At 37.1% G+C, this 115,343-nt stretch carries 102 protein-coding genes and 1 other annotated feature (2 of these 103 cut by a window edge); of the genes, 82 read left to right on the plus strand and 20 right to left on the minus strand.

Features of this window, described 5'->3' with window-relative positions:
- From ACVYAD_RS08655 to prfB, 25 genes are all read left to right on the plus strand, one after another.
- Positions 1-2, plus strand: a 2-nt sliver of a protein-coding gene (locus ACVYAD_RS08655) for a DUF8042 domain-containing protein (RefSeq protein WP_476425865.1). The gene continues 343 nt to the left of window position 1, outside the view; just 2 of its 345 coding nucleotides fall inside the window; its start codon lies beyond the left edge, outside the window; only part of the stop codon is in view: it crosses the left edge, with 2 bases visible at positions 1-2.
- A gap of 97 nt (positions 3-99) precedes the next feature.
- On the plus strand, positions 100-1,071 hold the full coding sequence (gene pseB, locus ACVYAD_RS08660) for a UDP-N-acetylglucosamine 4,6-dehydratase (inverting) (protein WP_476425866.1): 972 nt from the start codon (positions 100-102) through the stop codon (positions 1,069-1,071).
- A 145-nt stretch (positions 1,072-1,216) separates the two neighbouring features.
- A complete protein-coding gene (locus ACVYAD_RS08665; protein ID WP_476425867.1) occupies positions 1,217-3,988 on the plus strand; it encodes a motility associated factor glycosyltransferase family protein in 2,772 nt (923 codons plus the stop codon).
- A 4-nt stretch (positions 3,989-3,992) separates the two neighbouring features.
- Positions 3,993-5,003, plus strand: a complete 1,011-nt coding sequence (locus ACVYAD_RS08670) for a TylF/MycF/NovP-related O-methyltransferase (protein ID WP_476425869.1) — start codon at positions 3,993-3,995, stop codon at positions 5,001-5,003.
- 58 nt (positions 5,004-5,061) lie between these two features.
- Entirely contained in the window at positions 5,062-6,462 is a 1,401-nt protein-coding gene (locus ACVYAD_RS08675) for a CDP-glycerol glycerophosphotransferase family protein (protein WP_476425871.1), read from the plus strand.
- Positions 6,458-6,874 (plus strand): glycerol-3-phosphate cytidylyltransferase, encoded by a 417-nt coding sequence (gene tagD / locus ACVYAD_RS08680; RefSeq protein WP_476426045.1) that lies wholly within the window; start codon positions 6,458-6,460, stop codon positions 6,872-6,874. Before ACVYAD_RS08675 ends, tagD begins: the two co-directional genes overlap by 5 nt.
- The gene (locus tag ACVYAD_RS08685; protein ID WP_476425873.1) at positions 6,867-7,982 is read left to right on the plus strand and encodes a CDP-glycerol glycerophosphotransferase family protein; all 1,116 of its coding nucleotides are present in this window, start codon (positions 6,867-6,869) and stop codon (positions 7,980-7,982) included. The genes tagD and ACVYAD_RS08685 overlap by 8 nt, the downstream gene beginning before the upstream one ends.
- Positions 7,983-8,006: 24 nt before the next feature.
- Positions 8,007-8,717, plus strand: a complete 711-nt coding sequence (gene ispD, locus ACVYAD_RS08690) for a 2-C-methyl-D-erythritol 4-phosphate cytidylyltransferase (RefSeq protein WP_197139787.1) — start codon at positions 8,007-8,009, stop codon at positions 8,715-8,717.
- A 2-nt stretch (positions 8,718-8,719) separates the two neighbouring features.
- A complete protein-coding gene (locus tag ACVYAD_RS08695) occupies positions 8,720-9,757 on the plus strand; it encodes an alcohol dehydrogenase catalytic domain-containing protein (RefSeq protein ID WP_476425875.1) in 1,038 nt (345 codons plus the stop codon).
- Positions 9,758-9,769: 12 nt separating this feature from the next.
- Positions 9,770-10,417, plus strand: a complete 648-nt coding sequence (locus ACVYAD_RS08700; RefSeq protein ID WP_476425876.1) for a CDP-alcohol phosphatidyltransferase family protein — start codon at positions 9,770-9,772, stop codon at positions 10,415-10,417.
- Positions 10,414-11,352 (plus strand): ATP-grasp domain-containing protein, encoded by a 939-nt coding sequence (locus ACVYAD_RS08705; protein ID WP_476425877.1) that lies wholly within the window; start codon positions 10,414-10,416, stop codon positions 11,350-11,352. The genes ACVYAD_RS08700 and ACVYAD_RS08705 overlap by 4 nt, the downstream gene beginning before the upstream one ends.
- The gene (locus tag ACVYAD_RS08710; protein WP_476425878.1) at positions 11,349-12,047 is read left to right on the plus strand and encodes an HAD family hydrolase; all 699 of its coding nucleotides are present in this window, start codon (positions 11,349-11,351) and stop codon (positions 12,045-12,047) included. The genes ACVYAD_RS08705 and ACVYAD_RS08710 overlap by 4 nt, the downstream gene beginning before the upstream one ends.
- Positions 12,047-12,769 carry a cytidylyltransferase domain-containing protein gene (locus ACVYAD_RS08715; protein ID WP_476425880.1) on the plus strand — a complete coding sequence of 241 codons (723 nt, stop codon included), beginning with the start codon at positions 12,047-12,049 and terminating at the stop codon, positions 12,767-12,769. Before ACVYAD_RS08710 ends, ACVYAD_RS08715 begins: the two co-directional genes overlap by 1 nt.
- Positions 12,769-13,740, plus strand: coding sequence for a UDP-2,4-diacetamido-2,4,6-trideoxy-beta-L-altropyranose hydrolase (gene pseG, locus ACVYAD_RS08720; protein ID WP_476425882.1), 972 nt, complete (start codon positions 12,769-12,771; stop codon positions 13,738-13,740). Before ACVYAD_RS08715 ends, pseG begins: the two co-directional genes overlap by 1 nt.
- Complete coding sequence (gene pseI / locus ACVYAD_RS08725) at positions 13,737-14,783, plus strand: pseudaminic acid synthase (protein WP_476425884.1); 1,047 nt, start codon at positions 13,737-13,739, stop codon at positions 14,781-14,783. Before pseG ends, pseI begins: the two co-directional genes overlap by 4 nt.
- On the plus strand, positions 14,780-15,913 hold the full coding sequence (gene pseC / locus ACVYAD_RS08730) for a UDP-4-amino-4,6-dideoxy-N-acetyl-beta-L-altrosamine transaminase (RefSeq protein WP_476425886.1): 1,134 nt from the start codon (positions 14,780-14,782) through the stop codon (positions 15,911-15,913). The genes pseI and pseC overlap by 4 nt, the downstream gene beginning before the upstream one ends.
- Positions 15,914-16,346: 433 nt before the next feature.
- Positions 16,347-16,733 (plus strand): flagellar protein FlaG, encoded by a 387-nt coding sequence (locus tag ACVYAD_RS08735; protein ID WP_476425888.1) that lies wholly within the window; start codon positions 16,347-16,349, stop codon positions 16,731-16,733.
- A 22-nt stretch (positions 16,734-16,755) separates the two neighbouring features.
- Positions 16,756-19,062 (plus strand): flagellar filament capping protein FliD, encoded by a 2,307-nt coding sequence (gene fliD / locus ACVYAD_RS08740; RefSeq protein ID WP_476425890.1) that lies wholly within the window; start codon positions 16,756-16,758, stop codon positions 19,060-19,062.
- Between the two features lie 25 nt (positions 19,063-19,087).
- Positions 19,088-19,447: a flagellar protein FliT gene (gene fliT, locus ACVYAD_RS08745; RefSeq protein WP_476425891.1), complete on the plus strand. Its 360-nt coding sequence runs from the start codon at positions 19,088-19,090 to the stop codon at positions 19,445-19,447.
- A gap of 209 nt (positions 19,448-19,656) precedes the next feature.
- Entirely contained in the window at positions 19,657-20,067 is a 411-nt protein-coding gene (fliS, locus tag ACVYAD_RS08750) for a flagellar export chaperone FliS (protein ID WP_476425893.1), read from the plus strand.
- A 214-nt stretch (positions 20,068-20,281) separates the two neighbouring features.
- Entirely contained in the window at positions 20,282-20,647 is a 366-nt protein-coding gene (locus ACVYAD_RS08755) for a PilZ domain-containing protein (protein ID WP_476425895.1), read from the plus strand.
- A gap of 191 nt (positions 20,648-20,838) precedes the next feature.
- Complete coding sequence (gene hpf, locus ACVYAD_RS08760; protein ID WP_049668100.1) at positions 20,839-21,390, plus strand: ribosome hibernation-promoting factor, HPF/YfiA family; 552 nt, start codon at positions 20,839-20,841, stop codon at positions 21,388-21,390.
- Positions 21,391-21,738: 348 nt separating this feature from the next.
- Positions 21,739-24,249 (plus strand): preprotein translocase subunit SecA, encoded by a 2,511-nt coding sequence (secA, locus tag ACVYAD_RS08765; RefSeq protein WP_476425897.1) that lies wholly within the window; start codon positions 21,739-21,741, stop codon positions 24,247-24,249.
- Positions 24,250-24,598: 349 nt separating this feature from the next.
- Entirely contained in the window at positions 24,599-25,153 is a 555-nt protein-coding gene (locus ACVYAD_RS08770) for a competence protein ComK (protein WP_079559524.1), read from the plus strand.
- A gap of 145 nt (positions 25,154-25,298) precedes the next feature.
- Positions 25,299-26,403, plus strand: a protein-coding gene (prfB, locus tag ACVYAD_RS08775; protein ID WP_386830232.1) for a peptide chain release factor 2 whose coding sequence is annotated in 2 segments (ribosomal slippage) — positions 25,299-25,373 and positions 25,375-26,403 — 1,104 coding nt in all. Because the reading frame shifts where the segments join, the coding sequence is not laid out codon by codon here.
- Positions 26,404-26,506: 103 nt separating this feature from the next.
- Here prfB and ACVYAD_RS08780 read toward each other — a convergent pair.
- A complete protein-coding gene (locus ACVYAD_RS08780; protein WP_476425900.1) occupies positions 26,507-27,016 on the minus strand; it encodes a competence protein ComK in 510 nt (169 codons plus the stop codon).
- A gap of 224 nt (positions 27,017-27,240) precedes the next feature.
- Between ACVYAD_RS08780 and ACVYAD_RS08785 the strand changes: the two genes are divergently transcribed.
- From ACVYAD_RS08785 to ACVYAD_RS08855, 15 genes are all read left to right on the plus strand, one after another.
- Positions 27,241-27,483, plus strand: coding sequence for an IDEAL domain-containing protein (locus tag ACVYAD_RS08785; RefSeq protein WP_386830231.1), 243 nt, complete (start codon positions 27,241-27,243; stop codon positions 27,481-27,483).
- A 414-nt stretch (positions 27,484-27,897) separates the two neighbouring features.
- Complete coding sequence (gene uvrB, locus ACVYAD_RS08790; RefSeq protein WP_349661227.1) at positions 27,898-29,877, plus strand: excinuclease ABC subunit UvrB; 1,980 nt, start codon at positions 27,898-27,900, stop codon at positions 29,875-29,877.
- Positions 29,878-29,884: 7 nt separating this feature from the next.
- Positions 29,885-32,749 (plus strand): excinuclease ABC subunit UvrA, encoded by a 2,865-nt coding sequence (uvrA, locus tag ACVYAD_RS08795; protein ID WP_476425902.1) that lies wholly within the window; start codon positions 29,885-29,887, stop codon positions 32,747-32,749.
- Positions 32,750-33,086: 337 nt separating this feature from the next.
- The gene (locus ACVYAD_RS08800) at positions 33,087-34,280 is read left to right on the plus strand and encodes a DUF4097 family beta strand repeat-containing protein (protein ID WP_476425904.1); all 1,194 of its coding nucleotides are present in this window, start codon (positions 33,087-33,089) and stop codon (positions 34,278-34,280) included.
- Between the two features lie 273 nt (positions 34,281-34,553).
- The gene (gene ftsE / locus ACVYAD_RS08805) at positions 34,554-35,240 is read left to right on the plus strand and encodes a cell division ATP-binding protein FtsE (protein WP_197139824.1); all 687 of its coding nucleotides are present in this window, start codon (positions 34,554-34,556) and stop codon (positions 35,238-35,240) included.
- Positions 35,230-36,114, plus strand: coding sequence for a permease-like cell division protein FtsX (gene ftsX, locus ACVYAD_RS08810; protein ID WP_349661224.1), 885 nt, complete (start codon positions 35,230-35,232; stop codon positions 36,112-36,114). Before ftsE ends, ftsX begins: the two co-directional genes overlap by 11 nt.
- Positions 36,115-36,182: 68 nt before the next feature.
- The gene (locus tag ACVYAD_RS08815) at positions 36,183-37,529 is read left to right on the plus strand and encodes a murein hydrolase activator EnvC family protein (protein ID WP_476425906.1); all 1,347 of its coding nucleotides are present in this window, start codon (positions 36,183-36,185) and stop codon (positions 37,527-37,529) included.
- A gap of 288 nt (positions 37,530-37,817) precedes the next feature.
- Complete coding sequence (locus tag ACVYAD_RS08820) at positions 37,818-38,459, plus strand: hypothetical protein (RefSeq protein WP_476425908.1); 642 nt, start codon at positions 37,818-37,820, stop codon at positions 38,457-38,459.
- A complete protein-coding gene (locus tag ACVYAD_RS08825; RefSeq protein ID WP_197139832.1) occupies positions 38,456-39,043 on the plus strand; it encodes a peroxiredoxin family protein in 588 nt (195 codons plus the stop codon). Before ACVYAD_RS08820 ends, ACVYAD_RS08825 begins: the two co-directional genes overlap by 4 nt.
- Positions 39,030-39,497, plus strand: a complete 468-nt coding sequence (locus ACVYAD_RS08830) for a hypothetical protein (protein ID WP_476425911.1) — start codon at positions 39,030-39,032, stop codon at positions 39,495-39,497. Before ACVYAD_RS08825 ends, ACVYAD_RS08830 begins: the two co-directional genes overlap by 14 nt.
- Before the next feature lie 113 nt (positions 39,498-39,610).
- On the plus strand, positions 39,611-39,736 hold the full coding sequence (locus tag ACVYAD_RS08835) for a hypothetical protein (RefSeq protein ID WP_476425913.1): 126 nt from the start codon (positions 39,611-39,613) through the stop codon (positions 39,734-39,736).
- Positions 39,733-39,900 (plus strand): hypothetical protein, encoded by a 168-nt coding sequence (locus ACVYAD_RS08840; RefSeq protein ID WP_476425915.1) that lies wholly within the window; start codon positions 39,733-39,735, stop codon positions 39,898-39,900. Before ACVYAD_RS08835 ends, ACVYAD_RS08840 begins: the two co-directional genes overlap by 4 nt.
- A gap of 326 nt (positions 39,901-40,226) precedes the next feature.
- On the plus strand, positions 40,227-41,672 hold the full coding sequence (locus tag ACVYAD_RS08845; protein WP_432760158.1) for a S41 family peptidase: 1,446 nt from the start codon (positions 40,227-40,229) through the stop codon (positions 41,670-41,672).
- Positions 41,673-41,875: 203 nt separating this feature from the next.
- Complete coding sequence (locus ACVYAD_RS08850) at positions 41,876-43,057, plus strand: PDZ domain-containing protein (RefSeq protein WP_349661221.1); 1,182 nt, start codon at positions 41,876-41,878, stop codon at positions 43,055-43,057.
- A complete protein-coding gene (locus ACVYAD_RS08855; RefSeq protein ID WP_349661289.1) occupies positions 43,057-43,293 on the plus strand; it encodes a DUF2198 family protein in 237 nt (78 codons plus the stop codon). Before ACVYAD_RS08850 ends, ACVYAD_RS08855 begins: the two co-directional genes overlap by 1 nt.
- A 210-nt stretch (positions 43,294-43,503) precedes the next feature.
- Here ACVYAD_RS08855 and ACVYAD_RS08860 read toward each other — a convergent pair whose 3' ends face one another.
- Together ACVYAD_RS08860 and ACVYAD_RS08865 are read right to left on the minus strand one after the other, a co-directional pair.
- Positions 43,504-43,830 carry an AzlD domain-containing protein gene (locus tag ACVYAD_RS08860; RefSeq protein WP_079559541.1) on the minus strand — a complete coding sequence of 109 codons (327 nt, stop codon included), beginning with the start codon at positions 43,828-43,830 and terminating at the stop codon, positions 43,504-43,506.
- Positions 43,827-44,558, minus strand: a complete 732-nt coding sequence (locus ACVYAD_RS08865; RefSeq protein WP_349661220.1) for an AzlC family ABC transporter permease — start codon at positions 44,556-44,558, stop codon at positions 43,827-43,829. Before ACVYAD_RS08865 ends, ACVYAD_RS08860 begins: the two co-directional genes overlap by 4 nt.
- 125 nt (positions 44,559-44,683) lie before the next feature.
- On the opposite strand from ACVYAD_RS08865, the gene ACVYAD_RS08870 reads away from it, so the two are divergent.
- The 8 genes from ACVYAD_RS08870 to ACVYAD_RS08905 all read left to right on the plus strand — a co-directional run bounded on the left by ACVYAD_RS08870 (position 44,684) and on the right by ACVYAD_RS08905 (position 58,639).
- On the plus strand, positions 44,684-45,235 hold the full coding sequence (locus ACVYAD_RS08870) for a helix-turn-helix domain-containing protein (protein WP_349661219.1): 552 nt from the start codon (positions 44,684-44,686) through the stop codon (positions 45,233-45,235).
- Between the two features lie 11 nt (positions 45,236-45,246).
- Positions 45,247-45,870, plus strand: a complete 624-nt coding sequence (locus tag ACVYAD_RS08875; protein WP_349661218.1) for a TVP38/TMEM64 family protein — start codon at positions 45,247-45,249, stop codon at positions 45,868-45,870.
- A 304-nt stretch (positions 45,871-46,174) separates the two neighbouring features.
- Entirely contained in the window at positions 46,175-49,684 is a 3,510-nt protein-coding gene (gene addB / locus ACVYAD_RS08880; RefSeq protein WP_476425919.1) for a helicase-exonuclease AddAB subunit AddB, read from the plus strand.
- A 1-nt stretch (position 49,685) separates the two neighbouring features.
- Positions 49,686-53,408 (plus strand): helicase-exonuclease AddAB subunit AddA, encoded by a 3,723-nt coding sequence (addA, locus tag ACVYAD_RS08885; protein ID WP_476425921.1) that lies wholly within the window; start codon positions 49,686-49,688, stop codon positions 53,406-53,408.
- 98 nt (positions 53,409-53,506) lie between these two features.
- On the plus strand, positions 53,507-54,673 hold the full coding sequence (locus tag ACVYAD_RS08890; protein WP_476425923.1) for a DUF418 domain-containing protein: 1,167 nt from the start codon (positions 53,507-53,509) through the stop codon (positions 54,671-54,673).
- Positions 54,674-55,271: 598 nt separating this feature from the next.
- On the plus strand, positions 55,272-56,174 hold the full coding sequence (locus tag ACVYAD_RS08895) for a fumarylacetoacetate hydrolase family protein (protein ID WP_079559548.1): 903 nt from the start codon (positions 55,272-55,274) through the stop codon (positions 56,172-56,174).
- 406 nt (positions 56,175-56,580) lie between these two features.
- Positions 56,581-56,949 (plus strand): YisL family protein, encoded by a 369-nt coding sequence (locus tag ACVYAD_RS08900; protein ID WP_349659098.1) that lies wholly within the window; start codon positions 56,581-56,583, stop codon positions 56,947-56,949.
- A 220-nt stretch (positions 56,950-57,169) separates the two neighbouring features.
- Entirely contained in the window at positions 57,170-58,639 is a 1,470-nt protein-coding gene (locus tag ACVYAD_RS08905) for an alpha-amylase family glycosyl hydrolase (RefSeq protein ID WP_476425925.1), read from the plus strand.
- Between the two features lie 59 nt (positions 58,640-58,698).
- Here ACVYAD_RS08905 and ACVYAD_RS08910 read toward each other — a convergent pair whose 3' ends face one another.
- Together ACVYAD_RS08910 and ACVYAD_RS08915 are read right to left on the minus strand one after the other, a co-directional pair.
- Positions 58,699-59,556, minus strand: a complete 858-nt coding sequence (locus ACVYAD_RS08910; protein WP_349659105.1) for a DegV family protein — start codon at positions 59,554-59,556, stop codon at positions 58,699-58,701.
- A 354-nt stretch (positions 59,557-59,910) separates the two neighbouring features.
- Entirely contained in the window at positions 59,911-60,720 is an 810-nt protein-coding gene (locus ACVYAD_RS08915) for a Cof-type HAD-IIB family hydrolase (protein WP_476425926.1), read from the minus strand.
- A gap of 121 nt (positions 60,721-60,841) precedes the next feature.
- On the opposite strand from ACVYAD_RS08915, the gene ACVYAD_RS08920 reads away from it, so the two are divergent.
- Both ACVYAD_RS08920 and ACVYAD_RS08925 read left to right on the plus strand, forming a co-directional pair.
- The gene (locus tag ACVYAD_RS08920; RefSeq protein WP_476425928.1) at positions 60,842-61,606 is read left to right on the plus strand and encodes a prolyl oligopeptidase family serine peptidase; all 765 of its coding nucleotides are present in this window, start codon (positions 60,842-60,844) and stop codon (positions 61,604-61,606) included.
- A gap of 53 nt (positions 61,607-61,659) precedes the next feature.
- Positions 61,660-61,968 (plus strand): metal-sulfur cluster assembly factor, encoded by a 309-nt coding sequence (locus ACVYAD_RS08925; RefSeq protein WP_197139853.1) that lies wholly within the window; start codon positions 61,660-61,662, stop codon positions 61,966-61,968.
- Positions 61,969-62,924: 956 nt separating this feature from the next.
- Here ACVYAD_RS08925 and ACVYAD_RS08930 read toward each other — a convergent pair.
- Positions 62,925-63,611, minus strand: coding sequence for a Crp/Fnr family transcriptional regulator (locus tag ACVYAD_RS08930; RefSeq protein ID WP_349659094.1), 687 nt, complete (start codon positions 63,609-63,611; stop codon positions 62,925-62,927).
- 268 nt (positions 63,612-63,879) lie between these two features.
- On the opposite strand from ACVYAD_RS08930, the gene ACVYAD_RS08935 reads away from it, so the two are divergent.
- The gene (locus ACVYAD_RS08935; RefSeq protein ID WP_349659093.1) at positions 63,880-66,006 is read left to right on the plus strand and encodes an ATP-dependent Clp protease ATP-binding subunit; all 2,127 of its coding nucleotides are present in this window, start codon (positions 63,880-63,882) and stop codon (positions 66,004-66,006) included.
- Between the two features lie 49 nt (positions 66,007-66,055).
- On the opposite strand, the gene ACVYAD_RS08940 is transcribed toward ACVYAD_RS08935, so the two are convergent.
- Entirely contained in the window at positions 66,056-66,250 is a 195-nt protein-coding gene (locus ACVYAD_RS08940) for a YjzD family protein (RefSeq protein WP_079559555.1), read from the minus strand.
- 1,247 nt (positions 66,251-67,497) lie between these two features.
- Here ACVYAD_RS08940 and ACVYAD_RS08945 point away from each other — a divergent pair.
- Positions 67,498-68,436, plus strand: a complete 939-nt coding sequence (locus tag ACVYAD_RS08945; protein WP_476425931.1) for a beta-ketoacyl-ACP synthase III — start codon at positions 67,498-67,500, stop codon at positions 68,434-68,436.
- A 30-nt stretch (positions 68,437-68,466) separates the two neighbouring features.
- The gene (gene fabF / locus ACVYAD_RS08950; RefSeq protein WP_349659091.1) at positions 68,467-69,708 is read left to right on the plus strand and encodes a beta-ketoacyl-ACP synthase II; all 1,242 of its coding nucleotides are present in this window, start codon (positions 68,467-68,469) and stop codon (positions 69,706-69,708) included.
- 1,039 nt (positions 69,709-70,747) lie between these two features.
- Here the strand turns inward: fabF and trpS are convergent.
- On the minus strand, positions 70,748-71,737 hold the full coding sequence (gene trpS, locus ACVYAD_RS08955) for a tryptophan--tRNA ligase (RefSeq protein ID WP_476425932.1): 990 nt from the start codon (positions 71,735-71,737) through the stop codon (positions 70,748-70,750).
- 454 nt (positions 71,738-72,191) lie between these two features.
- Positions 72,192-72,424 (minus strand) — a binding site (T-box leader).
- 746 nt (positions 72,425-73,170) lie between these two features.
- On the opposite strand from trpS, the gene spxA reads away from it, so the two are divergent.
- The 4 genes from spxA to pepF all read left to right on the plus strand — a co-directional run bounded on the left by spxA (position 73,171) and on the right by pepF (position 77,868).
- Positions 73,171-73,566: a transcriptional regulator SpxA gene (gene spxA / locus ACVYAD_RS08960; RefSeq protein ID WP_024362527.1), complete on the plus strand. Its 396-nt coding sequence runs from the start codon at positions 73,171-73,173 to the stop codon at positions 73,564-73,566.
- Between the two features lie 435 nt (positions 73,567-74,001).
- On the plus strand, positions 74,002-74,670 hold the full coding sequence (gene mecA, locus ACVYAD_RS08965) for an adaptor protein MecA (RefSeq protein ID WP_349659089.1): 669 nt from the start codon (positions 74,002-74,004) through the stop codon (positions 74,668-74,670).
- 216 nt (positions 74,671-74,886) lie between these two features.
- Positions 74,887-76,008, plus strand: a complete 1,122-nt coding sequence (locus tag ACVYAD_RS08970; RefSeq protein ID WP_476425933.1) for a competence protein CoiA — start codon at positions 74,887-74,889, stop codon at positions 76,006-76,008.
- 48 nt (positions 76,009-76,056) lie between these two features.
- A complete protein-coding gene (gene pepF / locus ACVYAD_RS08975; protein WP_476425934.1) occupies positions 76,057-77,868 on the plus strand; it encodes an oligoendopeptidase F in 1,812 nt (603 codons plus the stop codon).
- Between the two features lie 428 nt (positions 77,869-78,296).
- Here the strand turns inward: pepF and ACVYAD_RS08980 are convergent, their stop codons facing one another.
- From ACVYAD_RS08980 to ACVYAD_RS08995, 4 genes are all read right to left on the minus strand, one after another.
- On the minus strand, positions 78,297-79,106 hold the full coding sequence (locus ACVYAD_RS08980; RefSeq protein WP_349659086.1) for a DsbA family protein: 810 nt from the start codon (positions 79,104-79,106) through the stop codon (positions 78,297-78,299).
- Positions 79,099-79,506, minus strand: coding sequence for a globin domain-containing protein (locus ACVYAD_RS08985; protein WP_197139873.1), 408 nt, complete (start codon positions 79,504-79,506; stop codon positions 79,099-79,101). The genes ACVYAD_RS08980 and ACVYAD_RS08985 overlap by 8 nt, the downstream gene beginning before the upstream one ends.
- A gap of 293 nt (positions 79,507-79,799) precedes the next feature.
- Positions 79,800-80,597 carry a lytic transglycosylase domain-containing protein gene (locus ACVYAD_RS08990; protein WP_349659084.1) on the minus strand — a complete coding sequence of 266 codons (798 nt, stop codon included), beginning with the start codon at positions 80,595-80,597 and terminating at the stop codon, positions 79,800-79,802.
- Positions 80,598-80,776: 179 nt separating this feature from the next.
- Positions 80,777-81,370 carry a CYTH domain-containing protein gene (locus tag ACVYAD_RS08995; RefSeq protein WP_349659083.1) on the minus strand — a complete coding sequence of 198 codons (594 nt, stop codon included), beginning with the start codon at positions 81,368-81,370 and terminating at the stop codon, positions 80,777-80,779.
- 485 nt (positions 81,371-81,855) lie between these two features.
- On the opposite strand from ACVYAD_RS08995, the gene ACVYAD_RS09000 reads away from it, so the two are divergent.
- From ACVYAD_RS09000 to ACVYAD_RS09030, 7 genes are all read left to right on the plus strand, one after another.
- Positions 81,856-82,239 (plus strand): UPF0738 family protein, encoded by a 384-nt coding sequence (locus tag ACVYAD_RS09000; protein ID WP_349659082.1) that lies wholly within the window; start codon positions 81,856-81,858, stop codon positions 82,237-82,239.
- 62 nt (positions 82,240-82,301) lie between these two features.
- Positions 82,302-82,973, plus strand: coding sequence for a GTP diphosphokinase (gene yjbM / locus ACVYAD_RS09005; protein ID WP_349659081.1), 672 nt, complete (start codon positions 82,302-82,304; stop codon positions 82,971-82,973).
- On the plus strand, positions 82,970-83,764 hold the full coding sequence (locus tag ACVYAD_RS09010; RefSeq protein ID WP_079559569.1) for an NAD kinase: 795 nt from the start codon (positions 82,970-82,972) through the stop codon (positions 83,762-83,764). The genes yjbM and ACVYAD_RS09010 overlap by 4 nt, the downstream gene beginning before the upstream one ends.
- A 1-nt stretch (position 83,765) precedes the next feature.
- Entirely contained in the window at positions 83,766-84,674 is a 909-nt protein-coding gene (locus ACVYAD_RS09015) for an RluA family pseudouridine synthase (RefSeq protein WP_476426048.1), read from the plus strand.
- 759 nt (positions 84,675-85,433) lie between these two features.
- A complete protein-coding gene (locus ACVYAD_RS09020) occupies positions 85,434-85,643 on the plus strand; it encodes a hypothetical protein (RefSeq protein WP_476425938.1) in 210 nt (69 codons plus the stop codon).
- 477 nt (positions 85,644-86,120) lie between these two features.
- Positions 86,121-87,497, plus strand: a complete 1,377-nt coding sequence (mgtE, locus tag ACVYAD_RS09025; RefSeq protein ID WP_349659080.1) for a magnesium transporter — start codon at positions 86,121-86,123, stop codon at positions 87,495-87,497.
- Positions 87,498-87,550: 53 nt separating this feature from the next.
- A complete protein-coding gene (locus ACVYAD_RS09030; RefSeq protein ID WP_349659079.1) occupies positions 87,551-87,952 on the plus strand; it encodes a hypothetical protein in 402 nt (133 codons plus the stop codon).
- 65 nt (positions 87,953-88,017) lie between these two features.
- Here ACVYAD_RS09030 and ACVYAD_RS09035 read toward each other — a convergent pair whose 3' ends face one another.
- Positions 88,018-88,542, minus strand: coding sequence for a CotY/CotZ family spore coat protein (locus ACVYAD_RS09035; protein WP_079559573.1), 525 nt, complete (start codon positions 88,540-88,542; stop codon positions 88,018-88,020).
- 133 nt (positions 88,543-88,675) lie between these two features.
- Here ACVYAD_RS09035 and ACVYAD_RS09040 point away from each other — a divergent pair, with 133 nt between their 5' ends.
- The 6 genes from ACVYAD_RS09040 (at position 88,676) to ACVYAD_RS09065 (ending at position 91,628) form a co-directional block, all read left to right on the plus strand.
- Positions 88,676-89,080 carry a YhcN/YlaJ family sporulation lipoprotein gene (locus tag ACVYAD_RS09040; protein ID WP_476425940.1) on the plus strand — a complete coding sequence of 135 codons (405 nt, stop codon included), beginning with the start codon at positions 88,676-88,678 and terminating at the stop codon, positions 89,078-89,080.
- Complete coding sequence (spoVAC, locus tag ACVYAD_RS09045; RefSeq protein ID WP_349659077.1) at positions 89,080-89,535, plus strand: stage V sporulation protein AC; 456 nt, start codon at positions 89,080-89,082, stop codon at positions 89,533-89,535. Before ACVYAD_RS09040 ends, spoVAC begins: the two co-directional genes overlap by 1 nt.
- Positions 89,529-90,524, plus strand: coding sequence for a stage V sporulation protein AD (locus ACVYAD_RS09050; protein WP_476425941.1), 996 nt, complete (start codon positions 89,529-89,531; stop codon positions 90,522-90,524). Before spoVAC ends, ACVYAD_RS09050 begins: the two co-directional genes overlap by 7 nt.
- 16 nt (positions 90,525-90,540) lie before the next feature.
- Positions 90,541-90,900, plus strand: a complete 360-nt coding sequence (gene spoVAE / locus ACVYAD_RS09055) for a stage V sporulation protein AE (protein ID WP_349659103.1) — start codon at positions 90,541-90,543, stop codon at positions 90,898-90,900.
- 65 nt (positions 90,901-90,965) lie between these two features.
- Positions 90,966-91,142 carry a YjcZ family sporulation protein gene (locus ACVYAD_RS09060; protein WP_079559577.1) on the plus strand — a complete coding sequence of 59 codons (177 nt, stop codon included), beginning with the start codon at positions 90,966-90,968 and terminating at the stop codon, positions 91,140-91,142.
- 237 nt (positions 91,143-91,379) lie between these two features.
- Entirely contained in the window at positions 91,380-91,628 is a 249-nt protein-coding gene (locus ACVYAD_RS09065; RefSeq protein ID WP_386827010.1) for a stage VI sporulation protein F, read from the plus strand.
- Between the two features lie 121 nt (positions 91,629-91,749).
- On the opposite strand, the gene ACVYAD_RS09070 is transcribed toward ACVYAD_RS09065, so the two are convergent.
- The 3 genes from ACVYAD_RS09070 to ACVYAD_RS09080 form a co-directional block, all read right to left on the minus strand.
- Positions 91,750-92,178, minus strand: coding sequence for a GNAT family N-acetyltransferase (locus tag ACVYAD_RS09070; protein WP_349659075.1), 429 nt, complete (start codon positions 92,176-92,178; stop codon positions 91,750-91,752).
- Positions 92,179-92,181: 3 nt separating this feature from the next.
- Positions 92,182-92,697, minus strand: coding sequence for a YjcG family protein (locus ACVYAD_RS09075; RefSeq protein WP_349659074.1), 516 nt, complete (start codon positions 92,695-92,697; stop codon positions 92,182-92,184).
- 81 nt (positions 92,698-92,778) lie between these two features.
- Positions 92,779-93,498: an alpha/beta hydrolase gene (locus ACVYAD_RS09080; protein WP_349659073.1), complete on the minus strand. Its 720-nt coding sequence runs from the start codon at positions 93,496-93,498 to the stop codon at positions 92,779-92,781.
- 112 nt (positions 93,499-93,610) lie between these two features.
- Here ACVYAD_RS09080 and ACVYAD_RS09085 point away from each other — a divergent pair, with 112 nt between their 5' ends.
- Positions 93,611-94,192, plus strand: a complete 582-nt coding sequence (locus ACVYAD_RS09085) for a phosphatidylglycerophosphatase A family protein (protein WP_349659072.1) — start codon at positions 93,611-93,613, stop codon at positions 94,190-94,192.
- Between the two features lie 393 nt (positions 94,193-94,585).
- On the opposite strand, the gene ACVYAD_RS09090 is transcribed toward ACVYAD_RS09085, so the two are convergent.
- From ACVYAD_RS09090 to ACVYAD_RS09100, 3 genes are read right to left on the minus strand one after another with little or no spacing between them, the layout of a single operon-like run.
- Complete coding sequence (locus ACVYAD_RS09090) at positions 94,586-96,379, minus strand: ABC transporter substrate-binding protein (protein ID WP_476425944.1); 1,794 nt, start codon at positions 96,377-96,379, stop codon at positions 94,586-94,588.
- Between the two features lie 16 nt (positions 96,380-96,395).
- Positions 96,396-97,892: an ABC transporter permease gene (locus ACVYAD_RS09095; RefSeq protein WP_476425945.1), complete on the minus strand. Its 1,497-nt coding sequence runs from the start codon at positions 97,890-97,892 to the stop codon at positions 96,396-96,398.
- A 13-nt stretch (positions 97,893-97,905) separates the two neighbouring features.
- Entirely contained in the window at positions 97,906-99,336 is a 1,431-nt protein-coding gene (locus ACVYAD_RS09100; protein ID WP_476425947.1) for an ABC transporter permease, read from the minus strand.
- Positions 99,337-99,793: 457 nt separating this feature from the next.
- Here ACVYAD_RS09100 and ACVYAD_RS09105 point away from each other — a divergent pair, with 457 nt between their 5' ends.
- The 3 genes from ACVYAD_RS09105 to ACVYAD_RS09115 all read left to right on the plus strand — a co-directional run bounded on the left by ACVYAD_RS09105 (position 99,794) and on the right by ACVYAD_RS09115 (position 103,489).
- A complete protein-coding gene (locus tag ACVYAD_RS09105; RefSeq protein WP_476425949.1) occupies positions 99,794-101,533 on the plus strand; it encodes an ABC transporter ATP-binding protein in 1,740 nt (579 codons plus the stop codon).
- Positions 101,534-101,665: 132 nt separating this feature from the next.
- Positions 101,666-102,283 (plus strand): thermonuclease family protein, encoded by a 618-nt coding sequence (locus ACVYAD_RS09110; RefSeq protein ID WP_349659067.1) that lies wholly within the window; start codon positions 101,666-101,668, stop codon positions 102,281-102,283.
- Between the two features lie 396 nt (positions 102,284-102,679).
- Entirely contained in the window at positions 102,680-103,489 is an 810-nt protein-coding gene (locus ACVYAD_RS09115; protein ID WP_476425951.1) for a lysostaphin resistance A-like protein, read from the plus strand.
- Between the two features lie 270 nt (positions 103,490-103,759).
- On the opposite strand, the gene ACVYAD_RS09120 is transcribed toward ACVYAD_RS09115, so the two are convergent.
- Positions 103,760-104,632: a glycine betaine ABC transporter substrate-binding protein gene (locus ACVYAD_RS09120; RefSeq protein ID WP_349659065.1), complete on the minus strand. Its 873-nt coding sequence runs from the start codon at positions 104,630-104,632 to the stop codon at positions 103,760-103,762.
- 1,204 nt (positions 104,633-105,836) lie between these two features.
- On the opposite strand from ACVYAD_RS09120, the gene ACVYAD_RS09125 reads away from it, so the two are divergent.
- The 8 genes from ACVYAD_RS09125 to isdE form a co-directional block, all read left to right on the plus strand.
- Positions 105,837-107,321 (plus strand): helix-turn-helix domain-containing protein, encoded by a 1,485-nt coding sequence (locus ACVYAD_RS09125; protein WP_476425953.1) that lies wholly within the window; start codon positions 105,837-105,839, stop codon positions 107,319-107,321.
- A 165-nt stretch (positions 107,322-107,486) separates the two neighbouring features.
- Entirely contained in the window at positions 107,487-108,485 is a 999-nt protein-coding gene (locus ACVYAD_RS09130; RefSeq protein WP_476425954.1) for an HD domain-containing phosphohydrolase, read from the plus strand.
- 481 nt (positions 108,486-108,966) lie between these two features.
- The gene (locus ACVYAD_RS09135; RefSeq protein ID WP_476425956.1) at positions 108,967-110,685 is read left to right on the plus strand and encodes a methyl-accepting chemotaxis protein; all 1,719 of its coding nucleotides are present in this window, start codon (positions 108,967-108,969) and stop codon (positions 110,683-110,685) included.
- A gap of 168 nt (positions 110,686-110,853) precedes the next feature.
- The gene (locus ACVYAD_RS09140) at positions 110,854-111,423 is read left to right on the plus strand and encodes a manganese efflux pump (RefSeq protein WP_476425958.1); all 570 of its coding nucleotides are present in this window, start codon (positions 110,854-110,856) and stop codon (positions 111,421-111,423) included.
- A 276-nt stretch (positions 111,424-111,699) separates the two neighbouring features.
- Positions 111,700-112,341, plus strand: a complete 642-nt coding sequence (isdC, locus tag ACVYAD_RS09145; RefSeq protein ID WP_476425960.1) for a heme uptake protein IsdC — start codon at positions 111,700-111,702, stop codon at positions 112,339-112,341.
- Positions 112,341-113,786, plus strand: coding sequence for an NEAT domain-containing protein (locus tag ACVYAD_RS09150; protein WP_476425961.1), 1,446 nt, complete (start codon positions 112,341-112,343; stop codon positions 113,784-113,786). Before isdC ends, ACVYAD_RS09150 begins: the two co-directional genes overlap by 1 nt.
- Positions 113,787-113,867: 81 nt before the next feature.
- Entirely contained in the window at positions 113,868-115,181 is a 1,314-nt protein-coding gene (locus ACVYAD_RS09155) for an NEAT domain-containing protein (protein WP_476425963.1), read from the plus strand.
- Between the two features lie 15 nt (positions 115,182-115,196).
- On the plus strand, positions 115,197-115,343 hold the 5' end (the start) of the coding sequence (gene isdE, locus ACVYAD_RS09160) for a heme ABC transporter substrate-binding protein IsdE (protein WP_476425965.1). 777 nt of this gene lie beyond the right edge of the window; only the first 147 of its 924 coding nucleotides appear in the window; its start codon is at positions 115,197-115,199; the stop codon falls past the right edge of the window.

Here is a 115,343-nt window from a genome sequence, read left to right on the forward strand (position 1 = left end):
AATGTACAGCCAGCTATGCTATATAGCTGGCTTTTAGATAGGAATTATCAAAAGGAACCAATTTTGATATAAAAAGTTAAATAGATTGAGGAGTACAACATGAATATACTGAAAGATAAAGTTGTTTTAATAACAGGTGGTACTGGTTCATTTGGTGAAAAATTTACAATTAAAGCATTAGAGCTTGGTGTAAAGAAGATAATTATTTTTAGTCGTGATGAACTAAAACAGTATGAGATGAAGCAGAAATTTAGAGATAATCGTCTACGTTTCTTTATTGGAGATGTACGTGATGTTCAGCGTTTAGAGCGTGCATTTGATGGAGTAGATATTGTCGTCCATGCAGCGGCGATGAAACATGTAGACGCTTGTGAATATAATCCGTTTGAAGCGATAAAGACTAACATTCACGGTGCACAAAATATTGTAGAAGCTGCTATTAATCAAGGTGTAGAAAAAGTGATTGCACTTAGCACAGACAAGGCTTGTAGCCCTGTTAATTTATATGGTGCAACAAAGCTTGCTTCAGATAAATTGTTTGTAGCTGCAAATTCTTATGTAGGTGATAAAAAGACGCGTTTTTCCGTTGTGCGTTATGGCAATGTGGTTGGTAGTCGGGGGAGTGTGGTGCCGTTCTTTAAAAGAATTCGGGGCACAGGCGTTGTACCTATTACTGACGAGCGTATGACACGCTTTTGGATAACATTGGATCAAGGTGTACAGTTTGTGGTAGATAGCTTAGAGCGAATGCATGGAGGAGAAATTTTTGTACCAAAAATTCCAAGTATGAATATTATGGACCTCGCTAAAGCTATTGCACCTGATTGTAAGTATGAGATTGTAGGTATTCGCCCAGGTGAGAAATTGCATGAGGGAATGATTACGGAGGATGATGCACGTCATACACGTGAGTTTAACGAGTATTATGTCATACAGCCTGAGTTTTCTTGGTGGTCAAATAAATATCGAAATGAAGGTACCACATTACCGGATGGCTTCGTTTATACAAGCAATCAAAATCAAGATTGGTTAACTATTGAACAGTTAAGACAGTTGGTAGAGGATTTGTAATCAACAAAAGCATAAATTTAATTAATATATTTTAATAACTAAATATATAGTCAGACGTTATTGTAATGTCTTTAAAGTCAGTGAAAGAGTTCGTGTTAATGGAGATAATAGGTGGAATTTTTCGTAATAAGAAAGGTGAATAAATATGGTATCTCAAGTGACAATTGTAGAAGGAAAAAAGGGTCATCCTACTATCCAGGTTGAAATAGATGGAAATATTCAATTAATTCATAGTAAGTATGATCCAATTCGTGAAGCAAATCTACTTTTAGACCATTCACTAGAGCAAATTGAGGAGACTGAGCACATTTTCTTTTACGGGATAGGTTTAGGTTATCATGTAATACAATTTGCAGAACGATTTCCGGAAAAGCTTATTTCGATATACGAGCCAAATGCTCAAGTGAACGCACTTAGAAATAAATATGCTGTAGAAACGAAATTTAGTACTCTACCCATAAGAGATGAAATTGTTGAAACGGATAAGGAAATAGGTAGACAAGCATTGCAAACGTTTGCAAATGAATTAACCCATAAAGTAACACTAATAATTCATCCTGTCTATGAGCGATTATTTCCTAAAGAAACGCAACAATTTGTCAAAGATTTTAAAGAATTTGTAGTTGAAAGAAAGTTAAATATAGACACTGGTATAGTTTTTGGTTTCCGATGGACGAGCAATGCAATTATGAATCTAATAGATACATTACAAACACCAAACTTTATTTTAGATTATAATGAAGAATTTCGAGATAAACCTGTGGTATTAGTAGCAGCAGGGCCATCATTAAGTGAAGAAATTGAGAATTTAAAAAAAATCAAGGAAAAGGGTCTTGCCTATATATTTGCAGTAGGTTCTGCTAATAAAGAGCTGATTGCAAAAAATATTAAACCAGATGCCGTGTTTTCTTATGATCCGCAACAACATAATTTCCGTGTATTTGAGCCGATTTTAGAAGGGAAATATGAAGATATTCCACTTGTCTACGGTACAAGTGTTGGGAACGAGACGGTTAGCTATTGGCCTGGTCCCAAAATGCATTTCGTAACTAGTCAAGATAAGCTCACTCAAAGTTTTACTACACGTAAATTACCTGTAGTGAATGATGCCTATTCAGTGGCCATTGTCACTATGCAAATTTTATTTGAAATGAACGTAAGTGAAATCGTTCTCGTTGGTCAGAATTTCGCATTTAAAAATGACTTATTTTATGCTGATAGTATCGTCCGCTTTGATAGAAAAAAGGGCAGCAAGACAGATGCAACAATTCAAGACAGAGATATAGAAAATGCCTTTTACGTTGAAGCTGCTGATGGTGGGCAAGTACAGACAAACGATAACTTTAACCGAATGCGTTTATCAATGGAAAATTATCTTGAACAGGTAAATTACATTCCAGTGATTAACACTACTAAGGGTGGAGCTAAAATAGAAGGAACAGAGTTTAAAACACTTGATGTAGTGATAGCAGGTTGGACGGAACGAGTTGTACAGCCAAATTGGTATGAAAAAAAAGGTAATATAAAAGGAGATATTAGGCAAACTGAACAACTAAGGGATCTTGCAAGAGAATTAAACAATTTCCCAAAGCAACTACAAGATGCTCTTGATTATTTCAGGACGCTAGAACAAAGAAATTATAAAACGGAACGTCAAATTCAACTCGAGTTGGATAAAATTGACAAAGTGATGAAACAACTACTAGAAGCAGAGTTATTCACAAAATTAATTTGCAATCGCCTAACAGATGATTTTAAGAAAGTTCAAGTTGAAACTAATGTTATTCAATTAATGAATAACTCTAAAGAAAAGGTACTTCGTATACAAAAGCTGTTTACTATATTTTTGGACAAAATACGTCATGTAATGAACGAGTTAGCTCCGTTATTAGAAACGTATATTATTAATCCGTTAAACAATGATTTTGATGTATATGTTGCGGCAAGTGGGTTTGTTCAATATGAAGGAACATGGGAGAAGTACTTCTATCCACAAGATATCATTCCAGAAAATCTGTCAGATGAAGGACGTAAAGCATGGCAACAACTTTTTAAACAAATTGGTCGTGTTGTTCCACCTACAACATCTATACGAACAAGTGAAAAAGGAGCTAAAGCGACATTTGAACTGACAAATGGGACATTTCAATTATATGGTCGTAACTTAAGTAGCCATGCAATTATTCTTCGCATTACCGTTGGTGAACGAACGAAACAAGTTGTGTTGAAAAAAGAAAACGTTATTAATGAAAACTATCAAAGCTCAGTCTGTTTCTTTACTTATAAACAATTAATTGGGGAAGAACGTACACCTGTTACCATCGAAGTGATGGATAATGGAACCTTCCAATTCGATAGTGTCCATACCTCAAAAGGTGCCCGAGTCTGGCACGTAAATGAAGTTGCTGACATTGAAGAGTTAGAAGTAGGAAAGAAAATTCGTTGTCATTATAAAACTAACTATAATAGAGTAGGTAATTATAAGAATTTTGTAGAAAGTTCGGGGAGAGAATTTATTCCACTAGAATCTAAGGTGAATTCAGACGGGGACTTCTATTATATTGCTGTAGCCAATCAATCTAAAAAACTTACATTGATAGCGGACAGGAATATTCAAGTGTATATCTCTTATGAAAAATTAATTGAATGTGAGAATGATTTATTAACAGGGCATGATACTTTTGAAGCTGAAGAGTTTAGTGATTGGGATAAATATATTACAAATGATTTTCATTGGAATAATTTAAATGTAAACTCATGGACAAAAAGTGTACCTGTATTACAAGGCGTCAAAACAAACAATAATTATAGAATTGCTCGTGGAAGGTATTCTAACTCGTATAGTACTTATGCTGATATTAATAAAAAATTTTTGAAATGTGGATTTCGACCTAAAATTTGTATTGTGAAGGAGTAGTTATATGAAAAAAGTTATGATTTATGGAAAAGGGGCTGAATCAAGCTCACTTTTTGAAAAATTAAGTTCGGAAATAGATTTTAAGGGTTTTATTAGTAGTGATTCTCTATCCTCTGATGAAAAGCGCAATACATTTAAAGTTGATCAGATAGATTCAAAATGTATAGATTATGTAATTATATCTAGTATTACTTATGAGCAAGAGATGCGACAAAGCTTATTAAATAATAACTTTCGTGAAGATCAGATTTTGACCCCTTTAAAATTTCATGGTAAGTACAATAAGGTAGTGTACAAAGAACAAATTACTACTAAAGCGAAATACGCAAATGTTTTTAATGATGCATATGTCGAAAATATTTTTTCTGAAGGTGTTCCGGTTTCTGTACATTCCCATATCCAGGAAGATCGAAAAGTTTGTTTATCGAAATACAATGACTATAATCTAAAAGGAATAGACTATGTGAGAGTTTCGACATTTGAATTATTAAGCAGAGAAATACAAGATAAAAAAATCCCTGGTGCCGTTGCCGAGTTGGGTGTATATCGTGGTAATATTTCTGTTCTTTTGAAAGATTTGTTTGAAAATCGGAGAATTTATCTATTTGATACATTTGAGGGTTTTCATGAGAATGACGTTTCTATTGAAAATGATAAACAGTTTGCGAATACTCGTGTAGGGCAATTTAATACAACAAGCTTAGAGTTAGTTGAGAGAAAAATGAAAAATCATTTAGATCTAGAAATTTGTAAAGGATATTTTCCAAAATCGGCAATAGATATTAAAGATACATTTGCTTTTGTAAGTATTGATGTGGATTTATATCAGCCAACTTATGAAGGATTGAAGTTCTTTTATGAAAGATTGAATAAGGGCGGATATATAGTTATTCATGATTATAATTTTAAAAGATATGCCGGGGTAAAAGCGGCTGTTAGGGAGTTTTGTGAAGAATACGAAATTCCATATATACCAATGAGCGATTATTTTGGGAGTGTTGTTATAGGTAAGTGAAAAATCTAGGCAATTTGTGTTCAAACAATTAATTAACTACTTTAGGAGTGGTTGGATTTTGAAGAAAGATAATGTTTATTTATTTGGAGCATCACAAAAAGGATTAGAAGCTTATAATCAATTATATCAGGAATATAATATCGATGGATTTATTGATAATGATTCTAAAAAGGTGAATCAAAATTTACTTGGTATTCCGATATATAGTTTAGAAGAGTTGGTTAAAAAACAAGAATATAGTGATATTCATATAATTATCTCTAGTATGTATGATGTGGACATTGTACATCAACTTCTTAACAATAATATTATGAATTTTAGTGTATATCATAACAATCAAGTAAAAAATCTGAATTTCCAGAGTTACCTTGAAAATGAAGGAGATTTAGACGTAGTATTATTTTACTTCAATTATTCTGGTTCAAATACAGTGTCTTTATATAAAAAAGTGCCTGAAAAAATGAAGAAAAAATATAACATCAAGCTTTTAGATATGAATAATAAAGATGAAAGTTATTATTACTCTTTAAAAAACTCTAAGGTTAGAGTATGGACACATAACTACCTAAGTTATAAAGAAAGCTATGGTGTGGATATTCAAACGTGGCATGGATTTCCTTTGAAAAGTTTATATAGTTTAAATAAATCCACTACAACTAAAGAACAAACGTTTCAACAATGGCAGAAGTCTTTATTTGTTCCTTCTTATTCAACATTGTATGAACATTTGATGAGTATAGCATATAAAATAAAACATGAATCTTTTGCGAAAACTGGGATGCCACGGAATGATTTTTTATTTAAAGATGTTTCTTCTACTAAAATGTTACTTAGTAGGATTTTGAATAAAACTTTAAAGAATAGTAAGGTCTTTTTGTATATGCCTACATATAGAAAAAAGAAAAATAGTAAAGTTTTAAATGGTGTAGAAAATGGGTATGACATACTTGAAAATGGCGATTTGTTAGAGTTAGAGGGATTTTTAAAAAAAGAAGACGCGTACTTACTCGTAAAATATCATCCGTTACAAGTAGAAGCTAAAAATAGATTAGAGAATTTTGACCACATATTAAATATAACAGATGAAGTATTAGAGAATCTTGAGATAGAATTGTATGAATTTTTAAGTGAGATTGATGTTTTAATAACTGATTATTCTTCTATTTATTTTGACTATCTATTAATTAATCGACCTATTATTTTTACACCTATAGATTTAGAAGAATATAGGGAAAATAGAGGGTTATTTTTAGAACCTTACAGTACATGGGCACCTGGATCAAAAGTTTATTCCATAAATCAGCTAATAGAAGAGTTGAATAAACTGCAACATAAAGAAGATGAATTTAAAGAACGTAGGGAAATTATTAAAGAAATAGTTCATGAGAATTATCAAGGTAATGCTTCAAAAGATATTTGGGATAAAATAGATGAGATATTAGAGGTGAAGGATAATTAAAATAGTTTTAACCTATGGAACTTTCGATTTATTGCACTGGGGACACATAAAGCTATTGAAAAGAGCTAAAGAACTGGGAAATCATTTAATAGTTGCTTTGTCAACAGATGAATTTAATGCGTTAAAGGGGAAATGCTCCTTTTATAATTACGAAGAGAGAAAGTTTATGTTACAAGCAGTTAAATACGTAGACGAAATTATTCCTGAAGAATCATGGGAACAGAAAGAGAAAGATATTTTCAATAAAAATGTGGATATTTTTGTAATGGGTGACGATTGGAAGGGGAAGTTCGATCACTTAAACAAAGTATGTAAGGTAATTTATTTACCACGCACAGAAGGTATATCAACAACTCAAATAAAAAGAAATTTACTATTAGAAAAAAATCAAAGGAAGTTCGAAAATGATTGAAGCTATATATAATAAGCTAAAATTAGAACTATCAGTTCAAGAAAATAAAGTCACGTTTATACATTTGCATAGTAATGGTATTACTGGTAATAATAACGCTATATATGAAGAGTTGAAAGCTTATCCACAATATAAAATTGAGCATATTACTTTAAATGAAGTGAAGCAAGAAATGTATTCTAACAAAGAGAAGAGTCAAACTGACTATAAAATAGCATATTTGCTAGCTACTTCTAAGTATATTATTTTGAATGATTATTATTCCATTTTTTCTAAAATCCAATTACGGCCAGAAACTGAGCTTATTCAAGTTTGGCATGGTGGAGGAGCTTTTAAAAAATTTGGTAAACACTCTTTAAGGAATCAGGCAAATGAAACTGCTTTAATGAATGCATTAATGGGTCATGCTCAATATTCTAAAGTAATTGTTAGCTGTCCAGAAGTTGTACCTATTTATGCTGACGCTTTAAATTTAGCTCAAGAAAAAGTCCTGCCACTTGGATTACCTAGAGCCGATGTTCTTTACAATGGTACATATCAGAATAAAGTTAAGAGCGATTTTTATAAACGATTCCCTAAACTAGAAGGTAAAGAAATTATTTTATATGCCCCGACTTATCGTGATCATAATAGAAAACGAGAAAATTTAGGGCTAAATCTTACTAGATTTGGTGACTCTTTGAAAAGTAATCAAGTTTTATTGTTAAAAGCACATCCTTTTGAGAGAGGGAAAATCTTTATTCCTTCGAAATATGAAACATCTATTTTAAATATAAGTGAATTAGAAATCAATGATTTACTAATCTTGTCGAATTGTTTAATAACAGATTACTCATCTGTTATTTTTGAATACGCTATTCTTAATAAACCTATGATTTTTTATACTCCTGATTTAGAATTATATAAAAAACAAATTAGAGGTTTTTATTACCCTTATGAAGAGCTAGTTCCCGGACCTATTGTGTTAAATGAGATAGACCTTCTTAATACAATTCATAATGGAAAGTACGATTTAAGAAAAATAGAAGACTTTGCAAAGCGTTTCAATGGTTATCATGATGGACAAGCCACTAGTAGAGTACTGCAAGAGGTTTTTAATATTACTTAAATCACAAAAGGAAGGTAGAAAGTAATGAATTATGGAATTATATTAGCAAGTGGAATTGGTAGTCGAATGGGAATTGTTGATAAACCTAAGCAGTTTATTGATGTGTATGGAAAACCTATTATTATACATACTTTAGAGGCTTTTGCGAACCACCCAGAGATAGATCGTATTATTATTGTGACGCTAGATGAATGGATTGATGACGTCCGTATATTAATTCGCCGATATGAAATCGATAAGGTGATGGATCTCGTTGTAGGGGGAGATACTCGGCAAGCCTCTGTATATGCAGCCCTTTGTTATTTACAAGGCCAATGCAATGATGATGACATTGTAGTTGTTCATGACGCTGTACGTCCTTTGGTCAGTCAAAGAATTATAAGTTCAAATATTGAGGGAGCAAAGTTACACGGGGCGGTCGATACAGTTATTCCAAGTGCAGATACAGTTGTCGAAAGTAAAAATACTGAAACGATTTCACAAATTCCAAAGCGAGATTATTTTTATTTAGGACAAACACCTCAGAGCTTTACATATTCTTTGCTAAAAGAATCACACGATTATGCATTAGAGCATCCATATATTGAAACGACAGATGATTGTAAACTTGTTCTCCAGCTAAATCACCCTGTTTATCTTGTAAAGGGTGAAAAACTAAACTTTAAAGTGACGACTTTTGAGGATTTACTATTATTCAAAGCAATTTTAAAACTCGGTAGTATTGAGGTGATATAGTAATGTTAAGTAAGAGCTTTAAAATTATCGAGCCTAAACGTTTTGAAATTTACATTGAAGATATTGTTCCAAAAAAAGGTGAAGCATTAATTAAAATCGATTATGCTTCCATTTGTAAAGCAGATCTTCGCTATTATGAAGGAAATCGAGATGAGCGACTTTTAGCCCTTAAATACCCAATGAGCCTAATCCATGAGGCTACTGGAATTGTTTTACGTGATCCAACGGGTCACTATGAAAATGGAACACGTGTTGTATTAGTACCTAATCGTGTTGAGGCTAATGAACCATGCGATTTTTGTGTATGTGATAACCCACAGCTGGGTGAAAATTATTGCCCACAGGCTATTTTCGCATCTAGTAACTCCGATGGCTTTTCCAAAGAGTCACTAGCTTATCCAGTTGATTATTTAGTAAAGATTCCTTCGACTTTATCTAGTCGTCATGCGGTTTTTTCTGAGATGATCTCGGTAGTAAGCGCAATTATACGAAGTACTAAAATGCCTGAGCAAGGTACAATTGCAGTGTGGGGGGATGGAATTTTAGGATATTTAGTTTGCGCTACATTACGCATACTATACCCAAAGTATCGTCTTATTGTTTTTGGAAAGCATGAAGAAAAATTAAAGCAATTTCCGGTAGACGCATACTATCTTAATACAGATTTTGCAAAAGAAAATATTGTATTTGCTTATGAATGTGTCGGTGGAAAAGGATCTGAATCAGCTATCCAGCAAATATTGTCCCTAATACAAGTAGGAGGGACAATTATTTTGTCAGGTGTAACTGAAGATTCCATAGCAATACCGACACGAAAGATATTAGAAAAAGGATTAACATTAAAGGGTGTAACAAGAAGCCGACAACAGGATTTTCTGAAAGCAATTGAATTACTACAAAATGACGACTTTTTAGCACTAATTGATGTGTTAATTATCAGCGAATCAAAAATTACCTCTATTGTTGATTTTTATAAAGCATTTGAGCAGGAAATTAATAATCAAGTATTAGGAAAGCATTTAATGCAATTTTACATTTAAGGAGCGAGAACGTTGACTTTTAAACGAGCTGATAGAACGATGCATATTGCAGAGTATATTCATACAACGTATTTCGTTCAACCTATTTTACCTCTATTATCGAAAACTTTTGTTACACCTAATATGATTACAATTGGAAATATTATTTATTCATTTCTAATTTATTATTGGGCATATAATAATGAATTCATCTATGTCGCTTTAGGAGTTCAAGTGTATTTATTTTTAGATATATTGGATGGGAATTTAGCACGTTATGCGAAATTGCAAAGTTCGTTTGGAGCATGGTTAGATAGTACATACGATAGGATATTTTATACACTTTTATTGTTTTTTATAGGTTTGAAGTCCGTCCCTATTATTCTTTTGGTATTAGTACTAATTTTAATTAACTTATATGCATGGCTAGCTACTTACTATATCGTACCGAGACTAAGAAAATTAAAACAGGTTCGAAGACGTTCTTTAAAGAAGTGGTTTATGGATAGGGGATTAATTATTGGTATGGATGTAGGTACTGTTATGATTATAATAACGATTTGTCTTTTATTTCAGCAGCCTCAGCTACTTTATATGATATTGTTCGTGGGATTTGTCATAGATATTTTAGCAAGGTTAACGGAGTTATGGTCAAATATGAAGAGAGAGGGGTTGCGATGAAGAAAAAGAATGTCTTTGTTTCGAGTGTTTCTTCAAAAATCCCACTTCTTTCTTGTTTGAAAGAGTCAATTCCCAATTATAGTTTGATAGGTGGAGATTCTTCAGGGCAAGTTGTTAGTCGCTTTTTTTTAGATGGTTTTTGGAAAATGCCGAGTATGGATCAATTAACATATGAGGTGTTCTTTGAATATTGTAGGGCTAAAGGAATTCAATATATAATCCCGACGCGTGAAGGAGAGCTCCTTTTTTTTGCGAAGTGGCGAGAAAGATTACTAGCAGAAGGGATTCATGCAATGGTGTCATCTGAAGAAGCAATAAGATGTGCTTCAGATAAACTAGTATTTGCATCTTACCTAGAGAAAAGAAAGTATCCTGTTATTCCAACATCCACTTCAGTGGATTCTTTTTCTGAAAATATATTTGTTGTGAAGGAACGATATGGTTCAGGCTCCTCTGGTTTGTATTTAAATGTGTCTAGACAAGAAGTGGATAAGGTTGCTCAATATTTACAGTATCCTATTATCCAACCATTTATCCAAGGACGTGAGTATAGTATTGATGTATATGTTACCGCAGAGTGTAAAGCGAAAGGTGCGGTTGTACGTGAGCGAGTTGTAGTCGTTAATGGTGAGTCTCAAGTGACATCAACGATACGAAATGAGCAGCTGGAACAATTAGCAATGGAAGTTGCAGAAACACTACATCTGTATGGGCATATTATGTTCCAAGTTATTGTTGATGAAATGAATCAACCTCATTTTGTAGAGTGTAATCCTCGTTTTGGTGGAGCTTCTACGTTAAGTGTACGTGCAGGGTTAGATAGTTTTCGTTGGTTTATTGCTGAAAGTGACGGTGGAAATCTTGATACATTACCATTTCAACGAGTTGAGAAATCATTAACTCAAGTACGTTTTGCAAAGGATTTGATAATATGAAGTACGTAATTATCTTTGATATGGATGATACGTTATATGAAGAGTTTACATATGTGCAAAGTGGTTTTAGGGCAGTAGCTCAATATTTAAAAGAAACGATTTATATTAATGAGAGCGAAGCATATAGCTTTATGGTTGAACGACTTCTTCAAGATGGAAGAGGTCGTATTTTTAATGAGCTTTTGTTTAAGTATGGATTTGAATCTAGTGAACTCGTTCGACAATGTATAAATGTCTATCGCTATCATGATCCTACTATATCACTGCCAATAGGAATAGTAGAGTTGCTAAAAAAGCTATACCAGTATCCTTTGTACATTGTTACAGATGGTTATCCAGCAACGCAAGAAAGAAAAATTAAAGCACTTCAACTATCTTCTTATGTAAAAGAAGCTATAACTAGTTACCGAGAAGGTAGTGAATATGGTAAACCCTCTCCTTACTGGTTTAAAAAAATTGCTGAGTGGGAAGGTGTTAAACCACAACAAATCGTTTATATCGGGGATAATGCCAATAAGGACTTTGTTGGCATTAAACCACTTGGTTTTAAAACGGTTCGAGTAAAAACTGGAGAATACCGAGATGTTGTTCCTTCAAGAGCACATGAAGCAGACTATGTTATTTCAAATTTGACGGAGCTAGTAGGAACATTATGCAGAATGTGGCCAGAATTTCAATTAAAGGAGGAACTATAATGAAGGTTGTTACAATTATCCAAGCTCGGGTTGGTTCAACACGCTTACCTGGGAAGGTATTAAAGCCACTAGATGATTCAGATGTACTTAGTTATGTTGTAGAACGTTGTCGACAAATTGAAGGTGTTGGTGCGGTTGTTGTTGCTACTTCAGATTTACAACAGGACGATGCAATTGCAAAGTGGTGTGAAGATAAGAGCGTGGCACATTATCGTGGCAGTGAACAAGATGTGCTTGACCGCTATGTTCAAGCTGCTAAGCCTTACCAGCCTGATTATGTAATGCGTGTGACCTCAGATTGCCCATTTGTTGATTACGAGATGGCGAGTGAGATTGTCTCACTAATGGAAAAAGAGCAAAAAGATATCGTGTTAATGGATGGTGATCTTCCTCGTGGATTAGCGGTTGAATTGATTTCTTATGAATCATTGTTACATATTCATGAAGTTGGTAAAGAGCCTCGACATCGTGAACATGTTACTTATTTTGCATATGAATATGCTGAAAAGTTCAATTCAGTTACATATAAGGTACCGTCAAATCGTTTAGCACCTGAACTACGTATTACATTAGATACTCCAGAGGACTATCAATTGATTTCAGCAGTAGCTAATCATTTTAATGATGCACTAGTGTCTAGTTCAAAGGTTATTAATTATTTAAGAGAAACGCCTGAAGTTGCTGCATTAAATGCACATATTGAACAAAAGCCGGTGATTTAATGAAAAAAATAATTATCCGTACAGATGCATCAGTTGAAATTGGTAGTGGTCATGTTATGCGATGTTTAACAATTGCTCGCAATTTAAAAGGAAAAGGCTTTAATGTTCAATTTTGGATGGAACCACTTGCTGGCGATTTAATCAAATATGTTGCACAACAAGGCTATGAAATGATTTCGGAGGCTGAACATGCTGATCTTTATATCGTTGATCATTATGAATTGAGTATCGAATGGGAGAAATATATTCGACAGTACACAAGAAAACTAATGGTCATTGATGATTTAGCAAGAAGCCATGATTGTGACATGTTACTAGATCAAAATGTTGTACCGAATTTTGAGTGTCGTTATGATGGACTTGTCCCGAATCATTGCGTGAAATTACTTGGACCAAAGTATTTAATTATGCGTGAGGAGTTTATTGAGGCTCGTCAGCAAATTCGACAGCATAATGTAAGAATCCAACGCCTTCTTGTGTTTATGGGCGGAACCGATCCGACTAATGAAACGGTGAAAATTTTAACTGCACTTGAGGATTTTACATTTACTCATATAGATGTCGTTGTCGGTAATGGCAATATACAAAAAGAAGAAATTAAGAAATTTTGTCAAAAACGTAGTTACCAGTATCATTGTCAAATTTCTTATATGGCAAAACTTATGCAGCAAGCGGATTTTTGCATAGGTGCTGGTGGTGGGACAATGTGGGAACGTTGTTTTGTCGGGCTCCCATCTTCAAGTACAATTGTTGCTGACAATCAGTACATTTCAACTAACTATGCTGCACAACTTGGAGCAGTAATTAATTTAGGATGGCATGAAGATGTGACTGTAGAAATGTATAGACGTCTGTTAAAAGAATTAGGAAACATAGATACGAAGAAACTAGAAATCATTGGTCTACAATTAACAACGGTAGCACCGCAGCCAAATGCTTGGTTATCACAAATAATGGAGTTGTTAGCATGATTAAAATTGGAAATAGTGAAATTGGTAAACATACCAAACCTTTTATTATTGCAGAAATGTCCGGCAATCATAATCAATCGTTAGAGCGAGCGTTGCATTTAGTGGATTTAGCAGCAGAAGCAGGTGTAGACGCGTTAAAGCTCCAAACATATACACCAGATACGATTACATTAGATGTACATACAGGAGAATTTTTTATTCAAGATGAACAAAATCTTTGGAAGGGAAATTCTCTTTATAATTTGTATAAAGAGGCCTATACTCCTTGGGAATGGCATGAGGCGATCTTCGATCGTGCAAAAGAACATGGCATATTAGCGTTCAGTTCTCCCTTTGACGAAACAGCAGTTGATTTTTTAGAAACATTGAACGTACCTGCATATAAGATTGCCTCCTTTGAAAATGTGGATATACCATTGATTCAAAAAGTTGCTCGCACGGGTAAACCAATAATTATTTCGACTGGTATGGCGACTGCAGCAGAGCTTGACGAAGCTGTTCGAGCTGCGAGAGATGAAGGAAATCATCAAATTATACTATTAAAGTGTACAAGTACATACCCTGCTACACCGGAAAATACTAATTTAGCTACAATACCCCATATGCGTGACCTCTTTGGAACTGAGATCGGTTTATCAGATCATACAATGGGAGTCGGCGTCTCTGTTGCAGCAGTAGCTCTTGGTGCAACTGTTATAGAGAAGCACTTCACCACTTCAAGAGCTGATGGTGGTGTAGATTCTGCATTTTCGATGGAACCAAATGAGCTTAAAATGCTAGTTGAGGAAACGGAGCGTGCGTGGCAAAGCGTGGGACAAATTCAATATGGTTCTACGGAGGCTGAGAAAGGTTCAGAAAAATTCCGACGCTCTTTATATATTGGAAGTGATTTAAAAGCAGGTGATCAATTAACCAAGGAAAATTTACGAAATGTTCGACCTGGCTTGGGTTTACCGTCAAAATACTATGATTTAGTACTTGGAAAGTGTATTAAGCAAAATGTGAAAAAAGGAACACCTTTAAGTTGGGAGTTACTACTATGAAAAAGCGTAGTCAATTCCTTTCCTATGGTTGCCAATCTATAGATGAAGACGATATACAAGTAGTTGTAGAAACATTACGATCTCCCTTTTTAACACAAGGACCTAAAATAAAACAGTTTGAGCAGGCGATTGCTGATTATGTTGGTGCTCAATATGCTGTAGCCTTTTGCAATGGAACTGCTGCCCTTCATGCAGCCTGTTATGCTGCTGGTATAGGTGAAGGAGATGAGGTCATTACTTCACCTATTACATTTGCAGCTAGTGCTAATTGTGTACGTTATATGGGAGGAACTGTTGTTTTTGCGGATATAGATGCAAATACATACAATATTGACCCAGCAGAGGTAAGAAAAAAGATAACACCTAAAACAAAGGCAATCATCCCCGTAGATTTTACAGGTCAACCTGCAGATATGGATACGATCATGGAGATAGCACATGAACATAACTTAGTTGTTATCGAAGATGGAGCTCATTCGCTTGGTGCTGAATATAAGGGAAAAAAAGTTGGTACACAAGCAGATATGACAATGTTCAGCTTTCATCCTGTCAAACCAATTACCACGGCTGAAGGTGGTATCATCGTAACGAATAATGAAGAGTACTATCGTAGATTGCAATTGTTCCGAAGCCATGGTATCGAACGAACTGAGTATTCAGCAGATCAAGGTGATTGGTATTATGAAATGACGGACCTTGGTTATAATTATCGAATGACGGATTTACAAGCTGCACTTGGCTTATCTCAAGTGAAAAAAATCGATAAGTTTATCCAAAAACGTCGTGAAATTGCGGTATTTTATACAGAGGCATTTCAAGATGTGGATGGAATTGTCACTCCACAGCCATTACCGGAAACAAATTCAGGCTGGCATTTGTATATGATACAACTTGAAGGGGTTGCTCGTAAGCAGATTTTTGATCAAATGAGATCTTTAAATATAGGGGTACATGTACATTATATCCCTGTTTATTGGCATCCATATTACCAACAGTTAGGCTATGAACGAGGATTATGCCCAATTGCTGAAAAATGGTATGAAAAGGCTTTAACGCTTCCGATTCATCCTACTATGACAACAGAAGATTTAGTAATTATTGTGTCAAATATTAAAGAATTACTAAAATAATAGTAATTTTTTTATACTTAATAGTTGGGTAGAATATGTCAATTTAATAATTGATTTTAAGGTTGGCATATCCATTATTTTAGATTCACTTCAATTGATTACTTATCAAGTTGGCTTATTTAATATTATGGATGATGGATATGGATTTGTGTTCGACTTTCTGGGACAGAACTAAAATGTAAAGTTTATATAGGCATGAAAAAAGACAATAAAGCAGACTCAGATAGCTAACATTGAAGAATTTATACGTAAAATAATTAAATATTAAATTTTTTATAAAATACTCAACCTCTTGAAATAATTCTAACAAAATTCAAGAGGTTTTTTTTATTTCAACAAGGCTCTAGCTGATTGTTTACCAAAAAACGTGAAACAATAGAAAATCCTTCCGATAATAATGTTAAGAAATGAAAAGTTTAGGAGGTTGAATTATATGCGTATTGCATCGCAAGGACAGTCAGTTGACATGACTACTGAACCAATCAATACAAAAGCAATGAATGTGCAGGAAAATATGACGCCTAATGTTTCAATGGAAACAATCTCTAAACCATTAGAAGAAAAAACAACTTCTACCGGGGAAGAACAAGAAGTTTCAAAAGATAAACTGCAACAGGTAGTTGATGTTGTAAATGAATTTTTGGAAATAAACAACAGTTCTTCTAAATTTATTTATCACGAGGGTTTGGAACGTTATTATGTAACGATTGTAAATCGTGATACCGATGAAGTAGTAAAGGAAATTCCACCAAAAAAATTATTAGATGCTTTTTATGAAATGCAAAAAATGGTGGGAATGATAGTAGACGAAAAAATTTAAGTGAAATTAGGAGGATGTAAAGATGGTTTCAAGAATTGGCGGATTAGCCTCAGGGATGGATATAGATAGTATCGTAGCAAAACTTATGTCAGCAGAACGTGCACCTTTGTACAAATTACAGCAGCAAAAAACAAAATATGAATGGCAACGAGATGCTTACCGAAGTGTAAACACAAAAATAGATACATTTAGTAAATATATGTTCGATAATTTTATAATGTCTAGTAACTTTGTAAAAAAATCTACTACAATATCTGGTGCTAATGCAGATAAAGTATCCATTACTGCTGGTTCAGGTGCTTCGAGTTCTTTAAATATTCAAGGAGTTCAATCACTTGCTACTGCGGCAACATCAGGTGCCAAAACAGCAGAACAGACAACTTATAGAAATGCGGTAGGAACAGATATATTAGCAAGTATTGATAACAATCTTTCTGTGCCGACTCAAGTTAATTTTAAAATTGATGGTGTAAATCAAAACATAAATATTGATTCCACAACTACTGTCTCAGGATTAGTACAACAATTAAAAGATGCTGGTTTCGAGAAGGCAAGTTATGATGAAAAAACAGGGAAATTTTCACTAGGTTCTTTTGAAGGTAAAAAAGTAGAGGTAGCAGATGCAGATAGCGCTGCATTTTTGAGAGACCAGTTAGGTTTTTCAACATCTTATACTTCATCTGAAATTAAAATAAAAGATCCAAATGATGGAACTAAAGAAATATTAGCTAAATCGTCTACAACTTTAGGTGAGTTGGGTATTAACGGATCTAGTTTAACCTTCTCTATCGGTGGTGAATCACCTAAAACGGTAAGTATTGATCCTAACAAGACTATAGGAGATTTAGTAAAGGATTTAAACGCAGAGGGCTTAGATGCTTCATTTGATGCAAAAACAGGTAAATTAAATATTAAAGCAAAAGATGGTAAAACATTACAATTTGATAATGGAAGCCAAACAGATTTAGGTAAACTTGGTGTAGCACAAACTGTAGGTGTTTCCTCAAAAGCTTTTTCTCAAGTAGAGATTGCTACACATGGTGGAACTTCAGAGTCACCTACATCAAGTACCACACTACAACATTTAGGTCTATTAAATGATGGTAAATTTAAAATAAGTGCTGTTCAAGCTGATGGTAAAATGAAAGATACTATTATTGAATTTAAAGCAACAGATACAGTTGATTCTCTTATTAAACGAATTAATTCATCTGGGGCAGGAGTAACTGCATTATTCTCTAATGGACAAATGTCTATTTCAGCTAATAATACTGGAACAAATAATGAGAATGTAGATGCTGATATTCAATTGAAAAGTGTGAAAACGGTGAATGAAGATCACTCTGAAAGCATTGATAATTCCGGCTTTGAGCTATTCAATAAACTTGGATTTGTTAGTAGCCCCCCATCAGGAGAAGCAACGGTTAACTTATCTGGAAAAGGAACAAATGCTAAATATAAAATTAATGATTTGGAAATGGAAAGTCAATCTAACACAATAAATATTCAAGGTTATTCTGTTAAGCTGAATGGTACATTTAATACTGATTACAACCCTGCTACACAAGGCGTTTCAGTGTCAGCTTCCAATGACATTGATTCGATGATGACAAAAATTAAGGAGTTTGTAACTACTTACAATGGTTTAGTAAACGAACTAAATGGCTCTTTAAAAGAAACTAAATATCGTGACTATGCTCCGTTAACAAGTGAGCAAAGAGAAAAAATGTCTGAAAGTGAAATTAAGTTATGGGAAGAGAAAGCAAGGAGCGGTTTATTAAGGAATGATCAAATTTTAAGAGATGGTTTATCTAAAATGCGAATGAACTTTACGGGAGCAATAGGTGGATTAAGCGATAGTACAATTGACTCGTTATCAGAAATTGGGATAACAACGTCCTCTAAAGTTAGTGATGGTGGTACATTAGAAATTAATGAGACTAAATTACGTGCGGCATTAGAAAAAAATCCAGATCAAGTAGCCCAAATATTTACGCAGACGGGAAAGGCAAAAGATACTATCATTGATCCTGTTACTGGACAATCAAAAACTGTTGATTCACGTGGAATTGCACAACGTTTAAGAGATTCAATTGACGACTTCAAATTGAAAATTGAGAATAAAGCTGGCCGTTCAACAATGACTGATCACCAATATAATATTGGTAAAAGTATGATTGATTTAGATACACGTATTGAAAGAATGCAAAAACGCTTGGTAAGTGTAGAACAACGTTATTGGAAACAATTCACAGCCATGGAGACAGCAATCAATAAAGCAAACCAGCAATCTGGTATGTTCATGCAAGGTTCTGGAGGAGGCTTCTAAATTAGAGGCAAGGTAGGAGATTGATATGCAACTAATAGAACAACTATTGCAGGTGTCAGCTAATTTATTCAAACTTTTGGGAGATATTCCAAAAGGTGAAGATCGCGACGAATATATTGATAAAATCAACAGTATGTTAGACAAGCGTGGAAAGATTATTGAGAATTTGGTTCAAGAAGGCTTTCAATTTGACGGACAGAATCGCATTCATGGAACGTTACTTGAATTAGATAATGGAATAAAAGAACGATTGGCTGCTGTCATGAGTGCCGTAAAGCAAGATATGGCAAACCTACAGAAAACGAAAAAAAGTGAAGAGCAATACTTCAATCCATACTCGGATGTTCGAGTGATGGATGGCATGTATTATGACAAAAAGAATTAATATTTTATCTTCAATTAACCTGTTGGACGCCGCCAGCTCAATGGAAGATAAAACCTGGATGGATATTATAGTTTTTAAAAGGAATGAATTGTGATAAAACATTTCACAATCTAGACGTAATTCCGCCGAGCTGTAATTGCTAATTAGCTTTTCTTCATAAAATGGTTTAAACTAGTAAATAAGTAACCTTTCAAAGGAGTTGTCCTTTATTGGCAGCAAATCTAACAGCACAAAATGCGTACAAACAAAATAGTGTTACCACTGCTTCCCCTGGTGAATTGACGTTAATGCTTTATAATGGTTGTTTAAAGTTTCTTTATAAGGCGAAACATGAGATTAAAGAAAAAAATATCCAAGAAAAAAATGCGAATCTTCAAAAGGCGCAAGCGATTATTAGCGAGCTCATGGCAACATTGAATATGGATATCGAGATGTCAAAAAATATGTTAGCTCTTTATGAATATATGAATCGTCGTTTAGTAGAGGCAAACATTAAAAATGATGTCTCTATTATTGAAGAAGTTGAGGGATTAGTGACGGAATTCCGTGATACATGGAAGGAAGTTATTCGCATTAATCGACAGCAGCAATTCGGTCAGGGAAACGCTGGACAAATTTAGACAACATAGAGGCCATCAATTCATGATGGTCTCTTTTCTTTTCGATAAAAGTGAGACACTACATTTACATCATCGTACAAAAGGGAAGCCTTTAATTACTCATAAAATAGGTCTTTACTCAGCAAAATATGTTACTTATTCCCTCTGTATATAAAACATGCATCGTGTCATAATCAAGCTAAATAGATGTTTAGAATAGTATTGGGGTGGGAAGATGATATTTAAGCGCCAAGAAGGCTTTCGATTTAAATTCGAGGAGCCTGTTAAAATGACTTTTGCGATATACGAGAATGGTAGAGTTAATCAAGCGCAAACGGCAATGGCTGATTTGCTTGATATAAGTCCACGAGGGTTAAAAATGTTTACTGAGGTGGATTTAGGTGTTAATCCTCGTCCTTTGGATTTACGCTTTATTCTGGATACAAGAGAGGTACGAGCTTATGGAGAAGTCATTTGGAGCCGTCCTTTTGGTAATGGTAAGCAGTATGGTGTGAATTTCAATGATCAAGAATCGGTTGAAGATTTGATTGTCGAAGAGTTGAAGTTGCGCCGAAGAAAAGAAGCGGATGAGGAAAACTAAATAATATTTATTCATAAAGGAGAATTCATTAAGAGGTGGATTGTGTTCGTCCCTTACCGAACTTCTTTGCTTTAGCAGATGCTATACATTATTGTAGGAAAAAAATTTTTTTAAAAAAAGAATTATTTTAAAGGAATTTCGCACACATGTGTAGAAATAGTAAGTATAGCAGTTATAAAGGAGGAGTTTACATGTTAAACTTTAACATTCGTGGTGAAAATATTGAGGTAACTCCAGCTATTCGAGAATATGTTGAGAACAAAGTCGAGAAAGTTGAACGTTATTTTAACGAAGATGTTAATGCCAACGCTAACGTAAATTTAAAGGTTTATAATGACAAGCAAACTAAAGTGGAAGTTACAATTCCAATGAAGAACTTAACTCTTCGTGCAGAAGAGCGTCATAATGATATGTATGCTGCAATTGATTTAATCGTTGATAAATTAGAACGTCAAATCCGTAAGCATAAAACAAAAGTAAACCGTAAATTCCGTGAGCGTGAAGGTACAGGCCTTTATTTTGCTACTTCTCAAGCAGCCGCTGATGCAGTGACAGAGGAAGATGAATACTCAATCGTTCGTACAAAGCAATTTGATTTAAAACCGATGGATCAAGAAGAGGCTGTTTTACAAATGAATATGCTAGGGCATGATTTTTATATCTTTACAGATGCGGAATCAAACGGTACAAATATTGTCTATAAACGCAAAGACGGTAAATATGGCTTAATTGAAACAACTTAAATTTAAATATGTCAAAGGGCTCTCGCCATAGCGGGAGCCTTTTTTTATCTTCATTCAGTAGAAATTCTTATCTCAATAGGTGATGGAATGATAGCAGGTGATCTTTTCCAGGTCAGCCACTGGCAGATGTCACGGATTTTGAAAGGAGTCAATATAGTGATGTTAGCCTAGACCCGTCGCTTACTGCGACAGCGGCAAACTAACCTGCGTCGTGCAGGTCTTAGCACTTTTCAAAATCCGGACGCAATTACGCCACGGATTTCTTTTTAGGTTAGGGACTCTGTTTGCATGAATATGTTATACAATGGTAAAATGAAAGTTGAGACTATATAGGAAGTGAAAAAATTCATGGTAAACCTATTAAATAAATTATTTGATTTCAATAAACGTGAACTAAAAAAATTAGAAAAAATCGCTGACCAGGTTGAGGGATTCGCTTCTCAAATGGCACAGCTTTCAGATGATCAATTACAAGCGAAAACAGAAGAATTTAAAAAACGTTTTGCGGACGGAGAGCCTTTAGAGTCGATTCGTGCGGAAGCTTTTGCGGTATGTCGTGAAGCATCAAAGCGTGTGTTAGAGATGTACCCATTCCGTGTACAAATTATGGGTGCTGCGGCATTAGATGAAGGTAATATTGCGGAAATGAAAACGGGTGAAGGTAAAACGTTAACGGCTACGATGGCTGTTTACTTGAATGCCATTACTGGTAAAGGCGTACATGTTGTAACAGTCAATGAATATTTAGCGGGTCGTGATGCTGAGGAAATGGGACATCTGTATAATTTCTTAGGCTTAACGGTTGGTTTAAATTTGAACAGCCTATCAAAAGAAGAAAAACGTGCTGCTTATGAAGCTGATATTACGTATAGTACGAACAATGAGCTAGGCTTTGACTATTTACGTGATAATATGGTGCTTTATAAAGAGGAACGTGTACAACGTCCGCTACATTTTGCGGTAATCGATGAGGTTGACTCGATTTTAATTGATGAAGCGCGTACGCCATTAATTATTTCGGGTCAGGCTGGGAAATCAGCGCAGCTTTATAAACAGTCTAATGCGTTTGTTCGTATGTTAAGTGCGGAAACAGATTACACATATGAAGAGTCGACGAAGGGTGTTACGTTGACAGATGCTGGTGTTGAAAAGGCAGAGAAAGCATTTGGCATTGATAACCTATTTGATTTAACACATGTTCGTTTAAACCATGCGATTAACCAATCGTTGAAGGCACATGTAAGTATGCATAATGATATTGATTATGTTGTACAAGAGGGCGAAATCATTATTGTTGACGGCTTTACTGGTCGTTTAATGAAAGGTCGTCGCTACTCAGATGGGCTACATCAGGCAATCGAGGCCAAAGAGGGCGTAGAGATTCAAAATGAATCGATGACGATGGCGACAATTACATTCCAAAACTATTTCCGTATGTATCAAAAGCTTTCAGGTATGACAGGTACAGCGAAAACAGAGGAAGAGGAATTCCGTAATATTTATAATATGAGTGTTGTGGCGATTCCAACGAATAAGCCGATTGCTCGTGATGACCGTCCTGACTTAATTTTTGCTTCTATGGAAGGAAAATATAAAGCGGTGGCTGCAGATATTGCAGAGCGCCATAAAGCTGGACAACCAGTTCTTGTCGGTACTGTTGCTATTGAAACATCTGAAATTATTTCGGATTTATTGAATAAACATAAAATCCCACATAACGTTTTAAACGCGAAGAACCATGAGCGTGAAGCAGAAATTATTGCGAATGCTGGTACGAAGGGTGCTGTAACGATCGCTACAAACATGGCTGGTCGTGGTACAGACATTAAGCCTGGAGAAGGTGTAATGGAGATTGGCGGTTTAGCGGTAATTGGTACGGAGCGTCATGAATCTCGTCGTATCGATAATCAGCTGCGTGGTCGTTCTGGTCGTCAAGGGAACCCAGGGGTTACTCAATTCTACCTGTCACTAGAAGATGAATTAATGCGTCGTTTCGGCTCGGATAATATGAAATCCATGATGATGAAATTAGGGATGGATGATTCACAGCCACTTCAATCTAAAGTTGTTTCAAGAGCGGTAGAATCAGCTCAAAAACGTGTTGAAGGTAATAACTTCGATTCTCGTAAACGTTTATTACAATATGATGATGTGCTACGTCAGCAACGTGAGATTATTTATCAAGAGCGTTACGACGTATTAGAAACAGAAAATATGCGCGTGCTTGTTGAGTCGATGATTCAAGAAACAATTGATGAAATTGTAGCAGTGTATACGCAAGGTGAGCAGAAGGATTGGAACTTAAAAGCGATAGATGATTTTGTCGCTGCAAACCTATTAGATGAAGGTGTTCTGAAGGTGGAAGATTTCCAAGGTAAATCTGCAGAAGAGATTAACCAGCTAATTTCGAACACTGTCCAAGAACGTTATGATGAAAAAGAAGAACAGCTTACATCAGAACGTATGCGTGAATTTGAAAAAGTTATCTTATTACGTTCAATTGATACGAAGTGGATTGATCATATTGATGCTATGGATCAGCTACGTCAAGGTATCCACCTTCGTGCATATGGTCAAAATGACCCGCTTCGTGAGTATCAACAAGAAGGCTTTGCTATGTTTGAGGATATGGTTGCTTCTATTCGCGAAGATGTAGCAAAATATGCGATGAAAGCAGAAATCCACAATAATTTAGAGCGTGAGGAAGTTGCAAAAGGTCAAGCTGTTAATCCGAAAGAGGATGGCGGTTCAGCTCCGAAAAAGCAACCTGTCCGTAAGTCTGAAAATATCGGACGTAATGATTTATGTCCATGTGGAAGCGGTAAGAAATTTAAAAACTGCCATGGTGCAGGTCAATAACAGTATGATGATGAAAAGACCATTTTAACGATAAGTTAGAATGGTTTTTTTTCTATGTTTAAGATATTTTCACGAATTAACACAATGGAAATATTGTAAAATTCAGAATAAGGTACATGATACTACAACAATAGGTAAATAGTTCAATGAAAAGGGTAATGTTTATAACTTTTTTCTGATTTATTATGAATATAAGTGTATAGTCTGAAAGTTTTGAAAAAGGACAGAGGAGGTGATTGATATGTGGAGATAAAAAAATCCTCGAGAACAGCAGTCCGTGAAAGACCTTCTCGAGGAAATACATTGGAGTATACCAATATATTTCTAAAAGACTAAAGGAGGGTTAACAATGCAGTATGATGACATTATGAGTAGTGAAACGATGCTGTATAAGCCGGAGTATGATGCTTTAGGAAACTTGTGCACGCGCGTAATTGAAAGGGATAACGAATATATTTCAAAATTAGCGCCGACAAAATTAATGGATTATAATCTACGATATTTTGGTTCAAGTTTAAGAGGGGCTCTCGATGGATCGAGAATGATACTAGGAAAGCTGAATAAAAATCCAATAGTTGTTCATGAACGAAGTAATATTGTATGGTTTCCGAGTAAGTCTTATATACGACCTGAATGTCAATGGTTTGCTGTCCATCATATCCTGGACTATCAAGCTATGGATAAAAAGAATACAAAAGTAATTTTTATGAACGGCTATGAAATTACTGTGGATCTAAGTTTCAGATCATTTGAATACAGAATTCAAAGAGCATATTTACTAAAATATAAACTGGAAAAACGAACGAAGCTACTAGTTCAATATGATCAAGGTAGAGTATTCCCGCGAATGACGAACAATGTTATCTTTGACGATGATAAAGATAGAAACAAAACTGTGTTGTAAAACAGTATGTTTTCCTTCGTAAAAACGTTATAATGAAGAGATACGGGGCTTGAAAGAAATGGGAGAAGTATTTTAAAATTATTTCTTAACCTGATTTTTAAGCTTTTAAAACCAGCCCCATCAAAAACGTTCGGAGGATTTAACAATGATTGAATTAGCAGATGTACGTAACGCGTTAGACACTTCAGCCAAAAAATTGGCGGACTTTAGGGGGTCTCTTTGACTTAGAAAACAAAGAGGCACGCATGCAGGAATTAGATGAAATGATGCTTGAGCCAGGCTTTTGGGATGACCAGCAAGGTGCACAGGTAGTCATTAATGAGAGCAATGGCTTAAAGGCAATTGTTAATGAATATAAAGATTTAGTGGAAACACATGAGAACTTAGATATGACGCTAGAGCTATTGCAAGAAGAACCTGACGAAGAATTGCAGGAGGAGCTAGGCAATGAATTAGTAGAATTCCAGCAAAAAATGGGCGATTTTGAGCTGCAATTACTATTAAGTGGCCCTTATGATCAAAACAATGCGATTTTAGAGCTGCACCCAGGAGCAGGTGGTACGGAATCTCAGGATTGGGGCTCAATGCTACTTCGTATGTATACACGCTGGGCTGAAAAACGTGGCTTTAAAGTGGAAACAGTTGATTATCTTCCTGGTGATGAAGCAGGTATTAAATCTGTAACATTGTCCATTAAGGGTCATAATGCTTACGGCTATTTACAAGCAGAAAAAGGTGTTCATCGTTTAGTACGTATTTCACCGTTTGACTCTTCGGGGCGTCGTCATACATCATTCGTTTCTTGTGATGTTATGCCTGAATTCGATGATAATATTGAAATTGATATTCGCACAGAGGATTTAAAAATTGATACGTATCGTGCTACAGGAGCAGGTGGTCAGCATATTAATACGACAGATTCAGCTGTTCGTATTACGCACACTCCTACTGGTACTGTCGTACAATGTCAGGCAGAACGTTCACAAATTAAAAACCGTGAAAAAGCTATGACGATGTTAAAAGGGAAGCTCTATCAATTAGAGATTGAAAAGCAGCAGGCACAGCTAGATGAAATCCGTGGTGAACAGAAGGAAATCGGCTGGGGTTCACAAATTCGTTCATACGTATTCCATCCTTACTCAATGGTGAAGGATCATCGTACAAATGAAGAAACAGGTAATGTAGGCGCGGTGATGGATGGCGATTTAGATCCATTCATTAATGCATACTTACGTTCAAAAATCGGGTAATGAAGACCCCTCAGAGCACAGTAAAATTGTGCTTTTGAGGGGTTTTTATTTTCATTCAGCAGAAAGCGTCAGCTACAATTACGCCAAGGCGAAATTGATTGCTTTAAAAAGGTGGGTGATTCGGGGGGTCCTGACTAATCTGCTTGCGTTCATTCATGTAATGCTTATATAACATCGATGCATTGACAAATTGCTTGCTAATCGAAGCATATTGAATGGGTAATTCAATTTGTTTATCGTTTTTCAGTGTGACGATACAGCCCGTTTTACTCGGTACTATATTCGAAATGGCGTGAAGGCCAATCCAGATGTTGTGGACAGAGTTTGGCGAATAGATGGGTAGAAAAATACACGGATAACCATAATCATAAGCAACAACGATTGGAAGCTTATGCTGATTACCGAAGAAGCGTTTAGCGGAATGCTTTGCTGCTTCATAGGTTGTTCCTAGCGAAATACAAGATTTTCGTAATATATGCATTGGCTTTCGTGTAACGATAAGTTCATTATGCTTATCAATTACCCGAGTGAAAATTTTAGAGTCGTACTGAACTGGTTGAAGTAAATAGGTGTTAAAAGAAAGTAAATATCCATTGACGTAGTTTGCTGACATCTATGTAAGCCTCCTTTTCTATTTCTTCTTGAAGTGTAAAACACAAAATTAAATTCAGAAAATATAGATAAACGAAGGAGGTTCGTGCTATTTCAAGCAATTGCTTAGAAAAATTGCTTAAAATAGCACGAGAATAATAGTAAATCGAAGTGATTTTCAGTTCGTAAACATTGCATTTTAATTTCAATTTTCTTATAATTTAGAAAAGGATCGAGGTGAGATCGTTGGATAAATATTATTCGTATACAGATTTTCTAAAAGCCGTTGGTCAGACAAAGAAAGTTGATGAGGCAGAGAAATTATTAAACGAGATTTATTTAGATTTATTTTTAAATCATATCCAGCGTAAGCATCGTGAAGAGCAGCTCATGGTTCTGATAGATAGAGCACTCGATGACAAAGATGAAAACGCATTTCATCTATACGCAAACGAACTAGTAGCTTTACACCAAGAGACAACTGAATAATATGACGAGCCCGCTCTCTGTTATTGGAGGGTGGGATTTTTTTGTGGTTTTATTTGCAAGATTGATGACCAAGCCGATCAGTTCCCCTAGTAACCCAATTAAATCTCTCTAGACTCCACTTGCATAACCCTTAAATAGACATGAATCTCACGAGTATTTCATCACCAAACAATGAAATTCCTGCTAAGATCATGTATATACATAACCTCATCTCGATTAGCTAACATTTGGAAAGGGTAATCTATTGATAGAGACGTTCTGATTAATTATTATAGTACATACGTTCTGTTGATTTCATCTCAAATAGAGCAAATGAAAAAATATTTACAAACGTTCGTTCGTTAAATGTTCGAATTATTAATAGCGCTATGCTAAAATATATGTACAAATTGGAAGGAAAGGACGGGGACATGTGTGCAAACATTTGATTTACAAGCGCCATATACGCCTAGTGGAGATCAGCCACAGGCAATTGCGGAATTAGTGGAGGGTGTGCGTGCAGGTAAACGTCATCAAACGTTGCTTGGGGCAACAGGAACGGGAAAAACGTTTACGATCTCTAATGTCATTAAAGAAGTTAAAAAACCGACACTTATTATGGCACACAATAAAACACTAGCGGGTCAATTATATAGTGAGTTTAAAGAGTTCTTCCCTGATAATGCAGTTGAATACTTTGTCAGCTACTATGATTACTTTCAGCCAGAGGCCTATGTACCGCAGACGGATACTTATATCGAGAAAGATTCAAGCATAAATGATGAAATTGATAAGTTGCGTCACTCTGCGACATCTGCATTATTCGAGCGCGATGATGTCATTATTATTGCATCTGTGTCCTGTATTTATGGTCTGGGTTCTCCGGAAGAATATCGTGAACTGGTCGTATCAGTGCGTACGGGAATGGAAATTGAACGTAATCAGTTGCTTCGAAAATTGGTCGATGTACAGTATGAGCGTAATGATGTGAGTTTTACACGTGGGACGTTTCGGGTACGTGGTGATGTAGTGGAAATTTTCCCAGCATCCCGTGATGAACATTGTATCCGCGTGGAATTTTTCGGGGACGAGATTGATCGAATTCGCGAAGTGGATGCGTTAACTGGAGAAATACTAGCAGAGCGTGATCATGTTGCTATTTTCCCAGCGTCCCACTTCGTTACACGAGAAGAAAAAATGCTAAAAGCTATTGATAATATTGAAAAAGAGTTGGAGGAGCGTTTAGCCCTTTTGCGTGCAGAGGATAGATTATTGGAGGCGCAACGTTTAGAGCAACGCACTCGTTACGATTTAGAAATGATGCGTGAAATGGGCTTTTGCTCGGGTATTGAAAACTACTCGCGTCATTTAACATTGCGTGAAGCGGGGGCAACGCCATATACACTACTTGACTATTTCCCAGATGATTTTTTACTTGTTGTCGATGAAAGTCACGTTACTTTGCCACAAGTTCGAGGGATGTATAACGGTGACCAAGCACGTAAAGGTGTGCTTGTTGAACATGGATTCCGTTTGCCATCAGCACTAGATAACCGCCCTTTACGTTTTGAAGAGTATGAGAAACATATACATCAAGCTATTTATGTATCGGCAACACCTGGCCCGTATGAGCTTGAGCATACGCCGGAAATGGTGCAGCAAATTATTCGTCCAACTGGGCTGCTTGATCCACAAATTGACGTACGTCCTATTGAAGGGCAAATTGATGATTTAATCGATCAGATTCAAGATCGTATTGCTCGTAATGAACGAGTGCTCGTTACAACATTGACGAAAAAAATGTCAGAGGATTTATCAGCTTATTTGAAAGAGATGGGCTTAAAGGTGGAGTACTTGCATTCAGAGATTAAGACGCTAGAGCGAATTGAAATTATTCGCGAGCTACGAAAAGGTACTTATGATGTTCTAATCGGCATTAACTTATTGCGAGAAGGGCTAGATATTCCTGAAGTTTCTCTTGTGGCAATTTTAGATGCTGACAAGGAAGGATTTTTACGTTCAGAACGTTCATTAATTCAAACGATTGGACGTGCCGCGCGTAATGCTAATGGTCATGTCATTATGTATGCAGATAATATGACGGATTCGATGAAAAAGGCGATTGAGGAAACGAAGCGTCGTCGAGCATTGCAAATGGCGTATAACGAGGAGCATGGTATTACACCGAAAACGATTGTGAAGAAAATTCCTGATGTTATTCGTGCGACACAGGTGGCAGAGGAAGAAGAGACTTACGTAGCGAAGGCTACAAAAGGTAAGAAGCTGACGAAGGCGGAAAAAGAGCAGTTACTTGCTACGCTAGAAGTAGAAATGAAGGAAGCGGCAAAAGCACTCGATTTCGAACGTGCTGCTGAGCTACGCGATACAATATTTGAATTGAAATTAGAAGGGTGAACGGCTTGTGAAAAATACTGAAATAGTCGTGCAAGGCGCACGAGCACATAATTTAAAAAACATTAATGTCACAATTCCACGCGATCAATTAGTCGTGCTAACAGGTTTATCGGGCTCAGGGAAATCATCATTAGCGTTCGATACGATTTATGCTGAGGGACAACGCCGTTATGTAGAATCCCTTTCAGCCTATGCCCGTCAATTCCTTGGTCAAATGGATAAACCAGACGTCGATGCGATAGAGGGATTATCTCCTGCTATTTCAATCGATCAAAAAACGACGAGCCGTAACCCACGTTCGACAGTTGGGACAGTAACGGAAATCTATGATTATTTACGTTTGCTATATGCACGTATCGGTAAGCCTATTTGTCCAAATCACGGTATAGAAATTACCTCTCAAACGATTGAGCAAATGGTCGATCGTTTATTAACTTATCCAGAAAGAACGAAAATGCAGTTGCTTGCTCCAATGGTAGCAGGGCGTAAGGGAACACATGTAAAGCTACTGGAAGATTTAAAAAAGCAAGGCTTTGTTCGAGTACGTATCGACGGTGAGCTACGTGATTTAGATGATTCGATTGAACTTGATAAAAATAAAAAACATTCAATAGAAGTAGTCATCGATCGTGTTGTGATGAAGGAAGGTGTCGCGGCACGTCTTAGTGATTCCTTAGAGACAGCATTACGTTTGGCAGATGGGCGAGTACTTGTCGATGTGATGGAGCATGAGGAATTATTATTTAGTGAGCATCATGCTTGTCCACTATGTGGATTTTCAATAGGAGAGCTAGAGCCTCGTATGTTTTCATTCAATAGTCCATTCGGGGCTTGTCCAAGCTGTGATGGTTTAGGCTCGACACAAGAGGTTGATCTTGATTTAGTAGTACCCGATTGGGATCGAAGTTTATTAGAGCATGCTTTAGCACCGTGGGAACCGACAAGCTCTCAATATTACCCACAGTTATTAAAGGCTGTGTGCGATCATTATGATATCCCGATGGACGTACCCGTAAAGGATCTACCGAAAGAAAAGATGGATAAAATTTTATATGGTTCTGGTAAAGATAAAATCCATTTCCATTATGAAAATGAGTTTGGCAATGTGCGAGATCAAATGATTGAATTCGAAGGTGTTGTTCGTAATGTGGAACGTCGCTTTAAGGAGACAACGTCTGATTACGTGCGTGAACAAATGGAAAAATATATGGCCCAGCAAGCATGTCCATCTTGTAAAGGGTATCGCTTAAAGCCTGAAACATTAGCTGTAAAACTAGCAGATAAGCATATTGGTGAAGTGACACAGTATTCGATTCAGGAAGCTGATACATTTTTCAAAGAGCTGGATTTATCAGAAAAGGATATGAAAATTGCTCGACTTGTTTTACGTGAAATTGAAGAGCGACTTGGCTTCCTTGTCAATGTAGGGTTAGATTATTTAACATTAAGTCGAGCGGCAGGAACACTTTCAGGGGGAGAAGCTCAACGAATTCGCCTTGCAACACAAATCGGCTCGCGCTTAACAGGTGTGCTCTATATTTTAGATGAGCCATCAATCGGCTTGCATCAACGTGATAATGATCGACTTATTAGCACATTGCAAAATATGCGTGATATTGGCAATACGCTTATTGTTGTCGAGCACGATGAAGATACAATGCTTGCGGCGGATTATCTGATTGATGTTGGTCCTGGTGCAGGTGTGCATGGCGGTCAAATTGTAGCGGCAGGAACTCCGCAGGAAGTAATGGAAAATGAAGAGTCTTTGACGGGGCAATATTTAAGTGGTAAGAAGTTTATCCCACTGCCAATTGAGCGCCGCAAACCGAATGGACGCAAATTATCGATTAAAGGTGCCAAGGAAAATAATCTTCAAAATGTGAAGGTTGATGTACCACTTGGTTTATTCGTTGCAGTGACTGGGGTTTCAGGCTCAGGTAAATCAACGCTTATTAATGAGATTTTATATAAGTCCTTAGCTCAAAAGCTAAATCGTTCAAAGGTGAAGCCCGGTGAACATAAAGAGGTAACGGGGATTGATGAGCTCGAAAAGGTTATTGATATTGACCAATCACCAATCGGTCGTACACCTCGCTCAAACCCTGCTACGTATACAGGCGTTTTCGATGATATTCGAGATGTTTTCGCAACAACAAACGAAGCAAAAGTACGTGGCTATAAAAAAGGACGCTTTAGCTTCAACGTTAAGGGAGGTCGCTGTGAAGCTTGTCGTGGTGACGGTATTATAAAAATTGAAATGCATTTCCTTCCAGATGTTTACGTGCCATGTGAAGTTTGTCATGGGAAGCGTTACAACCGTGAAACACTTGAAGTGAAATATAAAGATAAGAGCATTGCGGATATTTTAGATATGACGATTGAAAACGCAGTTGTATTCTTCGAAAATATTCCCAAAATCCAGCGTAAGCTACAAACAATCGTGGATGTAGGATTAGGCTATATGAAATTAGGACAACCTGCTACAACATTATCTGGTGGTGAGGCACAGCGTGTAAAATTAGCCTCTGAATTACACCGTCGTTCAACAGGTAAATCATTCTATATTTTAGATGAGCCGACAACGGGCTTACATGCGCATGATATTGCACGTTTACTCGTTGTTTTACAACGTCTTGTAGAAAATGGCGATTCAGTGCTAGTCATCGAACATAATTTAGATGTCATCAAAACGGCAGACTACATTATCGATCTAGGGCCTGAAGGTGGCGACAAAGGTGGTACGATTGTGGCGACAGGTACACCAGAAGAAGTCGTTGAAGTCAGTGGCTCGTACACAGGTAAATATTTAAAGCCAATATTAACAAGAGATCGTCTACGTATGGAAGATGTTTTAGCCAAGGCTTCTCAATAAAGTACCCACTAAAAAAGTTCGCAAATTGCGAACTTTTTTTACGTTAGGGGCATACTGGGAAGGTGGATGTCGATAAGAACTAAAAGTAGGGTAATAAAACGTGAAAGTTAATCGATAAAATTTCAAAAGTTGGGTGACATTCTATTTAAACGTATGTCATATGAATAAGTTGATTGGAGTTATGGCTGGACGCAACCAGCTGGAACGGAAATCAACCACACGTAATGGTAATGTGCCTAAAATAAGGTATATTCCCAATTTTTCGTTTTTTGGTGAAACTTTTCACAATGCGTTTCGTATAAATACTATAACGAACTGAGGGAGGCTAATTTTAATTATGCAAAATGAACGTCAACGAATTTTAGAACTTGTGGAAAAAGGAACAATTTCAGCGCAAGAGGCGATTACATTATTAGAAGCATTAGAGCAACCTAGCAAGTCCACTCAACATGTTATGAATGATGTGTCAGATGAGGGCCAGCATTCCCAAACAGAGAAAGAGTCAGTATTTAAAGGTGAAAGTCATAAGAGTGAACAATCGCAAAAAGATGAAGATTTCCCTAAATATTTCCAAGAAGAAATGAAGGATTTCCGTAAAGATTTATCACAAATTGGTTCACTTTTTATGGATATGATGAATACGGCAGTAAAAAAGGTCAAAGAATTTGATGTATCTTCTCCATTTGGTGATAAATTTGAGTTTTCACATACGGAAGAAGTTGCAGCTGAACATGTAGATAAAATAATTGCTGAATTACCGAATGGCAATTTTTCATTAGAAACCGCTGAAGGAGATAGCTTCCAAGTCGTTTGCAAGGTAAAGGCACCTCTTGTTAATGATAGTGAAGAGGAAACACGTGCTAATTTCCTAGAGCAATTCGTTGTCAAGGAAGATGGAGATTCACTGCGAATTTTAAGTCAACTTAAGCTTGTGCAAGTAAATGTGAAAGTCCTTGTTCCAAAGGATAAATTAGAAAAATTATCAGTACGTTTAATGAACGGAAGTGTTACTTTACAAGATACGGATTTCGAGCATTTAAAAGTAAAGACATTAAACGGTGCGATTAAAGGCTCTAAGTTTAACTTTGGAAAGGCAGAAGTGGATTCTTCTAATGGTTCCATTGAACTAACAAATGTTCGTGGTAAAGATTTAGAGGCTGAAACATTGAATGGCCGTGTTTATTTAGATGGCGCATTGGATGAAGTTGAAGCAAAATCGGTTAATGGACATGTTGTGGTCACAACTTGCTCTACTAATTCATCGAAAATCAAAGCACAAACAGTCGCAGGAGCTGTTGAATTGTATGTGCCACGTACAATCTCGTTAAGCGGTAAAATTGTTACGAATTTTGGTAAAGTAGATGTAGGTATTCAAGATGCTTCAAAAATGGAATCACAGGATCAATTTTTATCAAAAGTCGTACGTTTCGATAAAGAAGTAGAGAATGCTAATCGTCTATTTATCGAAGGTGAGTCTAAAACAGGTGCAGTTTTAGTACGCTATACAACGACTGACGAGCAAACTGTTTAACTAACAAAAGCATTCAGGCTATGTATACTAACATAGTTTGAATGCTTTTTTTTGCTTAAAAACTTTAGAAAAGCAGAAATCGACTTTCCTCTAATAGGCTCGATTTCTGTTTTTTTGTTTGTCGAGGTTTTAAAACATTTATGGCAATCAGATAACGAAATAACAAGAACTACCACGGAATGAAATGAAACTGTAATAATAAAGGTAGAAATAGAGTGTTATAATAGGTAACGAAATACCTCTTACATGGTAAGAGATTTAGGTGGTTTAAATATGATAGAAATGAAAAATGTGACAAAGAAGTACCCAAATGGTGTTGTTGCGACAAATGGGATTTCCATTAACATAAAGCAAGGTGAATTTGTCTACGTTGTAGGTCCAAGTGGAGCGGGGAAATCTACATTCATTAAATTAATGTATCGCGAGGAAAAAGCTACTTCGGGAGAAATCACTGTTAATGGTATAGATTTAGCTTCCTTGAAAAATAAAAAAGTACCTTTTTTACGCCGTCAAATCGGAGTGGTTTTCCAAGATTTTAAACTTTTACCTCGTCTGAATGTTTATGAAAACGTAGCGTTTGCTCTAGAGGTAATCGAGGAGGAACCAGTGGAAATTCGCCGTCGAGTGATGGAGGTTTTAGAGCTTGTAGGACTGAAGCAAAAGGCAAGAATGTTCCCTAATGAACTGTCAGGTGGCGAACAACAGCGTGTTTCGATTGCACGATCGATTGTGAATGTGCCGAAGGTCGTTATTGCGGATGAACCTACTGGGAATCTTGACCCTGAAACATCTTGGGAGATTATGAATTTATTTGAAGAAATTAATGCGAGAGGTACAACTATAGTAATGGCAACACATAACCGTGAAATCGTAAATACGATTCGTCGTCGAGTAATTGCAATAGAAGGCGGAATGATTGTCCGTGATGAGCACGGAGGTGACTACGGTTATGAAATTTAATACAGTAAAACGTCACTTCAGAGAAAGTATAAAGTCTCTTGGCCGTAATAGCTGGATGACTATTGCTTCCGTAAGTGCAGTTACAGTTACATTAATATTAGTAGGTGTCTTTGCGCTTATTATGATGAATTTAAATAAAGTAGCATCAGATTTAGAAAACGATGTTGAAATTAAAGTGTTAATTGATGAAACAGCAGGTAAAGCTGATGAAAAAGCGCTCATGGAAAAAATTAAGAAATTGCCAGATATCGAAGAGATGACCTATTCAACTAGGGAAAATGAATTAAGCAAATTAGTAAAAGATTTTGGGGAAGATTTTAAACTATTTGAGCAAAGTAACCCATTACGTAATGTTATTTATGTGAAGGCTTCAGATCCTCAGCAAACAGCTAAAGTCGCTAAAACAATTGATAAATTTAATTTTACATATGACGTTATGTATGGTGAAGGCAAAGTAGAAAAGCTGTTTAACTTCTTAAATATTAGCCGTAACGTAGGGATTGTGCTTATTTTAGGATTATTATTTACAGCGATTTTCTTAATTTCTAATACGATTCGAATTACTATTATTGCACGTCGAGATGAAATAGAGATTATGAAACTTGTAGGAGCAACGAATTCATTCGTGCGTATCCCATTTTTATTAGAAGGAATGTGGCTTGGAATTTTAGGTTCTATTATTCCAATTGCGGTTATCGCAACTCTTTACCACAATGTATATAAAATTATTGCGCCTCGATTAAAAGGCGAACTTGTTCAAGTGCTTGATTTCTCACCGCTTGTATACCAAGTAAGTGGTCTACTATTACTGATCGGTGTGCTAATCGGTATTTGGGGAAGTTTCATGTCAGTACGTAAGTTTTTAAAAATTTAGCTTTCGCTAAGGTATGCGAGGCAGAACGAGCATCAACCAAAATTAATAGTCGAAAAGGAGTTCAACCGGTGAAAAGTATGGCGAAAAACTTAATGAAATTACTTGCTGCAGCATCTGCACTATGTCTTTTTATCCAAACTCCATCAGCTTATGCAAATAGTTTATCGGATTTAAAAGATGAAAAAAGACAAATTGAATCAAAGAAAGATGGCTTAAATTCATCCATCAAAAATAAATCAAATGCTATTACTGTAAATGAAGACAAGCAGCAAAAAATATTAGATCAAATTCAAACATTAAATGCTGAAATTGATAAAACGAATAGCAATATTAAAAATGTATTAGCAGAAATTCAATCTACAAATAAAGAAATAAAGTCTTTAAAAGATGGTATAGACGAGCTTCTACGTAAAATTGAAGAACGTGACTTATTGTTAGAGGATCGTGCTCGTGCCATTCAGGCGGGTGGTTCCGTTAGCTATATAGATGTACTACTTAGTTCTAATAGCTTCGTAGATTTCATCGATCGATTCTCAGCTGTTAATGCTTTACTAGAAGCGGATCGTCAAATTATCCAAGATCAAAAAGAGGATAAGCAAAAGTTAGAAGAACAAAAGCAAGTTTTAGAAAGCAAACGCCAAAAGCTCGAAGATAAAAAAGCTGAGCTTGATCGTTTAAAAGCATCATTAAACGGACAAAAAACTGAGAAAAACAAATTAATTGATCAATTAGAAAAAGAACAAGCAAAGCTGAAGACTGAAAAAGTATTGCTTGAAAAAGAATATTCAGAGGCTCTTGATATTAGTGCCGATTTACAACAAAAAATCATTAATGAGCAAAATCGATTAGCTGAAATTGCTCGTCAACAAGAAGAGAAACGTAAAGCAGCCGCTGCTGCTGCCGCAGCCGCAGCAAAAGCATCTAATTCAAGTAATTCAAGCAGTTCAAGCAATTCAAGCAATAATAGTGGTGGAGGGTCTTCAACAGTTGAAGCGCCACCATCGAATGGTACATGGATTAAGCCAACAAATGGCCGTTTAACATCACCTTATGGCTGGCGTAATATTGGCGCAGGCCCAGAGTTCCACTATGGAGTCGATCTTGCAAATAGCACAGGTACTCCAATTTGGGCAGCTGCTGACGGTGTTGTTTCTTACGCTGCACCACTTAGCTCGTATGGTAATGTTGTAATCATTACGCATTCTATCAATGGCGAAATCCATACGACAGTATATGCACACTTAAATTCTTTCAATGTTAGTGTTGGTTCAGAAGTATCCCAAGGTCAGCAAATAGGAACAATGGGTATGACTGGACGTGTAACAGGACCTCACTTACACTTTGAAGTGCACATCGGCGCTTGGCGAGGACAAGCAGTCGGAAGTGTGAATCCATTAAAATATATTCCGGTATAAACATATTGAAAGCTATACATTAGAGTTCTTCTAATGTATAGCTTTTTTGTTTGCCATGCACATTTGTTAAGATCTAGTATTATGTGGAAGCCTTTTTCCTAGTGTGGCACCATTTTATGTAATATATTTATAGTGTGAATACCTAGATGGGTATTTCAATAAAATTGTTCAGCAAAAGTCTGTTTTTTCATGTTTCAGGGAGATTTTTTGAACACACTGTGAAATGACAGTTCATATAAAGAATATATGCTATGCTGAAGCTATCTTTTTTTGTGGGGGATTTATTAGGTGAATAATACAGAATGGTTCTCTATCCGGACATTAACATTACCAGCAACTGCGGTCGCTTTGCTTGTGGCATTTTTTATTGTGTGGCTCGTTATACGCGTACAGTTTCCGAAAAAATGGGCGGGGGTATATGGAGACGCAGTCTTTACCTTTATTCTCGTTTGGAAATTTAGCGTAATCGTCACTGATTTTAAAGCTGTTATTGCTCAACCGTTTGCGCTCCTTTACTTCAATGGTGGAACAATCGGTGTCTTTTTAGGAGCTATGGCAGTATCACTACAGCTTTGGTGGAATCGAAAAAAAATCCACTTAGACGAAACTGGAATTGCTGCTTGTAGCTGGGCAATCATTTTAACGCAATCGAGCTATCAATGCCTTGTGGTGTTACTAAATGATAATCCAACCAATAGCGAAGTGATTACTTTACTTGTGCTAAGCACACTAACAGTCATCATATTATGGAAAATAGCCGCTATCAATCGTGCATTATTTTTATATACGTTTGGTCTTATAATTGTGGCCTTCTTTCAGCCGCTTGGTTTATGGCAACCGGCTGTAGGAGTGAGCGTCATATTATTTATAGTAGGTATAGGGGTTCAGCGTCTTGCTAGCGAAACTAAATCATTTGGAGGTAAGGAATGAAAAAAAATATTGGACTACTTATCGTCGTGTTATTAGTAGTCGCGATGATTGGTACATATGTTAAACAGCAGATTGATAAAGATCGTGAAATTGAAACAGCTTCACTAGGGAAAGAAATGGACGAACGAAAGATTGGTTTAAAAAATGGAGATACACCACCTGATTTTACTTTAACAAGTTTGGATGGCGAAGATGTAACATTGAGTGAGCTTCGTGGAAAAAAAGTCGTGTTAAACTTTTGGGCAACATGGTGTCCACCATGTAAGGCGGAAATGCCACATATGCAAAATTATTACGAACAAAATGCTAAAAAAGATAATGTAGAAATAATAGCTGTCAATTTAACACAGGCTGAACGAGACGTTACAGAGGACGAAAAAATAGATTCTGTCATGACATTTAGAGAAAGTTTCGATTTAACATTCCCTATTTTACTCGACCCGAAAAACTCAGCCGGCTTAGACTACCAAGTAATAACGATTCCCACAACCTATTTTATTGATTCAAATGGATATATTCAACGTGCTATTAGAGGGCCGATGAATGCGGAAATGTTAAAAAGCTATGTAGATGCAATGGACTAAGCAAAAAATAAATTTCAAAGAATCTGCTCGTTTGCCAGAAGAAACGAAGCAGATTTTTTTTGTGAGTATTTCTTTGTTTATTAAATACATGTGCTTCGTGAATGGATACCCGAAGAAGGAAGGGGAATACCCGCGGAAGGAGGGTAAATACCCGCGAATGGGGAGAGAATACCCGCGGAAGGAAGGTAAATACCCGCGAATGGGGAGAATACCCGCGGAAGGGAAGGAAATACCCGCGAATGGGGAGAATACCCGCGGGATGAGGGTAAATACCCGCGGAAGGAAGGGAAATACCCGCGAATGGGGAGAATACCCGCGGAAGGAAGGCAAATACCCGCGAATGGGGAGAGAATACCCGCGGAAGGAGGGTAAATACCCGCGAATGGGGAGAGAATACCCGCGGAAGGAAGGTAAATACCCGCGAATGGGGAGAATATCCGCGGGAGGAGGGTAAATACCCGCGAATGGGGAGAGAATACCCGCGGAAGGAAGGGAAATACCCGCGGAAGGAAGGTAAATACCCGCGAATGGGGAGAATACTCGCGGAAGGAGGGTAAATACCCGCGAATGGGGAGAGAATACCCGCGGAAGGAAGGTAAATACCCGCGAATGGGGAGAATACCCGCGGGAGGAAAGGAAATACCCGCGAATGGGGAGAATACCCGCGGGAGGAGGATAAATACCCGCGAATGAGAAGAGAATACCCGCGGAAGGAAGGTAAATACCCGCGAATGGGGAGAGAATACCCGCGGGAGGAAAGGAAATACCCGCGAATGGGGAGAATACCCGCGGGAGGAAGGGAAATACCCGCGAATGGGGAGAATACCCGCGGGAGGAGGATAAATACCCGCGAATGAGAAGAGAATACCCGCGGAAGGAAGGGAAATACCCGCGAATGGGGAGAGAATACCCGCGGAAGGAACGGAAATACCCGCGAACAGCGAAACAACACCCGTGCTAGAAAATGAAAATCCCCACGACCCGAAATAGAACACTCACACTAAAAAATGAAAATCCCTACAATCCGAAATAGAATACCCACGCTACGAAATAGAAAGCCTGCGATACACAATAGAATACTAGCGAAACAAAAATCATAGGATTCAACAAAGTATTTTGAAGCTTAATCTTGTATGTTTGAAAAATAAAATTCATACAGTAGAAGAGACGGAGGAGGGAAGGTTTGCGCAAAATGATGGCGGGTGTTGGCGTACTTGCTAGTAGTCTATTGTTAGGGAGTGGCATTTATTTTGACTGGTTTAATTTAGGGGATCAGAAGGAACCGGTCGTTACAGAGGTTGATTCGATTAATGAAGCGATGAATTTAATTGAAAAAAAATCTGTATACAGTACGAAAAAAGATGCGTTGGTGGAAGGGGCACTTCGTGGTATGGCAGATGCTATTAAGGACCCTTATAGTACCTATTATTCGAAGGAAGAGGCGGAACAGCACCGGCAAATGTTAGCTGAGGAAAGAGTGGGCATTGGGATTGAGCTAACTGAAAATAACGGGAAATTTATTGTTGTGTCTCCAGTCCGTTCGTCCCCAGCAGATAAAGCAGGGATGCGCTCTCTCGATGAAATTGTACAAGTTGATGGCACTCGAGTGGAAGGTAAAAAGATGAGTGAATTAATGCATTTAATTCAAGGGGAGAAAGGGACGAAAGTGACGATTGTCGTCTATCGTCCGAGTGAAGATAAACATATTAAAATGACGATGGAACGAGCAGCAATTTCTAATAAAACAGTGACGAGCGAAGTAGTAAACATAGAAAATACGCCGATAGGTTATGTGGGAATTTCGATTTTTGGTGAGAAAACGGCCAATGAATGGGTTGCTGAAACGAGTAAATTGCTACGAAAAGATATTAAGGGATTAGTGATTGATGTGCGGGATAATCCAGGTGGTTATTTACATAGCGTCGCAGCGCTACTAAGCACAGTGTTGGAGAATGGCAAAGTGTTTGCCTATATGCAAAATGCTGAAGGTGCTATGGAACCATTAAAAACAGAATCAAAAAGCTTTGACGAGAATTATTTACAGTCAATGTACAAAATACCGATTGTTGTTTTACAGAATGCGGGCAGTGCATCTGCTAGTGAAGTGCTTAGTGGCGCTTTAAAAGGATGGGGACGTGCTTCCCTTGTTGGTGTTAAGAGTTTCGGAAAAGGAACAGTACAGGAGTCTTGGTCACTGAAAAATGGTGGAGAGCTTAAATTGTCCACAAATAAATGGCTGACACCAAAGCGTGAATGGATTCATAAGCAAGGTATTGAGGCTAATTTAGTGATTGAACAAAATGAATTATTCGCTTTCCAAATGCACCCACTATCAGGGAAGTTTAAAGAGGGTGACATGAGTGAGGAAGTTGCGTATACGCAAAATGCTTTAAAAATGCTAGGGTATAAAATTGCTCGTTTGGACGGTTACTTGGATGAATCAACGGAGGAGGCTGTTAAGCTTTATCGAGACGATAAGAAGTTGAAAAAAGCAGAAGGGGATTTTAATATGGACACAACCTTCTTTAACAGCTTAAACGAAACGTTGAAAAAATATAAAGAGGATCGTCAAAATGATTTACAGTTCCAAATGGCGACAAGCTTCTTATTGCATAATATTGAAGAATAAAAAATAGTGATAGTTTGATTTGAGGATATAGACTGATAGTTGGTCTCATATCCTCATTTTTTATTATAAAAAACCGGGTATATCCACCAAAATGAAGAAAAAAATAAGAATAGAAGGCTTTCTACTAGATTGTACTACGCAAGAGTGTAGTCGTTTGATACAATAAATTCATAGTATTCTAGATAGAAACGGCGGGTGTTCGTATGGTTAGTGATATATTATTAGAAATTGTAACAGCGATTGGCCGCTTTTTAATCAACCCATTAATGTATATCGCAATTTTATTTGCGATTTTATTAGGTTATAGGCGTGTAAAGCAGGAGCGTAAATTTTTTAATAGACGTATTATTTGGGGTTGGACAGAACTGATGGGGCAATGGAAATATGGTTGGTTATCTGCCCTCCTTATTTCGCTTGTGAGTGTTGGATTAGGTTTAACGGTGCCAAAAGCTTTTATCATGATTTTAATCGCTATTTCTGCATTGGCACTATTATTGTACTTCGTTAATGCCCTTTCACCTATTTATACGATGGGGATTGCGACGTTAGTGATATGGTTGATGTATCACTTCAATTGGACATTTTCTTGGTGGAAAATCTCTTTAGAAGGTGTAAATTTATTAGAGGGCTCCATTGTAACGATTACGATTTTAGCAGGTCTATGTGTGATTGCTGAGGGTATGTTAATTCGTCGAACAGCAATGATGGTCACGACGCCGCAAGTTGAAAAGACGAAGCGAGGTATGCAGGCAATTGTCTATCGTTCAAGAAATGTATGGGTACTACCAATCTTCTTTGTAATACCTGGTGATGTTATTCCAGTAGATTTCCCATATTGGCCACAATTCACATTAGGAGAGAGTACCTTTGCGCTTGTACTATTCCCAGTCGTTATTGGCTTTTCAAAGCTTTCTAGAAAAGAATTACCGGCTTTGCAATTGCCTAAAATTGGCCGATCAGTGCTAATGCTAGGACAGGTAATTTTAATAGGTGGACTTGCAGCTGCCTTGGAGCCATTCATCGGCTTTATAACGCTAGCAATTGGTGTAGTGATTCGTATCATTATTTCAATCTACTACGCGCAACAAGATAAAACGGATATTTACGCGGTTGCCCCAAGTTCAAAGGGCGCTATTATTGCGGCTGTCTTACCTGATTCACCAGCTGAAAAAATGGGCTTACAGGCAGGGGAATGTATTCGTAAAGTAAATGGTGAGGCCATTTTTACTGAAAATGATTTATACGAAGCTTTGCAATTAAATGCTGCACATTGTCGTCTAGAAGTAGTAGATCGTAACAATGAAATACGCTTAACACAGCATGTTATATATAGCAATGATCATTATCGTATTGGATTATTACTAGCTGAGCCGAGGGATATATGATGGATGTTTTCGGGAAAATGATGTTAGCGTTATTTTTACCTGCATTACTCGTATTATTGTTTACTCGAATTACGTATAATCGGTATGTTGCGCTAATATTGGCCATTGCACTTATGGCGGCATCTGTCTATGCAGGTTATACTTCGCCGTCTATTATATTCGTCATCGATGCATTTTCGTTAACAGTAGGCTTTTGGCTAGCAAGTAAAATGAAGAAAAACAAGAGTACGCTTTAACTACTTTCAGCGGTTGGTCATACACCTGTACGAGTCGCTACGCTTTCGGTATAAAAGACACCTGCTGAAATGGAGGAACTCGGTTTAAGAACGCCACGTCCTATGGTGCACAAAATCGATTCTGGACGTAATTATGAAAAGGTTTATTTGATATTACTATACAAGGTCAGTCCAAAGTGATAGCTTTCTCACTTTTAAGACTGACCTTTTTTACATGAAAAATCTTACGGCTGCCATAATGATAACCCCTGCTACAACTGTTATAGATAAGCTTTTGGTAACAAGTGCAATCATAAGCGTTGGCACAAATGTAATAAATACAGGCCAATTAAGTGTAACAATTTTTCCATTTTCGGTATCTAATAAGTTTTCGATGACAAGGGCACTCAAAATACAGACTGGGATAAAGCTTAGCCATTTTAATACAACCTCTGGTAGCTTCACACTTCGGACAAACATAAAGGGAATAATACGTGGTAGCCAGGTTACAAGTGCACAGCCAATGATGAGCCATACCATAGTAGCAGTTGTCGTCATTTATCTGTCACCACCCCTATAGTTGCTACAATCATAGTTGAAAGAAGTACAGCCACATGTGAAGGCACAATATATGAAAGACCATACATAATAACAAACATATAGCCGATTAATATAAGATAATGCATTATTTTACTTTTGCCTACACTGCTAAGCTGTAAAACAAGGAGTGCCACGAACATAGCGATCAATGCAAAATCTAAGCCCCATTTTTCAGGGTTTGCTACCCATTGTCCCAAGTAGGCACCCGTTACACAAGAAAAAATCCAAAATGAGTAGGCTGTTATATTCAGCCCATCCATCCATTTACCATAAAGCTTACCGGCTTGCATTTGCTTCGTAACAGCTACACCAAATGTTTCGTCCGTTAATAATGTGCCGAAACCAACATTTCTTAGCATGGAATAGCGTGTGAAATGGGGTGCTAATGTTAAACTCATTAGTAAATGGCGCAAATTTACAACGAAAATGGTTACAATAATAGCAGAGGCAGGGCTATTTGTTAAAAGAAGTGCACAAAAGATAAATTGTGCAGAGCCTGCATAAATGAGTATAGATAAAAGTGCAATTTCGAGTACAGATAATCCAGAAGCGGAACCTACTACACCGAAAGCGAGTCCTATGCTAATATAACCGAGTAAAGTGGGGATGCAATCTTTCACGCCTTGTAAATAGCTATCGTCTGGCGTGTTAACCGTTTCATTCTGAAAATCAGTTGTACTTGTCATAAAATAGATCATCCTTTCTTAAAAATTTCCATGTATACTAATAGCGGAATAGTTTGATAGTTCATAATGTTTATTAGAGTATACATATGTCTGATAAAATAAACAATAGAAATTGGTGAATTAAAATGGAACAAATGAGTCGGAATTTAGCCTTTCAATTAAAAAAGATTCGACAACAGCGTCATTTAAGTTTAGACGATGTTGCCAAGACTACAGGTGTAAGTAAAGCGCAACTTGCACAAATTGAAAAGGGAGAGGCAAATCCTACAGTATCAACGATTTGGAAAATTGCTGCGGGATTGCGCATTTCATTTTCTTCGTTACTACAAGCACCGACAGCACACTTCATGAAATATAGTAGTAAGGATGCGCCACATGTGGATGAAGATGATGGTCGATATCGTGTGTATTCCATTATTCCTTATAATCCAGAGCGTGGATGGGAGCTTTATAAGATTGAAATGGAGCCCGGAGCCATTAGCAGGAGTGAGGCTCACACAGAAGGGGTAGAAGAAACTATAACTGTTATCCAAGGACAAGCCGTTATTTCTGCTGGAGAGATGCATGAATTGCTAGAAGAAGGGGATACACTAGTATTCTCAGGACATCAGCCCCATGAGTATAAAAATACTTCGGAAAAGCTAACGATTTTACATTTAATTTTGCAATATAAATAGAGGTGTCGATTTTGAGTGAATGGTTTACTGTAGAAAATATTGAACAGATTGCGGCACAATACCGAACGTTCGGTCCAATCATTGGTTTATTATTACCTTTTATAGAAGCGTTTTTACCCTTTTTACCTTTAGTCGTGTTCGTTGTTGCTAATGCGAGTGCATTCGGTTTATGGTTTGGATTTTTATTATCCTGGCTAGGATCTGTAGCAGGGTCATATGCATTATTTTTGCTTGTCCGAAAGTTTGGCAAGCATCCAAAGCTTCGTTTTGTCACAGGTAGTAAAAAAGTACAGCAACTAATAAAATGGGTAGATATGAATGGCATTAGTCCCCTGTTCGTCTTACTTTGTTTTCCTTTTACACCATCAGTCATTGTAAACATAGTAGCGGGATTATCTCATATTCATAAAAAGTTTTATTTAGTAGTGTTAATGGCTGGGAAGTTCGTTATGATCTTAGCAATGAGCGTGCTCGGTTACGATTTAAAAGCGCTCCTAACAAGCCCTGTAAGATTAATTATTGCGGCAGTTGCGATTGTCCTGCTTTGGTGGATCGGCAAGTTTATGGAGAAGCGATTAAACGCGCGTGTAGAGAAAGATTTAAAACAAGCGCGAAAATTGACGAAAAATCATTAACGTTGAAAGTTGAATATGCACATCTTGCCCCTTTTATCATGTAAAATGAGAGAAGGGGTTTTTATCTTTATGCAGTAAATAGTTTTTGTGCGACAACTTCAATTACGCCAAGGCGAAATTGATTTTTCCAAAATGATAGGCAATGCGCGAAAAGCATTGAGTAGCGCTTAGATAAAATATTTTAGTTAGAGTAGCAAAGTGATCGGGTCGATGCGAAAACCGCTCAGGTAAAACAACAAACCAAGATGATCCGTAACAACTATCACTTTTTTTAAATAGATCATTAATAGGAGGGGGAATGTATATGACATTGCGTATCGTATCAGGACGTTCAGGAACAGGTAAATCAACATTTATTCATCAAGAGATTGTTGAACAACTAAAATCGGATCCGTTAGGTCATCCAATTTTTGTGATTGTCCCCGACCAAATGTCGTACTCAACAGAGTATGAGCTGACGAATAAGCATGGCTTGCAAGGCTTAATTCGTGCGCAGGTTATGACATTTAAACGATTGGCGTGGCTAGTGTTACAGGAAACGGGTGGTATTGCTCGAAAAGAAGTAAATGGCTATGGCTATCGAATGCTGATTCGTAAACTTTTAGAGGAACAAAAAAGTGAGTTTTCGTTATTTCGACAAGCAGCTGGGAAACGAGGCTTTACGGAAGAAATTGAAACGCTATTACGAGAGTTTAGTCGTTATAGTGTAAATAGTTCGGTGTTAGCTGAAGTATCAGCATCTTTGAAGGCCATAGATGCACCTAATACATTGCAAGCGAAGGCGAATGATTTGCAAGTCGTTTTACAAGCTTTGGAGGAACGGTTGGGCACGACGTATGTCGATAGTGAGGGGTATTATCCGATTTTGACGGAGCATCTGAAATACTCTGAGACGATGAAGCAGGCGTCTATTTATATAGATGGTTTTACAGCATTTACTGTAAGGGAACTAGAGCTTGTAAAAGAGTTATTAAAGGTGACGAAGCAGGTAACGGTAGTTCTTCCTTTTGACCATATTGAGGAAGTGTATGATGAGCAATCTTTATTTCATGAAGCCGCTTCTACGAACCAACGTTTACACGATATTGCCTATGAAGAAGGCGTTGAGGTAGAAGCACCATTGCACTTCTATTATACGCATCGTTTTCAATCCGGAGATTTACAGCATATGGAAAAAGGGTTTGCTGATCTGGTGCCTCAAACGAAAGAAACATCAGGTGATGTAATGGTACTTGAAGCATCTAATCGACGTGCGGAGATCCATGCCATTGCCCGGGAAATAACAAAGTTGACAAGGGAGACGGGGTATCGTTATCAAGATATCGTACTTCTTTATAGACAAGCGGAAGTTTATGATCCGCTTATTACAACTATTTTTCAGCAATATGAAATTCCCATTTTTACAAATTCGAAAAAGACGATGCTGCATCATCCTTTAATTGAGCTTAGTCGTTCGGCTTTAGAGGTTATTACTTCTGACTGGAAATATGAACCGGTTTTTCGAAGTGTAAAAACAGATCTATTTTTCCCGTTACATGCTGATTTAAATGTTTGGCGAGAGCGGGCGGATCGTTTAGAAAATTACTGTTTAGCACAGGGTATCTTTGGCGAGCGCTGGTTTGAGGAAGCTCGCTGGTTTTTCAAAAAGTATCGTGGACTTGAATTCCATTCACGCGTACAGACGGACGAAGAACGTGCTATGCAAGCAGAAATCGAGGCCGTTCGCAATGAAGTTCGTCAACCGCTCCAATTATTGCAGGACAAGCTGAAGGTAGCGACAACAGGCAGAGATGTTGCGACAGCTTTATTTGAGCTGATTGAGAATTTGAATGTTTATGAAAAGCTTCAAGCAATGAAAGACCGTGAACTTGATCGAGGTGATGCATTAGCTGCAAGTGAGCATGATCAAGCTTGGAAAGAATGGATTGCAGTGCTCGATCAGTTTGTTTATATGTTTGGTGAGCAGGAGATGTCTGTGGAGGAAGCGGCTAAAATTTTAGATGAGGGCTTTGACACTTTAGAATTTTCGCGTATCCCTCCTACATTAGATGAGGTCATGGTTGCGAACGTTGATTTAGCTCGTTTATCCAATATAAAAGTCGCTTTTGTTTTAGGGATGAATGATGGGGTCTATCCAACCCGTATGGAGTACGAGGGATTGCTGTCAGATACTGAGCGTGAGTGGTTTAGTCAAATTGGTTATGAGCTTGCGCCAACATCTAAAAATCGATTGCTGCAGGAAAATTTCTTGTTATATCGTGCTTTAACGACACCATCCGATAAATTATATATGTCCTATTCAACGGCAGATGAAGAGGGGAAGGCTCTATTGTCTTCACTCTATATTAAGAAAATTATCGGCAATGATAAAACGGCTGGTCTTCTGAGTGGTGTCAAGGTCGAACGAGTGGTCATTGATCCAATTGAATTACTGGATGAAAATGCTTTACCGTATATACGTCATCCTCGGACAGCTTTAGCACATTTAATGGTGCAAAAACGCCAAGCTGAACATAGCCGCGAGCTTGCGCCAGAGTGGGTAGCATTACAAAAATTTTATAAACAGGACCCTTATTGGGCACTTGTTTATGATCGAGTTTTACATCCAATTACTCATAAAAATGAGGCAGAGCCTTTAGAAAACTACATTACGCAAGAATTATATGGTCAAAAGCTAACTTCTAGTGTGTCTCGAGTTGAGAAATACTTCCGTTGTCCATTTTCGCATTTTACAACGTATGGGCTTCGTCTAGAAGAGCGGGCAGAGTACAGGCTAGAAACATTCGCAATGGGCGACTTATTCCATGAGGCATTGAAATGGATTACTGAGGAGACACATCGTCTGCAACTTTCATGGATACGTTTAACAAAGCAGCAAATTAAACAATTAGCACGACAAGCTGTTGAGCAAATTGTGCCGGTGTTTTCACATCAAATCTTACTGTCAAGCGCACGTTATCGCTACATTCAACGTAAGCTTATTCGGATTGTTGAGCGAACAATGACTGCACTTACACAGCATGCAAATGTATCTCATTTTAAGCCAATTGCCATTGAAGCATCATTTGGACCGGGCCAAAATGAACAGCTTCCACCGCTTGAAATTGATTTAACAGGTGGTAAGAAAATGTTAATGCGAGGTCGTATTGATAGGGTGGATAGTGCGTCTATTGATGACCGCTCTTATTTACGGATCGTCGATTATAAATCATCAGCCCGTGATTTAGATTTGAATGAGGTTTACTACGGATTGTCACTTCAGGTACTAACGTATTTAGATGTAGCGATGGAAAATTCCTCTTACTGGCTACCAGGTGAAGCGGAACCAGCAGGGGTTCTTTATGTACATGTCCACAATCCAATGCTAAAGCTTGATAAGGATTTAAGTGACAGCGAAATAGAGGAAGACCGTTTAAAACAGTATAAAATGAAAGGTCTTTTGTCAGAAAATGCGGAAGCCATTTTATCGATGGACGAGCAATTAGAGGAATCGAGTGGACATTCAAAAATTATTCCTGTCTATATGAAAAAAGATGGGACACCATCAGAATCTCAGTCACGGATTGTACCTGTTAATGATATGAAAAATCTACAGCATTTTGTACGGCGCAAGCATCAGGAGGCGGGTAACGGAATTTTAGCTGGGGATACTTCCATTAGTCCGTATAAACTGAAATCAAAAACAGCCTGTGACTACTGTCAATTTACAGCTGTTTGTCAATTTGACCCATCTGATGGTAAGCAAAGCTACCGTCAGTTACAGCAAGCAAAACCGAATGATATCGTTGAAATAATTCGGAAGGAGATGAAGTAAGTTGGTACAAAAAATACCTGAAAAGCCAGCGGAAGTGACATGGACTGACGACCAGTGGAAGGCAATCTATGCAAGCGGCCAGGATACACTTGTATCGGCTGCGGCAGGCTCTGGTAAAACGGCAGTTCTCATTAATCGAATGATTGAAAAGGTAGTAGCGACAGAGGATCCCATCAATGTCGACGAGTTACTTGTCGTAACATTTACAAATGCATCCGCTGCTGAGATGCGTCACCGTATGGCGGAGGCACTTGAAAAGGCTATTGCAGAAAATCCAACTTCTAACCATTTGCGACGCCAGCTAAGCCTTGTCAATAAAGCGCAAATTTCAACGCTGCATTCTTTCTGCTTAGCTATTGTGAAGCAGTACGCCTATATGCTAGATATTGATCCAGGCTTTCGTATAGCAAATGAGGCAGAGGTTGCTTTGTTAAGGGACGATATATTAGCCGAAGTATTAGAAGATGCTTACGATTCTGAGGATGAAGCACAGGTTCAAGCAATCTATCGTCTTGTTGATAGCTTTACATCGGATCGTGATGATCAGGCAATAGAAACTTTAATAAGCAAGCTTTATGATACGTCCCGTGTTCATGCAGAGCCTCAAAAATGGCTTCGTAGTCTACCAGAGACATACGAATTAGCAGCGGACGTAACAATTGATGATTTAGAGCTATCAAAATACGTGAAATTAACAGTCAAGCATAGTCTTGAAGAGGCATTTGTGTTAATTTCTGAAATGCGTGCCATTACGCTACAGCCTGCTGGACCTGGACCATATGCTGAAACTGCAGAAATGGATTTTGCTATGATTCAGGAAGGCATTCGCATTAGTCGTGAAGGAACATGGCAAGAACTCTTTGATTATTTTACTACCGTAAAGTGGTCAACGTTAAAGCGTGTATCCAAAGATGCTTTAGTAGATGTGGAGCTACAAGAGCTTGCTAAGAAAAAGCGTGAGGCAGCTAAAAAAATTGTAAACAAGCTTAAAGAGACTTTCTTCGTTCGTACTCCTGCACGATTGCTGGAAGAGATTCGATTAATGGGGCCTACGATAGGAACATTGGTCGAATTGACGAATGTTTTTAGTGAACAGTTCCGCATCGCGAAATTAGAACGAGGAATTATTGATTTCTCAGATTTAGAACATTTCGCCTTACAAATTTTAACTGTAGAAGTCGAAGGTGAATTACAGCCTTCACCTGTTGCTCTAGATTTAAAGCAACATTTTAAAGAAGTGCTTGTGGACGAATATCAAGATACAAATATGTTACAAGAAACTATATTACAGCTTGTGAAAACGGGTAGTGAGCAAGATGGAAATCTTTTTATGGTTGGGGACGTCAAACAAAGTATTTACCGTTTCCGTTTAGCAGAACCGAAGCTTTTTATGCGAAAGTATAGCGAGTTTCTAGAGACGCCAGATTTGACGGGGATGCGTATAGATTTAAACGCTAACTTCCGTAGTCGACAAGAAGTGTTGAACGCTACAAACTATGTATTTGCACAAATTATGGGTGAGCGAGTTGGAGAAATTCTTTATGATGAAAATGCTTCACTAAAGCCAGCAGCGCCCTATGATGACAAAGAAGTTCCAGTAGAGCTAGTCATCATGCATCCTCCCGGGGAAGAAGAGTTGGAGGAAGAAGTAGAAGCAGAAGATACTGTAAGCGACGCTTCTGAATTAGAGGAATTAAAAAAATCACAGTATGAGGCACGTTTTATTATTGAGCGTATTCGACAAATGATGGAGGACGGGACAACCGTATTCGATACAAAAACTAAGAAAGAACGTCCGTTAAAATATAGTGATATTGTCATTTTAATGCGTTCAATGACATGGTCAACAGATTTAGTAGAGGAATTTAAGCTTGCCGGAATCCCGCTCTATGCGGAGTCCTCAAAAGGATATTTTGATGCGCTTGAAGTGATGATTATGCTGAATGTACTAAAGGTTGTTGATAATCCATATCAGGATATTCCTTTAGCTTCAGTGCTACGTGCTCCATTTGTTGGCTTAACAGAAAATGAGCTAGCAAAAATTCGACTAGCAGATACGAAAGCGCCGTTTTATGATGCATTAAGGCAATTCATTCGAAGTGAGGGGCATGGTGTTCAGTCTGACACTTTTGTGAAGCTTCAACGATTTATGCTAGCATTTGAAAACTGGCGAGATTTAGCGCGACGTGGTTCGCTGTCAGATTTAATTTGGAAAATTTATTTAGATACGCATTATTATGAGATGGTTGGAGCGATGCCGAATGGAAAGCAGCGTCAGGCCAATTTACGCATTTTACACGACCGTGCTTTAATGTATGAGAAAACAGCCTTTCGAGGACTATTTCGCTTTTTGCGTTTTATTGATCGTATGCGTACACGTGGCGATGATTTAGGGACGGCGAAATCGATTGGAGAAAAGGATGACGTTGTTCGCCTTGTGACCATTCACTCTTCCAAAGGGTTAGAGTACCCAGTTGTCTTTGTGGCAGGGATGGGGAGACCGTTTAATAAAATGGATTTCCATAACCCTTATTTATTCGATCAAGATTTTGGTCTTGCAGTGAAGGCAATTGATCCAGAAAATCGTATTACGTATACATCTCTACCATTTTTAGCTTTGAAGGAGAAGAAAGAGCTTGAAATGCGTGCTGAGGAAATGCGTGTATTATACGTAGCGATGACGCGTGCAAAGGAGCGACTGATTTTAGTAGGCTCGGTAAAAAATTGGGATAAAACCCGCGACAATTGGCTGGATGCACAAAGCTTGCCGTTAGATGCCCCTTTACAGGAGTATTTACGAGCTAGAGCAAATAGTTACTTTGATTGGCTTGGGCCTGCAGTAGCAAGACATGCAGATTTTTCAGCCATTGCTGCTTCCCCTTATAAGGCGGCAGATGATGTATCGCATTGGTGGGTACGAGCTATTGAAACAAGCCATTATGCGTATGATATACAGGCGTTAGAGGACGAGGTACAGCAATTGCTAGAAACGCCCGAGGACGAAGCTTTGGAGTCGGAAATTACGATGCGCTTTCAAGCACAGTATGCGTTTCAGAAATCAACACAAAAACGTTCAAAAACATCTGTAAGTGAAATTAAGCGCTTAGAAAATCTTCAGAGACAGGAAGAGCCTGAGTATTACTTTTCAGCACCTTCTAAGCAAAAATCGACGACCGTTGCACCCCGTCCAACCTTTTTACAGGACAAGCAGCTGACAGGTGCAGAAATAGGGACAGCGGTTCATACAGTAATGCAACACGTCCCTCAAAACGGCTTTACGGACGTACAGGAGGTTCAGGAGTTTGTCACTAATTTAGTGAATAGACAGCTTCTGACCGAGGCTGAGGGGAAAGTTGTTCCGTCGAAAAAAATATATAATTTCTTTACAACAGACATTGGACAACGCTTTAAAAAAGCAAAAACAATTCGCAGAGAATTGCCATTTACGATTAGTCGAGTAGATGAAGATGGCGACGCTCAAATTGTACAAGGAATTATTGATTGCTTATTTAAGGATGAAAACGGTGAATGGATCTTACTGGATTATAAGACCGATCGTATCCAATCACATTTTGCTGAGGAACCAGCATTAACGAAAGAACTTTTAGAACGATATGGTGTCCAGCTTAGAGTGTATAGTGAGGCGATAGAATCGATCCTTCAAATTAAAGTGAGTGATAAGGTTCTCTATTTATTTGATATTGAACGGGCTTTACATGCATAAGTGAAAGCGGTGAAAACAGGGCTATCTGAGGTAGTTTCATATAAGGGAAGCGTGTTAGAGAGTCCTGTTTTCGCCATATACATAGAGGAGGCATTTTTGTGGAGTTAAAACCGACAATGTTGCAGGAGCGCATCGCAACATTAGATATTTTACGTGGTATTAGCTTACTAGGCATTTTACTCGTTAATATGTTTGCCTTTTATTTGCCAATGCCCTATATTGATTTGGCATCATGGTTTACAACACCGTCAGATATTGTGTGGCAGCAAAATTTAGATATTTATGTACAAAGTAGCTTTTATCCACTGTTCGCCATGTTATTTGGCTACGGACTCGCTATGCAATGGCGGAAAGCACAAAGTCGTGAACAAAATTTTTATGCGATAGGACTTCGAAGACTTTCTGTATTATTTGTATTTGGTTTGCTACATGCTGTGCTCATTTGGTGGGGCGACATTTTGATGGTGTATGCATTTTGCGGCGTTTTTTTAGTGCTCTTACTACGTCTACATCCAATTTGGTTATTGTCAATGGGCATTATGATTAGCGGCGTCATGCAAGCTTTTATGTTATTTGTAGTAGGATATATTAATTTTAATACAAAGATTGATGAGTATTTAGATATTACTTCAGTAGAGCAGGCGATAACTGCTTATGGAACAGGGAGTTGGGTTGATGCATTTATGCAACGTCTAACTGATTTATCGTTTCAGGCAGGAATCGGCATGTGGTTTGTGGCATTATTTACAATTCTACCATTTATGTTAATTGGTGCCGCAGCCTCTAAATGGCGTTTAGTAGAACGAGCGAGAGAACTTAAATGGCTATGGCTGGCATTAGCAGTAGCTGGGTTAGCAATTGGTATTTTTATTAAAAGCTCACCGATCATGTTTACGCGTACGTATTTATTAGACTACTTGAAAGTATACATAGGTGGTCCAATTTTAGCAGTAGGCTATACGGGGCTCATTGTTTTACTTTGTTTACTCCCAGTTGTACCAAAATTGCTTAGTCCTTTTGCGAAAATAGGGCGCATGTCGTTTACAATGTACATACTTCAATCGGTCATTGGAACATGTCTGTTTTATCAATTTGGATTTGGCTTGTATGGAAAAGTAAACGTCGCAACAGGCGTGCTAATTGCGGTAAGCATTATTATTGTACAAATGATTGTGGCAGAAATTTGGCTAGCGAAATGGCAACAAGGTCCGTTAGAGGCTTTATGGCGCAAGTTAACGTATAAGACGAAAACTAAAGTAAGTTAATTGTTTTCAACGTGCCGGCAACATATAGTTACTTAATACGTCTTGTATAATAAGCATAATTAATCGTGATTTGGCTTATTATCAAAAGTAGAGATAGCATTTGTTATAAAGTATGTTAGTTGATTGTAGTGGAGGATGGGCGACTCCTTGGGGATCAGCGATCGAGGAACGAAGACTAAAAGCATCACATTCCTGTGATAACGCCTTCGTGACCAACATCGGTGCCGCTGCCGCTTCGTTAGCACTATGCTTTCGCGCAAAAAACATCTGTTGGCCCGAGACCCTGCAGCGTAGCGGCAGCAACAAATGTTTTAACTGTGCGAAAGCGAAGCGACAGCAACAATTGTTTTAACTGTGCGAAAGCGAAGCGACAGCAACAATTGTTTTAACTGTGCGAAAGCGAAGCGACAGCAACAACAAATGTTTTCTGTAGCGAAAGCAAAGCGGCAGCTACAAGCGCCCAGTCGGAACGGAAATCAACCACACGTTATGGTGAAGTGCCTACAAATTATTATGAATAAAAATAGTTTTCTTAAAAGTAAGGCAATTTCTATAATTTTGTTGTATTATGTAAAAAAAAGAAGGAGCTCTGAAAATCATGAAAATTTTATCATTTAAATTAGGTGGACATGTAAGCTTTGGACCAAAAGTAAAAAAAGAAGAAGCAGTATGGGATGTACTCGCTATTCAAAATGAACTTCAAGTTCTCCCTTCTTTTTCAAGTTCAATTGTAGATGGCATTGCTCTAGGCTTTGATTTTGTTGAACAGATTCGTAAATTAGTAGAAGCCGCTGAAAAATCAGACCGTGCTAATAGTTTCAAACGCGAATTTACAGTGATCGAGTGGTTATCACCGATTCCACGCACACCAAAAAACATTATGTGTATTGGGAAAAACTATGATGAACATGCTAAAGAAATGGGTGCAGAAGCAGCTCCGACAGATTTAATGGTATTTACAAAATCTCCGACTGCTATTGCTGCTGATGGCCAAACAATTTCTATTCATGCCGATCTTTCATCTAAAATGGATTATGAAGGCGAATTAGCGGTTGTCATTGGTAAACGTGGTAAAAATATTCCGAAAAACTTAGCATACGATTATGTATTTGGCTATACGATTGCCAATGATCTAACAGCTCGTGATTTACAAGAAAAACATAAGCAATTCTTCTTAGGAAAAAGCTTGGATGGAACTTGTCCACTTGGACCTTACCTTGTAACAAAAGATGAGATTCCGAATCCACAAGATTTAACAGTCGTTACAAAAGTGAACGACGAAGTACGTCAAAACGGCTCAACAAAAGATATGATGTTCACTGTAGAATCATTAGTATCGATTTTATCTCAGCATGTTACATTAGAGCCAGGTGACGTTATTTTAACAGGGACTCCAGCGGGTGTTGGTAAAGGCATGAATCCGCCACAATTCTTAAAAGCTGGTGATACTGTAAAAGTATCTATCCAAGGCATCGGTACTTTAGTGAATCATTTTGAATAATTTTTAAAATCCGCGTGAGTTTACCTCCGCGGATTTTTAATTTGGGTGTCCAAACATCCGTTGAAATAGAGGAACCCTCTAAGAACATCAAGACCTGTGGTAACGACTGTGTGACCAACATCTGTGCTGCTGTCGCTTCGCTTTCGCGCAAGAAACATGTGCTGCTGTCGCTTCGCTTTCGCGCAAGAAACATGTGCTGCTGTCGCTTCGCTTTCGCGCAAGAAACATGTGCTGCTGTCGCTTTGCTTTCGCGCAAAAGACATTTGTTGGCCTAAAGCCTCCGGATGCAATGATATCGAGGTAAAATTGATGTATATTATATGAACACTATTGTAATGTTTGAAACCCTTTCCATCACATGGTAGGATAGAGTTTGATAGAAAAAAGAATATGAGGTGGGACAATAATGAGTTTCTTAACTAGCCAAACGCATTTGCATATTACTACTTGGGTAGTTGCAATCGTAATCTTTTTAATTGCGGCATTAATGGGCAAGCAGTCAAAAGGCTTACATATGACATTACGTTTATTCTACATTTTAATTATCATTACTGGTGGAGCACTATTTATTAAAGGCATGGATTATGGTATGGGTATGCTCTATGGCTTTAAATTTATAGGTGGTATTTTAGTCATTGGTATGATGGAAATGGTATTAGTTCGTCAAAAGAAAAACAAACCAACTGGTATGTTTTGGATTTTGTTTGCAGTGTTCTTATTGATTACATTGTTCCTAGGTTTCAAATTACCAATGGGTCAAAATTTCTTAGCATAATTTTGTAAAAGTCGTGAAGTTCTCGCTTCACGGCTTTTTTTTGAAGGAGAAATTGTTTAGGTCCCACGATCAAGTCGATAAATTGTATTTGAAGGAGAAGTTGACACCTTTTTGCCGTAATTCATTTTGTCATTTTCGGAAAATATTTTGAAATGATAGCAAGGGGACTATTTTATTTGGTAAAATGACGGAGGATTGGTTTGAAAGAGAGGGAATTAAAGTGAAATTCAAAAAGTGGATAAGTGCGACAGCTGCATCGCTTTTACTAGCAACTTCATTAGTGAGTGCTACACCAGTTGCACATGCTGATGAAGCGCCGACAAGAACGATTGCTGAAGAAAGCATCTATGATTTACTCGTTGACCGTTTCTTTAATGGTTCGGGCACTAACGATTTTGATACAAATACGCAAGACGCTACTAAATTTGCAGGAGGCGATTTTGCAGGTTTACAGGATAAACTAAAATTTATCGGAGAGATGGGCTTTACAATCGCTTCTATTGGCCCGATTTTTGCCACTGAGAAATATGATGGATCGATGCCGACGAGCTACTCTTCAATTGAGCGTCATTTTGGGACAGCTGAGGAGTTTCAAAGTGTCATTGAGGCCTATAAAGCTAAAAACGTATCGATCATGGTTGATTTTCCATTAAACAATGTAAGTCCGAATCATGAGTGGGCAAAAGATTCAGCGAAAAAGGACTGGATTGCTTCAACAAATAATGGACAAGTACAGTGGGACTTAACAAACAAAGACGTACAAGACGCACTTGTTAAATCAGCAACAGACTTTATCTCTACATACGATGTTGGTGGAGTGCGTTTAACAAATATTGCTGGTGCTGATACAGAGTTTATCAATGCAGTAATTAAAGCATTAAAAGATACGAAAAAATCACTTTATGTCATTTCAAATGAAGAAAGTGATGCAAACTTTGATGCAAGCTTTTCTAAAGCTTCAGCTGATATTTACCGTAATATCTTTAAAAATGTTGATATGGATTCTACTAAGTTGATGGAGCCTATTACAGGTAAGAAACCAACTCAGATTATGATTGATTCGCTAGAAACGCATCGATTTACATTTGATTCTGCAACAGAAAATATGTTCCCACCAACGCGTTTGAAAATGGCGATGGGTGCTTTATTTATGATGCCAGGAATTCCAGTTGTACAATATGGTACAGAAATCGCAATGAACGGTGAAAAAAAGCCAGATACGCACCAAATATATAACTTTAAAACTGATACAGAATTAATCGACTATATTAAAAATGTCCAATCTTTACGTAATAAATCTGAGACATTACGAAATGGTGATTTTGAAGTTCTCACAAATGAAAATGGCCTACTTGTATTTACACGTACGTCCGATAAAGAAAAATGGGTCATCATGGTTAATAATACTAGTGAAACACAACGCGTTGATTTAACACCTGCTCAGCTTGGTGAAGGTAAAATGCTAAACGGTATTATACATGAAGAAAAAGTTCGTATTAATGAAAAAGACGTATATCCAGTTATTTTAAATCGCGAAATGGTAGAGATTTATCAAGTTAGAAATGATGAAGGATTAAATGTACCTTATATGGTAGCACTAGGATTAGTATGGTTAATATTCATAGGATTTGTAGTTGTTATTATTAGACGAGGTAAAGTACGACGTAAAGAGCAAGATGCTCTAAATTAATCCCAGTAGGATAAAATGAAAAATCCCCTTAACACTTTTCAGTGCGGAGGGGATTTTTGTTAAGCTTGATAGCTTTTATTTGTAAAGAAGATGGCAATTGTACCTGGTCCTACGTGTGAGCCGATAGCTGAACCAATCATTGTTACTTGAATAGCTTTTGGTGAAAATCTTTCTTGGATAGAAGCCTTTACTTCGTTGGCAAATTCCACATCATCACTATGGCTAATACCAACAACTTTTTCAGAGAAATTTTCACCGCGCGCCTGCATTAAATCTAACATGCGAGCGATGGCTTTTTTACGTCCGCGTGATTTTTCAATCGGGACAAGTTTACCATCCTCTACATTTAAGATGGGTTTTATGCTTAGGAGCCCCCCAAGAAATGCGCTTGCCTTAGATACACGACCACCTTTAGCAAGGTAATCTAAATCTTCCACCGTAAATAAGTGCTCCATCTGTGGGGTAAGAGCTGTAATTTTTGCTTCGATTTCTTCCAGTGAAGCACCTGTATTTCGAAGGCGAACGGCTTCTTCGACTACTAGGCCAAAACCTAGTGAAGCACATTTAGAATCGATAATAGCTAATTTAAGGGATGGATATTGCTCCTGTACTTGATTGCGAATCATGACAGCGGTATTATAGGTGCCTGATAATTCCGATGAAAAGGCAATATAGATTCCTTCTTCTTCATTTTTCGCTAGATTTTCGAAATGATTGAGAAATAGCTCTGGTGATACTTGGGATGTTTTTGGGCGAGCACCTTGACGAATAGCGTCGTAAATTTCTTTGGAATCAATCGAAATGACATCATCATATTCATTATTGTTTAATTGCACTCGTAGTGGAAGAAGTTCAATATTGTTTTCTTCGTAGTAAGACTTTGGTAGATCACAGCCACTATCAGTAAAAATTTTCATCATTTGTCCCCCTAATTTATTATTCTTTTAACTCTATATGAGAAGTTTACAAATACCTATACTACATAACAGGTGAACACGTGTCGAGTTTTCAATTTCCACTCTATATTTCTCGAAACTACTTCCTAATAAAATTTTATATAGATATATTATCATATCGTGTTTCAGTATAATTGCAACTCAGTGTATTGTTAACTCGAAAGTTAAAGTGAAAAAAGGGCTCATCACCATAACGTGTGGTTGATTTCCGTCCGACTGGGCGTACTTCGCGCACCTTTCATAGATGGCTTACATTTTAATGAATGACATCCACAACTTATGGTGATGATCCAAAAATAGGGTGTTTTTATTTAACTAAGATAGTTTCAAACGCTCGATAAGCATTTTAGCGATGCCATCGTCATTATTGGTTGTCGTAATTTCGTTGGCAATGTTTTTTAAAGCAGGGATGCCATTGCCCATTGCGACACCGATACCGGCATATTCAATCATTTCTAAATCATTGTCCTCGTCACCGAATGCAATAATACGCTCGCGTGGGATACCTAAATCCTGTGCTACATGAGCAATCCCTACTGCTTTATTTAAGCCACGGCGAACAATTTCAATAATGTGAAGTGGGGCACCCCAACGACGATGTTCAATGACTTCTGCATGGACAGCCTGTAAATGGTCACGAATAATCATTGAATTCACATCATCCGCTTGAATCAGCAAACTAGTAGGGTTATCGAGTAAATGGGTATAGAGATTCCCATGAGTAATTTTAGGATTCCCCATATTGAATATATTTAAAATCCGTGAGTTCTCTGTATGAACATAAATATCGTCCTTAACCTCCGCTATAATATTTTCATATTCATAGCTATTGATGGAATTGACGACATCATGTACTACGCTTAAATCAATAGGAGTATGCTTAGTCTGCCAAGCAGCATTTTTAGGATGGTGGACGTAAGCACCATTAAAATTTACGATGGGCGTTGTAAGGCCAAGTTCGTGATAATAAAGATCACTCGCACGATAAGGACGACCGGTAGCAATCATAACTTGATGGCCTTGCTCCTTTGCCTGCAATAATGTTTTTTTAGTTTTTGCTGAAATTTGTTGTTGATCCGTTAATAACGTACCATCTAAGTCCAAAACGATTAAATGCGGTTTCATAGCTTTTTGCCCCTTTCTTATAATTTGAATAGTATCGTTTTGTAAACCATTCGTCAAAATTTTGTCACAGTGAAAAAAGTTTGCTAACATAAAGATGAGACAAATGTTGGGAGTGACAAAGATGATTGTTGAGAAAGAATTGTGGGGAAATATTCCTTTATTACATATACATACGGAAAATATGAATGAAGAAACCCCGGTAGTAATTTTTTTACATGGTTTCACGAGTGCAAAAGAACATAACTTACATTATGCATATCAATTAGTAGGCAGAGGGGTGCGTGTCCTATTGCCAGATGCAAAATTACATGGCGACCGTAGTGAAGGCCTGACTGAGATGCAATTGAGCTTACATTTTTGGGATATTGTTTTAAATTCTATTCATGAAGTGGAACAATTATATAATGAATTAAAGAATAAAAAATTATTACTGAATGATAAAATTGGCATTTCTGGTACATCAATGGGTGGTATTGTCACATCAGGCTGTTTAAAGCGCTATGATTGGATCAAGACAGCAGCAGTTTGTATGGGTGCACCAAGTTTCACTAAATTAGCGGAGTATCAATTACAGCAATTCGCAAAAAAAGGTGTGAATTTGCCAATGTCTGAAGAAGAAGTACAACAAACGAATGAGCTTCTAGCTAAATATGATGTGAGCCTAACACCAGACAAATTTGCAGAACGACCTGTCCTATTTTGGCATGGGGAATTAGATAAAACTGTACCTTTCAAGGAAACATATGATTTTTATTTAACTTTACGTAAATATTATGAAACGAATCCAGAAAACTTGAAATTTTTAGCTAATAAGAAAGCTGGTCATGCTGTCTCACGTGATGGTATGTTAGCAGCAACTGAATGGCTTGCACAGCATTTGGCATAATAAGATGCATCTGCTATGATTAAGTTAACACTGTGACGAAAGGAGAAATACAGATGGATCAAGATATGAAAGACAGCATGTTCGGTGCATTAGAAAATGTAATTGACCCTGAGCTTGGTATTGATATCGTCAACTTAGGTTTAGTATATGATGTAGAGTTAGATGAAGAGGGCGCAGCAACCGTTACAATGACGTTAACGTCTATGGGCTGCCCAATGGGACCTGTTATTGTTGATCAAGTGAATACAGCATTAGGTGAGCTTCCAGAGGTAAAAAGTACAAATGTAAATATTGTATGGAATCCACCTTGGTCAAAAGATAGAATGTCACGCTATGCAAAAATGGCATTAGGTGTACGCTAACTCTGCTTAATGCACAATAAAAAATCCCTGCTTATAACTCTAAGCGGGGATTTTTGCTGTTTAAAACTATTGTGTCAAAAAATTATGGTGTTATATAAAGGGTTCTTTGGCAAAATGAGTGGTTGATTTCCGTTCCGATTGGGCGCTTTGTAGCTGCCGCTTTGCTTTCGCTACAGAAAACATCTGTTGTTGCTGTCGCTACGCTTTCGCACAGATAAAACATTTGCTGCCGCTACGTTAGCACTACGCTTTCGCACAGAGCAAAGCTTCCTGGGGGCGTCCGATGAGCCGCTTCACTCGCGGTGCTCGCTCCAGGGTCTCGGGCCAACACGATGTTGGTCACGGAGGCGTTATCACAGGATGTGATGCTTTTAGCCTCAGTTCCTCTATTGCTGATCCCCAAGGAGTCGCCCAGTCTCCACTCCAATCAATTGATTCACATAGCATACGTTTTAACAAAATGATTCCAACTTTTTAGTTTTATCGAAACACTTTCTGGAATTATCGCCAAACTTTTAAATTTTATCGATAAACTTTCACTTTTCATCACCCTTCTATTCATTTTTATCGACATCCAGCTTCCAATGAACAAAAACACTACTTTAGCAAAAGGGTTTGTCTGCGGAAAACGAAGATATACAATCGCGTTATTGCTATAAGTTGTTCAATTATGATGCGTCGTCATAGTGTCCAATTTTGAAATACATATAAAATTTATAAAAGTTCTACGCTATCGCTGATTGGAGTGGAAGGCTACTCGACTCCCGTGGAAAAGCGAGACAGGCGAGACCCTGGACTGAGCGGAGCGAAGGAAGCGGCTCGACGCTCGCCCACAGGAAAGCGAGTAGCCTGGAGCGGAAATCAACCCCTAGCTTTGCAAAAGAGCCATAATTATTTCAATAGAACACAGAATCCCCGCTTATAACTCATAAGCGGGGATTTCGTATGTAAGTGTATTAATCAATACGACATATTTGTAACGGGCAATTTTCACAGGCGATTTCATCCTTTAAAAATTGTAGATCGTGAATGGTTATATAACCTTTTTCAAAAGATATAATATTGTGCTTCTTTAAGTCATTCAGCATGCGATTAATCATCTCTCGACTCGTCGCACATAAATTAGCGATCTCTGTATGTGTTAACGGAAAGTCAATATAAATAGTGTCATTTTCTAACGGCTTCCCATAAGTATTGGAAAGACGGATAAGCGTTGAAAATAAAGCGCCCTTTTTCCCATTTAAAATCAAATCACGCAAACGGCTTTGATGCTTTAAATTTTCTGTTTGCAACCACTTCATATATTCCACCATTAAAATAGGTTGTTCCACTAGTAAAAGTTCTAATGTTTCGAGGCTAAGAACATATAAACTGGAGGGCTCTAGTACTTTAGCGGTCATCGAATTATACGTAAAGTTGCAAAATAATGAGCTTTCTCCAATGATGCTATCTGGACCACAAATACGAATGGTTAATTCCTTCCCATTCTCCGTTTCCTGACTAATCGAGATAGCTCCTGTTTTTATATAATAAATTTCTTTCGCACGTTCGCCCTCTAAAAAGATTTTACTATCCTTATTCACTTTAATAAAAACACCGTGCTTTTGAAAAAGATCGTGAAATTTCTCTTGTATATTATCCATAATAGTCATTTCTTTAACACATCTCTTTCTTTTTTGTAAAAATTGTTTAATTATTACAAAATTAGGTGAGCAATTTACTAAATTTAAGAAATACAATTTCATTATAACGTAATTTTCCAGTAATAAGTGAAGAATTTTTAGGGCTAATTCTTTGCTCTGATTTGTCGAGTGTTGTAAAATAAAGTTAGTCAAAAAAGGTCAAACATTTTCTGTGAAATAGAATGGCAAACGGGATTCCGCTTAACATTATTAAAAAGGAGTGCTAAATATGCAATTTCAACAAACAAATGACAAAAAACCATTAGAACAATTTGGACGTAATTTAATAGAAGAAGTTAAAAACGGTAAAATGGATCCGGTTATCGGTCGTGACGAAGAAATTCGTAATGTCATTCGTATTTTAACACGCAAAACGAAAAATAATCCTGTCTTAATAGGGGAGCCTGGGGTTGGTAAAACAGCTATTGTAGAAGGGTTAGCTCAACGTATAGTAAAGGGCGATGTTCCTGAGGGGTTAAAAGATTGCGTACTGTATGAGTTGGATATGAGTGCTTTAATAGCTGGTGCTAGTTATCGCGGCCAATTTGAAGAGCGCTTGAAAGGTGTATTAAAAGAAGTAAAAGAATCAGAGGGACGTATCATTTTATTTATCGATGAAATTCATACAATTGTTGGTGCGGGTAAAACGGATGGTGCAATGGATGCTGGGAATATGCTAAAACCAATGCTTGCACGAGGTGAGCTACATTGTATCGGGGCTACAACATTAGATGAATACCGTATGTATATTGAAAAAGATCCTGCTTTAGAGCGTCGTTTCCAGCAGGTGCTTGTACGAGAGCCGTCTATTGAAGATACAGTTTCCATTTTACGAGGCTTGAAAGAGCGCTTTGAGTTGCATCATGCGGTACGTATTCATGACCGTGCGATCGTAGCGGCAGCGGGGCTTTCAAATCGCTATATTACAGAGCGTTTCTTACCAGATAAGGCAATCGATTTAATCGATGAAGCATGTGCGATGATTCGAACAGAAATTGATTCCATGCCACAGGAATTGGATGCGGTAACGCGCCGTATTATGCAACTTGAAATTGAGGAGCAAGCATTGCGTAATGAAAAAGACGAGGCGAGTAAAAAACGTCTAGAGCAACTCAGTGAGGAATTAACAAAGCTCAAAGAATCCTCTGAGGGCATGCGTAAACAATGGGAAACCGAAAAAGAAGCGTTACACGGCATTCAGAAAAAACGTGAAAAACTTGATAAATACCGCCGTGACTTAGATGAAGCAGAAAGTAAATATGATTTAAATAAAGCAGCTGAACTACGTCATGGGAAAATTCCTACACTTGAAAAGGACATTCAAGAGATGGAAAAACAATTAGAAAATGGTACGGAATCACGTATTTTGCGTGAAGAGGTAACAGCTGATGAAATTGCATCAATCGTTTCGCGCTGGACAGGAATACCAGTGACGAAATTAGTAGAAGGTGAGCGAGAAAAATTATTGCGCTTAAAAGATACTTTGCATGAGCGTGTAATCGGACAAGATAATGCAGTACAACTTGTTACAGAAGCGGTATGGCGTGCTCGAGCAGGTATAAAAGATCCGCATCGACCAATTGGTAGCTTTTTATTCCTAGGACCAACGGGTGTTGGTAAAACAGAGCTTGCGAAGGCACTAGCGGCACAATTGTTTGATTCTGAGGATCATTTTATTCGCATTGATATGAGTGAATATATGGAGAAACATAGTGTATCGCGTCTTGTAGGGGCACCTCCAGGCTATGTTGGCTATGAGGAAGGTGGGCAATTAACAGAAGCTGTTCGCCGAAATCCGTATTCAGTTGTATTATTAGATGAAATTGAAAAGGCCCATCCGGATGTCGCAAATATTTTACTACAAATTTTAGATGATGGTCGCATTACTGATAGCCAGGGGCGTATGGTTAACTTTACGAACACAGTGGTCATTTTAACTTCTAACATTGGCTCAAGCTATTTAATGGAAGCAAAAGAAGACGATGTTGCTGTTGAGGATTTAGTGATGGCTGCACTGCGTCAACATTTTAAACCAGAGCTGTTAAATCGTATGGATGATATTATTATGTTCCATGCACTATCAGATGAGCATTTTACAGCCATTGCATGGAAATATATCGAACAGCTTGTCAAACGAGTTGCAGAGCAAGACATTACTTTACAAGTAGAACAAAATGTAGTTGATTGGGTTGTAGAACAAGGAGCAGATGCTCAGTTCGGCGCAAGACCATTAAAACGCTTCGTACAACGATATATTGAAACTGCGGTTGCAAAAGAATTGCTTCGAGGTGAAGTATTACCAGGAGAAACATTACACATTAAAATGCATGATGGTCAATGTGTCGTTGAAAAATAACAAAAAAAACCTGTTCCGCATTAAGCGAAACAGGTTTTTTCTAGTTGAATTAATGATTGTCTGCTGCTTCTGGAGTTGACTCGTTTGGAATAATTGCACCGATAATGAAAACAAGAATTGTAAATACAACTGATGTAACAATAGCAGTATCGATATCAAATTCTGCACCAAGTACAGAGCCTACTACGTAGTTTAACATTGAAACTAGTAGGAATGACCATATGAATGTTACGATATATCGCATTAATTTCACCTCAACCGAACTTTTTTATATCATAAGATTTTACTACATATTCATTATCATATCATAACATAAATCGAAAAAAAAAGAACCTTTTCTGTGAAACATGGCGAATTTGTCACAACAACAACATTTTTTTTATTTTTAATGCAATTTCAATACATCACTGAAATTCAAAGACGTCACAAATGCTTGTGTGTCGTAGCGTGTAGAAGTGTTTCAAGCCCCGTCAAAGCATTAAATTTAATTCATCTTGCACCTGTTCTTCATTATGAGTTTGAAGAGTTATTTTAGGCAATTCAGGTGTGGCTTTTTATATGTCTTGGAGGTGATGGGAATAAATAGAAATATAAAAAGAGGGTTTTTTAAAAGAAATTATTAAAGACGTTAAAAGGCAACAAATGTTTTAGATCTAAGTTATTTCATTCCGAAGTAGCTTATGGGGGTCATCTGTGCGTTGTTCATATTTAATTTGAAACTTTTTTACGTATCATACGTATTATAACTAGACAGTTCGAATTGATAAAAAAGGGAGAAATGAATTTTTGAACTATTGAATGAAACGATTACTTTTTGTGGTTTACTTGATTACCATTGCGGATGCGTATTACTCAACGTTGTTTATTGAACCAAAAACACCACCGCAACACCAGACGATTAAAGCATCAGTGATTACGTTGACACAACTACGGTAGCAAACCTAACAAAAAGAAACGTACAACAAGTCGTTTGAAACCTTCTGTACTGCAACTCATCAAGCGATTTCTTCAGAGCATTAAGTGTTCCAAAGAGAACAAGATCCTTAACGACTTATTAGAGAATAGATTGGAAGTACGCAGATTCATGCGAGAGCCACCCTTCATCTTTTTGCGATATCGACTTTTACGTTGTTGATAATATTTGTTAATAATTGTTAGGCCAAAGCTGCAAATTTATTTGCAGCTTTTTTTCATTAACCGCCATTATTTTCCAACCTCACTTATCCCCAAAAATATGCTTTTTCTTGCATTAGCTCTAAAAGTGGGAGATGACATTTGTTAAATTGTAGGCCATGTATATAAGTTGATTGGAGTGGAGACTGAGCGATGCAATAGAACTTATCAGACGCCCCAAGTTGGAATAGAAATCAACCCCGCGTTATGGTGAAGAGGAACGTTAAATTTAATTCATCTTGCACCTCTCCGTCATTATGAGTTATAATTATGACCAGTTACTAATAATTGATAGTAAGAAAGCAGAGGGGTTGCTAAATGAACGCTGGTATTTTAGGAATTGCTAAATACGTTCCGGAGAAGGTCGTTACGAATTTTGATTTAGAAAAAATAATGGATACTTCGGATGAATGGATTCGAACTCGCACAGGGATTGAGCAACGTCATTTTGCTGCTGATGATCAGGAAACTTCAGATTTAGCAGTAGCTGCAGCAAAAGAAGCTATTGCAAAAGCGGGAATCTCACCAGAGGAAATAGGCTTAATCCTTGTAGCAACAGTAACACAAGATCAAAATTTTCCAAGTGTCGCATGTATGGTTCAGGAGCAAATTAGAGCAGTTAATGCAGCAGCGATGGACCAAGCGGCTGCTTGTGCAGGGTTTATATATAGTTTAGTGACGGCAAAGCAATTTGTAGAATCAAATGCTTATAAATATGTCTTAGTAGTAGGTGTTGAAAAGCTGTCGAAAGTACTTGACTGGGAAGATCGTAATACCGCTGTATTATTCGGTGACGGTGCAAGTGCAGCAATTATTGGTCCAGTATCAGAAGGTAGAGGTATTTTATCATTTGAACTTGGTGCTGACGGTACAGGTGGAAAGAATTTGTATTTAACACAGCAGGATACAATCGCTATGAATGGACGTGAAGTATTTAAATTTGCCGTTCGTCAAATGGGTGAATCTGCAATGAACGTTTTAGAAAAAGCAGGTTTAACAAAAGAAGACGTAGATTTTTTAGTGCCGCATCAGGCAAATATTCGAATTATGGAATCAGCGCGTGAGCGTCTAGAGCTACCACCGGAAAAAATGTCAAAAACGATTCACAAATATGGGAATACGTCTGCGGCATCTATTGGTATTTCCTTGGTAGATGAGCTTGAAGCAGGTAAGATAAAAGATGATGATTTAGTAGTACTTGTTGGATTTGGCGGTGGCTTAACATGGGGCGCCGTTACAATGAGATGGGGAAAATAAAAACGAAAAATGCTTGAGGGGAGTAATACAATGAGTAAACGACGAGTAGTAATTACAGGAATTGGCGCAGTTACACCACTAGGAAATAGCATCGAAGAAACATGGACTAACATTAAAGCTGGAAAATCTGGCGTTGGCGAATTAACGCGTTTAAATAAAGATCTTTTCGCAGCAAAAGTTGCTGCTGAAGTGAAGGATTTTAATATCGAAAAGTATATCGAACGTAAAGAAGCTCGTAAAATGGATCGCTTTACACAGTATGCTTTAGCGGCATCTATCATGGCGATGGAAGATGCACAATTAACAATCGATGAAGAGCTAGCACCACGTGCAGGTGTCTGGATTGGCTCTGGCATCGGCGGTATGGAAACATATGAACAACAATTTTTAACTTTTCAAGAGCGTGGAGCAAGAAGAGTAAGTCCATTCTTTATTCCAATGATGATTCCAGATATGGCTTCAGGCCAAGTGTCGATTCACTTTGGTGCAAAGGGCATTAACTCTTGTTCAGTAACTGCTTGTGCTTCAGGTACAAACTCTATTGGGGATGCTTTTAAAGTAATTGAACGTGGTGATGCAGATGTTATGATTTCGGGCGGTGCTGAGTCGCCAATCGTTACGATGGCAGTAGCAGGCTTCTGCGCTAATACTGCATTATCTTTAAACACTGATCCAGAAAAAGCTTGCCGTCCATTCGATAAAAATCGCGATGGTTTCATTATCGGTGAAGGTGCTGGTATTGTTATTTTGGAAGAGTATGAGCACGCAAAAGCACGCGGTGCAAAAATTTACGCAGAAGTTCTTGGTTATGGAGCAACAGGGGATGCACATCATATTACAGCTCCAGCTCCAGAAGGGGAAGGTGCTTCTCGTGCAATGATGCAAGCATTATCTGATGGCGGCGTAGAAGCTTCACAAGTTGACTATATTAATGCACATGGAACAAGTACACCATATAACGATTTATTTGAAACACAAGCAGTAAAAACTGTTTTTGGTGAACATGCCTATAAGCTTGCAATGAGTTCTACAAAATCAATGACAGGTCACTTATTAGGTGCAGCTGGTGGTGTAGAAGCTATTTTCACAGCGCTTGCACTTAAAGAAGGTATTTTACCACCGACAATTAATTTAACAGACGCAGATCCAGAATGTGATTTAGATTATGTGCCTAATGAAGCTCGAAAAGTAGATATTCAATATGCTATGAGTAACTCACTTGGGTTTGGTGGACACAACGCAAGTCTACTATTCAAAAAAATCGAGGAATAATAAAGTAAAACTATAATCAGTGGGAGCTTCATCTCCCGCTGATTTTTTAGTGTTCGGGCTTTTACGGGCGGTTAATTAAGATGTCGTCATATTAAATAAAGTAAGGCTCTTCTGCAAAACGAGGGGGTTGATTTCTGTTCTGACTGGGCGCTTTGTAGCTGTCGCTATGCTTTCGCTACAGAAAACATTTGTTGTTGCTGTCGCTACGCTTTCGCACAGAGCAGAGCTTCCTGGGGGCGTCCGATGAGCCGCTTGGGCCAATAGATGTTTTTTGCGCGAAAGCGTAGTGCTAACGTAGCGACAGCGGCATGATGTTGGTCACGAAGGCGTTATCACAGGACGTGATGGTTTTAGCCTTCGTTCCTCTATCGCTAATCCCCAAGGAGTCGCCCAGTCGGAACGAAGACCAACCACTCTGCAGCAACATGCCTTTATATGCGAAAACATAACAGCGATAATAACCGGCGTAAAATAGCTTCACTGCTATTAGTCTATTATGACAATTAATTCAATTATTCCAATTATTCCAATTATGGTAAGAAACATAGTGTTACTTTTGATATGATAAAATTTATTAAGCATAAACAGACAGTACTTTTATTGACATACTAGTTTTTAAACAACATAAAAAACGTCAGCCTAATTTAAGTGGCTGACGTCTTTTTTTATAGTTTTATGAATAGATGATAATAAAGAAAAAATAGAGAGGATGCCCTTAACTTGTTCCGACTCTTTTTATTTTTAATGAGCTACGGCTTATTGATTCTCTCCGTTGGGAATCTCATATTGTATTTGAATTATCGGACACTCGGATATACCTGGACAGTTGTTTTTAAATTTATGGCACAGACAACAGCATTTTATGTGGCAATTGGATCAGCCGTTGTATTATGTGCTGTTGTGCTTGATCTTGGTTATGATAAAACGATAAACAAGGATAAGATGTAACGCTTAAATTACTCTCTTTTTTTGGCCAAGCTCTTTCGATAAATTTCAACAATGCTATATCATTTCTTCATTTCACGTTAAAGCTTTATTCTTAGAGACGTGCACGACCAAGGCCCATTGCTTCTTCCATGCGTTTTAATGTAGCACTAGCAATAGCATTTGCCTTTTCAGCACCTTCATCCAAAATGATGTCTAATTCTGATGATTCTACCAAGTGATAGAATTTCTCTTGAATTGGTGTCAGGTGATCAATAACCGTTGCTGCAACACCTTGCTTGAAACCACCATAGCCAATGCCCTCGTATTTTTTTACAAGATCGTCAATAGATACGCCCGAAATGGCAGATTCGATTGTTAGTAAATTAGAAACACCAGGTTTATTTTCCACATCGAATGCCACAATACCATCAGAGTCAGTAACAGCAGATTTAATTTTTTTCTCAATATCTTTCGCTGAATCTAAAAGCTTGATTGTTGCTTTTGTATTTGGATCAGATTTACTCATTTTCTTTGTAGGTTCTTGTAGTGATTTGATACGAGCTCCTGCTTTAGGTAATTGAATTTCAGGAATCGTTAAAACGTCACCATAACGTTTGTTAAAACGCTCTGCTAGATCACGAGTAAGCTCAATATGCTGCTTCTGATCATCACCGACAGGAACAATGTTTGTGTTATACAAAAGGATGTCTGCTGCCATCAATGGTGGATATGTTAAAAGAGCGGCAGATACGCTTTCCTTACCGTGCGATTTATCTTTAAATTGTGTCATACGTTCAAGCTCACCAATCGATGCAACACATTGTAACATCCAGCCTGCCTGTGCGTGAGCTGGTACTTCTGATTGAATAAATAATGTCGATTTTTTAGGGTCGATGCCTGTAGCAATATACGTTGCTGCTAGGTTGCGAATATTTTGACGTAATTCTTTTGGATCTTGAGCCACTGTTATGGCATGCTGATCGACGATACAATAAACAGCATCACCTTCATCTTGTAATGCAGGGAATTGCTTAAATGCTCCTAAATAGTTCCCTAAAGTAACGATACCTGTTGGCTGTACGCCTGAAAAAATAGTTGTCATTGTCATTTCCTCCTTGAATTCAGTCCCTTATTTTTACATAAATACCAAAATGGAAAGTCATCACCAAAACGTGTGGTTGATTTCCGTTCCGACTGGGCGCTTTGCTGTTGCTGCCGCTACGCTTTCGCACAGATAAAACATTTGTTGCTGACGCTTCGCTTTCGCGCAGAGCAGAGCTTCCTGGGGGCGTCCGATGAGCCGTTTGGGCCAACAGATGTTTTTTTGCGCGAAAGCGTAGTGCTAACGTAGCGACAGCGGCATGATGTTGGTCACGAAGGCGTTATCACAGGACGTGATGGTTTTAGCCTTCGTTCCTCTATCGCTGATCCCCAAGGAGTTGCCCAGTCTCCACTACAATCAACTTTTTCATAGTAGACGTTCTAATAAAAGTCATTCACAATTTTTGGTGATGAACCAAAATAAAAAACATCATGCGTCCTCATTAGTTTTCTAATGAAGGGACGAATGATGTTTGAATCCGTGGTACCACCCAGCTTGCCTAAAACGGCCACTCTTCTTCGTAACGTGAAGGGACGAGCTTTGCTAATAGACTTAAATAAGAAACTAAGACGTTCACAAAGCTAACTCGGAAGTCCATTCCAAATGCTTACACGATCTGTTTGCAGCAACCACAGACTCTCTAAACGTGTAAAAGGCAAATGTACTACTCTTCGTCAGCGTTTTTTAGCTCAATACCTGTCTTCCATCTGCGTAGATGGCGAGGTGAAGTCACCAAAGACATAATTGATTTATTGCAAAAAATTATATTATAAAGGCTCGGTGAAAAGCAAGTGTGTAAAGTCAGACTTTTGGCGGTGTTTTTTCTCGGGAAAAAGTTATATGCTACTTTTGCTGCTTTTATATTTCAGTTTAGCAATAAATGTTTTCTGTCGAAAGCGAAAAGCATTATAGCGATATCTTAAATTATTTTAAGGTGTGGCTCATCACCAAAAGTTGCGGCTGACATTTGTTAAAACACATTCCATATATCTGTTGGCCCAAGCGGCTCATCGGACGCCCCTAAGAAAGCGTCTGGTCGGAGCGGAAAACAACCGCACGTTATGGTAACAATCTATTTATTTGGAAATGCAACCGATATTAGTAAATATACGTCTATATTTGTACACACAGAATTGACAGTATTCTCGTTTAAAATTCTTAAATGAGAACAAAAACAATCAAGCAGTGGATGTTTAAATTGCTCTGCGAATGGGAATATTAGTAGTAGTTCATTACACATCTCAAGAAGTAACTACTTTGAAGTTTATGTGAATAAATAGAAAATTTCATGTCAAATGGTTATTCTTTTTTTATTGGAACTATATTCAAACATCACAGAGTACTGTATAATGGTATGTATATTTACATTAAATTAATTCTAATTTAACACACTAGTATAGATAATGATTAAAAGGAAAGGATGTGTCAGTATGATAGTAACTTTATTTACATCACCAAGTTGTACGTCTTGCCGAAAAGCTAAAGCATGGTTAGAGGAGCATGAAATCCCATATACAGAACGTAATATATTTTCTGAACCATTAAGCATTAGTGAAATTAAAGAAATTTTGCGTATGACAGAAGATGGTACGGATGAAATTATTTCGACTCGATCAAAAATTTTCCAGAAATTAAATGTTGATGTGGAAAGCTTGCCATTACAACGTTTGTATGAATTAATTCAAGAATATCCAGGTCTATTACGTCGTCCCATTATTTTAGATGAGAAACGTTTACAGGTCGGCTACAACGAGGATGAAATTCGCCGTTTCCTACCTCGTAAGGTTCGTGCTTATCAACTGCAAGAAGCACAGCGTATGGTGAACTAATATTGCCGTATTCTGCATAGAATAAGTATTAGATGTTACATATGCAACAAGCATATTGTGACATCTATTTTTTTGTGTTTTACTTATGAAAATCCATCTATATAGAGTATAATAAATAATAGGGAAAAGTCATATATTTCGGTAAAGTATGTTAAACTTGATTTTAGCTTAATAGTTTACTACAATTTCAATAATTCAAATAACTTCTGTGAAACGGTGTATATCCTTTTCATTTTATGACAGAACAGCATACAATATAATTAGAGACAACTGTGGACATAAATTTTTTTGATTTCGGTTGCTCGATGGGTTTACTGTAGTGTGGTCAAAGGTTGAAAAACAAAAATGAGGTATGAGGTTAAAAACAATGAATAATAGCATACTAATGAAACAAACTGTTTTTCGACAAATGACAGTGAAGGGAGATGAGGTCTAGTGGACATCGAACGTGTAAACGAAAATACACTCAAGCTCTTTATTACGTACAATGATATAGAGGATCGCGGCTATAGTCGTGAGGAAATTTGGTACAACCGAGCAAAGGGTGAACAACTTTTTTGGGATATGATTGATGAAGTAAATACGGAGGATTATTTTGATGTAGAAGGTCCAATTTGGATTCATATCAATGCTTCTGAAGTAGGCTTAGAGATCATTGTCACACGTGCACATATTTTAAAAGACGGTGAAACCTTAGATGGTTCTTCGCATTTTGATGAACACAAAGATATGTTTGCTCCATTCGAGGATGTTGGAGAGGATCTTCTCAGTCAACTAACTCAATTTGGTGACATTGATGAGTCAGAATTATTTATGGATACTGACATTTATGTTTATAAATTTAAAGATATTGATGAGTTAATCCCTGTAGCGAAACGCATAACAGATGAATTAGTGGATTCCTCATTATTTAAATATGAAGATTGGTACTATCTAGTAGTTGACTTTGTGAACGCAGAAGAAGAGTTAAATCATCATGATAGAAATGCGGTTATTAAAGAATTTTTACTACCATCGAATTTTACAATCCATCGTTTAGAGGAATATGGCGAAAAAATTATGGAATTTGATTGCTTTGAAACAGTACGAAAATATTTTATTTAAAGTAATGAGTACTTGATTCAGTGGCTTAGACTGTAAATAAACTTGGTGATTATCAAGTTTGTTTGCAGTCTTTTTATTTAACTTCTTTCAGTAAGTGTTTTTGGTAACGTAAGTAATTGAAAAAAGATAGCAATTTTTAAATTTCAAGAAAAAGCCGTTCTTTATTTGTCGCTATAAAAAGGCTCCTATACAATTAGGCAAAAAGGAGATGATTTTATGCTTATGGCCTATAATGAGCAGCAGCAGATTTTTCTCCCATACCAATATTCAAGGGAAGCTTTACAACGATGTAGGCAGCAGATGAAATTTTATTGTCCTCAATGCCAGCAGCCTGTCCAATTAAAGATAGGCAAATATAATATCCCTCATTTCGCTCATATTGCTACTAATAGCTGTATACAGTTATTTGCAGAGGGTGAATCAAAACTTCATTTACAAGGAAAAATCCAATTATTTGAATGGTTGAAAAACCTCGGGCATACAGTAAAGCTGGAGCCTTTTTTACGGAAGCTTTCACAGCGGCCAGATATGCTTTTGATCAAGGACCATAAGCAAATTGCCATTGAATTTCAGTGTAGTACAATTTCTCATGAAAAGTGGCTATTACGAACATCTGGATATGAGAAAAATTGTATACAGCCGTTGTGGCTTTTTCAAACACCTCAAAAACAAACTACACAAGGTATTCAAAAAATTTCTATTTCTCCGATTATGCAAAAAGTGATAAATACTACAGCACTAGGCTTGTCTTATTTAGTGACATATGATGCAAACACATCAAGATTTATTTATTGGGCGAATCTTCTTTATGTTCATGGGCATACTTTTATAGGTAAAGTACAGGAATTAACTATTCATAAGCAACATTTTCCTTTTTATGAGCCTAAGACAATTACGAAAGAGGAATTTCATTGTTATTGGCAGCTATATAAAAAGTATTGTAAGCAATTCGTATATCAACGATTATTCCATAGTAAAAATGGGGTGCAAGATGCATTTTTACGAAGTAGTTATGAGTTAGGTTTTGCTTTAACGAGGATGCCTGATTACGTAGGTGTTCCGGTAAAAAATGGAGAGGCGATACCGATGTTTTCTATTGAGTGGCAGACGATATTGCATTATTATTGTCGACGTTTACAATTAGCACCTCATGAACTAGACGAGAGAAATATACGATTGTTTTTAAGCCATCATCATATAGAACTTACAATCCAGGCTGTACAAGCTATTAAAAATTACGGAATGATGCTGGCGAAAAGGGATGAAAAAGATAATCGTTTTCCGGGTATTTATGAGCAAGTGTACGCACATTTATTTGCAATTGACACAATATACTGAGAAAATATGAGAGTATAGGAAAAACACACATATAAAGGGGGCTGGCACATGGCTAGTAATCAAGTTCTAGTAAGAAATGATGTTCCAAAAGAGTTAACTTGGCGCTTGGAGGATATATTCGCAACTGATGCCCTATGGGAAGAAGAGTATAAAGAAGTTGCAGAACTTGCGAAAAAAGCACCTAGTTATGCAGGTACTGTGAAAAATGGAGCAGATGCATTAGCGGCAGTTCTAACTTATCACGATGAAATTTATGAACGTGCAATGAAGCTTTACACGTATGCTCATATGCGTAATGACCAAGATACGACAAATAGCTTCTATCAAGATATGAATAGTCGTATTCAAACATTAGCGACTAGTATTTCAGCTGCCCTATCATTTTTAACACCTGAGATTTTATCATTGAGTGAAGAAACGATAGAAAATTACTTAGCAGAAAATAAAGACTTACAACTGTATAAGCAATCTTTAAAAGAAATAACGATGGCACGTCCTCATGTATTACCAGCAGAGCAGGAAGCTTTACTTGCACAAATGTCTGAGGTTACAGGTACTGCTTCAAATGCATTTAGTATGTTAAATAACGCTGATATTGTCTTCCCTAAAGTGAAAAATGAAGAAGGGGAAGAAGTACAGCTAACACACGGTAACTATATTAAGTTTTTAGAAAGTAAAGATCGCACTGTTCGTGAAAATGCTTTTAAAGCAATGTACGAAACTTACGGTAACTTTAAAAATACGTTTTCCGCTACATTAACGGGCAATGTGAAAAAGCATAATGTTAGTGCACGTATTCGTAATTATGATTCTGCACGTCACGCAGCAATGTCTAATAACTTCATTCCGGAAAGTGTTTATGATCAATTAGTAGAAACAGTCCATAAGCATTTACCTGCTATGCAGCGCTATATTTCGTTACGTAAAAAGCTTTTAGGTGTAGACGAATTGCATATGTGGGATTTATTTGCTCCGCTCGTTAAGGAAGTGGATATGAAAATCACATACGATGAAGCGAAGGATATTTTAGTAAAAGCTTTAGCGCCACTAGGTGAAGAATATCAAGGCATTGTTCAAGGTGGTCTAGATAATCGTTGGGTGGATGTCTTAGAAAACAAAGGGAAACGCAGTGGTGCATACTCTTCGGGTGCTTATGGAACAAATCCATATATATTAATGAACTGGCAAGACAATGTTAATAATCTGTTTACACTAGCGCATGAATTTGGTCATAGTGTACACAGTTATTATTCACGTAAAAATCAGCCGTTCGTTTATGGCGATTATTCTATTTTTGTAGCTGAAGTAGCTTCAACTTGTAATGAAGAGCTATTAAATGATTATTTACTGAAAACAATTGAAGATCCTCAACAGAAAATTTATTTATTAAATCATTGGCTAGACGGCTTCAGAAGTACTGTTTTCAGACAAACAATGTTTGCTGAATTTGAACACCTAATCCACCAAATGGATAAGAACGGTGAATCTTTAACAGCAGAGCGTCTAACAGAGGTTTACTATAATTTAAATAAACAATACTTCGGTGAGGATATTGTTGTAGATGAGGAAATCGGCTTAGAGTGGGCTCGTATTCCACACTTCTACTATAATTACTATGTGTATCAATATGCTACAGGTAAATCAGCTGCGACAGCATTAAGCAAACAAATTTTAGAAGAGGGTACACCAGCTGTAGAACGTTATATTAATAACTTCTTAAAAGCGGGTTGCTCAAATTTCCCAATTGAGGTATTAAAGGCAGCAGGCGTTGATATGAACGTTGCACAACCGATTGATGATGCATGTAAAGTATTTGAAGAACGTTTAAACGAGTTAGAAAAATTATTGTTGAATAATTAATTTGGAAGGCTGTAGGAATTTCCCTACAGCCTTTTTTCTATGATTAATTAAATAATAAAAATTGTAAGAATAATGTTTTTTTTTGATTTCTAAATGTTTAAAAGCGCGTATCTTGAAAAAATACTGTTTGTAATCGCTTTCTATTTGACAAATTTGTGAATCTATCATTGGACTTGTTGCTATATTTACTATTCCATGATAAATTGAATCATGTGAAATAAATCACAAAAACAAACATACACCCCTTTGTTTGAACGTGAACATTTCTCCCATCCCCTTTGTGAAAAAGAGGCGTCACTATCTGTCGAGGATAGTGGCGCTTCTTTTATTTTTTTAAAGAAGTATTCCGATAAATAAAAAAAGAGAACAGGGACACAACATTGAATGTGTGTTGTATCCCTGTTCTTTAGAATAATAGAATAATTGCATTATTTAAGACGCCACAATGTAGCGTGATCTGTCTGAATTCGTTCAATCTTTTGCTGTAACATACGCTTCTTTAATTCACGTTCAGCATTTTGCTCTGTTGATGAGTAGATGAAAGCTACTTCATTCGTTGAAAGGGTATGGAATTTTGTAAATAATTCTTCCATTGTTGGTAATGGTTGACGTACAAGCTGTTCATCCATCATTTCTTGTAAAATATGTTCATAAACTTCATAGGAATAGTTGCCACTAACTTTAAGACCTTCATCTTCAATACATTCATTGAAAAACACAATGCTAGGGACTTCATCAACTTCCATCTCACGTTTAATATATAAATCGCATTGGAAGGCACGTGCAGCTTCTTTTGAACCAAAGTCTGCGGAAAATTCATTCATGTCTAATTGAACATCTTCCGCAATTTTTAACAGCGTAGCATAAGAATTGACATCTTGTTGGTTTAGTAATACATATTCTTGTAGTTTCGACAAATAGCGTGCTCCTGCACGTTTCCCCTGTAACTCTGCTGCTTTAATAGCGATTGATGGCAAAACAGGGTGATTAATGTCGAGTTCAATACCGGATACACAACCTTTTACACGCTTACTTAAACAATTCAAAGAAGCAAGCTCTGTGCTTAGTACAAAGCGCCATGTAAAGTAATGATTGTACTCTAGCTGTAACTTACGAAGAACAGCTTGCAATTTAAAAGCTTCTGGACAAAGTGGATCTACGAAAATATACAATTCAATAGGCTTATTAGCAGTAGAAATCTCAGGAGTTGGCTCTTGTAGCATTTGAATATTATTCACGTAACAATTCCCCCTCATCGTCATTTGGTGTATTAATCATGTGATGAGCTGTTAATACTAAACGTTGATAATAAACTTCACGGAACTTACCTTCCATTCCTACTTCATCCATCGCTTCGGACATACATTCAAGCCAAGCTTGAGCACGATCAGGTGTAATCGGAAAATTCATATGACGTGCACGCATCATTGGATGACCATGCTCCTCAGTAAAAAGATTTGGTCCACCTAAATACTGTGTTTGAAACTGAATTTGCTTGCGTGCTGTTTCCGTTAAATCTTTTGGAAAGATTGGAATAAGATCAGGATGCTGTGCAACTCTTCTATAGAACGCATGGATTAGCTCTGAAAGCTTTTCAGCCCCCAGCTCCTCATAAGGAACAGTGTATTTTCGACTCATAAGTTTAATGCCCCTTTAATTCTTTATATCGTAAAGTATATTTTTATACTTAGTCATTTTCTTAAATGTGAATTCCTTGTGACTACCTTCATTCTATCAACGTCTTTTCGTTAACACAAACAAAGCGCTCTTCCGAAATGTTTTCGCTAAAAAAGCACAAATTTCACCACGTGGGTGAAATTTGCCGAAAAACGCTGTATTAACAATGATTATGCGAATCAATTATGCCTCGGCATCATTGCGTGACATCCGCCGGAGGCTTTAACTTCTTTCAGTGAATTTGCTGAAAGAAGTTAAACTGTGTAGTAATTCATTACTTTTTTGACATAATTCTGCGTTTCTTTGAAAGGAGGAACGCCACCATACTTTGTAACGCGTGAAGCTCCTGCGTTATAAGCAGCTAATGCTAATGCAGGATCATTATCAAATTTATCTAGCATTTGGCGTAAATATTTGGCTCCTGCCATAATATTTTGCTCTGGATCAAAGGCGTTTGTAACGCCTAAATATTGTGCTGTCTTTGGCATTAATTGCATTAATCCTTGTGCTCCAGCATGACTAACCACATTTGCATTAAAATTAGACTCTTGCTTAATCACGGCAGCGATGAGTTTCTCGGGTACATTATATGTAGCTGCTGCCTTTTGAATTATCGAAGCGTACTGATTCGCACCTGCTAATGAATTGGCATATGCTGTTGAACCAATTACGTTATCTGAAACGTAGGAGTCTAGCTTTGTACTTGTTGTGCTAGATTGTGTGTTTGCTAAAGCTGCTTGTACAGATGAAGGTATAAAGACGCTGTTAGAACCATTATAAAGTAATGCTTGATACGCATTATTTTGCATGTTTTCAGATAAACCAGTTAAACTATTAAACTGATCCATCATAGACGAAGCACTTGATACTCCTCCGAGCAAACTAGACAATTTTGCATTGTTAGTAGTAGTTGAGTCGCCAAGTATTTCGCTAATCATGTCTGAAAACATAGAATTGCTGTCTGTAAGATTGTTTGATGATGAATTTTCTGAAGCTCCTAGTGTTTGTAATGCTTGAATGTCAAGTAAAGTTCTGAGTGATTGGATATCCAAGGAGTTGCCACCCTTTCTTGTTATCTAGCTAACTTATTTCAGCAACATCCGTATGGAGTGACCAACATCACATTGGCCTAATACCTCCGGCGGATGTCACGGAATCGGAAAGGAAGTCTTTGTGCAAGCCAAAGCCGATTCAGGACGCGACGCAATTATGCAGGGGCATAATTGACCTATTAGGATTGTTCTTTATTCATTTGTAATGCTTTCATAAAACGCGCAATTTTTTTATCTGTTGCCTGTTTTTCAATACCATATTGCTGTAGAAATTCGTCGAAGATTACATTTCCTTTTATTGCATCTTTTGATTCATATTCTACCTCATAATCATCGCACTGCAAATAGAAAGAATGATCGAATACTAGAAGGCCATCCTTATAAGGTATTTCGACACGATCGGTTGTTAGTGAACCAAATACCTCCAATTTTTCTAAAGGAATGTTAAAGAGAGCTAGTCTTTTGGCTACTTCTTGGGCATAGAAACCTTCACTAACAAGCATTTTCTTAGCTTGCTCAGCAGTTAATTCGTCAGTCGTCTCTAAGTGTGCATGCTCTGCATTTTTTTCTTTTAAAGTACACTCAAAGTATTTGTCGATTTGTCTAATACGAAGTCCGCTTTGGAGTTTCCGAATAGCTTGCGAAGGTGTGTCGAAATAATGATTTGTTTGACGATGAATAGCATTTTCGGAAATGTTGAATTCTTGCAGTAAATATTCGTATTGCTCTTTTGTTAAAAGATTTTTAAACTCTATTTCAATTTGTTGTGCCATTATGTTCACCTGTTTATTTTATTTTTTTAGTGTGTTGATTAGGGGAAAACAGCATAGTGTGTGGTTGATTTCCGTTCCAGCTGGGCGCTTTGTTGCTGCCGCTTCGCTTTCGCACAGAGCAGAGCTTCCTGGGGGCGTCCGATGAGCCGCTTTTATTGCTAACGTAGCGACGGCATGATGTTGGTCACGAAGGCATTATCACAGGATGTGATGCTCTTAGCCTTCGTTCCTCTATTTGCTCGCTGCAGGGTCTAGGGTCAACACGATGTTGGTCACGAGGCGTTATCATAGGACGTGATCGTTTTAGCCTTCGTTTCTCTATTGCTGATCCCCGAGGAGTTGCCCAGTCGCGGAACGGAAATCAACTACACGCTATAATAAAAAAGTTTCGTTCGTTATTTCATTGATTTAGTATTTACACACTGCAACTATTTACCCTCTATGCTAAAATAAGAGGAAGAGTACGACGAAAAGGGGAACCGCGTGTGCGTAAAATTTATACAATAGAAACATTGAATTTTGAAAATGAAGATCTTCATTTTAGTTTAAACGACAATGAAGTAAATTTACAGTTAAAACCTGCTGCACAATTAATTGCAGATTCTGATGACTTTGCGTTTATTTATTTACTTGATGCAGGAGAAGATTATCATTACTTGCGTTTTCCGCCGAGTAGTTGGGATCAGCTTGTACATATTTTACAAAAAGAGAAAAATCCAAAGCTACAACTAGGTGAAGAAGTACTTGAGCTTACAAATTTTTACGATGAATTGGAAATGCTCGTGTATAATATTGAAGGAAATTACAATTATGGGGCGGAATTTGTCCAAGCGGTGGAACAACACTTCGAGAAATTTCTAGCTGAATAAAAAGACAAAACGAACAGACGGTGTTGGTTTTGTTCGATACCGAATGTCGGGAGGTTTTTGCGATGGGACAATGGGAAATATTTTTAAGTCCTTATAAACAAGCAGTAGATGAGTTAAAAGTAAAATTAAAGGGTATGCGTTCACAGTTTGGTATTGTAAATGCAAATTCACCAATTGAATTTGTGACAGGACGTGTAAAGCCTTTAGCAAGTATATATGATAAATCACTAGAAAAAGGACTTTCCTTTGAGCCTTCAAAACAGCTAGGTGACGAGCTAGGAGATATCGCAGGTTTACGTATTATGTGTCAATTTGTAGATGATATATCGACAGTTACAGAGCTAATACGGCAACGTAAAGATATGCGTGTTGTGGAAGAGCGTGACTATATTACACATAATAAGCCAAGTGGCTACCGCTCATATCATATGATTGTGGAGTATCCTGTAGAGACGATACAGGGGAAAAAAGTGGTATTAGCTGAAATACAAATAAGAACACTAGCCATGAATTTCTGGGCATCTATTGAGCATTCTTTAAATTATAAATATAAAGGTATGTTCCCCGAGGAAATTAAAAATCGCCTTCAAAGTGCAGCGGAGGCCGCTTTCCGATTGGATGAGGAAATGTCGTCCATTCGAAGTGAGATACAAGAAGCGCAGGCTTATTTCAGCGAATATAAAGAAGCATCGAATCCTAATTTACTATCGGAGAAGGAGCGTGACTCAAAATGAAATTTTCCATTCAATCACGTAGAGATGCACAGTCGAACGAATTAATGGAGCTAGCTAGAACGTATTTGCAGGATTTTGGGTTAACTTATGATGAAGAGGCTCCTGAAATCGTAATCTCTATTGGAGGAGATGGCACTTTACTACATGCCTTTCATCGATATGCTCATTTGCTAGATCAGGTTGCCTTCGTAGGTATTCATACGGGACATTTAGGATTTTATGCCGATTGGAAGCCATCTGAATTAGAAAAGCTTGTTTTATCCATTGCGAAAAAGGACTTTAACGTTGTGGAATATCCCCTACTAGAGGTAAAGGTGGAGCATCATAATGCGGAATCCAATACGTATTTAGCGTTAAATGAAGCAACTGTGAAATCACCTGATGTCACACTTGTAATGGATGTAGAATTAAATGGTAATCAGTTTGAACGTTTCCGTGGAGACGGTCTATGTGTATCAACGCCTTCTGGTAGTACAGCTTATAATAAAGCCCTCGGTGGAGCAATTATTCATCCGACTTTAGCGGCGCTCCAAATTACTGAGATAGCATCTATCAATAACCGTGTCTTCCGTACAGTTGGTTCACCACTCATATTACCAGCACACCATCATTGTGTTTTACGTCCAGTCAATGAACAAAACTTTAATATGACAGTTGATCATTTACAAGTTACGCAAGGTGATGTGAAGTCGATTGCATTTAATGTAGCAACTGAAAGAGTGCGTTTTGCACGTTTCCGTCCATTCCCATTCTGGGAACGAGTGCATGAATCATTCGTGGCCAATGAGTAAAATGGATACAAGATTTACACTGCATTTTATAGCGGAAAAGGAAGGCCAACTACTAAGGGAGGCCTTAGCTGAATGGCGCATCTCCAAGCGAGCTTTAACAGCTATTAAATTTGATGGAGGCTTACTGACAGTAAATGATGTCGAACGCAATGTTCGACATCCTCTTCACATTGGCGATCGAGTTGAAGTTACATTCCCTCCTGAAGAAAAAAGTGAGGGGCTTGCTGTTGAACATGGCGAACTTTCTATTATTTACGAAGATGAAGCAATTTTAGTGCTTAATAAGCCAGCACATCAAAGTACGATTCCTTCGCGTGAGCATCCAACACATAGCGTAGCGAATCTAGTATGTGGTCATTTTCAGCAGCAAGGTTTAGCATCAACGGCTCATATCGTCACGAGACTTGACCGTGATACTTCTGGCTTGCTATGCATTGCCAAACATGCTCATATTCATCATTTAACGGGACTTGCACAGCGTAGCGGAGAGATTTCTCGACAATATGAAGCCATTGTACATGGACATGTGGCACGAGATGTACAATCAATTATTGCTCCTATTGGACGCAAGGAGACGAGCATTATTGAGCGTGAGGTGCGTGAGGACGGTCAATTTGCGCATACAGATGTGACAATATTAAGGCACTTTTATTTACAGGGTGAACCGATGACACATATACAACTAAAGTTGCACACAGGGCGAACACACCAAATTCGTGTGCATATGGCCTATGTGGGACATCCACTTGTTGGAGATGAACTTTATGGTGGAAGTCGTGATCATATAAATAGACAAGCATTACATTGTGTGTCCTTAAAGATGCTTCATCCTTTGACCGGTGAAAGGTTACAATTTACAAGTAACGTAAATGAAGATATGCAGCAATTATTGAATGACTCCTTAGTTTGAAGTTTAATTCTTCAAACCTCTTTAGTTCACGAAGCGTGAAACCTATTACTGAATCATGTTATATATTTAAGGAGATGTTCGCACAAACGGGCATCTCTTTATCATTTTATAAGTTTTCTTAAAAACATCGTAACAGAAAATCAATTTCGCCTTGGCGTAATTGCGTCCGGATTTTGAATTGTGCTCGCACAATTCATTCAATTCAAAATCCGTGACATCCGCCGGAGGCTTTGGGCCAACAAATGTTTTCTGTGCGAAAGCGCAGTGCTAACGTAGCGTCAGCAACATGATGTTGGTCACTCAGTCGTTGCCACAGGACGTGGCGCTCTTAGATTGAGTTCCTCTATTTCAGTAGGTGTCTTTGCACCATTTGAAAGGAACCATATTCATCTCATTACTTTCAGAGGTGGGAATCTTCTGCTGAATGAAGATAAACCGATTGTAGGGTATAGTAGAGTAGAGTAGAGGATTTTTTAGGGATATTACGATAACGTGTGTTTAATTTCCGTTCCGACTGGGCGCTTTGCCGCTGCCGCTACACTTTCGCGCAGTTAAAACATTTGCCGCTGCCGCTTTGCTTTCGCTACAGAAAACATTTGGTGTCGCTACGCTTTCGCACAGAGCAAAGCTTCCTGGGGGCGTCCGATGAGCCGCTTTTATTGTTGCTGACGCTTCGCTTTCGCACAGTTAAAACATTTGCTGGGCACTACGCTATCGCACAGAAAACATCCGCTTCACTGCAGGGTCTCGGGCCAACAGATGTCTTTTGCGCGAGAGCGTAAGTGCAACGTAGCGGCAGCAGGTTTTGGTTTTGTTTGTGCGAAAGCGCAGCGACAGCAACAGCAGGATGTTGGTCACGAAGGCGTTATCACAGGACGTGATGCTCTTAGCCTTCGTTCCTCTATATCGCTGATCCCAAAGGAGTCGCCCAGTCGGAACGGAAATCAACTATTTATGGCATACGGTTAATAAATGTCATCTCCAACTTTTGGTGAGGAGCTAGTTTTTATTCAGTAAAGGTGAAAAATAGAAACATTTATCTACAGATTTATCCAATTAGATTGCGGGGATGTTGTAGGATGCTATGTAGTAAAAAAAGGGTTTGCAGAAAAGGCATCATACACTCTATTATATAAAAGGTAGATTTACGGAATTGCCCGTATTAATGATTTAACTTATTTCAGCAAATGTTTTCTGTGCAGAAAGCAAAGCACAGGTACAAATGAATTTACTTTTCGGCGGTTGGTCAAACACCCGCTGAAATATAGGAACTCAGTCTAAGAACGCCACGTCCTGTGGCAAAGACTGAGTGACCAACATCACGTTGGCCTAAAGCCTCCGGCGGATGTCACGGAATCGGATAGGAGTTCTTTGTGCAAGCACAAAGCCGATTTCGGACGCAATTATGCCGAGGCATAATTGATTGCTCGGAAGGAGGGGACAAGCATGATAGAGGAAAGAAATGAAAAGGATGATGTGCAATTCGACGAGGCACGTTTGCGAGAAATGCTCGAAGCACATGATATAAACGCATTCCGCGATGAGTTTTTAGAGCTTCATCCATATGATCAGGCAACGTTTTATGAGAAGGTGGAGCCTGATATACGAAAGACCATCTATTCGTTCTTGTCTCCGTCGGAAATGGCTGATATTTTTGAGGCAATCGAAATAGATGATGATGAATACACAGCGTATCTGGCTGAGATGGATCCGTCATATGGTGCAGAAATGCTTTCTCATATGTATGCAGATGATGCGGCAGACGTTTTAAATGAATTGGATACGGAACAACGTGAAAGCTATTTAGGCATGATGGATGAGGAAACAGCTGAAGAAATTAATGAGCTTTTAAGATATGACGAAGGCACTGCTGGTTCTATCATGACGACTGAATATGTAGCGATACCAGAAAATTCTACTGTTCGTTCAGCGATGGCGATTTTACGGAAAGAAGCACCGGATGCTGAAACCATTTATTATATTTTTGTCGTGGATGAAGCACATCGATTAACAGGTGTTGTTTCGCTTCGTGATTTAATCATTGCGGATGAAGATACTCGTATACGTTCAATTATGAATGAGCGTGTTGTGATGGTGCACGCAGGGGATGACCAAGAAGAGGTTGCCCAAATTATGAAGGACTATAACTTCTTAGCGACACCAGTTATTGACGATAAGGGTGAATTACTAGGGATTATTACAGTCGACGATATTATCGACGTTATTGATGAGGAAGCATCGGAGGATTACTCTAAATTAGCGGGTATTTCCGATATGGATAAATTTGATACAACCTCGTTCCAGGCAGCTAAAAAACGTTTACCATGGCTTGTCATATTATTATTTTTAGGGATGTTGACTGCAAATTTGATGGGACAGTTTGAGGCAACGTTAGAACAGGTTGCGTTACTCGCAGTGTTTATCCCTCTTATTTCAGGTACTTCTGGAAATAGTGGAACACAGGCATTAGCGGTAGCTATTCGAGGAATTGCGACAGGAGATGTTGAAGAACATAGCAAGCTAAAATTACTCTTACGTGAAGCAGGCACAGGCTTAATGTCTGGAATTGTTTGTGGACTGATTGTGATCGGTATCGTCTATATTTGGAAACAAGAGCTTATACTTGGAATGCTAGTAGGAGCAGCGCTTTGTGGTTCAATTTTAGTAGCAACGCTTGCAGGTTCTTTTATTCCATTGCTCATGCATCGCATGAAAATTGATCCAGCTGTTGCATCTGGTCCATTTATTACAACATTAAATGATATTACAAGTATTTTAATTTACTTAGGTTTGGCGACAACATTCATAAGCAAAATAGGCTGAGAACCAATTTTCTTCCTTTCGCATATTGTATGAAAAAAAGGGAAGTGAGTAATGTGGGTCAAGAGCCACGCTTATTTATAAAGTCACCATCCTATTTTCTAAATATTTCTAAGGTGCTACATGAACTTGATTTGGATGAAAGTACGTCAGTGTATCTAAAGGACGGCTATTTCAATGAACAGGCGATTGAAGAAAAAGAAGAAGTGGTTGAAGAAGAACAAATAGATCCGTATTTACTAAAGCAACTTCAATTTTTAGAAAAGCCATTTCGGCAAAAAGCATATCAACCGTTAGTCGTATGTTTAAAGGATGGTCGAAATTTACGAGGTAGTGCATCTAATGTAGAGACGGATTCATTGATGCTTACTTCTTTTGAATTAAAGACACAAGAAATTATTTATTTTGAGGACATAGAACAAGTATTATGGCGGGGTAAACAATTACCTACTTTATGAAAAAAGTGTACAGCAGAGGATGCTGTACACTTTTTTTTATGTGTAGTGTGTCAAAGGAGAAAAGATTATTCACAAATCCCTAAGTCTACATCAGCAATACATTGTACAGCACAGAAGCACGATAAATCTACAGTAATACAGCTCTCAGTGGAATTCCAATCATCTACTTTGCATATTTTTTTCATGTTGACACAGCAACCGTCTCGACTTAATAGATCGACTGTACTTTCACTGGAGTCAAATGAACATAAAGGTTCTAAAACACGCAAGGTAGCGCAGCACTCATCAAACATATCTTCTACTCGGAAAAATACGGATGTACATATACATGGATCCGCTGTTGGAGAACTGAAAAATGCTTTAAAAGGAGTACCATCTTTTGTAATTAACATAAATACACGTGTATCTGCATGAGAGCGTGCTGGACTTACGATGCCTCCCAGTGGTTCTAGGAAACAGTTAGCTGTACATGGTTGACATTCTTCTCTCACCGCTTGATTCTGAATGTCTAAAATAGCGCGTACTACGTCACAAACGCAGCCTGCTGAATGGATTGGTCCAATAGGATTTGTTGGCTTGCCACAACCCATATTGTCACCTCCTTTCCTTGTTACTACTTCTACAATATGTACTTAAGAAAAATGGACTCGGGCCTTTGTATATATAGTTAAATGAATAGTTTTTTTATGGTTGGAGAAACTTTAAAGAAAAGGAGGGTAAAACTTGAAGCTATTAGGAATGATGTTACCTCTATTAGTCAGTTTATCGCTTTTAAGTGGTTGCGGTGAAAAAGAAAAATTTATTGTCTACGGTTCACCGGAAAATGAAAAAGAAGTTGAAGCCATATTAAAAGAGCAGAAATATGTAGACAAAACAACGGTAATCCAATACGACAATAGTATGCTTGTAGCAGTGCAAATTAAACCATGGGATAAATGGAAAAAGGCTAAATTAGAGAAAAAGTTGCAAAAGAAATTTGATGAAAAATACCCCAACAAAAAGGTTTTTGTCTCAACCGATTATAAAATATTTTATGAAGCCAATAAAATAAAAAGGGATCAAGTTGAAGATAATAAACTGAAAGATAAAATTAACAAATTGAAAAAGCTAGCAAAGGAGCAAACATAGTGGAAAAAGAACAATACCAGCAATTAGAACAAAATGTCACGCCGAAACCGCCGTATCTTAAAAATGTTGCAAAGGCATTTATAGTAGGTGGACTTATTTGTACGATCGGACAGGCCGTTTCACTTTTTTATATCATTTTCTTTAATTTTACTGAAGCGACTGCAGGAAATCCAACAGTTGCAACGATGGTATTTTTCGCCATGATTTTAACGGGTTTTGGCTTATATAAGAAAATTGGTCAATTTGCTGGAGCTGGATCAGCAGTGCCTGTTACAGGGTTCGGTAATGCTGTTATTTCTGCTGCCATCGAGCACAGATCTGAAGGATTAGTGCTTGGTGTTGGTGGAAACATATTTAAATTAGCTGGGTCCGTTGTATTATTTGGTGTTGTCTCCGCCTTTTTTGTTGCACTTATTAAATACATTCTTGTAACGATAGGAGTGGTTTCATGGTAATTGTCTTTCAATCGAAGCCATCCTTAATAGCAGCAGGTGTAGTAGCAGGCCCGCTAGAGAAACGGAGTATATTTAGTCAACATTTTGATGCGACTTATGATGATGAACGTTGGCAAATGAAAACAAATGAACAAGGTCATCGAAAAATGGTGGAAGAGGCCTGTGAATTTGCCATGAAAAAAGCGGGTGTAAAAAATAAGGACATTGATTACTTTATGGGCGGCGATTTAGTGAATCAAATGACACCGACCAATTTTGCAGCTAGAGACTTAGAAATTCCTTTTATTGGACTCTTCTCAGCATGTGCTACCTCTATATCTTCAGTAATCGTTGCGAGCCTTTTAACTGAGGCAGGTGCCGCAAACTTTTCGCTCGCTGGTGCATCCAGTCAACACAATGCGGTGGAGCGACAATTCCGTTATCCAGTCGATTATGGTTCACAAAAGCCCCAAACTGCTCAATGGACGGTAACGGCTGCTGGGTATGCACTAATTGGTAAACATCAAGAGGAATATCCTTCTATTGAAGCAGCAACTGTTGGAAAATCGGTTGATTATGGTATGGATGATCCATTTCACATGGGTGCAGCGATGGCACCAGCCGCTTTTCAGACGATTCAATCACATTTAGAGCAGCGTAATCAAAAAATTTACCACTATGATTTAATTTTAACAGGTGATTTGGGTCAACTTGGCTTAAAACTTTTAAAAGGCATGTTCGTTGAAAATGGCATCAAAAGTGAGGAGTTAAAACCTTTACGTGATGCAGGTGCCGAGTTTTATGGACAGGATGAGGCATTTCAATCCGGTGCAAGTGGTGCAGGTTGTTCAGCAGCTGTTTTTTTTAGTTATGTTATTCAACAGATGCGAGCAGGTACTTATAAACGAGTTCTTCTTGTGGCGACTGGAGCATTACTGTCTCCGCTTACTTTTCAACAAGGCGAGACGATTCCATGTACGGCACATGCGATTGAAATTACAATGAAATGAGGTAAAAGCTATGGTAATGACATTTGTATTTGCATTTATTGTAGGTGGCATTATTTGTGCCATTGGTCAACTACTAATGGATGTTGGAAAATTAACGCCAGGACATACATTGAGTACTCTAGTCGTAATTGGTGCAATTCTAGACGGAATGGGCTTGTATGAGCCTCTTATTGATTTTGCAGGTGCTGGTGCAACCGTTCCAATTACGTCCTTTGGAAATTCTTTAACGCATGGTGCACTTGCTGAAGCAGAAAGGCATGGGCTTGTAGGCGTGTTAACTGGGATGTTTGAAGTAACAAGCTCAGGAATCAGTGCTGCCATTGTCTTTGGCTTTATCGGAGCATTACTTTTTAAACCAAAAGGAAATGTTGACTAGACGAATACCCCACCCATTTTTACAACCAAAACATATTATAGGTTGTAGAAGGGAGGGGTATTTTTATGGGATATCAAGGCTGGGGCTCGTATGGAGGGCACTCTGATGGTTGCTACGGAGGAGATTACGGCGGTTATTATGGCTGCGGATATTATGGCTATGGACATGGTCAGAGTTCAACGTTTGTTCTAATCGTTGTTCTATTCATTCTTCTAATCATTGTTGGTGCTACTATTATTTAGCTTCTTTCAGCTGAAAAAAGTTAAAGCTTTGTGCTAGCGCAAAGCCGATTCCGGACGCAATTATGCCGAGGCATAATTGATTTGACTAATGTGACAGTCGATAAGAGGCTTTAGCTTTTCTTCAGAGTGCTTTATTATCTGAATAAAGTTTAAAGCCTTCACTATTTTTCGAATGTTTTCATAAATTAATAATGGAAATAAATTTTAACTTTAACTTTAACTGATAGGAGGGGGAACATGAATCGCGGATTTTTTAATTCAATTGAACAAAAAACTGGAGTATCGATGGATGAGATCTTCGCATTAGCAAATGCAATTCAACATGCTGATTTTAAAAGTGAAAAACAAGTAAGAAAAATCGTACGACGCGTAAGTAAGGTGTCCAATAGACAAATTACGCAAGAGCTTGAAGATAAGTTAGTTCAATCTATTATTCAAGATGGTGCTTCACTAGACTTCGATAAAATCACTAAAATGATGAAATAATTTGATATATTTAAAAGGTTGGTTAAATGGACTTTCATTTAAAAATCAACCTTTAAAGTTTTGTAGAAAAATAAAAAAGGTGTTACGATATGCCGTAGCATTTTCGTAACACCGATTTGAATTAAATCGTTTTTTCCATAGCGCGATGTGGGATACCAGCATCCATAAATTCGGGAGATGTTACCGCATAGCCAAGCTTTTCATAAAAAGGAATAGCATAACTTTGTGCGTGGAGTTTTAGCTTTTTCTTATTTATTGAAATAGCGTACTTTTCCATTTCCCTCATAATTAAAGCACCGAGTTTTTTGCCTCGCTGATCTTGTAAAATACAAACACGTTCAATTTTTGCAGCATCGTCCACGATATTGCGTAAACGTGCAGCACCTACAGGGGCATTGTCTTCGTACATAATAAAATGCGTTGCGGATGCATCCTCAGCATCACATTCTAAATGCAGCGGCACACCTTGTTCTTCAACAAAAACCTGTTTGCGAACTGCGAACGCATCCTCGTGCTCTTTTGCTGTTTCCACAATCTTAACGTTGTACAAGGATTACTCAGCTCCTGACAATCGGAATGTTTCATATGTTGTCCACGAGCCATCTTCCAATTGGTATAAAAGATGAATACGATCAATTGTATCTTTTTCGTCAACGCCTGTCATACGTAGTTGGCCAAAAATGTCATCATGCTCGGAAGCTGTCATTTTTTGAGCAATCGTGATATGTGGTACAAATACATGTTTTGACTCACCAAAAGGTACTTTTTCTTCAAGTGCTTGATGGAATGCTGTTAATTGTTCAGTTGGTTCAATGCGGAAATAAATCGCATTTGTTGTAGGGAAAAATGAACTTATACGTAATGCATGAATGTTTAAAGGTGCATAGTTGGCAACAAGTTCATCTAATTGCTTTATAATAGTTTGAATATCATCTTCTGTCGCATCAAAGCTGTCCTTTAATGTAAGATGCGGAGTAATTTTCGCATAATGAGGATCGTATCGTTTACGATACGTATTCGCTAAATCTTGCAATTTTTTTGATGGAAATGCCACAATACCGTACTTCATAGGCCATTACCTCCCGAAAGTAAACAATTTTTTATTTAAGTATAACAGAAATTTCCGATTTCGTAATTTGATTCGTCTATATTAATTGAAATTTTCAATTAATGCGCGACGAAGATCAGGTTTCCAATATTTCCATGTATGATTGCCATTAAATTCTTCATAGAATATAGAAAATCCTTTGTCTAACATGAGATTATGAAGCTGACGATTTGGTGTTAAAAAATCTTTAATGGTTTTATCCATTGTGACAACTTTATCTTCTTCTTTTCCAACAATATGGTAAATGGAAATTGCGCCTGGATCTTTAAAATTCTCTACGGCTTGCAAAACATCTTCATCAACATACGGTGATTGTAAAATAACCTTTCCGAAAATACTTGGATATTTTAATGCGGCCATTAAGGAAGCGGTAGCAGCCATCGAGTCACCGATAACTCCACGACCCATTCCCATTTGATAGGTTGAATATTCAGCGTCTAAATAGGGCACAAGCTCGTGTGCTAAAAAACGAAGATATGCTTCATGTTGCTCTCCACTTGGAATATATTTAAGACGTCGATCCTTTATGTCCTTATAAGGAACGAATGCAATGATTAAATTTTCGATTTCATAGTCATCGATAAGTTCATCAGCAAGTTTTGTAATACCTCCAAGCTGGAAATAATCTTTGCCGTCTGATGCAATTAAAATATTATATTTATATAGTGGAGAATAATTTGCAGGAACATAAATATAGAGCAATAATTCCTCCTGTAAAGCTTCACTATAGAACTTTAAATCTTGTACAGTTCCCTTATCCAATGATGACACTCCTTCTCATGTTTGTATCGAAATTGTACCATATAGCTAAAGTAAAGGTATAATAGGTTGGGCTAGCACTATTCTAGCAATCAAATCGAAGTGAGGGATAGTTATGCATGATAAAAATACTCGCATACACTCTGATGAAGTAGCGAAGGCAGCTCAAGCTGCACTCATTCGTCGTGGTGTATCGCTAGAGGATATTGCTAAAATCGTTTATGAAATGCAAAAATCCTATAATGAAGGTTTAACATTAGACCACTGTGTTCATTCTGTTGAGCGTGTATTACGTAAGCGTGAAGTTCAACATGCTTTATTAGTAGGAATTGAATTAGATGAACTTGCAGAGAAAAAGTTATTGTCGGCACCGTTACAGCAAATTATTGAATCCGATGAGGGTTTATTTGGTGTGGATGAAACAATCGCACTTGGATCTGTCTTTACATACGGTAGCATAGCGGTAACAACCTTTGGCCACTTAGATAAGCAAAAAATCGGTATTATTAAGAAGTTGGACACAGAACCAGGACATCATGTAAATACATTTTTAGATGATTTAGTTGGCAGTATTGCTGCTTCAGCCGCATCACGTATTGCCCATCGTATGCGTGATTTAGAGGAAGAGGGCGAGACATTTGCAGACATTGAACCCGAAGATCTAGGACCAAAACCAAAATCACATCATGAGATTTAATAAGTATTAATAAAGATAACAGAGCCTTTTCCATGAAGGCTCTGTTTACGTTGTAAATAAAACAGGGCTTTTTGGCAAAGCGAGGGGTTGATTTCCGTTCCGACTGAGCGCTTTCCTGGGGGCGTCCGATGAGCCGCTTCACTTCGCTGCAGGGTCTCATCTGTGACGCTGATCCCCGAGGAGTCGCTCAGTCTCCACTCCAATCAACCACTTCACGCAGCATGTACCTTATGACGCATCTCTCAATTTTAAAGTGATAAATAAAACGGGAATTACAGGATAACATTCTAAAAAATTTATTAATCATTTTTCAACAATATAAACAGAGCCTCCTCGATAATATGAGGAGGCTCTACCTATTTAATGTCTATGAATCGTTTTGTATACCGATAATTAATCGTTATAGGCTTTTAAATATTCTTTTACCTTTTTACTGTCTGCTTCAAGCTTCAATCCAGTATTAATGAGTGGTGAAACAGTGGATACAGCAGGTTTTTTATTGCCTTGATAGTAGCTAATAAATTCATCTTGATTAATAGAGTAAAGAATTGCTTTACGTAGATCTACTGATTCTGAAACAGGGCGACCAGATGTATTCATTTGTAGATAGGAAACGGCATTACTATCAGCAGTATTTAACGTTAGTTTCGTATCAGATTTTACAATGTCTAGCTTTGTTTCTGGTACTGACTGGAGAACATGAATCTCACCATTACGTAATGCTGATAATGCACTATCGTTATCAGCGATAAAACGAACATTAATTTTTGCGATCTTCGGTTCATATTCACTACCTACACGGTAGGCAGGATTTTTCACAAATTGTGCTTCATAATCATTTTTCTTTATAAGAATGTAAGGACCGCTAGCGTAAAGATGGTTGTTGTATGTTGCTGTGCCTTCCGTCACGGTAGCTTGATCACCATAGGCGATATCCTTGTCTGGATTATAGGCTGCTACATCATATGTGTTAATGCTTGTTACTTGTTTTTCAGAAACGATACCACCAGATTGGTGCGCTAAATAATTTAACACTTGTGGGAATGGTGTTGGTGTTGTAATTTTAACAACTTGGTATGCTCCAGTTGCATTATTCACAGTCCCTTTGTCTTTTGCTAATTGCGTTACAGAAGCAGGGAGGTTTTGGGATAATGCATCTAATACAGACTGATCAGAGCCTGCAACTTTTTTCTTTTGTAATTCAGCTAAGTCAGAAACGATTTCGACTGTTTCGATATTTTCATGAAGACTATATGTGCGATGGTCTGGAACTGACTTTGAATCTTTTGCACGATTTAATGAGAATACAACGTCTTCTGCTGAAACCAATTCACCTGTATCAACGGCAGCACCATCTTTTACAGCAGCGAAGTTAAGATCATCACGTAAAATGAAATAATATTCTTGGTTCCCTTCAGCAATAGCATGATTATAAGATAATGAACCATCAGAAACGACTTCATCTGTATCTGTTAAGTTTACAAGTCGTACATACATATTCGTATTTAATGTATTAATAGAACCGTCATTCCCTTTAATAGGATCAAGAGATGTTAGCGAATCAATTGTTTGATGTAAAATCAACGGTTCAGTTGCATTTTTGGATGAATCATTGAATTCGATATTTTCCCATACTTGCGCACGGGATTTTGGTAGATGTACAGTTTTTGGGTTTACTAATTCAGAGTATATGCCTTGATATTTATTTGAAATATATAAAGGCGCAATATAAGCTTGATCGAATACTAAAAGCTGTTCTAATTCTTTATATTTTGCAGCGGCTTCATTACCTGTCAACGTACTTGCTTCCTCGATAAGCGCATCTAAACTTGAATCAGATACAATACTATAGTCACCGCCCGTTTTAAACAAACCACGAACAGCATAATCAGGATTCCCTGTTACTGTTGTCCAGCTAGAAAGAGCTAAATCATAATTGCCAGCATCTTTTTGTGCTGAAAATGAACCATAATCAGGTTGAATATTTAGTTTAACTTCAAAGCCATTTTTAACTAGTTGGTCTCGAACAATATTCATATCTTCCTCAGAAGCGGCCATCCCTAATACTTCAACTGTCTTTTTACCTTTCTCTTTTGAATCTTTACTACCTTCTACTTCAGTTTTTGTCTGTACACAGCCTGCTAATGCTAAGATGGCAATGAATAAGAATACAAGTAATCTTTTCATGTAAGAACCTCCATTATTAATTTGATTTTGGATCTAAAGCATCTCGTAACCCATCTCCTAAGAAGTTAAAGGAGAGAACGAGAAGCATAATACAAAGACCTGGGAAAATAGCGACATAGGAATGTGTTTCCAGGTACGTACTACCGACTTTTAGAATATTGCCCCATTCAGGAATGTGTGGCTCAATGCCAAGCCCTAAAAAACTTAAACTACTTGTTGAAATTACAGCACCACCAATAGTTAATGTTGCTTTGACAATCATTGGTGCTAACGAGTTAGGGACAATATGTTTAAAAATGATTGCAGCATCAGATGCTCCTAATGCTCTTGCTGATTCTACGAATTCGAAATTAGAGAGCTGCATTACATTAGCGCGCATAGTACGAGCATAAGTTGGAATGGCTCCAACACTTAGTGCGATGATTAAATTCATCGTATTGGCACCAAACGCTGCGATAATGGCAATAGCTAGTAAAATTCCGGGAATGGCATATAAAATATCAAGACTTCGCATGATTATGTTGTCAGTCGCTTTCCCGTAATAACCGGAAAATGCTCCAAGTGCTCCGCCGATTAATGCAGGTATGATTGTTGAGAAAAATCCGACAATAAGCGATATTTGTGCACCGAAAACAATGCGAGAAAATAAGTCACGCCCGTAATTATCGGTGCCTAGTGGATATTCTAATGAAGGTGTTTGTAACAGTGCCCCATAGTTATTTTCAATAGCGAAGTCATAGTCAAATGTCCAAGAGCTTGTTACGGACAAAGAAAACATAAGCACTATGAAAAATAATCCGAAGACGGCCATCGTATTGCGTAAAATCTTTTCCCAAATTCTTTGCCATTTTTCAATTGTAGAGGGATTTGCCTTTCGAGCTTTTTGAATAAGGCTATACCCTAGCAATGTTGCAAATAGATTGCCAGTCAATGAGGCAATAAGCAGCAAAATGCCAGGTAACAGCATCCATTTTGGCGCAGCCTCGGAAGTCACAAATTTTGTACATAGCATTAACATCACGATATAAAAGATTGCAAGGAGTAAGAAAAGACCCATTGCAAGTAAATAAGTATCTGTGACGTACGCTTTAAATAAGTTCAGTGCTGAAATTCCGATAATAAAAAGCTGAGTGATCAATGCATAAGCAGCAAAAGTATATTCAGCTGTCTTACTTTTTGAAATAAGTAAAAAAGCAAAGGATGTAGAGAAAATATTACCTGAAACGATTGTCAATAACAGCGGATAACCAAGTAATCGAGTGCTTTTTCGTATGTCACTATAGCTTGCTAAATCCTGTTTAATGCGTAAAGTCAGGAAACCAACATAAGCTGTGGTAATTGCATAAATGACAAAAAAGATTAAGACGATTGGTCGCCAACTTTGAGTAGAAAAATTATAGCTATAAGCTAGAAATAATAAAGAAAATAGAAAGGAAAAGACAAGTGTAAAATGTGAATTGACATATTCCTGTGTTATCTTCAAAAGTAGTTTGACATGTAAGCTGTTTTTCACGGGTGATCCCCCTTTAAGACTTCTTCATTTTCGAGCGAATGCGTGGATCGAAAAAGGCATACATAATATCGATGAATAAATTTACGATTGAAATTGTAATAGCAATATAGAAGACCCCACCGAGGATAGCTGGAATGTCCGGAATAAACTGCTTATCAACAATATAGCTACCGATACCACTAATATTGAAAACTTTTTCTGTAACAGATGCCCCGCCTAACATTCCACCAAAAAGAAGTCCAATCACTGTAATAATAGGAATCATGGCATTGCGAATAGCATGCTTTGAAATCACTTTAAATTCATTCAAGCCTTTAGCTCTCGCTGTAATAATGTAATCCTCATGTATAACCTCAAGCATACTGGATCGGGTCATACGGGCAATGGAAGCCGTAATGGATGTTCCTAAGACGATAATTGGCATTATTAAAGAAAGCCAGTTTTGAGGATTATATGTAGCTGGGAACCATTGCAGCTTTAAGGCAAACGTTAAAATAAATAGTAAGCCTTGCCAAAAGCTTGGAATGGATAATCCAATCAAGGCAATGAACATAAATGTATAATCCAAATATGAATTTGGACGAACAGCGGAAATAATGCCGACCGGAATAGCAATAGCGATAGCCATTAATAGTGATAGGATTGCTATTTCAAGTGTGACAGGAAATTTGTTTACAATGCTATGTGTAATAGTTTCTTTCCCTGCAAAGGAAGTACCTAAATCAAATGTGAAGAGACCAGATAATGCATTCCATAATTGAGATAAATATGGCTGATCCAAACCATGAATATGATTAAAGTTAGCAATTTGCTCAGCCGTTGCCGCAACACCAAGTAAGTTTCTCGCTGGATCGAATGGCGACAAATACAAAATTGTAAACACTAGTGTCGCGACACCTACAATAACAATGAAACTTTGTAGTATTCGTTCAATGATAAATTGTAGAAATGGATTCGCACACAATAGAAGGACTACATAAAATAAAACAGCTGGTAAAAAAGTAAGAGCAACGAAATTTTTATTTTTAAGTTGCTGACTAAAAAATTGTAAATAGGATGGATCTTCTAAACCATCCTTTAATAAATCTTGCTCTACTAACTGCTGTATTTTTGATTCTGCTAATTTCGAAGCAGTTTCCTGTAATTGTTTTTCTGACACAAATTCATGAAAGAATTTAGCTTTGGCTAATTCTTGCTCAGCAAATTTAAATTGCCATTGTGCGAACAAACCCTTTTCTTTGTAGTACTGACTTCGTAGCTCAAAAGCTTGTCGGTATTGATGTGAATGTTTTCTTTTCCGATAAGATAAGTATGTAAATGGGTGTACTAAAATACTTAAAAGAAAGAGTAGCACATTGTAAGACTTATGGTGCATGAGCTTTTGATAAACTGAAAAAAAGAATACATGTTCCTTAGTTGTAGAATGATCTTTTGAAATAACCATGCATTTCCTCCAGACATAAATAAAATAATAGATTCCAAAATGTGGACAAAAAAACATCAACACACGCGTAGTAGCTGACTTATTTTTGTAAGGCCCTATTGAACAGATTGCAGGGTGAAAGATTCAACTTCTTTCAGTAGAAAGAAGTTAAAGCCTCCGGCGGATGTCACGGAAATCGGAAAGGAGTTCAATAGAGGATATTAGCCTAAAATCATCGCATCCATGCGATAACGGCTAACTGACCTGCATCGGTAAAAACGCCACGTCCTGTGGCATTACCGAAATGATCGACATCGTGTCGGCCCTCACGCAGGCCTAAGCACAAAGCCGATTCCGGACGCAATTATGCCGAGGCATAATTGATTATAATTATATTGTATAATTCCTATCAGTATTGTAAAGTATGGATTATACAAATAATTAAGTCAATCACAAAATTTACAAAAGGATGGATTGAATGAGTGAAAAGCTTCTAGAAATAAGCGATCTTCGTGTATCTTTTATAACGGGAGAAACAGAATTTGAAGCCGTTAAAGGCGTTAACTTTCATTTAAATAAAGGTGAAACACTCGGAATTGTAGGAGAGTCAGGTAGTGGGAAAAGTGTAACGGCTCGTTCAATTATGCGTCTATTACCATCACCACCTTCATTTCTAAAGTCAGGAAATATTTTGTTTAAAGGCCAAGAAATTACTTCATTGAGCGAAAAACAAATGGAGACAATCCGCGGACAAGATATTAGTATGATTTTTCAAGATCCAATGACATCTACAAATCCAACTATTCGTATTGGAGAGCAAGTAGCGGAAAGTTTAATAAAGCATCAGTCAATGTCCAAAGCTGAGGCTTATAAGCAAACAATAGAGTTATTAAAGCTTGTAGGTATTCGAAATGCAGAAGAACGATATAAACAATATCCGCATGAGTTTTCAGGAGGAATGCGCCAACGTGTGATGATTGCCATGGCACTTGCTTGTCAACCATCTTTACTAATTGCAGATGAACCGACTACAGCCCTTGATGTAACTATTCAAGCGCAAATCCTAAAATTAATGCGAGACATGCAAAAAAAGATGGGCACCTCAATCATATTAATTACTCATGATTTAGGTGTTGTTGCTGGCATGTGCGATCGAATTATTGTAATGAAAGAAGGGGAGATTGTTGAGCAAGGTACAACAGAGGAAATCTTTGGAAATGCTCAACATCCTTATACTAAAAAATTATTGAATGCTTTACCAAAGCTCCATGAGAAAAAGCAGCCTAAGCAAATTACGAATGTACAGCTTGAAATAGATAAAAATAAACCACTAATCGAAGTGACACATCTTTCAAAGGAGTTCGCATTAGGGCATGGTCAAACGGTAAAGGCTGTCAACGATTTATCTTTCCATATATACCCAGGAGAAACATTAGGTTTAGTAGGTGAATCGGGCTCAGGAAAATCTACGACAGGTCGAACGATTTTACAGCTTCATCAGCCTACGAATGGTGAAGTTTTATATCAAGGTGTACCAATTACAAGACTAACAAAAAAGCAGCTTAAAGCAATGCGGCGTCATATGCAAATTATTTTCCAAGATCCATATTCCTCGTTGAATCCTCGAAAAAAAATAGTAGATATTATTGGGGAAGCTCTAGATATTCATAAACTTGTTAAAACGAATGGAGAGCGTCATCAGCGTGTGGAGGAATTACTTGAACTTGTAGGCTTAAACAAAGAACATGCAATGCGTTATCCGCATGAATTTTCAGGTGGACAACGCCAACGTATTGGCATCGCAAGAGCTTTAGCAGTGGAGCCAAATTTTATGGTTTGTGATGAACCACTTTCAGCCCTTGATGTTTCTATTCAAAAGCAGATTGTAGACTTGTTAAAGGATTTACAGCAGCGCCTAGGATTGACATACTTATTTATTGCTCATGATTTGTCTATGGTTAAACATATTAGCGATCGTGTAGCTGTCATGTATGGTGGGAAGATTGTAGAGCTTGCAGAAAGTGAGGAGCTGTACGCCAATCCACAGCATCCGTATACACAAGCTCTATTACACTCAATACCAATTCCGGATCCTTCGATAGAGAAGAAAAAATATATGGATACCGAACATATAGACAAACAAACACACTATGAGATAGAAAATAGTCAGCTTGTTGAAGTTTCTCCAAACCATTGGGTTGCTGTTGCAACTACATAGCTTGAATGTAATAGCCTGATATTTTACAATAGAAACATCGTGAAACTTTTAGGACTTTTGATGAGTTAAGGATTTCTTTTAGAAGCTTCCTTAAAGTGTAATGAAGATGAATAGTTGTGAGGGACCTACTACATGAAAATGCAAGATATAAAAACGTTAATTACGAGTGGTACAATCATTCTTGCCGTTGCATTGTATATGATTTTTGGCAGATCACCAGCTCAAGACAAGGATACAATATCTACTGACAAGAATGGAGCTATTTCGATTGAACATGTCGAAGAAAAAACAGGAAACAAACGCTTTGATGTAGATTATATTAAAGCATATGATGGTGATACAATTCAGGCGACAATAAATGGCAAGAAACAAAAAATTCGCCTATTGATGGTAGATACACCAGAGATGAACTATAACAAAGGTGAGGCACAGCCTTATGCTAAAGATGCGCGAGATTATACGATTAAGTTGTTAGAACACGCCAAAAAGATTGAAGCGGTTTACGATGTCGGACCAGAAACAGATAACTACGATCGTTTATTAGCTTATGTCTTTATTGATGATGTAATGTTGCAAGAATCATTATTAAAAGAAGGACTTGCAGCAGTGCGCTTTATCCATAAACCAAACAATACGTTTGAGGATGAATTTAGAGACATTCAGCAAGATGCGGAAAAAGAAAAATTAAATATTTGGTCACGTGAAAATTACTTCCAAAAAGATGGCTTCCATCCGGAAGTATTAAAATAAAGGTTAAAAAACAAGGGGAGTCCCAAAAGGCAATAAAAATGCCTTTTGGGACTGTCCTTTCTTTATTCAAAAATATAGTTGTAAACAAAGTGTACTTATTGAGTTCGTCAAAAGGCTTTTATAGCAATGTAATAATGCTTTTCGTATTTTTTACTTTTGAAAAGAAAATACAATGAAAATTCGACTTTTTGAGTTTTGTGAACTGGAGAAACGTGAGATTTGTGATTTAACAATCTCATGTTTTTTCATTTTAATAATAATTTAGCTTGAAAATACATATATTTTTGTATATATTGTGTATAAAGTATATATATAATATTTATAGCTGTGTTTATAGACACACTTTAAGCAATGTAAATAAATCAATTAAAATGCTTTAAGGGGGAAATTCATATATTGAAATGGATACTTTATGTACTCGCCGGCTGGTCAACGTTAGTCACTGGTCTGTTCCTAGCTTCTCTTTCCAGTAATCATTTGATTCAGGGTCTTGTGATGAGTGGATTGGTTATTCCTATTATTCTGTATTTATATCAGCATGTTTATCGACTGACTGGAGTTAAACCAAAGGCGCCGGTATATTCTTGGAAAAGGCTACATCATTTTATTTCTGGGGTTATCTTGGCGATTGCACTGGCTTCATTGGGCTTCTTCATAGGCAATTTTCAAGGGTGGATAGACTTTGAAAAATGGCATCCCTCCGAACAGTGGTTTATTGCTCTAACCTTGAATATTTTATTTGCATTTTTTTATGAAGCTTTACCAGAGGAATTTGGATTGCGAGGTATGTTATATGATGTCTTACGCTATCGATTCACCGCTTGGTTATCCGTATTACTTCAAACCTTACTTTTTGTAGCATTCACTATAGCAGTTGGTCAGATTCAAGTGCTTTTTGGACTTGCTCCAGGCGTATCCATTAACGTCTTTTATATCATTTTAATTTTTAGCTTTGGAATATGTTTGCAGTTGCTCCGTCTATGGACAGGAAGTCTCTGGACATCAATTGGTTTTCACCTCGCCTACTTAGAAATCATGAGATTTGCTGTTTTGCCACATCTAAAAGGCGTACCTCCAATCATTACCTACCACGAATCAGTGCCTGGAATCGGCCTCTTAATCTCTATTTGTATGATGATTATTGGGGGCATCATTGTATCACTCGTTATATTAGGTGTGAAGCGTTTTAGACGGAAAAGTACATGATTTGAACTAAATCGCTTTCATAAAATATGTGCTCCATGCTCAACTTCTCACACAATTGCGATATAAAAAAAGTCGATTCCATATAGTACTGGAAATCGACTTTTTTAGGTAAAATCTGCAAAGGAAATGGGTTTTGACGTTTAACCTAATTGTAAGATAGAATCTTTATGTTCCTGTTATCATCAACTAAAGTGTAGAAGGTATTGTTGTTTTAACTCTATTCTTCATATGTAAAATCGCTAGACGCGTTTATAAAACTTGCCATTTGTACTATTTTACATCTTTTGTCCATTCTGATACTTTATCTTCATTGTCTTTGATCCATTTTTTTGCTGCCTCTTTAGGATCATCGCCTTTCATAATATCAAACATAACACGTTCAATATCTTCTGGAGTCCAGTGGAAGTTTTTTAGAACACTATACGCTTCGGGATCATCTTCTTTCAATCCGTTACGTGCAAATGTACCAATATATTCTTCAGTTCCGTATATACCTTTAGGATCGTCCAAATATTTTAAATCAAATGCGTTAAACTTCCAGTGTGGAGACCAACCTGTCACGATGATTTCTTCATTTTTCGCAATCGCTTGAGTAAGAGCTGCTGTCATTGCGCCTGCAGATGAGGTAACTACATTCCAACCTTCTAGGTTTTTATATTCTTTATAAGCATTTTCTGTAGTTGCTGTCATATTTGCTCCTGGATCAATGCCAGTGATCGTTTTACCAGCTTCATCTGTTAAATCTTCGATAGAATTTACGTCCATATAACTTGGGACAACTAAGCCAATTTTTGCACCTGCTAGGTTTTCACCTAAGTCGTCTATTTTATCCTTATACTTCTTAACTTGTGGGGCATGTGTTTGTGGTAGCCAAGCTGACACCATACCATCGACCTCTCCTTTAGCAAGAGCCTCCCACATAATTCCGTTATCCAGTGGTGTTAGTGTTACATCATATCCTAAATCTTCTAGAACTTGACCTACTACGTTTGTAGAGGCAATTTCAGTATCCCATTCAACATAGGCTAAGTTCACTTCATTTTTGTCTTTATTTTTCGTGCTTTCACCTTCTGAGCTACAAGCAGTTAATACTAACATGACTGCTAAAGCCAATCCTATCTTCAATAATTTACTGAATCGCATAAGATCTCCCTTTCTTTATTATAGGATGATATGTATCTAAAAATTAACAAGTAACAACTTAAAGTTATCAAAAGGTTGTTACTTTTGTCAAATTGACTTCAAAAGGATGATATATCAAATATGCATAGGGATAATCGCGTCAGGAATGGGCTTTGTACTTAGGCAGAAACGATGTCGGTCATTCAGTAATGCTACAGAAGCGGCGTATTTACCGATTCAAAAAGTATTTTATGTAAATTCCTATGTGTGGGATACATTTCAAGATATGGAGGTAAATTAAATACTTTTTGAGTACAAAAAGCATGGTTTTGAATGAATTTAAATTTGCAATAAAAAAGATTATCAAAATATGTTGGAAAACTAACAAAAATTGATTTTGACAATTTTATGGTTAGTGCGATAGTTTCGATGTCGAATTTAAATATAGGTATATATTCAAAAAAATCTTTGTAATAATTAATAACGTAACATGCGCACAATTTACAGCGTTCATATATCGAGCGCTTGCTTTATAAGGCTTACCAAGAAGAGAGATGTATCTTAATTTGATACATCTCTTTTTTTGCTTTAAAACGAGCGGGTGAAAGCCTTTTGCATATTCAGGAACTATTTGTGTAGCTCTCTTCGAAAGTGCTTAGGACGTTCTATTCTACGCTAGCTTTGTAAAAGTCTGAGGGGGGGGCGCTAGTAACATTTCGGGTAAAAGTGTTGGGAAACACCCACTACGATGAAATCCAGTAGATGAGCTTGTATGTAGATGAAAAAATAGATTTTGACCCCCTAGAAAAGATAGGTGTTTTGAATGGATTTTATCATTATCAAAATATGTTCAAAAACGAACAAAAACTGATTTTGCTTGTTATAAAATGCCTGTTATAGTGTAACTATCGTTGAAAACAAGAGGCTTTTTTCGCGATTGTATAAAATGAGTGAATTTGATGAAAATAAGCCGTATTTGTTGTTTAAAAGAGTTTATAAAGGGTTATAAAGGAAGCGGAATATTCAGTAACACCTTTCTGATTGGCAGCTTTTGATCTGGAGTAGTTATAAAGTATTGAAAATAATGCTCTATCGTGTTTAATGTCGTAAAAAACGGGAATAGAATGTATTGATAAGAAATAAATAAGCTTATCAAATTTCAAATAAATGGTTAATTTTTATGATGCAGCTAGGGTTTACTGGTGGAAGACATTGAGGTGTTTTTATGTATAATTTTTTGGATCGATTACCTTTGCAAAAGGTGAATGTTTTACATCATATTTACAATGAACAGAGGCTATTTTCAAGTTTAGAGTTATCCCAAATGATGGAACTGTCTGAAAGGACAATTTTGAAAATAGTAGATGAGATAGCAATTGATTTAGAGTTTATTACTGAATCTGCTGATATCCAAAAAGAAGAGCAAAAGTATTTTCAACTAAATTATAAAGATAATTTTTCAATGAAGACTGTTGAAAGATATTATTTAAAAAACTCGTTAACCTATAAAGCTTTTAACGAGATTTTTTACAATAAATTTTATGATGTCAATACGTTTGTTTTGGAAAATTTCACAAGTGTTGCATCCATGTATCGAAGAATAAAAAAAGTTAAGCCTTTGTTAGATCAGTTTCAATTGAAGTATACATCTTATGAAAAAGTCAGCCTTGAAGGGACAGAAAAGCAATTTCGTTATTTTTACTTCTTGTTCTACTGGAATTCGTATTGGGGAGAAGAGTGGCCATTTACGCTAGTTTCAAGAGAAGAAATACTAGATTTAATGAAGGAAGTAGACATAGCTTATTCCGAACAAGTTTTATATTGGCTGGCCATTTGTTTATCACGCGCAAAATTAGGGTGCCTAATCGAATATCATCCAATGTATGCAAACTTTACGAAACATCATCATAGCTATGAGCGATCATCGAAAAAATTAAAGCATATATTTAGAAAATTTACTGATTTATCAGATGAAGAAATTGAATTAGAAACAATGTTTTTATTTTCTATCATTAGCTGTATGCGTCGTTATCATAAAACGGATAATGCGGTAAGTTTATTGATGAACTTTGCACAGCACCATAATCAAGAATTGTTTGTACAAGCAACGTTATATTGGATGGAAACATTTATCGAGCATTTCACAGTTACTTTAGATGTAGAAGAATATGGGGCACTCTTTATAAATTTATTGCATCTTCATTATTTTACTTTATCCTTTGCTGGTCCAGCTACTTTATTTAAAGAAGATCTTTATCAAAAGAGATTGGAAATGCATGAAACGGCTCAAATAGAAATTATGAATCAGTTTTATGATCGTCTAATGGAAAATCAGGCCTTCGCTATCGTATTTGAACGCAGAGAAATATTAATTGGCAGATATCATAAATTACTAAAACAAACAATTGATATTGCCAATAGGGATACTATTAAAATAAAAATATTCTCAATGATAAATGATGATCCTTATCTATTCAGTCAAATAAAACGTCTTTTTATCCATGTTGAATTATGTTCTAAAGATGAAGAGGCGGAGTTAATTATAACGGATCGCTTATACTTAACTATTAAAAAAGACATCAAAGATATATTTGTATGGAATTCAGTCCCTTCAAAAAGCGATTATGATAGGTTATCAAAAAGACTACAGGAAATCTATTTTACTAAATTAAATAAGTTATTATTGAAAACTTTGCTAAGTGAAGTGTAAAGAAGATGTTGGAGGTTGATTCATGTTTTTGAAAAAAGAAAGAGATTCATATAAAAATGGATAACGTTGTAAATTAATGAGGTAAAGCATTTGAAGAAGTTACATTGTCGGCTAACCGACTTGCTAGTTGCTAAAGAATTAAACAATGGATAAGGGGTCTTCTAAATGTGTAAAAAAATACCGAAGGAATTAACATACTATTTAAAATTAGGTGATGCTGTTGTAATCATTGATGAAAATCAATTAATTATCGATGTGAATCAACAATACGAAACGATCACAGGCTATAAAAGAGAATTTCTTATTGGATTACCAGTAGAAAGTTTAAAATCGAGTGTAACGCCATTTGTTATGTATAAATCGTTAAAAAATACATTAAAAAAAGGACAACCATGGTCTGGGACAATGGTTCATGTCAACAAATCATTAGAGCTAAGATACTCATTTATAACGATTACGCCAATTGTAATAGAAGGAATTACTTATTATGTAGGAGTCATGCGCTTAGCAGAACAACTTTTGATAGATGAAGTAAATCAGAAAAAAGTAGAGCAAAAGGAGCTATTTCAGTTGTTAGCACTATCAAGTGAAATGCGCGATGTAAATATAGCAGAACATCTTTTGAATGTGCAAAATTTGGCTGAGGAATTATTGCTAAGCCTCTTTGAAGATAGAACTCATCATTTATCGTTAGAGTATGTTAGTAAAATTATAGAATACAGTGTTTTACATGACATTGGAAAATCGGGAATTCCCGAGTCAATCCTGTATAAAACTGGGCCACTAACAGTCTATGAGAAAAAAATTGTGAAGATGCATCCTCTTATGGGTATAGATGTATTGAATAAACTATCTAAAGAAATGAACAATAAAGTTTTTGCTGACAAAAAAATAGCTGAAAATATTATTAAATATCATCATGAAAATTGGGATGGAACAGGCTATCCAATGGGGTTAAAAGGAGAGGAAATTCCTTTTGAAGCGAGGGTAATATCTATAGTAGATGTTTACGACGCTTTAGTTAGTGATAGAGCTTATAAAAAAGCTTGGACAAAGGAAGAAGCTCTTTCTTATTTAAAAGAACAGAAGGGTATTAAGTTTGACCCTAATTTAGTAGAAGTGTTTATTGAAAAAGTTATTCAAAAAGATAGTATTTTTCTGTAATCCAACTCCGATATATAGGAGGAATACAACATTTAATTTCCATAATTAATCATTTTTGTTAAAACTAATTAGGGCGACGAAAATTTTAGATGCCATTTATATAAGTTGATTTTCGTTACAACTAGGCGACTCATTGGGAATTAATAGCGGAACGAAGGCTAAAACTATCACCTCCTGTGATAACGTCCTCAGACCAATATCGTGTTGTTGTTGTTGTTGTTGTTGTTGTTGCTGTCGCTTCGCTTTCGCACAGATAAAACCTTGTTGCTGTCGCTTCGCTTTCGCACAGATAAAACCTTGTTGCTGTCGCTTCGCTTTCGCACAGATAAAACCTTGTTGCTGTCGCTTTGCTTTCGCACAGAAAACATGTATTGTACCGATGCCATAGGAAATCGCACAGTCGGAACGAAAATCAACCTTAGGTTATGGCGATAAACCGATTTTATTATCAATTTAAAATGTATTTAAGGTGGAGAGATAAATGAAGTTTTATAAAAACGTATCTTTGGTCGGGAAGTTCGGAATTTTAAATACCATTATGTTGATTGCACTGGTCATTATAGGGTTTACTGGCATAATGGGTGTTGAAAAAATGAATAATAATGCGACATCTTTATATGATGAAAATTTAACTTCTATCTATTTATTAAGTAACATTTCAACGAATCAGCAAAAAATAACGAATCTAAAGTTCAAAATTTTCTTTCATTCGCAAGATATAGATGAAAAAGTTCAATATTATGAAGAAATAGCAACTATTGAAGAAGAAATTGGTCAATCCTTTAAAGATTTAAAAAAAGTAAACATGGGTAGTGAAGAAAAAAAATTACTAAAGTATTTGGAAGAAGTAAATCAAAGTTATGAAGATATATTAGAATCCAGTTTTCAACAAGTTACCTCTGATGAGACAGAAGTGGATGCCAATGTTTTATTAGAACCGCTATTTGAAAAAGAAAAGCAAAGAGATGATTTGATGGAGCAATTAGAAACAACAACTATCAAAAGTGCCGAATTGAGCAATGAAAAAAATAATGGTACATATAAGAGAACATTGTATCAAAACGGTATTATTATGGTTATTGCTCTACTGTTTAGTATAAGTATTCTAATCTACTTAAGTAGGTATGTTAAAAAAGCAATCTCCAATATTCAGGATGTTGTATCTGGTGTTGAAGATGGTGATTTAACGCGACATGCCGAGGTATTATATCCGGATGATCTTGGGAGAATTACGCAAGGTTTGAACAATTCTGTTACACATATTCAGGAACTTGTTTCTAATGTAAATAGTACCTCAACACAAATGGGAAGTTTAAGTGAAAATTTAAGTGCAACTATTGAGGAAATTACTGCTTCAATGAATGAAATTGATACTACCTCAAAGGAAGTTGCTATGGGAAGTACTACACTAAGTGCAACAACTGAGCAATTAAACGCGACTGCAATCGAAGTGCTTGATAGTACAGAAAAATTAAATGAGAAAACCAAATATAGTCTTAATTTCTCAGAAAAAGTAAAAGAGAGAGCTATTGATATTAAAGAAACAGCTATTCAAGCATTTAGTACAGCTCGTAATCTATATGATGACAAACAAAAGCTAGTTTTAGAAGCGATTCAAGCCGGACAAATCGTTTCTGAAGTAAAAGTAATGTCTGACACAATAGCAGATATTGCAGATCAAACGAATTTGTTAGCATTAAATGCAGCGATCGAGGCTGCCAGAGCAGGAGAGCAAGGTAAAGGTTTTGCTGTTGTTGCTGACGAAGTACGAAAATTAGCAGAACAATCATCTGAAACCGTTCAAAGAATACAGATTGTTACAAGTGACGTAGAAAAAGCATTTAAGAATGTGTCTACTAATGCTCAAGAGCTATTACACTTTATAGACGATAAAGTTACACCTGATTATGAGCTTTTCCAAAACAGTGGAATTCAATATGAAGAAGATGCTATGTACTTTAATACATTAATAACTGAAGTGACAACATTTGTTGGAAATATGAAGTATTCTATGCTAGAAATACAAAAAGCGATTGAAAATGTATCTACTGTCGCGATAGAGTCATCAGATCATTCAAATGAGATAGCAAATAGTATTTCAGAAACATTACAAGCTATACAGCATGTAGCAGAATCATCTGTTCAAACTGCCAGTATCGCTGAAAAAATTTCTCAACAATTAAATAATTTTAAACTATAGAATAGTAAATAGTATCCGCGTGGCAAGAAGTTGAATAAGTTAATTTAAGTCTTCCACGTGTAATCTCGTTCCTCCGTAAGCAATTCCATTCAACGTATGAATGAACAAAAATTTTTTCCTTTCATATCATATGTGAGAATGGAATTTACGTTATTGAGGAGGAAAGGAATGCATTGGATAGCCATCATTCTTATTGGGATAGCTGCCAACTTAGATAATTTAGGAATTGGTCTCGCTTATGGTATTAAGCGAGTTAAAATACCCGTATTATCCAATGCGGTTATTGCCCTTATTTCAATGATCGTCACATACGTTGCAGTTACAGCTGGGAGCGTAGTTATTGATTATGTCTCTCCAGATTTCGCAAATTTAATAGGAAGTCTTTTGCTTTGTGTTATTGGGATATGGACTTTAATATCTAGTCGCTTGTCTAAACAAGGGATATTAGAAAACCCTGAAGTATTTGATGAGGATAAAAATTATATCATTTCATTTCGAGAAGCAATGACGCTCGGCTTTGTCTTATCAGCCAACTGTTTAGCCGGCGGAATAGCACTTGGAGCCAATGGTATTTCTGCAATATGGACAGTAATTTCTATCGGTTTCTTTTCGTTCATAACAGTAGGTGCGGGTGTTCACTTTGGAGGTTTACTGACAAAGACATTCATAGGAAAACACTCAACCGCTATTTCGGGGTGGTTACTAATTCTTATAGGGATCATTGAAATAATTTCTTGAATATACTAGATTTCTAGTTGAGATTAATGAATAGAAAGAGTGCTTTTCTATTAAAAATAGGAAATATCACATGTTTTTCATGTGGTATTTTCTTTTTTTAAGGTAATTTTGACATATTGAGGACAAGTTTGGATTTGTGGTTGACATTCACTGGCATTAACACGTATTCTTGGTAATAGAGATTCAATTGAGAATGATTTTCATTTCAAAGGGTGCATTCAATCATGTTTTTATGGAATTGAATTTTTCTATTATTTTAGAGGAGGCGTACAACACATGAAGAAATTAATGATGTTCGTTATGCTTGTAACTTTGTTTGTATGTAACTTTGCATTACCGCAAGCGTCTGCCCAACTAGCTGACGGCACACATTCGATACAATATCAGGTCAATAAACCTGAAAGTAACTCTGTATCCATTGCGAATGATTATTTTCTAAAACCAGCAAAGGTCACATTGAAAAATGGGACAGCTACTGTACAAATTACATTGAAAAATAGTGCATGGATTACAAAGTTCCAACCACCAGGTGGAGCAACTGTAGTTAGTGAAAATAAAGCAGCTGATACTCGTACCGTACAATTTACAGTGAAAGATTTAACGAAACCAGTTGTAACTGCTATGAAAATTGATATTGACGATATTAATTATCATCACGAATACAGCGTTTCACTAGTATTTGATGCGGCATCTGCAGGAAGCGCAACAGTAGCAAAAGCATCTGAAATGAAAACGACTGATGCTTCAACGAAAGCATCTGATTCGAAAACGACTAATGCTCCATCAAATTCTTCTGAAAGTCATGTGCCGAATCCACAAACAAGCGATGCAACACCATATGTATTGATTGTTGCATTAGTTGGATCAGCATTTTTACTTTATAGAAAAAAACTACAAACAAAAACGGAGGGTCAATAATGGCTAAAAAACGTCAATCACGCGCAACAAAAATAGTACTAGCTTCATTGTTAGCAGCTTCACTTTCAGTACCATCATTTGCATCTGCAAAGGTTGCTGAAGTAACGACTACAAATACTGAAGTAAAAGCAGAAGCTACTAAATCTGAGAATACTGGTACTATTGTAGATTTCCAAACTTTTAAGCCTGGAACAACAGAACCACAACCTGCAATTAGTTCTCATCTTGTAACACAAGGTACAATCGTTGAAAAGGATGGGAAATTTGAGGCGAAATTAACGGTAGCAGCAAAATCTGCCCCAATGATCGCAGGTTTACAAACGAAGCAAGGTGATAAGTTTGTAGATGCTACTGAAGTGAAAAATGCAGATGGAACAATTACATATAGTTTTCCAGTTGTAGCTAGAGAAGTATTATCAGCGAAAATTCACGTTGTCGTAGCTTCAGCTAATATGGACAAGTGGTATGATTTTGATTTAAAAGCAGTAGAAAGTGGTAAATCTGAAGAGGTTAAAGAAGAAGTTAAAGTAAATGAAGTGGCTGTCACTGTTTACAAAAACGGTACTTCTGAAGAGTCGATTATGAAGCAATATATTAAATCAAAAGTAGACGTATCAGTAGTAAATGGTAAAAACATAGTTACTATGACGTTCCCTCAAGGTCAATATGTTAAAGGATTTAAAGTAGAGGGAAAAGAAGCGACTTTAGTAAGTAAAGACGATGCAACAAATACAAGTAAGTACTCATTTGAAGTGGCAGACTTAAAGAAACTTGTGAATGCACAGCTGCATATTGTTGTAAATGAGCCAGACAAAGGCGTGAACTATGATTCGAATCACCAAGTTCAATTTAGTTTTGCTGTGGAAGGCGCAGTGAAACCAGTGGTGAATCCATTTAAGGATATTAGTAATGATGCTAACAAAGATGCAATTCTAGCATTATATAGCAAGGGAATTGTTAAGGGTCAAGATTACTTTAAACCAAATGACAATATTACACGCTCTCAATTTGCATTAATGATTGCTCGTTCATTAAATGTATCTTCAACAAAAGATGCTGGATTTAAAGATACAGCGAAACTTGATGCAGAACGTGTACAAGCAATTAATGCTTTAACTGAAGCTGGAATTGTTATGAAAGCTGAGAACTTTAAACCAAATGATACACTTACTCGTCAACAAGCTGCAGTGATGATTTACCGAACAGTAACGCATGTTGCAGGAAAAGAAATGAACTATGGTGATCCAAGTTTGTCTTATTATGCTGATGGTGCAACTGTTAAAAGTGAAGAAGCGAGAAAAGCATTTGCGTTTTTATATGCAGGTAAAATCATGACTGGATCTGTCGATGCTAAAGGTAAAACTGTTATTAATGCAAGCAGTCCATTAAAACGCGCACATATGGCAAAAATTTTAAATGGCTCATTACAATACATGAATAAATAATACGGTTACAGCAACTTCCTTTCTCACTTAATCGAGGAAGGAAGTTACTGTGTTCTTAAAGAATTTGGAGGAATTTACACAGTGATTAACAATAGAAAAATATTTCGAGTATTCGTGTTGAGTACTATTTTACTGATGTTTCTCCCTCCATTTGTATGGCTTCAGGCAAAAGCTGAAGAATCTGTATTAGAAAATGGGAGCTATCAAGTTGAACTAAGTTTTTCATCTCTAGATGGAGTGAAAGACAATATTTTTAGTGAATTGGCGACAATTGATGTGAAGAACGGTCAATATAGCTTGAATTTAACTATTAATCAGCCATTGAGTATAAGAGATATACATATCGAACAGTTGGAAAATGAGCTTTCGTCAAACGTTCAGACTGAAAATTTAGTTCAATTTGATGTCAAGGATTTACATCAGCCTATTATCATTAAAGGCAAGATGGCACTTTCATCTTCTGAAGAATATCTCCCTTTTTCCCAGGAGCTTCAATTACAATTAACAACCCTTTCAATAATTGGACCTAAGGATGAGGAAGTTATTCCGGAAAACGAAAGTAAAGAATCTCCTTCAGAAGAAATCTATGATAAGGAATGGTCAATGAATTACGTATTATTAGTAGATGGAAAAAACGAACAATCCATTATGAATACGTATGTAAATCCTGTTGCGAAAATAAAAGAAAAAAACGGTAAATATTATGCCCACATGACAATTTTAAAATCTAATTGGATAACAGGATTAACTGTAGATCAACAAGGAAACCAAGTGGAACCAAAGCTTATTTCACTTGTAGACAATACTAGAATTGTTGAATTTGAAATTAGTAATTTTGAAAAGCCAATACGTATGTGGGTTAAAGTTGATATACCTGATATTTCTTATCACCATCAATATTTCGTAAATCTAAAGTTCGATCAACAACAAGTAGCAAAGTTGTTAAATAAGCCTTCTACAAAAGACCCCTCTAAGAAAGTAGCGAGTGAAAAGCCACTTGTTATTGTTAAAGAGGAAGTAAAAAAGGTACCTGTTATTGTTAAAGAGGGAATGAAAAAGGTACCAGTGGTAACACAATATGAGACTGCGGTCAAACAGCCTCAGACGTCACGGCCACTGCCATCATTTCAGCCTGCATTAACTGTGCCTAAGGAGGAGCGGTTAGCATTTGATCGTACGCTTGATGCGCCTATTGAGGATGAGGAAGACGACAAGAAAGCTGATGTTAAAGAAGAAACTTCAAAAAAAATAACGAAGGATTCTAAAGTCGATCAGCAGCTTGCTCGGCTGAACATTGTAAAGATAGTATTGCTAGTAGTAACTTGTCTTTTATCGGGCTTATTGCTCGTTCGCCGTTTTAAAAATTCAAGAAAAGATGTGACGGAACAGAAATAAGTAGGAGATGACTTTATGCGAAAGAATTGGAAATGTAGGTTGCTCATGATGGCGCTTTTGACATTACTTTTGGCAGTCGCTGGCTGTAGTGATGGAAATAAGCAACAAAAGTCAGTGACACCTACGGAAAAAGCACAACCATCAGCTGAAACAACTGATGAG

Source organism: Lysinibacillus sp. G1-3 (genome assembly GCF_056322905.1).

Excerpts from the sequence above, each read along its gene's own strand:
- ACVYAD_RS08925 (WP_197139853.1), top strand. The coding sequence starts at position 61,660 with ATGGATCAAGATATGAAAGACAGCATGTTCGGTGCATTAGAAAATGTA.
- ACVYAD_RS08840 (WP_476425915.1), top strand. The coding sequence starts at position 39,733 with ATGAGAAGAGAATACCCGCGGAAGGAAGGTAAATACCCGCGAATGGGG.
- fabF (WP_349659091.1), top strand. The coding sequence starts at position 68,467 with ATGAGTAAACGACGAGTAGTAATTACAGGAATTGGCGCAGTTACACCA.
- ACVYAD_RS09015 (WP_476426048.1), top strand. The coding sequence starts at position 83,766 with ATGGATACAAGATTTACACTGCATTTTATAGCGGAAAAGGAAGGCCAA.
- ftsX (WP_349661224.1), top strand. The coding sequence starts at position 35,230 with ATGAAATTTAATACAGTAAAACGTCACTTCAGAGAAAGTATAAAGTCT.
- pseG (WP_476425882.1), top strand. The coding sequence starts at position 12,769 with ATGAAAAAAATAATTATCCGTACAGATGCATCAGTTGAAATTGGTAGT.
- mgtE (WP_349659080.1), top strand. The coding sequence starts at position 86,121 with ATGATAGAGGAAAGAAATGAAAAGGATGATGTGCAATTCGACGAGGCA.
- ACVYAD_RS09120 (WP_349659065.1), bottom strand. The coding sequence starts at position 104,632 with ATGCGATTCAGTAAATTATTGAAGATAGGATTGGCTTTAGCAGTCATG.
- ACVYAD_RS08780 (WP_476425900.1), bottom strand. The coding sequence starts at position 27,016 with ATGTCAGCAAACTACGTCAATGGATATTTACTTTCTTTTAACACCTAT.
- ACVYAD_RS08870 (WP_349661219.1), top strand. The coding sequence starts at position 44,684 with ATGGAACAAATGAGTCGGAATTTAGCCTTTCAATTAAAAAAGATTCGA.
- ACVYAD_RS08985 (WP_197139873.1), bottom strand. The coding sequence starts at position 79,506 with ATGAGTCGAAAATACACTGTTCCTTATGAGGAGCTGGGGGCTGAAAAG.
- fliT (WP_476425891.1), top strand. The coding sequence starts at position 19,088 with ATGCAACTAATAGAACAACTATTGCAGGTGTCAGCTAATTTATTCAAA.
- ACVYAD_RS09010 (WP_079559569.1), top strand. The coding sequence starts at position 82,970 with ATGAAATTTTCCATTCAATCACGTAGAGATGCACAGTCGAACGAATTA.
- ACVYAD_RS09060 (WP_079559577.1), top strand. The coding sequence starts at position 90,966 with ATGGGATATCAAGGCTGGGGCTCGTATGGAGGGCACTCTGATGGTTGC.
- secA (WP_476425897.1), top strand. The coding sequence starts at position 21,739 with ATGGTAAACCTATTAAATAAATTATTTGATTTCAATAAACGTGAACTA.
- ACVYAD_RS08995 (WP_349659083.1), bottom strand. The coding sequence starts at position 81,370 with ATGGCACAACAAATTGAAATAGAGTTTAAAAATCTTTTAACAAAAGAG.
- ACVYAD_RS08945 (WP_476425931.1), top strand. The coding sequence starts at position 67,498 with ATGAACGCTGGTATTTTAGGAATTGCTAAATACGTTCCGGAGAAGGTC.
- ACVYAD_RS08865 (WP_349661220.1), bottom strand. The coding sequence starts at position 44,558 with ATGACAAGTACAACTGATTTTCAGAATGAAACGGTTAACACGCCAGAC.
- ACVYAD_RS08915 (WP_476425926.1), bottom strand. The coding sequence starts at position 60,720 with ATGAAACCGCATTTAATCGTTTTGGACTTAGATGGTACGTTATTAACG.
- ACVYAD_RS08895 (WP_079559548.1), top strand. The coding sequence starts at position 55,272 with ATGAAAATTTTATCATTTAAATTAGGTGGACATGTAAGCTTTGGACCA.
- ACVYAD_RS09125 (WP_476425953.1), top strand. The coding sequence starts at position 105,837 with ATGTATAATTTTTTGGATCGATTACCTTTGCAAAAGGTGAATGTTTTA.
- ACVYAD_RS08755 (WP_476425895.1), top strand. The coding sequence starts at position 20,282 with ATGATATTTAAGCGCCAAGAAGGCTTTCGATTTAAATTCGAGGAGCCT.
- ACVYAD_RS08850 (WP_349661221.1), top strand. The coding sequence starts at position 41,876 with ATGGTTAGTGATATATTATTAGAAATTGTAACAGCGATTGGCCGCTTT.
- spoVAE (WP_349659103.1), top strand. The coding sequence starts at position 90,541 with ATGACATTTGTATTTGCATTTATTGTAGGTGGCATTATTTGTGCCATT.
- ACVYAD_RS08900 (WP_349659098.1), top strand. The coding sequence starts at position 56,581 with ATGAGTTTCTTAACTAGCCAAACGCATTTGCATATTACTACTTGGGTA.
- ACVYAD_RS09105 (WP_476425949.1), top strand. The coding sequence starts at position 99,794 with ATGAGTGAAAAGCTTCTAGAAATAAGCGATCTTCGTGTATCTTTTATA.
- ACVYAD_RS08970 (WP_476425933.1), top strand. The coding sequence starts at position 74,887 with ATGCTTATGGCCTATAATGAGCAGCAGCAGATTTTTCTCCCATACCAA.
- ACVYAD_RS08835 (WP_476425913.1), top strand. The coding sequence starts at position 39,611 with ATGGGGAGAGAATACCCGCGGAAGGAAGGTAAATACCCGCGAATGGGG.
- addB (WP_476425919.1), top strand. The coding sequence starts at position 46,175 with ATGACATTGCGTATCGTATCAGGACGTTCAGGAACAGGTAAATCAACA.
- ACVYAD_RS08920 (WP_476425928.1), top strand. The coding sequence starts at position 60,842 with ATGATTGTTGAGAAAGAATTGTGGGGAAATATTCCTTTATTACATATA.
- ACVYAD_RS08705 (WP_476425877.1), top strand. The coding sequence starts at position 10,414 with ATGAAGAAAAAGAATGTCTTTGTTTCGAGTGTTTCTTCAAAAATCCCA.
- ACVYAD_RS08685 (WP_476425873.1), top strand. The coding sequence starts at position 6,867 with ATGATTGAAGCTATATATAATAAGCTAAAATTAGAACTATCAGTTCAA.
- ACVYAD_RS09110 (WP_349659067.1), top strand. The coding sequence starts at position 101,666 with ATGAAAATGCAAGATATAAAAACGTTAATTACGAGTGGTACAATCATT.
- ACVYAD_RS09075 (WP_349659074.1), bottom strand. The coding sequence starts at position 92,697 with ATGAAGTACGGTATTGTGGCATTTCCATCAAAAAAATTGCAAGATTTA.
- fliD (WP_476425890.1), top strand. The coding sequence starts at position 16,756 with ATGGTTTCAAGAATTGGCGGATTAGCCTCAGGGATGGATATAGATAGT.
- pseB (WP_476425866.1), top strand. The coding sequence starts at position 100 with ATGAATATACTGAAAGATAAAGTTGTTTTAATAACAGGTGGTACTGGT.
- hpf (WP_049668100.1), top strand. The coding sequence starts at position 20,839 with ATGTTAAACTTTAACATTCGTGGTGAAAATATTGAGGTAACTCCAGCT.
- pseI (WP_476425884.1), top strand. The coding sequence starts at position 13,737 with ATGATTAAAATTGGAAATAGTGAAATTGGTAAACATACCAAACCTTTT.
- pepF (WP_476425934.1), top strand. The coding sequence starts at position 76,057 with ATGGCTAGTAATCAAGTTCTAGTAAGAAATGATGTTCCAAAAGAGTTA.
- ACVYAD_RS09100 (WP_476425947.1), bottom strand. The coding sequence starts at position 99,336 with ATGGTTATTTCAAAAGATCATTCTACAACTAAGGAACATGTATTCTTT.
- trpS (WP_476425932.1), bottom strand. The coding sequence starts at position 71,737 with ATGACAACTATTTTTTCAGGCGTACAGCCAACAGGTATCGTTACTTTA.
- ACVYAD_RS09135 (WP_476425956.1), top strand. The coding sequence starts at position 108,967 with ATGAAGTTTTATAAAAACGTATCTTTGGTCGGGAAGTTCGGAATTTTA.
- ACVYAD_RS09140 (WP_476425958.1), top strand. The coding sequence starts at position 110,854 with ATGCATTGGATAGCCATCATTCTTATTGGGATAGCTGCCAACTTAGAT.
- ACVYAD_RS08860 (WP_079559541.1), bottom strand. The coding sequence starts at position 43,830 with ATGACGACAACTGCTACTATGGTATGGCTCATCATTGGCTGTGCACTT.
- ftsE (WP_197139824.1), top strand. The coding sequence starts at position 34,554 with ATGATAGAAATGAAAAATGTGACAAAGAAGTACCCAAATGGTGTTGTT.
- ACVYAD_RS08800 (WP_476425904.1), top strand. The coding sequence starts at position 33,087 with ATGCAAAATGAACGTCAACGAATTTTAGAACTTGTGGAAAAAGGAACA.
- yjbM (WP_349659081.1), top strand. The coding sequence starts at position 82,302 with ATGGGACAATGGGAAATATTTTTAAGTCCTTATAAACAAGCAGTAGAT.
- ispD (WP_197139787.1), top strand. The coding sequence starts at position 8,007 with ATGAATTATGGAATTATATTAGCAAGTGGAATTGGTAGTCGAATGGGA.
- ACVYAD_RS08670 (WP_476425869.1), top strand. The coding sequence starts at position 3,993 with ATGAAAAAAGTTATGATTTATGGAAAAGGGGCTGAATCAAGCTCACTT.
- ACVYAD_RS08930 (WP_349659094.1), bottom strand. The coding sequence starts at position 63,611 with ATGGATAATATACAAGAGAAATTTCACGATCTTTTTCAAAAGCACGGT.
- ACVYAD_RS08735 (WP_476425888.1), top strand. The coding sequence starts at position 16,347 with ATGCGTATTGCATCGCAAGGACAGTCAGTTGACATGACTACTGAACCA.
- ACVYAD_RS08855 (WP_349661289.1), top strand. The coding sequence starts at position 43,057 with ATGGATGTTTTCGGGAAAATGATGTTAGCGTTATTTTTACCTGCATTA.
- ACVYAD_RS08770 (WP_079559524.1), top strand. The coding sequence starts at position 24,599 with ATGCAGTATGATGACATTATGAGTAGTGAAACGATGCTGTATAAGCCG.
- ACVYAD_RS09085 (WP_349659072.1), top strand. The coding sequence starts at position 93,611 with ATGCATGATAAAAATACTCGCATACACTCTGATGAAGTAGCGAAGGCA.
- ACVYAD_RS08830 (WP_476425911.1), top strand. The coding sequence starts at position 39,030 with ATGCAATGGACTAAGCAAAAAATAAATTTCAAAGAATCTGCTCGTTTG.
- ACVYAD_RS08940 (WP_079559555.1), bottom strand. The coding sequence starts at position 66,250 with ATGCGATATATCGTAACATTCATATGGTCATTCCTACTAGTTTCAATG.
- ACVYAD_RS09020 (WP_476425938.1), top strand. The coding sequence starts at position 85,434 with ATGTCTTTTGCGCGAGAGCGTAAGTGCAACGTAGCGGCAGCAGGTTTT.
- ACVYAD_RS08935 (WP_349659093.1), top strand. The coding sequence starts at position 63,880 with ATGCAATTTCAACAAACAAATGACAAAAAACCATTAGAACAATTTGGA.
- ACVYAD_RS08715 (WP_476425880.1), top strand. The coding sequence starts at position 12,047 with ATGAAGGTTGTTACAATTATCCAAGCTCGGGTTGGTTCAACACGCTTA.
- ACVYAD_RS08695 (WP_476425875.1), top strand. The coding sequence starts at position 8,720 with ATGTTAAGTAAGAGCTTTAAAATTATCGAGCCTAAACGTTTTGAAATT.
- ACVYAD_RS08710 (WP_476425878.1), top strand. The coding sequence starts at position 11,349 with ATGAAGTACGTAATTATCTTTGATATGGATGATACGTTATATGAAGAG.
- isdC (WP_476425960.1), top strand. The coding sequence starts at position 111,700 with ATGAAGAAATTAATGATGTTCGTTATGCTTGTAACTTTGTTTGTATGT.
- ACVYAD_RS08665 (WP_476425867.1), top strand. The coding sequence starts at position 1,217 with ATGGTATCTCAAGTGACAATTGTAGAAGGAAAAAAGGGTCATCCTACT.
- ACVYAD_RS09090 (WP_476425944.1), bottom strand. The coding sequence starts at position 96,379 with ATGAAAAGATTACTTGTATTCTTATTCATTGCCATCTTAGCATTAGCA.
- ACVYAD_RS09130 (WP_476425954.1), top strand. The coding sequence starts at position 107,487 with ATGTGTAAAAAAATACCGAAGGAATTAACATACTATTTAAAATTAGGT.
- ACVYAD_RS09035 (WP_079559573.1), bottom strand. The coding sequence starts at position 88,542 with ATGGGTTGTGGCAAGCCAACAAATCCTATTGGACCAATCCATTCAGCA.
- pseC (WP_476425886.1), top strand. The coding sequence starts at position 14,780 with ATGAAAAAGCGTAGTCAATTCCTTTCCTATGGTTGCCAATCTATAGAT.
- ACVYAD_RS09065 (WP_386827010.1), top strand. The coding sequence starts at position 91,380 with ATGAATCGCGGATTTTTTAATTCAATTGAACAAAAAACTGGAGTATCG.
- ACVYAD_RS08910 (WP_349659105.1), bottom strand. The coding sequence starts at position 59,556 with ATGAAAATTTTTACTGATAGTGGCTGTGATCTACCAAAGTCTTACTAC.
- ACVYAD_RS09150 (WP_476425961.1), top strand. The coding sequence starts at position 112,341 with ATGGCTAAAAAACGTCAATCACGCGCAACAAAAATAGTACTAGCTTCA.
- ACVYAD_RS09050 (WP_476425941.1), top strand. The coding sequence starts at position 89,529 with ATGGTAATTGTCTTTCAATCGAAGCCATCCTTAATAGCAGCAGGTGTA.
- ACVYAD_RS08825 (WP_197139832.1), top strand. The coding sequence starts at position 38,456 with ATGAAAAAAAATATTGGACTACTTATCGTCGTGTTATTAGTAGTCGCG.